Origin of the sequence: Mycobacterium sp. OAS707, assembly GCF_014873705.1 — a bacterium.
Taxonomy (GTDB): Bacteria; Actinomycetota; Actinomycetes; order Mycobacteriales; family Mycobacteriaceae; genus Mycobacterium.
On record NZ_JADBDS010000003.1, the window covers coordinates 1,138,990 to 1,252,337 of the forward strand.

Consider the following 113,348-nt stretch of genomic DNA (forward strand, 5'->3'; position numbering starts at 1 on the left):
AAGGAGCCCACCGGGTTGGGCACGTTAAAGGTGCCCGACTCGGCCCACGTCTGCTGCCAGGCGTGTTCGATCCGCCCGGCCAGCTCCGCGGTGTAGCGGTGCTGCGGGGTGTCGACCTCGGGCTCTGTCACGTGAACAGGGTATAAGCACGCGCCAGGGCACTTCGTCGGCCACGGGTTGGTCTCGGTTCCGTTGCGGAGCGGTCAGAGGTTGGTCCCAGCTCGGTCCCGGCCCTAGTGGCTAACGCTCGACGCGGGATACGGTCGGCGCCTGACCTGGGATGTGAGGAGTCCCGATCAGCCCACCGAAGACCAGGAAGGACCGCCGTCGATGAACGAGATCGCCCGCCGCTGGCGGCTTCTGGCAGGTGGCGCGGCAGCCGGTGTGGCCGCCGTCGTCGGCTTCGCCGGGACCACCGCCTCAGCTGAGCCGGTGCTCCCGCAACCGCCGCTGCCGATGCCCGCAACCGTCACGCAAACGGTGACCGTGGCGCCCAACGCAGCGGCTCCGCAGATGCTCGGGCAACCTGCTGTGGCGCCCGCCACAGTGGCCCCGGGTGGTATCTCGATTCCCGCCGTGCCCGTTCCGCCGCCCGTGACGATCACCCCGGCCGCCTCCGGGACGCTTGCCGACTTCTTCAAGGCGAAGGGCGTCAAGCTCGAACCGCAGAACAGCCGCGACTTCAAGGCCCTCAACATCGTGCTACCGATGCCGAAGGGCTGGTCGCAGGTGCCGGATCCCAACGTTCCCGACGCGTTCGCTGTCATCGCCGACCGGGTCGGCGGCAACGGGCTGTACTCGACCAACGCGCAGGTCAAGGTCTACAAGCTGATCGGCGACTTCGACCCGAAGGAGGCCATCAGCCACGGCTTCGTCGAAAGCCAGTTGCTGCCCGCCTGGCGGGCCACCGACGGGTCGCTCGCCGACTTCGGCGGCTGGCCGTCGTCGATGATCGAGGGCACCTACCGCGAGAACTCGATGACGCTGAACACCTCGCGACGCAACGTCATCGTCACCGCGGGCCCCGACAAGTACCTGGTGTCGCTCGCCGTCACCACCAGCGTCGACCAAGTGGTCGCCGCGGCCGATGCCACCGACGCGATCGTCAACGGTTTCCAGGTGAGCCTTCCCGGGCCACCGACCCCAGCGCCGCAAGCCGCGGCGCCGGGCTTGCCCCAGCTGCCGGCGTTGCCGCAGTTGTCGAGGCAAACGGGATAGTCGTCGTCCCCCGGGCGAAGCCTGGCGCCCGGGGGACGACCTCATTCGGCAGAGTGCGCATCAGGCTCGTATTGTGTGGCGCATGCTGATCGCCGCGGTGCTGTGTCTGTGCGCCGCTTTCGCGACAGCCGGTCTGGGCATCTGGCTTCTTAGCCGGCCGAAATCCGGCGACTTCACGTTGCAGATCCTGCGCGGCGTCGCGCCCATCCAACTCGCAGCGGCGGTGATGCTCGCCGCGGGCGGGGCGGTCGCATTGTCGGCGAAGCCGCAGACCGGGCTGGTGGTCGTCATCGTGTGCGTGATCGGAGCCATCAGCACCGTCGCGGCCGGCTGCTGGCAGAGCGCCAAGGTCGTCGCGCGCGCAGAGGCCGGGCAGGCCGCGGCAGCATGCGGCGGAGCCTGCGCGACCTGCACACTGTCCTGCAACACGGCCTGATTCGTTGCGGCCGACGGCCTTTCAGTTACGGCTGATGTCGATCGGGTGGCTGGCGAGCAGCGACAGCGGCATCGGCTGACGGCGCAACACCCGCGACCACAGGTCCACCCGCGGCTCGACCAGTACGTCAGAGGGCAACGCGGACAACACAATCCAGTCGTCACGCTCGATCTCGCCTTCGAGCTGACCAATGGTCCAGCCCGAGTAACCCGCGAAGATCCGCACGCCCTCCACCATCGGAGCGACGGTGTCCGGATCGGCGTCCAGGTCGACCATGACCATCCGGCCCTGCACGTGTCGCAGGCCAGGCACCCCGTTGGCCTCGAGACCGACCCGCAGCGTGGCCAGGCACAGCGCGGCGTCGCGCTTGACGGGTCCGCCGATGAACATCGTCTTGGGCTTGGTGGCGAGCTTGGCCCACTGCGGCAACACGTTGTAGACCGCGGTCTCACTCGGCCGGTTCAGCACCACACCCAGCGTGCCGCCGTCGTTGTGCTCGACGATGTAGATGACGCTGCGCCGGAACGTCGGCTCCAGCAGATCGGTATTGGCGAGCAGCAATGTTCCGGCACGCACGCGGTGCGCCGCAGGAGCGACGAAATCCTCAGGGTCCTCTGAGTGCGCCACCTCACCATCATTGCACCGGCAACGGGTCGTGGTGGCGAACAACCACGGCCCGCCGGGATATTTGTACTGTGGGTCGGGTTGCCGATCTGCAGTACCGCTCAACCAGGACGTGATTCTCAGTGGCCGACACACGCGCGCCGATCGCCTTGTGGCGTTCGGTCCGTGCGCTGCCCGAATTCTGGCGACTCCTCGAGCTGCGGACGGTCAGCCAGTTTGGCGACGGGTTGTTCCAGGCCGGCCTCGCGGGTGCCATCCTGTTCAACCCCGAGCGGGCTGCCACCCCGTGGGCGATCGCGGGTGCGTTCGCCGTGCTGTTCCTGCCGTACTCGCTGCTCGGCCCGTTCGCCGGGGCGCTGCTCGACCGTTGGGATCGTCGACTGGTGCTCATCGGGGCAAACCTCGGCAGGCTGGTGCTGGTCCTCGCTGTCGCCGCGCTGCTGGTGGCGGGGACAGGTGACATACCGATTCTGTGCGGCGCCTTGATCGTCAACGGATTCACCCGGTTCGTGTCCTCCGGTCTGTCGGCGGCGCTGCCGGATGTGGTCCCTGCCGAGAACGTCGTCACGATGAATGCGGTGGCCGTGGCCACCGGCGCCGCGGCCGCATTCGTCGGCGCGAACTTCATGCTGTTGCCGCGCTGGCTGTTCGGCTCCGACGACACCGGGGCCGCCGCAATCATTTTCATCGTCGCCCTACCCGTCGCGCTCGCACTGCTGCTGTCGGTGCGCTTTCATCCCGACGTCCTGGGGCCGCACGAGAGTAGGCGAGCAATTCACGGCTCGGTCGCCTACGCGGTAGCCACCGGGTGGGTGCACGGCGCGCGTACCGTGCTGGCCGTACCGACAGTCGCGGCCACACTGGCGGGACTGTCCACCCATCGGATGGTGCTCGGCATCAACACGTTGCTGGTGTTGGTGACCGTGCGGCACACCGACACTCAGGCCGTCGCGGGGCTCGGCAGCACAGTGCTGTTCGTCGCAGCAACCGGGCTGGGTTCGTTCCTGTCCACGGCACTGACGCCGACCCTTGTCCGTCGGTTCGGCCGGTACGCGGCCCCCAATGGTGCACTTGCCTTCGCGGCGGTGGTGCAGCTGTGCGGCTCGGGCCTACAGCTGCCTCTGATGGTGGCGTGCGGGTTTCTGCTCGGCGCGGCCGGACAAGTGGTGAAGCTGTGCGCGGACACCGCGATGCAGATCGACGTCGACGACGCCCTGCGCGGGCACGTGTTCACCGTGCAGGACGCCCTGTTCTGGATGTCGTTCATCATCGCGACCACCGCGGCGGCGGCGGTGATGCCGCCCGACGGTCATGAACCTGGGCTGGCGCTCGCCGGCGTCGGCGTCTATCTCGCCGGGCTGGCGGTCCACGCCAGCGTCGGCCGTCGCGCTTCGGCTCAGGGCTAAGGTGACCGACATGTCGACAGCGGGGCCGATCGTGGCTGATCTCCGTGCCGAAAGCGACGACCTGGACGCAATCGTGACCGGCCTACCCGCCGAGCGATGGGCCGAGACGACGCCCGCGCCGGGCTGGACGATCGCCCATCAGATCGCACACCTGCTGTGGACCGACCGGGTCGCGCTGACCTCCGTGACCGACGAAGCCGCGTTCGCGGAGGTGCTGGCGGAGGCGGCCAAGGATCCGACCGGTTTCGTCGACGCAGGCGCCGAAGAGCTTGCCGCGCTGCCACCTGACGAGCTGTTGGCGGACTGGCGTCAGACCAGGACACGTCTGCACGACGAACTGCTGACCGTCGTCGACGGCCGCAAGCTGCCGTGGTTCGGTCCGCCGATGAGCGCCGCGTCGATGGCCACCGCCCGTTTGATGGAGACGTGGGCGCACGGGCTCGACGTCGCCGACACGGTGGGGGTGAAGCGGCCCGCGACGGCGCGGCTGCGGTCGATCGCACACATCGGCGTGCGCACGCGCGACTTCGCGTTTTCCATCAACGGGCTGACGCCTCCGGCCGACCCGTTCCGGGTGGAACTGCGCGCGCCGGACGGCTCGGTGTGGGACTGGGGCCCCGAGGACGCAGCTCAGCGCGTCACCGGGTCGGCGGAGGACTTCTGCATGCTGGTCACGCAGCGCAGGCCGCGGGCGGACCTGGACGTGACCGCCGTCGGCGCCGACGCCGAAAAGTGGCTGACCATCGCGCAGGCATTCGCGGGCCCGCCGGGCCCGGGCCGTTAGGGAATTCAGGCGATACGCCCCTCGGTTTTGCCGCACCATTGACCTGACGCTTCATCTGGAGCGGGGGGACAGATGGACTTCTATGCGGTGCTCGACGAAATGGTTGAGCTTCTGCGCACTCGCGGCCGGGTGTCCTATCGCGCGCTGAAGGAACACTTCGGCCTGGACGACGCACGCTTGGACGCACTGCGCACCGAATTGCTGTACTCACATCCCGACACCGTCAGCGAGGACGGCCACGGCCTGGTGTGGGGCGCTGGTCATCGCGGCGAACGACGCCAGTTGACGATGTTCTTCTGCGACCTCGTCGGGTCGACGATCCTGGCCAGCCAGTTCGACCCCGAGGAGTGGCGCGATGTCATGGGCGCCTACTACGACGCGTGCGCGAAGGTGATCGCCCGCTTCGACGGCCACATCGCCCAGTACCTCGGTGACGGCCTGCTGGTGTACTTCGGCTATCCCCGGGCGCATGAAGACGACGCGCAGCGCGCTGTTCGCGCCGGGCTCGGCATCATCGAGGCGGTCGGGCAACTCAACTCCGGATTGTCCGAGAAACACGGGGTGTCCCTCGCTGTCCGGCTGGGATGCCACACCGGGCTGGTCGTCGTCGGTGACGAAGTCGGCAAGACAGGGCACGACGACATGGTGCTTGGCGATACGCCGAACATCGCGGCCCGGCTGCAGGGCGTAGCGATGCCAAACACGTTGGTAATCGGAGCCTTAACGCATCAACTCCTTGGCGGGCTGTTCGAATGCGAGTCGATCGGCACGCCGGCGCTCAAAGGTGTGTCAACTCCACTCGAGGTCTACCGGGTGTTGTATGAAAGCACCGCCCGAACTCGGTTGGAGGCGCTGGCGAGCACCGGGCTCACTCCGCTTGTCGGGCGGGATTCAGAACTTGGATTGCTTGAAGGGACCTGGCGGCGGGTGGTCGGCGGGCGGGGCGAAGTGCTCCTTGTCACCGGTGAGGCCGGGATCGGCAAGTCGAGGTTGGTGAAGGCACTGATCGACCACGCCTCCGACCGGCAAGCCTGGTTCACACATCTTCAGTGTTCGCCGTACTACCAACACACCGCGTTCTACCCGCTGATCGATCTGCTCGAGCGAGTTGTCTTGCGGTTCGAGCGAGAGGACTCGCAGGCGCAGAAGCTGTCGAAGCTAGAAGGGTTCCTTGTCGAAACCGGACTTCCGTTGACCGAGTCCGTGTCGCTGTTCGCCACACTGCTGTCGATTCCGCTTGAGGCTGAGCGTGTTTCGCCCGAGCTGACCGCCGAGCAGCAGAAGCAGGAGACCATGCGCGCGCTGATGACGATCCCGTTCCGCAGGGCGGAGAAACAGCCGGTGATGCTCATCGTTGAGGATCTGCACTGGATCGATCCGACCACGCTGGAGTATCTGAACCTACTGGTGGAAAGCGTCCACACCGCACCAATCCTGGCGGTGTTCACCTGCCGGCCCGACTTCCGGTCACCGTGGTCCGACGGTGTCAGCGTCCTCGACCTCAACCGCTTGCCCACTGACGCTGCCACCGAGTTGGCTCAGCAAGTCGCGCACGGCAAATCATTTCCACCGCAGGTGCTTTCGGAAGTCCTTTCGAAGACCGATGGCGTTCCACTGTTCATCGAGGAACTGACCAAGATGCTGCTGGAATCGGGGCTGCTGGAAGAGCACCTCGATCGATACGCCCTGGCGGGCCCGCTGCCCCCACTCGCCATCCCCAACACCCTTCAGGATTCATTGATGGCGCGGCTGGATCGACTGGCTCCGGTCAAAGGGCTGGCACAACTCGGTGCGACGCTGGGCCGCGAATTCAGTTATCAACTGCTACAAGCGGTTTCACCGTGGGATGACGCTACCCTTGAACACGGGCTCGACCAACTCATCGCGTCGGAATTCCTGTACGCGGCGGGGGCCCCGCCGCACGCGACGTACCGCTTCAAGCACGCGCTTGTCCAGGAATCGGCCTATCAATCGCTGTTGAAAAGCACTCGGCAGCAGTATCACCAACGCATCGCGCAAACGCTCGAGTCCGGATTTCCGGACACCGTCGCCACCAGGCCCGAGTTATTGGCGCACCACTTCACGGAGGCCGGCTTGACCGAGCGAGCCATTCCCTACTGGGAGGCCGCCGGCCGGCGTGCGCTGCAGCGCTCCGCCAATCATGAAGCGTCCAACCACGCAACGCATGGCCTGCGGTTGCTCGCCACCCTTCCCAACACGCCCCAGCGCGCGAAACAGGAGCTGTCTCTTCAGCTGGTGCTCGGTCCGTCGATGAGTTTCGTCCAGGGTCCACAGGCCGTCGAGCACATCTACGCACGCGCCCGCGAACTGGCGAGACGCGTGGGTAGCACGCCTGAGCTGTTCCCTGCGTTGTCGGGTCTGGCTTATGCACAGATTGTTCGGGGCCGTTTGCCCCAGGCGCGAACCTTGGCCGACGAGTTCCTCGAGTTGGCCCAACAACAACACGACACCCTCGTGCTAGCGGCCGGACATTCCATGGCGGCCTATGTCGCTTGGTGGCAAGGCGATTTCATCGATGTCCGCGACCACAGTCAGAACGGCTTGGCGCTGTACAACCCCGACCAGCACGGCGCAGGCGTCGCCGCATACAACCAGAATCCGGGGATCATCTGCGGATACCTAACCGCGCTTTCCAACTGGGCGCTGGGTTACCCGGATCGGGCGACGCTTGCCATGGAGTCGACTCTCGCGCGCACCCGATCGCTCGCCCACCCCTACAGCATCGCGATAACACTTCTGTTCGCGGCTCAGCTTTCGCAACTGCGCCGCGACGCAGTGGGTGCGCGAACTCAAGCCGAGGAGGCACTGGCCATATCCGCCGAGCATGGCCTCGATGCGGTCTGGTTGTGGTGTCTGCTTCCGCGTGGCTGGGCGATTGCGCAAGAGGGTGACGTACCCGCGGGAATCACGGACATCTGCGAGGCGATGGCGCGACGCAGGGCCGTGAACATCGGCGCGGTGTGGCCGTGGTTCTACACGGTCTTGGCGGAGGCGTATGCCGCAGACGGCCAGATAGCGACGGGACTCGAGACAGTGTCCGAGGCACTGCAGTGGGTCCAACGCAACGACGAACGCCTCTACGAAGCCGAAGCCCACCGGGTCAAAGGCGAGTTGTTGCTCAAACACGACTTGGCTGACGAGGCGCAGCGCTGCTTCCAGCAGGCGCTGGCTGTCTCGCGTAAGCAGCAAGCCAAGTCGTGGGAGCTGCGCGCGGCGACGAGCCTGGCCCGAATGTGGTTGCAGCAGAATCGAACCGACGAAGCCCGGCGGCTGCTTGCGCCCGTCTACGACTGGTTCACCGAAGGCTTTGACACCGCTGACCTGATTGACGCCAAGGTCTTACTGGACCGGCTATAGCTGGCTGGCGGCGTCGGCCTTGCCGTCGGCGTCCGAGTCGGCGAGCTTGACGTCCCACGTGCCGTCGCCGTCGGTGTCGACGTAGGCCACGTCACCGGACAGCGCGCGATCGGCCAGCCCATTGCCGTCGGCGTCGGTCAGCCGGTCGTCAGCCTGCCCGTCGCCGTCCAGATCGACGACCGGCCCACCGGTGTGCTCGATGCCGTCGAGACCGAACCATCGCAATTGCCCGCCCCGGTCGACGCTGACCGCCCACGTGCCGGTGCCGTCGTCGCTGAAGAACACCGGCTCCGACGCCTGGTCGCGGACCATCTGATCGGCCAAGCCATCGCCGTCGGTGTCGGCCATCGCGTCGTCGACAAGACCGTCGCCGTCGAAATCCAGCCCGACAGCGTCCAGCGTGCCGTCGCCGTCCACATCAATGTTCGGGTCTGCGGTCCACATCGTCGCCGAGCCATCGGTATCGCCAAGGCAGTACTCCATGGCGGGTTAGACGCACCGCCGGCCAGCCGGTTCCGAGAGTTGCACCTCGCGCAGTTGCTATGGCCTATTCCGACGTCAGGGCTGTTGATGAACCGTGTGGAGGACAAATCCACGACCCTGGTGTCGATTTCGGCCACAGCACCGGATTAGCGTCCGTGGCCTGACACGCTCCTAGCCCCTCGCGTTCCACCATTTGGTCAGTTCGTCGACCGCTTCGTCGTGATCCAGGGGCCCGCGGTCGAGCCGCAGTTCCTTGAGATAGCGCCACGCCTCCCCCACTTCGGGGCCGGCCGGGATGTTGAGGATCTTCATGATCTCGTTGCCGTCGAGGTCTGGGCGCACCCGCGCGAGGTCCTCCTTGGCGGCCAACTCGTCGATGCGGTGTTCGAGGTCGTCGTAGTTGGCCTGCAGCCTCGCGGCGCGGCGCTTGTTGCGGGTGGTGCAGTCGGCGCGCACCAGCTTGTGCAGCCGTCCCAGCAGCGGCCCCGCATCGGTGACATACCGGCGCACCGCCGAGTCCGTCCACTTGCCGTCGCCGTAGCCGTGGAACCGGAGATGCAGGTACACCAGCTGCGAAACGTCGTCGATCATCTGCTTGGAGTAGCGCAGCGCCCGCATCCGCTTGCGGACCATCTTGGCGCCGACGACCTCGTGGTGATGGAAGCTGACGCCGCCGTCGCGCTCATGCTTGCGGGTGGCCGGCTTGCCGATGTCATGCAACAGCGCCGCCCAGCGCAGCACCAGATCCGGCCCGTCGTCCTCCAGCCCGATGGCCTGTTTGAGCACCGTCAGCGAATGCCAGTACACGTCCTTGTGCTGGTGGTGTTCGTCGATGGCCATCCGCATCGCACCGACCTCCGGCAGCACCACGTCGCCGAGGCCGGTCTGCACCATCAGATCGATGCCCGCGACCGGGTCCTTGCCCAGCAGCAGCTTGTCCAGTTCGGCCGCGACCCGCTCAGCCGTGATGCGCCCCAGTTGCGGCGCCATCTCCAGCAGCGCCGTCAGCACCCGTGGTGCGACGGTGAACTCGAGCTGCGAAACGAACCGCGCCGCCCGCAGCATGCGCAGCGGGTCGTCGCCGAACGAAACCTCCGGTGCCGCCGGTGTATCGAGCACCCGCGCCCGCAGCGCCGCCAAACCCCCTAGGGGATCGAGGAATTCGCCGGGCCCGTCCGCGGTGATGCGCACGGCCATGGCGTTGACGGTGAAGTCACGACGCACCAGATCGTCATCGAGGCGGTCCCCGAAGCGCACCTCCGGATTGCGCGAGACCTGATCGTAGGTGTCGGCGCGGAAGGTGGTGATCTCCAGGCGGTCGTCGCCCTTACCGACGCCGAGCGTGCCGAATTCGATGCCGGTGTCCCACACCGCGTCGGCCCACGGCCGCAGCATCTTCTGCATCTGGTCGGGCCGCGCGTCGGTGGTGAAATCCAGGTCGGTGCCCAAGCGACCCAGCAGCGCGTCGCGCACACTGCCGCCGACCAGGTACAGCTCGTGGCCCGCGTCAGCGAATAGCTGCCCCAGCTCGGCCAGGACCGGGCCGTGCTGGTTCAGCGCCACTGCGGCGCGGGCCAGCAGTTCGGCATCAGCAGCAGATTCGGGCACGTTCGATAACCCTAATGTGCAACGGGCCGGTCACGACCGGTGAGTGCGGCGGGAGCGAATGAACGTGGCAGCTACCATCGCTTAGGTGTCGGACGGCGAGAAGGCCAAACCACGACGGCGCCGGGGGAGGCGCCGCGGCCGACGCGCTGCCGGTCCGCCCGAATCGACCGAACACCGCAACAACAATCCGCTGCCCACCCCCAAAGACCAGTCGAATGGTCAGGCCAAGCCGCAGCAGGCCCGCCCCCGCAGGCCCGCAGACCGGCTGCGCACCGTGCACGAAACCTCCGCGGGCGGGCTGGTCATCGATGGCATCGACGGACCCAAGGAAACGCAGGTCGCGGCCCTGATCGGGCGTATCGACCGGCGCGGGCGGATGCTGTGGTCGCTGCCGAAGGGCCACATCGAACTCGGTGAGACCGCCGAGCAGACCGCGATCCGCGAAGTCGCCGAAGAGACGGGTATCCAGGGCAGCGTTCTGGCCGCCCTCGGCAGCATCGACTACTGGTTCGTGACCGAGGGCAGGCGCGTGCACAAGACCGTGCACCACTATTTGATGCGGTTCCTCGGCGGCGAGCTCTCCGACGAAGACCTCGAAGTCAGCGAGGTGGCGTGGGTGCCGCTCAAGGAGCTGCCGTCGCGGCTGGCATATGCCGACGAACGCCGGCTCGCCGAGGTCGCCGGTGAGCTGATCGACAAGCTGCACTCGGACGGCCCAGCGGCGCTGCCGCCGCTGCCGCGGAGCTCGCCGCGCAGGCGCGCCCAGACGCACTCGCACACCCGCAACCGCCGTCCCGACGAACAGCCATCTCGCCGGACGAACGGGTGCGGACAAGGGCCGTGACCCTACCCGCGGCGATGCCGCGAGTGCTGGCGCGGCTGCTGGCCGCCCTCGCGCTGATGACGATCATCGCCGCCCCCGTCGCGCTCCCCCACGCCGCCGCGGGTGAGCCGGGCGCCGTTCCGTTCCTGCAGGTGCGCATCGACCGCATCACCCCCGACGTGGTGACCACCACCAGCGAGCCGGTCGTCACCGTCAGCGGAACGATCGCCAACGTCGGCGACCGGCCGGTGCGCGACGTGATGGTCCGCCTCGAACACGCATCGGCTGTCACTTCGTCGGCCGGGCTGCGCACCAACCTCACCGGCAACGTCGACCAATACGAGGCTGTCGCCGATTTCATCACGCTGGCCCCGGAATTGCTTCGCGGACAAGAAGTTCCGTTCAATCTGTCGTACCCGCTGCGGTCGGCGGAACTGCCGTCGCTGCACATCGACCAGCCCGGCGTGTACCCGATCATGGTCAACGTCAACGGCACACCGGATTACGGCGCACCGGCCCGCCTCGACGACGCCCGCTTCCTGCTTCCAGTGCTCGGGGTGCCGCCCGAACCCGCGGCCGACTCCGCTGTGGACACGCTGACGTCGGTGGTACCACCCGACACCTCCAAACCTGTTCGGCTGACCATGCTGTGGCCACTTGCCGATCGGCCACGACTGGCGGCAGGCGCACCGGGCGGGACGACACCCGTCCGGTTGATCGACGACGACCTGGCGACCTCGCTCGCGCCCGGCGGCCGGCTCGACACCCTGTTGTCGGCGATCGACTTCGCGACCAGCCCGCCGGTAGACCCCGGCGGCGAGGTGCGCAACGCGACGTGTCTGGCCGTCGACCCCGACCTGCTGGTCACCGTCAACGCGATGACCGGCGGCTACGTCGTCAACGACGCCCCCGACGCGGGCCCCGGCACGCCAACGCATCCGGGCGCCGGCAAGGACGCCGCGGTCGCATGGCTCAACCGACTCAAGGGTCTGGCGCAGCGGATGTGCGTGGCCCCGACGACCTATTCGCAGGCCGACCTCGATGCGCTGCAACGCGTCGGCGACAAGGGGCTGAGCGCGATCGCCACCAAGAGCGCCGCCGACATCGTCGACCAGATCCTCGGGGTGACGTCGACGCGGGGGGCCACGCTCGTCGGCGACGGTCCGCTGACTGCGCCCACGGTCGAGCTGCTGTCGGTGCAGGGCCCGACGGTAGCGATCGCCGCCGCCAACAGCGCCGCGCAGGACTCGGCCACGGGCGAGGCTGCGACGGCAGATGTGCGACCGGTCAGGTACACGACGGAAGTGGCGGCCACGCCGTTCGACCCGGCCGTCGGCGCCGCGCTTGCCGGCGCAGGCACCGAGCCTGCTTCGCCGTCGTATCTCGACCCGTCGCTGGACATTCCGGTCAAACACGACTCGCAGGTGGCGCGGCGCCAGGATGCCATCGGCTCGCTGCTGTGGCGCGGCCTGCACCCTGACACCGAGCCACGCACCCAGATCCTCTCGCCGCCGCTGGCCTGGAACCTGGCTCCCGAGGACGCGCAGGCGATCCTGACCGCGGTGGCATCGACCATCCACGCCGGCTTGGCCGTGGCGCGGCCGCTTCCTGCGGTGATCGCCGAGGCCAACGCGATCCCCGCGCAGGACCTCACGTCGCCTCCCGAGGAAGCTCTGGGGAATCCGCGCGGCCGGTTCAACGACGGCGTGGTATCCGGTATCGCGGCGACGACAGCGCGGCTCTGGGGGCTGTCGGGCGTGCTGGCCACCGACGACCGCACCGGCCTGACCGGTGCCCAGTACACCGCGCCGCTGCGCGAGGACATGCTTCGCGCGCTGAGCCAGACGGTGCCGCCGGACGCCCGTAACGGCCTGGCCCAGCAGCGGCTGACCACCGTCGGACACACCGTGGACGACCTGTTCGGGGCCGTCACCATCGTCAACCCCGGCGGCTCCTACACGCTGGCCACCGAGCACAGCCCGCTGCCGTTGGCGCTGCGCAACGACCTTCCCGTGCCGATCCGGGTGCGGCTGCAGATCGCCGCGCCGCCGGGCATGACGGTGACCGACATGGGTGAGATCGTGCTGCCCCCCGGTTATCTGCCGCTCAAAGTGCCGATCGAGGTGCACTTCACGCAGCGGGTGGCCGTCGACGTGGCGTTGCACACCGCCGACGGTCTGCCGCTCGGCGAACCGGTACGGCTCTCGGTGCATTCCAACGCCTACGGCAAGGTGCTGTTCTTCATCACGCTGACCGGCGGTGTGGTGTTGGCGCTGCTCGTCGGTCGACGACTGTGGCACCGCTTCCGCGGCGAACCCGACCCGGCCGATCTGGACCGGCCCGACCCGATAGACGTCGCGATCGCCTATGCGAAGGACGTCGACGAGTCGCCGCGCGCGATGAGCCGCAGCAGCGAGGACGGATGACCGCCGCCGGCGGCCCACCGCCGCAGCCGCCGCCCGTCAACCGCGTGCCGCCGCGCCGCTACCCACCGCGGACTCCGACCTACCCGCCCGCCAGCAGGACACCGCCGCCGCGGCTGCCCCGCGGCCCGGCTCCGCGACGGCGGGCCGGCCGCCCTGAACTCTCCGACGCCGCGGTGGTGTCGCGGTCGTGGGGCATGGCATTCGCGACGCTGATCAGCCGGATCACCGGCTTCACCCGCATCGTGCTGTTGGCCGCGATCCTCGGCGCCGCGCTGTCATCGGCGTTCTCGGTGGCCAACCAGCTGCCGAACCTGATCGCCGCGCTGGTCCTCGAGGCGACGTTCACCGCGATCTTCGTCCCGGTGCTGGCGCGCGCCGAGCGCGACGACCCCGACGGCGGCACCGCGTTCGTCCGTCGGCTCGTCACGCTGGCCACCGCGCTGCTCGTCGTGGTCACCCTGCTGTCGGTGGCCGCCGCTCCCCTGCTCGTTCGGCTGATGCTCGGGAGCGACCCTCAGGTCAACCGTGCGCTCACCACAGCTTTCGCGTATCTGCTGTTGCCGCAGGTGTTGTTCTACGGCCTGTCGTCGGTGTTCATGGCGATCCTCAACACCCGCAACGTGTTTGGGCCACCCGCGTGGGCGCCCGTAGTCAACAACATCGTTGCCATCGCTACGTTGGTCTTGTATCTCATTGTGCCGGGCGAACTTTCGATCGATCCGGTGGAAATGGGCAACGCCAAGCTGCTCGTGCTCGGCATCGGAACGACGCTCGGCGTCTTCGCGCAGACGGCTGTGCTGCTGGTCGCTATTCGGAAGGAGCGCATCAGCCTTCGTCCGCTGTGGGGCATTGACGACAGGCTCAAGAAGTTCGGCGCGATGGCCGCGGCCATGGTGCTGTACGTGTTGATCAGCCAGATCGGTTTGATCGTCGGCAACCGGATCGCCAGCGGCGCAGCGGCTTCCGGCCCCGCGATCTACAACTACACCTGGCTGGTGCTGATGCTGCCGTTCGGCATGATCGGCGTGACGGTGTTGACCGTGGTGATGCCGCGGCTCAGCCGCAACGCCGCCGCCGACGATGTCCCCGCGGTCCTCGCCGACCTGTCGCTGGCCACCCGGCTGACGATGGTGACACTGATCCCGATCGTCGCGATGATGACCGTCGGCGGGCCGGCGATCGGTAGCGCGCTGTTCGCCTACGGCAATTTCGGGGAAACCGACGCGGGCTATCTCGGCATGGCCATCACCTTGTCGGCATTCACGTTGATTCCGTATGCCCTTGTGCTGCTTGTACTTCGGGTGTTCTATGCCCGCGAGCAGCCGTGGACCCCGATCCTGCTGATCGTCGTGATCACGATCGTCAAGGTCGCCGCGTCGCTGGCGGCGCCGTATCTGACCGATGATCCGGAACTGGTTGCCGGTTACCTCGGGCTGGCCAACGGTCTTGGGTTCCTGGCCGGCGCGACCGTCGGCTACTTCCTGCTGCGCACCAACCTGAACCCACCCGACGGGCGGCTGATCAGCCTGCCGGTGGTGCGCACCATCCTCGTCACGATCGCGGCATCGCTGATCGCCGGGCTCGTCGCGAACGTCGTCGATCAGCTCTTCGGGCTGGAAGCACTGACCCGCAATTGGGGCGGCGCAGGTTCACTGCTGCGACTGCTGGTGCTCGGGTTGATCATGGTGCCGATCATCGGCGGGGTGCTGGTGGCCGCCCGGGTGCCCGACGCGCAGGCCGCTGTGGCCGCCATCCGACGTCGTCTCGGCAGGGGCAAACGGGTAGCCGTACCGCCGTCGGCCCCCTCCGACCGGCCACGCCCGGGTGGCCCCCTCACGTACGCTGATCAGAGGAATTCGCTCGCGACACGCCCTCGTCAATTCCCGGCGGCGGCCCGGCGCGGGCCTCCGGCCAGCGTTGCCGGTGACTGGATGCGGAAGGGACCAGCGGTGACCGACGACCAAGCGACCGGCGCCGCCCCCGCCCCCGACGGCACCGCCACGACCAAGCTGCCTCGGCCAATGGCTGATGACTTCGCACCCGACGTTCCCGCCGAGCCCGTCGACCCCGCCAACGGCACGTCGCCGATGCCGGTGTCCGGCCGCCCGCCTGCCGACTACGGCGGCGACCCCACGCGGGAACCGGTGGGCCTGGCGCCGCCGCGTGAGCCCGCGATCGAGTCGGCCACCGCCGACGAGGATGTTCACCTGATTCCCGGGGCCAGCATCGGCGGCGGCCGATACCGGCTGCTGGTCTTCCACGGCGGCCCGCCGAACCTGCAGTTCTGGCAGGCGCTCGACACCGCGCTCGACCGGCAGGTCGCGCTGACGTTCGTCGACCCGGATGCTGCGCTGCCCGACGAACAGGTGCAGGAGATCCTGGCCCGCACGCTCAAGTTGAGCCGCCTCGACATGCCCGGCGTCGCCAGGGTGCTCGACGTCGCCAGCACGGGCTCCGGCGGGCTGGTGGTTTCGGAGTGGATCCGCGGTGGCTCGCTGGCCGAAGTGGCCGAGACGTCTCCGTCGCCGATCGGCGGGGCGCGCGCCATCCAATCGCTGGCAGCGGCGGCAGAGGCCGCCCACCGCTCCGGCGTCGCGTTGTCGATCGATCATCCCAGCCGCGTGCGGGTCAGCATCGAGGGCGACGTCGCACTGGCGTTCCCGGCGACCATGCCCGACGCCACGCCAGAAGACGACATCCGGGGTATCGGCGCCGCGTTGTATGCGCTGCTGATCAACCGCTGGCCGCTCGCCGAGTCGGGGGTGCGCAGCGGTATGGCCGCCGCCGAGCTGGATCCCGCGGGCCAGCCGGTCGAACCGCGAGCCGTCGATCGCGACATCCCGTTCCAGATCTCGGCTGCCGCAGCGCGCGCGGTGCAGGAGGGCGGCGGCATCCGCAGCGCCCCGACGCTGCTGAACCTGCTGCAGCAGGCCACCGCCGTCGCCGACCGCACCGAGTTGATCGAGCCGGTCGACCAGCCCCCTGTGCCGCCGCCGTCGCGGTTCCGCGATGGGCCCGCAGGCGATCCGGAGTCCGCGACCCGACGCCGCAAGGGGCTGATGGTCGGGCTCGGCGTCGGCGCGGTGATCATCGTCATCGCGCTGATCGTGCTGGCCTCTGTTCTGAAAGGGATCTTCGGAGACGTCGGCGGTGGTCTCGGCGGCGACCAGTTGGGCCTGAACGCTCCGACGACGTCAGCACAGGGCGGCGACAATTCGGCAGGCAAGGTCGTGAAACCCGTTCGCGTAACGGTGTTTTCACCCGAGGGGGAAGCCGACGCACCCGACGAGGCCGGCAAGGCCATCGACGGCAATCCCGCGACCGTGTGGCCCATCGACACCTACTCGGATCCGGTTCCGTTCCCGAATTTCAAGAACGGCGTCGGGCTGATGCTGCAGTTGCCGCAACCGACGAAGCTCGCCGAGGTCACCATCGACCTGAACAGCACCGGCACCGCGGTGCAGATCCGTGCGGCGCAGACGCCGACACCCGCGACGCTGGACGACACCACCGTGCTGGTGCCCGCCACCACGCTGAAGGCCGGTTCGAACACCATCAAGGTCGACAACCCGACGCCCACGTCGAACGTGCTGGTGTGGGTGTCGACGCTGGGCCAGGTCGACGGCAAGAGCCGCTCGGACATCGCAGAGGTCACGCTGAAGGCCGCCTCGTAAAACGAGCGGCTATCCCCAGCGGCGCAAACTTGTGTAAAGAGCTGCCTGGGAATCCGCTTAGTGTTCGCTTGTGGGGAGCTTCGAGACAGTCGGCCGGTCGGATGCCGAGTTGCTGGCCGCTCACGTCGCCGGTGACCGGTACGCCTTCGAGGAGCTGTTCTACCGACACCAACGCCAGCTGTACCGGCTGGCGCAGATGTCCAGCCGCAGCCCCGAAGACGCCGCGGACGCCCTGCAGGACGCGATGCTCAAGGCGCATCGCAATGCGCCCGCCTTCCGCCATGACTCAGCGGTCAGCAGTTGGCTCTACCGCATCGTCGTCAACGCCTGCCTGGACCGGTTGCGCCGGCACATGCACAATCCCACCACCGCCCTTGACGACGACGCCTGTCACATCGGCGATCCGATGCCGCACGTCGACACCGCGATCGTCGTCGAGCGTGCCCTGATGCGGCTGCCGCTCGAACAACGCGCCGCGGTCGTCGCGGTCGACATGCAGGGCTACTCGGTGGCCGAGACCGCGAGGATGCTGGGCATCGCCGAGGGCACCGTGAAGAGCCGGTGCTCGCGGGCCAGGGCAAAGCTGGCCGAAGCGCTCGAACACTTCAACGCCGGCGCCGCGACACACAGCGGGAACCGTGATGTCGGGGGCAGCGTCTAACCGTCCGTGGTGGAGACTGGCTTGCGTCAGGGCATGGCACAACCGGCGGGGGCGGCGATGGACGACGGCGCGGGGCGCGAACCCGAGGCGATCACGCCCGAGCTGCTCGCCGACCTGCAGGCCGGCCTGCTCGACGACGCCACGGCCGCGGAGCTACGCCAGCGTGTCCGCACTGATCCCGACGCCGCAGCCACGCTCGCGGCGCTCGACCGGGTCCGCCGCGACCTCGCCGATCTCGGCGCCGACGCGTCCTCTGCGCCCGAGGTCCCCGCCGAAGTGAGCGCCCGCATCGGCGCCGCCCTGAGAGAGCAACGCCACGCCCCTGCACATTCGGCTCGGCACACGCCGCGGTGGCAGCTCGCTGCGCTCGTCACGGGCGTCTGCGCAGCGGTCGTCGGCGCCGTCGTCGGCGGCCTGATGCTGACGCGCGACCCAGCGCCGAGATGGTCGATGGGACCGACCGCCGAGAGCATCACGGTCACGCGACAGGCCACCGAGCTGCCGCTGTCGAACCCGCAGATCGTCGGGCTGCTGTCGCAGCGCCCGGACTACGGCCCCCTGGCCGACCCCGCGCAGCGGGCCTCCTGCCTGTCCGCGCTCGGCTACTCGGGTGCGACCGCGGTGCTCGGCGCTCGGCCAGTCGACATGAACGGTCGGGCCGCGGTGCTGATCGTGTTGCCCGCAGACACCCCGCGAACAGTTCTCGCACTGGTCGTCGAGGCGGACTGCAATGCGGGTCACAGCGGGCTGCTCGCCAATACGTTGGTCGCTCGTCCGTAATCTGTCCTGCAGGCCACCGGGAACACCGGGGCATACCCTGGTGTTTGTATCCGTGCCGACGTGATACGGCAGAAAGGTTCGCATGACCTCCTCATCCACCGTTCATGACGTCATCATCATCGGCTCAGGCCCGGCCGGTTACACCGCCGCGGTGTACGCGGCCCGCGCACAGCTGAAGCCGTTGGTATTCGAGGGCACCCAATTCGGCGGCGCGCTGATGACCACCACCGAGGTCGAGAACTACCCCGGTTTCCGTGAGGGCATCACCGGCCCGGAGTTGATGGACGAGATGCGCGAGCAGGCGCTGCGCTTCGGCGCGGACCTGCGGATGGAGGACGTCGACGCCGTCTCACTCGAGGGGCCGGTCAAGTCGGTGACCGTCGGCGACGACACCTACCAGGCGCGTGCCGTCATCCTCGCGATGGGCGCACAGGCCCGGCACCTCGGTGTGCCCGGCGAGGAGGCGCTGATCGGCATGGGCGTTTCCACCTGTGCGACGTGTGACGGCTTCTTCTTCCGCGACCAAGACATCGCCGTGGTCGGCGGCGGCGACTCCGCGATGGAGGAAGCGACCTTCCTCACCCGGTTCGCCCGCAGCGTCACGCTCATCCACCGCCGCGAGGAGTTCCGCGCCTCCAAGATCATGCTCGAGCGCGCCCGTGAGAACGAGAAGATCAGGTTCCTCACCAACACCCAGGTGACGTCGATCGAGGGCGATCCGAAGGTCACCGGTGTGCGGTTGCGCAACGCGGTCACCGGTGAAGAATCCGAACTCGCTGTGACCGGTGTGTTCGTCGCGATCGGCCATGACCCGCGGTCGGAGTTGGTGCGCGGCCAGGTCGATCTCGACGCCGAAGGCTATGTGCTGACCAAGGGCCGGACCACGAGCACGTCGGTGGACGGCGTTTTCGCCGCGGGTGACCTCGTCGACCACACCTACCGCCAAGCCATCACCGCGGCGGGGACCGGCTGTTCGGCGTCCATCGACGCCGAGCGCTGGTTGGCTGAAAACGCTTCCGCCACAACGGATGACAACACCGATCTGATTGGAGCCCAACGATGACCGAGAAGACTTCCGCGACCGTCGCCGTAACTGACGACTCGTTCTCCGACGACGTGCTGTCCAGCAGCACGCCGGTGCTGGTCGACTTCTGGGCCACCTGGTGCGGGCCGTGCAAGATGGTCGCCCCCGTGCTCGAGGAGATCGCCAACGACAAGGCCGGCTCGCTGAAGGTGGCCAAGCTCGACGTCGACGCCAACCCCGCGACCGCACGCGACTTTCAGGTCGTCTCGATCCCGACGATGATCCTGTTCAAGGGCGGCGCCCCGGTGAAGCGGATCGTCGGCGCGAAAGGCAAGGCCGCGCTGCTGCGCGAGCTCGCTGACGTGGTCTAACGCCGCGATTAGCGGGCCTGACACCCGCCTGGGGTTTTCTCGAAAATGGGAACCGTCTGCGACAATGCTGCCTAGCCTGTCTTTGCTTCGTCAGCGTTTTTCGGGCTGACATATGCCGGCCCGCAGGGCAGCCGGGGAAGGGTCGAGTATGTCGAGTCTGCGTCACGGTGACCGCGGGGGTGCGGTCACCGAGATCCGGGCGGCACTGGCGGCGTTGGGCATGATCGACAACCCCGACGAAGACCTCACCACCGGTCGACACGTCGCTGTCGACGTATTCGACGACGAACTCGACCACGCCGTGCGCGCATTTCAGCAGCACCGCGGGCTGCTCGTCGACGGGATCGTCGGCGAGGCGACCTTCCGTGCGCTCAAAGAAGCGTCATACCGCTTGGGCGCCCGCACGCTCAACCATCAGTTCGGTGCGCCGATGTACGGCGATGACGTTGCGACGCTGCAGGCGCGGCTGCAGGACCTCGGCTTCTACACCGGGCTCGTCGACGGACACTTCGGCCTGCAGACCCACAACGCGCTGATGTCCTATCAGCGCGAGTACGGCCTCTATCCCGACGGCATCTGTGGCCCAGAAACGTTGCGCTCCTTGTACTTTCTGGGTTCGCGGGTCACCGGCGGCTCACCGCACGCGATTCGCGAAGAGGAACTGGTTCGCCGCTCAGGGCCGCGGCTGTCGGGCAAGCGCATCATCATCGATCCGGGCCGCGGCGGTAGCGATCACGGCCTGATCATGAATGGTCCTGCCGGGCCGATCAGCGAGGCAGACATCCTGTGGGACTTGGCAAGTCGGCTCGAGGGCCGGATGACCGCGATCGGCATGGAGACGTTCTTGTCCCGCCCGGTGAACCGCGCACCCTCGGATGCCGAGCGAGCCGCGACGGCCAACACCGTCGGCGCCGACCTGATGATCAGCCTGCGCTGCGCGGCGCACGCCAGCCCGTCCGCCAACGGCGTCGCCTCGTTCCACTTCGGCAATTCGCACGGGTCAGTCTCCACCATCGGCCGCATGCTTTCCGATTTCATTCAGCGAGAAGTGGTGGCGCGCACCGGATTACGCGACTGCCGCACCCATGGCAGGACCTGGGATCTGCTGCGGCTGACCCGCATGCCCACCGTGCAGGTCGACGTCGGCTACATCACTAACCCCCACGACCGGGGCATGCTGGTCTCGGCGCAGGCTCGTGATTCGATCGCCGAGGGTGTGCTCGCCGCGGTCAAGCGGCTCTATCTCCTCGGCAAGAACGACCGACCAACGGGCACATTCACTTTCGCCGAGCTGTTGGCCCACGAATTGTCGGTCGAGCAGGCCGGCCGAGTCAGCCCGACTTAGTCCCCTACAGGCAGGGACCCGCGCCCGCGCCGACCGGCTGTTGGAGCTGAGCGCTTTCCAGTAGCCGCTCCAGCGCCGCCTCCACTTCGGCCTTCCATCCCAGCCCCTGCTCGAGTTCCAGTCGCAGGCGGGGGAAGTAGCGGTGCTGTGTGACGACGACGAAGCCGGCGTCCCGCAGCATGTCGACGTCGAGCATGCACTGGTCCACCGCGCAGTCCCCAAGTACCTCGACGACGGGCCGCAATTCGGGTGCCACCGCCATGGGGTCCTGCAGTTCGGTCACTTCGGCGGTACGCCCGAACGCTTCCAGCGCACGAACGCCGCGGCGGACAAGATCGCCGACCACCGATGCGATCAGATGCCGCGACAGTGCGTCGGCATCATGGCCGGACTCGACGCCGAGCGAGGTCAGCAACACGGCGTCGGCGCTCACCGGGCCGGTGGGGAAATGCCGCGCGCGGGGCACCGCCCCGGGTGGCGCGTAGAACGCGTAGCCAAGGCAGGGGTTGTCGCCGATGTCGAACGGCATCGCCGGGTCTTCCTCGATGTCCGCCTCGGAGTCGCGGCACTGCACTGCCATCTGACCGCACGACCCCCACTCGAGCATGACCATCGACAGCCACGCTTCCTTCTCGAATTCGGGGTCACTGAGGTGGTCGTCGGCCCGCAGGGTCGCCGGATCCACCTCCCAGTACACGCAGCGGCGTGCGTGCTTGGGCAGCTGCTCGAATGCTTCGAGCCGTAGAGGCGTGATGCGCGCTGCCACTAAACTCCCCGAGTTCTGCGCGGTGCTGAAATGCCCGGCTGCCACTCCAGGATAGAAGCACCCGGCGCCGATGGCCCCTTTTCGTCGGGTTCGTTCATCAGCAGGGACCGCCGATACGAATCCCGTTGCTGCACATGGGTTTTCCTTTGCCGCAGTCGTGTGGACAGTCCGGGTGGCCGCTTCGTGTCACAGTGACGTAATTACGTCGTGTGGTAGGTCAGCCCTTGGTCGCGCTCATGAGTTCGACTATCCGTTGCAAGTCGTCGACCGAGCCGAACTCGACCACGATCTTGCCTTTTCGTTTGCCGAGGCTGACCGTCACTCGCGTGTCGAACGCCGTCGACAGCCGCTCAGCAACGTCCTGCAGCCCGGGCATGTGAATCGGCTTGCGGCGCGGAGCCGACGGGGCCGACGGAGCCTCGCGGTTCGCCAGCGTGACGGCCTCCTCGGTGGCGCGCACCGAAAGCCCCTCGGCGACGATGCGCGCCGCCAGTTCCTCCTGCTGCTCCGGCCCGCCTTCCAGCGCCAGCAGAGCGCGGGCGTGCCCGGCGGACAGCACGCCGGCTGCCACCCGCCGCTGTACGGCGATCGGCAACCGAAGCAGCCGGATCATGTTCGTGATCAGCGGGCGCGACCGGCCGATGCGGGCGGCCAGTTCATCGTGGGTGACTTCGAACTCGTCGAGCAGCTGTTGATAGGCCGCCGCCTCTTCAAGCGGGTTGAGTTGGACGCGGTGAATGTTCTCCAACAGCGCGTCGCGCAGCATGCTGTCGTCGGCGGTCTCGCGCACGATCGCCGGAATGGTCGCAAGGCCGGCCTGCTGCGCTGCGCGCCAGCGCCGCTCCCCCATGACGAGCTGATACCGCGGAGCCCCCTGCGGAGTGCCCGGCACGGCACGCACAACGATCGGCTGCATGAGGCCGAACTCGCGAATGGAATGCACGAGTTCGGAGAGGGACTCCTCGTCGAATACCTGGCGCGGCTGTTTGGGGTTGGGGTCGATAGTCGACGGATCGATCTCGCGGTAGGTGGCGCCGACGTCGGCAGCTGCGGCGTCGGTGACCGATGATCCGCCGATCACGACGTCGGCGGCGGCGTTGCCCATTCGCGAGCCAAAGGGGACCGCCGCCTCATCGTCGGCCGGGCCGGTGGGGATCAACGATGCCAGTCCCCTGCCGAGGCCGCTTCGCTTGTTCTTGGGTTGAGTCATTGGTGCTGTCTCCTGCTCGCGAACACGGGTTATCGGCTTTGTCCTTGCGGTGCGCCTCGCTCGGCGAGTTCGCGGCTGGCATCGATATAGCTCATCGCGCCTCGCGAGCCGGGGTCGTAGTCGAGGATCGTCATGCCGTAGCCGGGTGCTTCGGACACCTTGACGCTGCGCGGGATAACGGTCCGCAGCACCTTGTCCCCGAAATGTGCCCGCACGTCGGCGGCGACTTGGTCGGCGAGCTTGGTGCGGCCGTCGTACATGGTGAGGATGACGGTGGTGACGTTCAGCTCCGGGTTGAGGTGCGCCTTGACCATCTCGATGTTGCGGAGCAGCTGCCCCACCCCCTCCAGCGCGTAGTACTCGCACTGGATCGGGATCAACACCTCGGGGGCGGCCACGAGCGCGTTGATGGTCAGCAAGCCAAGCGACGGCGGGCAGTCGATGAAGACGTAGTCGAAGTCGTAGTCCTTCAGGGCAGCGAGTGCGGTGCGTAGCCGTCCTTCGCGCGCCACCATGCTGACCAATTCGATCTCGGCGCCTGCGAGGTCGATGGTCGCCGGAACGCAGAACAGTCGCTCGCTGTGCGGGCTGCGCTGGATCGCGGTCTGCAGTGGGATCTCACCGATCAACACCTCGTAGGACGACGGGGTGCCTTCGCGGTGTTCGATGCCGAGTGCGGTGCTGGCGTTGCCCTGCGGGTCGAGGTCGATCACGAGGATGCTCAGTCCCTGGAGCGCAAGCGCCGCGGCGACATTGACCGCCGTCGTCGTCTTGCCGACGCCGCCCTTCTGGTTGGCGATCGTAAAGACTCGCTGGCGCGCCGGCCGGGGTAGTCCGCCCTTCGCCGCGGCGTGCAGCAGTTTGACGGCGCGCTCTGCCTCGGCTCCGATCGGGGTATCGATTCCGGCTTGGTCGGCCCACGATTCCCTCGGCGGACCCTCCCATGTTTCACGTGAAACATCGGGATGTTGCGACTCCTCCGGAGTCATCCTCTTCTCCTGCCCGTTCGTGGCGGTCGGTCCGCCCCCCGAACCGTCCCCTCGTGCCGCGCCACGACCACGGTCACGGGTGGGTCCAAGAAGTCCGCGCCACATTTCATCACCCTTACATCGACCGCACCCAGCGTTGCCATCACACGCCGGTGCTCCCGGATCTCGTTTTCCGCACGTTCGCCCTTGATCGCCACCATCCGGCCATCCGGACGGAGCAGCGGCACGCTCCACTTCGTCAGCTTGTCCAGAGCCGCCACCGCTCTGGAGACAACCGCGTCCATCTCCCCCGCTTGCTGTCGCACGGACCGATCCTCGGCCCGGCCCCGAACGATCGCGATCTCGAGACCCAGATCGTCGGCCACCTCGCGCAGGAACTCACTGCGGCGAAGAAGTGGTTCGATGAGCGTGAGCCGAAGGTCGGGCCGGGCCAACGCCAACGGTATCCCGGGTAGCCCGGCTCCACTACCGATGTCGGCGATCCGCTCGTTCGGGTCGAGCAATTCGGCCACCGCCGCACTATTCAATATGTGACGGTCCCAGATGCGGTCGACTTCCCGGGGTCCGAGCAGGCCGCGCTCCACGCCCGCCCCCGCCAAGATTTCGGCGTACCGCTGGGCGCGCGCCAACTCCGACCCGAAGAGGACCGCCGCGGCTTCCGGCGCCGCGGTCACCTCCACATGTTTCACGTGAAACATCCTCCGGATCTCGCGGGCCCAAACGGGGTGGCGCAGGAACTACATCCGTGTAACTCGTGCCTCAGTCGAGCAGCACAACCACGCGGCGCGAAGGCTCGACGCCCTCGCTTTCGCTGTGCACACCGTCGACGGCGGCGACCGCGTCGTGCACGATCTTCCGCTCGAACGGCGTCATCGGGGTCAGCTCTTCTCGCTCCCCCGACTCCAACACCCGACGGGCGACCTTCTCGCCAAGCGCGGCCAACTCGTCGCGGCGCCGCCGACGCCAGCGCGCGATATCCAGCATCAGCCGGCTGCGCTCACCGGTCTTCTGGTGCACCGCCAACCGGGTCAGCTCCTGCAGCGCGTCGAGCACCTCGCCCTTGCGTCCCACCAACTTCGTCAGGTCACCACCGCCGTCGATGCTCACCACCGCGCGGTCGCCCTCGACATCCAGATCGATATCGCCGTCGAAGTCCAGCAGGTCCAACAATTCCTCGAGATAGTCGCCTGCGATCTCGCCTTCGGCTACCAACCGCTCTTCGAGGTCCTCTCCCGTTGCGGTCGCGGTTTCCGTGCCGTTGTCGTCGTCGGTCAACTCGTCGCTGCGTTCGGTCGTCTCGGCGTCCGTCATCACTGTCTCTCCCTCATCCACCACCGGATCGTGCTCCGGTCAACGTTTCCGCTTCTTGGGTCGCGCGCCAGGCCGCGGCGTCGCTCCCGGGCCCGGCGTCTCCGGCGCCGGCTTCCCGTCGATCACGGCGTCCGGCGAGTCCGTGACTTCCACACCGTCGCTGACCGCCGGCTCGCTCGGTGCGCTGTCAGGTTTCCGTTGTCGATCGGGTTTGGCGCCCGGCTTCGGCGCATTGGCCGCACGTCTCTCCTGCGCCTCGACCTTCTTGGCTTCTTCTTCCTTGGCGATGTTCCCGAAGACGTAGTGCTGCTGCGCGAACGTCCAGATGTTGTTCGAGAACCAGTACAAGATGATCGCGATCGGCAGGAACGGGCCGCCGACGACGACGCCGAGCGGGAACACGTAGAGCGCCAGTTTGTTCATCATCGCGGTCTGCGGGTTGGCTGCCGCCTCTGGACTCTGGCGCGCCACGGAAGCCCGGCTGTTGAAGTACGTCGCGATGCCCGCGGCGATCATCAGCGGCAGGCTGACTGCCACCACCGCGCTCCTGCTGAATTCGGTGAACGCGTCCAGACCGGAAGACTGGATCATCGATGCGCCGATCGGGGCACCGAACAGGTTGGCGTCCAGGAAGTGCCCGACGTCGGTCGCGCTGAAGATGTAGTTGCCCGTCGCCCGGTTCTGCTCCACCGACAGATGCGGCCCGAAGCTGCCGCCCATGCCGCCCGTCACGGTCCGGTTGAACGAACGCAGCACGTGATACAGCCCGAGGAACACCGGGACTTGCGCGAAGATCGGCAGGCAGCCCATCAGCGGGTTGAACCCGTGCTCGCGCTGTAGCTTCTGCATTTCCAGCGCCATCCGCTGGCGGTCCTTGCCGTACTTCTTCTGCAGCGCCTTGATCTGTGGCTGCAACTCCTGCATCTGTCGCGTGGTGCGGATCTGCCTCACGAACGGCTTGTAGAGAATCGCGCGCAGCGTGAAGACCAGGAACATCACCGACAGCGCCCATGCGAAGAAGTTCGACGGTCCGAGCACGAAGGCAAACGCCTTGTACCAAGCCCACATGATCGCCGACACGGGCCAGTAGATGAAGTCCAGGCTGAACCAATCAAACACGCGTTTCGCTCTTCCGTTGCTCCGCTGGGCTGTCCCAGAAGTCGTCGTGCTGCGAGTCGCCTCGGCGCTCGGGTATCGGATCCCATCCTCCCCGATGCCACGGGCCACACTTCAGCAGTCGCACCATGGCCAGCGTCCCGCCCCGTATCAACCCGTACTCACCCAGCGCGTCGACCGCGTACTGACTGCACGTCGGCGTGAACCGGCAGGTGGGTAACCGCATCGGCGAAATCATGTGGCGATACAGCTCGATGAAGAAGATCGCTCCCCGGGCGGCGAAACTCATTGGCTCGACGCCTCACTGCGCGCACGTGTGCGGCGGATCGCCGTTCGCAGTTCCTGTTCCAGCCGCGCCGAGATCGCATGACTGCTGCCCGGCAACGCACGGATCACCACGCGGTCCGCCGAATCCAGTTCATTGAGCACGGTCCGCGCGACGTGGCGCAGACGACGGGCGACCCGGTGCCGCTGCACCGCGCCGCCGACAGCTTTCGAAACGACCAATCCGATCAGCGGTCCATCCGCGGAGCCAACGTCGCCAGACCGCAGCGCGTGCACCACGAGATCGGGCTGCACCGCGCGCACCCCTTTACTGACGGTGGCACCGAAGTCTGTCGACCGCGTCATCCGGTACCGAGCCGGAAGCACCGCGCTAGACCTTGCGTCGAATCACGCAGTCAGCTTGCGGCGCCCCTTGCCGCGCCGGTTCGACACGATCGCTCGACCGGCCCGGGTGCGCATCCGCAGCCGGAACCCATGCACCCGCGCGCGTCGGCGGTTGTTGGGCTGAAAGGTCCGCTTGCCCTTGGCCACGGCTGTTCACTCCTCGTTGCGTCTGGCATCCGCAACCCACGCCGATGAATCCTCATACCGGTGGGGACGCGATTGCCGTTGGTAAGCTCGTCCGTCTCGCTTGCTAACCGGCGCGGTCCCCATGATGTCGTGGGTCGCAGCCGTATCGCCACGTGCGGGCGACTGTTCGAGGGTACTGACGAGATTTCGCTGGGTCAAACCTCGCCCGAGCGATCGCTCTGCACCGCGCGCGGGTTCACATTCGCCACAGCCGTCACGCGCCCCGAGTGAGCAAAAATCTACCTCCGCGGAATGTTGCAGAACGGTTGGCACTCGGGAAGAAAACTGTTAGCTTCTGCCAATGCCGATTCGATAACGAAACGGCGACAGACAACGAAGCGGAGATGCCAAACAGGTCGCGAGCCCACAGATTGCACCACCACTGTGACGAGCCCCGGCCCGCGGCGTCCACGCCGGTAGACAACAGAGCGACGACGACTGTCCTGTCTCCACAGCCTGTGGATAACTATGTGGACAGACCGTCATCGTTCCTTTGGTCGTCCCTGGATCGGCCTTTAGGGGGTTCTCGTCTTTGACAGCTGACCCCGATCCCCCATTCGTCGCCGTTTGGAACAACGTTGTTGCCGAACTCAACGGTGAGACCGACTCCGGCGAGACCATAAATGGGGACTCCACGCTCCCCACGCTTACCCCGCAGCAAAGAGCCTGGTTAAAGCTGGTCCAGCCGCTCGTCATCGCCGAGGGATTTGCCCTGCTGTCGGTGCCGACGCCGTTTGTGCAAAACGAGATCGAACGTCATCTGCGCGAACCGATCATCACCGCGCTCAGCCGTCAGCTCGGACAGCGCGTCGAGCTGGGTGTGCGCATCGCCGCGCCGGCGGTCACTGAGCCCGACGAGGGTGTCAACGGCTTCGCGGCAGCGGCGGCCAACGCGGAACCCGACGAGGTCGACGAAGTCTCGGAGGCCCTCGCCAGCGCTGAGGAAAGCTGGCCGACCTACTTCTCGAACCGGCCGCAGAACACGCCCGCCGGCGAGCCGACCGCGGTCAATCTCAACCGCCGCTACACCTTCGACACGTTCGTCATCGGGGCGTCCAACAGATTCGCTCACGCCGCGAGTCTCGCGATTGCTGAGGCGCCCGCGCGGGCCTACAACCCGTTGTTCATCTGGGGTGAGTCCGGACTCGGCAAGACCCATCTTTTGCACGCCGCCGGCAACTACGCCCAGCGGTTGTTTCCGGGCATGCGCGTCAAGTACGTGTCGACCGAAGAATTCACCAACGACTTCATCAACTCTCTGCGCGACGACCGCAAAGCGTCGTTCAAGCGCAGCTACCGCGACATCGACGTGCTGCTGGTCGACGACATCCAGTTCATCGAGGGCAAGGAAGGCATTCAGGAAGAGTTCTTCCATACCTTCAACACGCTGCACAACGCGAACAAGCAGATCGTGATCTCCTCGGATCGGCCGCCCAAACAGCTGGCCACGCTGGAAGACCGGTTGCGTACCCGGTTCGAATGGGGGCTGATCACCGACGTTCAGCCGCCCGAACTGGAGACCCGCATCGCGATTCTGCGCAAGAAGGCGCAGATGGACCGGCTTGACGTGCCGGGTGACGTGCTCGAGCTCATCGCCAGCAGCATCGAACGCAACATCCGCGAACTCGAGGGCGCGCTGATCCGAGTCACCGCGTTCGCATCGCTGAACAAGACGCCGATCGACAAGTCACTCGCCGAGATCGTGCTGCGCGACCTGATCGCCGATGCAGGGACCATGCAGATCAGCACCGCGGCGATCATGGCCGCCACCGCCGAGTACTTCCAAACCAGCGTCGAAGAACTCCGCGGGCCCGGCAAGACACGGGCGCTGGCACAGTCGCGCCAAATCGCCATGTACCTGTGCCGCGAACTCACCGATCTGTCCCTGCCCAAGATCGGGCAGGCGTTCGGCCGTGACCACACCACGGTCATGTATGCCGAAAAGAAGATCCGCGGCGAGATGGCTGAACGCCGAGAGGTGTTCGATCACGTCAAGGAACTCACCACGCGAATCCGCCAGCGCTCCAAGCGCTGACCGACGTTCTGCTGTCCGTTTGTCGTCCCGCACTCCCGGGGCGAGGAGCTTCTGCGCGGGTACTGACAAAAAATCTCCGAAAAACTTTGGCATCGTCGGCATCACTTGTCACAGAGCAGCCGTGTGGATGCCGATGTGGACAACTTGCTACCAAGTTCCGGATTACTCGGTGCTTTCTTCACAACACCGCCGAAGTCCACAATGCAGCGACGATCCGCGGCGAATTGTCCACAATTCCCTCACACGCCGACACGCATGGCACGCTGCGCCGACACCCGGTTATCCCCAATGTGCACAACCCCTAATACTGTTGCTCATATATCTCCGAAGTTTCTCCTTAGAAGAAGCCACCTGGGGACACATCGATTCTCAGTGCGCCGAGCCGCTTTGCGACGGCGGATGTCACCCCGATCGATTAGCTTTCAAGTTGAGCCGGAAAGCTCTACGGTGGTTCATCGACAGCCGTTACGGTCGTTGGGACGCATCGGGGAGACGCGGCGCGAGACACCGGAAAACCGCTGGTTAGACCTTGTTGTGGTGTGTATCGAAGGGACGCTATGGACGTGGCGACGACAACCGCTGGTCTCACCGATTTGAAGTTCCGGTTAGTTCGTGAAGACTTCGCCGACGCCGTGGCCTGGGTCGCCAGGAATTTGCCGTCCAGACCGACGGTGCCCGTCCTGGCCGGTGTGTTGCTCACCGGGTCCGATGACGGGCTGACGATCTCCGGATTCGACTACGAAGTGTCGGCCGAGGTGCGGGTTGCAGCCGAAATCGCTTCTCCCGGAAGCGTTTTGGTGTCCGGTCGGCTGCTGTCCGACATCACGAGGGCACTGCCCGCCAAACCGGTCGACGTCAGCGTCGAAGGCACCCGGGTTTCGTTGACGTGCGGCAGTGCCCGGTTCTCGTTGCCGACCATGGCCGTCGAGGACTACCCGGCGCTGCCGGCACTGCCCGAGGACACGGGTGTGATTTCGTCGCAGCTGTTCGGTGAGGCCATCGGCCAGGTCGCTGTCGCCGCCGGTCGCGACGACACACTCCCGATGCTGACGGGCATTCGCGTCGAGATCTCCGGCGAGAAGGTCGTTTTGGCGGCCACCGACCGCTTCCGTCTCGCGGTGCGCGAACTCACTTGGTCGACGGAGTCGGCTGACATCGAGGCCGCGGTGCTGGTGCCGGCCAAGACCTTGGCGGAGGCGGCGAAGGCGGGTACGGACGGCGCCGATGTGCACCTGTCACTCGGGGCCGGAGCAGCGGTCGGCAAGGAAGGCCTGCTCGGTATTCGCAGCGACGGTAAGCGCAGCACCACCCGTCTGCTCGACGCGGAGTTCCCGAAGTTTCGTCAGCTGCTGCCCGCCGAGCACACGGCGATCGCGACCATCGGCGTCGCCGAGCTCACCGAGGCGATCAAGCGTGTGGCCCTGGTCGCCGACCGCGGTGCGCAGGTGCGGATGGAGTTCTCCGACGATGTGCTGCGGCTGTCGGCAGGCGCCGATGACGTCGGCCGCGCGGAAGAAGATCTTCCGGTCACGTTCTCCGGTGACCCGCTGACAATCGCGTTCAACCCGACATATCTCACCGACGGGCTGGGCTCGCTGCATTCGGAGCGCGTGACGTTTGGTTTCACGACACCCAGCCGTCCCGCTGTGTTGCGCCCGGCAGGTGAGGATGATGGGTCTGTCGGCACAAGTGGTCCGTTCCCGGCCGCCCAAACCGACTACGTGTACCTGTTGATGCCGGTGCGGCTTCCGGGCTGACCGGCCCTACCGCCACGAAAGAGGCGCGCACATGCAATTAGGTCTCGTCGGCCTGGGCAAAATGGGTTTCAACATGCGGGAGCGCCTGCGCGAGGGCGGCCACGAGGTGATCGGCTACGACCCGAGGCCAGAGGTCACCGACGTGCCGACACTTGCGGCGCTCGCCGAAGCGCTACCCACACCACGAGTTGTGTGGGTGATGGTGCCTTCGGGCACGGTCACCCACGAAACCATCACCGCCCTTGCCGATGTACTCGGCTCTGGTGACTTGGTGATCGACGGCGGCAACTCCCGCTATACCGAAGACGAGCCGCACGCAAAACTGTTGAACGACAAGGGAATCGCGTTCATCGACGCAGGCGTGTCGGGCGGGATCTGGGGTTTGAAGGAAGGCTACGGCCTGATGGTCGGCGGTAGTGATGCCGACGTCGAGCGGGCGATGCCGATCTTCGACGTGCTGCGTCCGCCGGGTCCCCGCGAAGACGGTTTCGTCCATGCCGGCCCGGTCGGGGCAGGCCATTTCACCAAGATGGTCCACAACGGTGTCGAATACGCGCTGATGACCGCGTATGCCGAGGGCTACGAGCTGCTGGCCGCAGAAGACCTGGTCAAGAATCCGCAAGCCGTCTATCAGGCGTGGACGAACGGCACCGTGGTGCGGTCGTGGCTGCAGCAGCTGCTGGCCAGGGCACTCAAGGAAGATCCCAAACTCGCCGACATTTCCGGCTACACCGAGGATTCCGGCGAAGGTCGGTGGACGGTGGAGGAGGCGATTCGGTTGCGGGTACCGGTGCCGGGCATCGCCGCATCGCTGTTCGCCCGGTTCTTGTCGCGCCAGGACGACTCGCCGACCATGAAAGCCGTCGCCGCGCTGAGGAACCAGTTCGGTGGCCATGCGGTCAAGCGTGTGAGCGAGTCGGGATAGGTGTACGTCCGCCGTCTGGGTTTGCAAGACTTCCGGTCCTGGCCGCAGGCCGACCTGGAGTTGGAGCCCGGCCGGACCGTGTTCGTCGGACCCAACGGCTTCGGCAAGACGAATCTCGTTGAGGCGCTGTGGTATTCGTCGACCTTGGGTTCGCATCGGGTCGCATCGGATGCACCGCTGATTCGGGCAGGCGCCGAACGCGCCGTGGTGTCGACGATTGTCGTCAACGAGGGTCGCGAGCTGGCCATCGACTTGGAGATCACCGCCGGCCGCGCCAACAAGGCACGGCTCAACCGCTCCCCCGTACGGTCGGCGCGCGAGGTGCTCGGTGTATTGCGTGCGGTGCTGTTCGCGCCTGAGGACCTCGCGCTGGTGCGCGGCGACCCCGGCGAACGCCGCCGCTACCTGGACGAACTCGCGACCACTCGGCGGCCCCGGGTCGCCGGGATCCGTGCGGATTACGACAAGGTGCTGCGCCAGCGCGCTGCTCTGCTCAAGACCGCGGGACCGGCGCGCTACCGCGGTGACCGCAGCGTGCTCGACACCCTCGATGTGTGGGACGGTCACCTCGCCGCACACGGCGCACAACTGATCGCGGCCCGGGTGGAGCTGGTTACCCAACTGTCCCCCGAAGTCGAAAAGGCATACCAACTGCTGGCGCCGGCATCGCGACCGGCCGCGATCCAGTACCGCAGCGGCGTCGACGTGATCGAGGCGGAGGCCGCGGCCGGCAACGACGATGTAGAGGTATTCGAGGCCGCGCTGCTGGATGCGCTGGCCCGGCGCCGCGACGCCGAACTGGAGCGCGGGGTCTGTCTCGTCGGTCCACACCGCGATGATCTCGAGCTGCGGCTCGGTGATCAGGTCGCGAAAGGCTTTGCGAGCCATGGCGAATCGTGGTCGGTGGCGCTGGCGCTGCGGCTGGCGGCTTATGAACTGTTGCGCGCCGACGGCAGTGATCCGGTGCTGTTGCTCGACGACGTGTTCGCCGAACTCGACAACGCGCGTCGGCAAGCGCTGGCCAACGTCGCGGCCAATGCGGAACAGGTCCTGGTGACCGCCGCGGTGAACGACGACATTCCAACGGATTGGGATGCGCGTCGGATCGAGATCACGATGAGCGAGGAAGACAGCGGCCGAGTCTCGATGGTGGTGCCATGACATCCGAAGATGAAGACGACACAGCGGCAGGTCCACCCGCGCACCTGAGCGGTCTCGCCGGGATGGATTTGGTCAGACGAACCCTGGAAGAAGCCCGGGGGGCGGCGCGGGTCCAGGGCAAGGACGTCGGCCGCGGCCGCAACGCACCGGTTCGTCGGCGGGTGGCCGGGAACAGTCGTCGGCGCTGGTCAGGCCCTGGTCCGGACTCCCGGGATCCGCAACTGCTGGGGTCGCTGACAGCGGACTTGGCGCGTAGCCGCGGGTGGTCGGGCCGGGTCGCCGAGGGATCGGTGTTCGGCCGATGGCACGGGCTGGTCGGCGAGCAGATCGCCGCACATGCCACGCCGACGTCACTGCATGACGGAGTGCTCACGGTATCGGCCGAGTCGACGGCCTGGGCCACGCAGCTGCGGATGGTGCAGGCGCAGCTGTTGGCGAAGATTGCCGCCGCGGTCGGGGACGGAGTGGTGACGTCGCTGAAAATCGTCGGGCCGGTGGCCCCGTCGTGGCGGAAGGGCCGGTATCACATCGCCGGCCGCGGGCCCCGCGACACATACGGATGACCGGCATTCCGCCGGTGCGCTGAGAGCCGCCTGAAGGCCGCGAGCCTACCTCTCAAGCGACTTCACGCACCTGAGATCGAAAAATTCCACAGGCGGCGCAAATAGGTATGTAGAAACGCCGCCTCAGAATCGGTCCTGACGGTGCGTGACGGTAGACTGGTTGCATGACTTGCCGGCGGTAACAGATCACCGCCAAAGCCCACCCCCAAAGAGAGTAGGGAAGCTACCGCCCGTGGCTGCTGCGAAAAAGAAAGCACAGGAACAGTACGGTGCCGATTCGATCAAGGTCTTGGAGGGTCTCGAAGCCGTCCGCAAACGACCCGGCATGTATATCGGGTCCACCGGTGAGCGGGGCTTGCACCACCTCATCTGGGAGGTAGTGGACAACGCGGTCGACGAGGCGATGGCCGGGTTCGCCGATGCGGTGGCGGTCCGGCTGCTCGACGACGGGGGCGTGGAGGTCACCGACAACGGGCGTGGCATCCCGGTCGCGATGCACTCGACCGGAATCCCCACCGTCGACGTGGTGATGACGGTGCTGCACGCGGGCGGCAAGTTCGAAGAAGGCGCCTACAGCGTCTCCGGCGGCCTGCACGGTGTCGGCGTCTCGGTCGTCAACGCCCTGTCCACCAGGCTCGAGGCGGATATCCGTACCGACGGCTACGAGTGGTTCCAGACTTACGACAATTCGATACCCGGCACCCTCAAGCAGGGCGAGAAGACTAAGAAGACCGGCACCACGATCAGGTTCTGGGCCGACCCCAACGTCTTCGAGACCACCAACTACGACTTCGAGACCGTCGCGCGGCGCCTGCAGGAAATGGCGTTCCTCAACAAGGGACTCACCATCACGCTCACCGATGAGCGCGTCACTGCCGCGGAAGTCACCGACGAGGTCGTCAGCGACACCGCCGAGGCGCCCAAGTCAGCCGAGGAGCAAGCGGCCGAAGCGGCGGGTCCGCACAAGGTGAAGCACCGCACCTTCCACTACCCCGGCGGCCTGGTCGACTTCGTCAAGCACATCAACCGCACCAAGACGCCGATCCACCAGAGCATCGTCGATTTCTCCGGCAAGGGAGAAGGTCACGAGGTCGAGGTCGCGATGCAATGGAACGCCGGCTACTCCGAATCGGTGCACACCTTCGCCAACACGATCAACACCCACGAAGGCGGCACCCACGAAGAGGGCTTCCGTGCGGCGTTGACGACCGTGGTGAACAAGTACGCCAAGGACAAGAAGCTCCTCAAAGACAAGGACCCGAACCTCACCGGCGACGACATCCGTGAGGGGTTGGCCGCGGTGATCTCGGTCAAGGTCGCCGAACCTCAGTTCGAGGGGCAGACCAAGACGAAACTCGGCAACACCGAGGTGAAGTCGTTCGTGCAGAAGATCTGCAACGAGCAGGTGAGCCACTGGTTCGAGGCCAACCCGGCTGAGGCGAAAACCGTTGTGAACAAGGCGGTTTCGTCTGCACAGGCGCGCCTTGCAGCTCGCAAGGCCCGCGAGCTGGTGCGCCGCAAGAGCGCCACCGACATCGGCGGCCTGCCGGGCAAGTTGGCGGACTGCCGCTCGACGGATCCGCGCAAGTCGGAACTGTATGTGGTGGAGGGTGATTCGGCCGGTGGCTCGGCGAAGAGCGGCCGCGACTCGATGTTCCAGGCGATCCTGCCGCTGCGCGGCAAGATCATCAACGTCGAGAAGGCCCGCATCGACCGGGTGCTGAAAAACACTGAAGTGCAGGCGATCATCACCGCGCTCGGCACCGGCATTCACGACGAGTTCGACCTCGCCAAGCTGCGGTATCACAAGATCGTGCTGATGGCCGACGCGGACGTCGACGGCCAACACATCTCGACGCTGCTGCTGACGCTGCTGTTCCGGTTCATGAAGCCGCTGATCGAGAACGGCCACGTGTTCCTGGCGCAGCCGCCGCTGTACAAGCTGAAGTGGCAGCGCAGCGAGCCGGAGTTCGCCTACTCGGACCGCGAACGCGACGGTCTGCTCGAAGCGGGCAAGAAGGCAGGCCGCAAGATCAACACCGACGACGGCATCCAGCGGTACAAGGGCCTTGGCGAGATGGACGCCAAGGAACTGTGGGAGACCACCATGGATCCGTCGGTGCGGGTGCTGCGGCAGGTGACGCTCGATGACGCGGCCGCTGCCGACGAGTTGTTCTCGATCCTGATGGGCGAGGACGTCGAGGCGCGCCGCAGCTTCATCACGCGCAACGCCAAAGACGTTCGCTTCCTTGATGTTTAACGCCGGATTCAACCACCAATAAGGCTGAAACTCTTATGACTGAAACCTTGCCGCCCGAGGGCGACCGCATCGAGCCTGTCGACATTCAGCAGGAGATGCAGCGCAGCTACATCGACTATGCGATGAGCGTGATCGTCGGCCGCGCCCTGCCTGAGGTTCGCGACGGCCTCAAGCCGGTGCACCGCCGGGTGCTCTACGCGATGTACGACTCGGGCTTCCGGCCGGACCGCAGCCACGCGAAATCGGCGCGCTCCGTTGCCGAGACGATGGGTAACTATCACCCCCACGGTGACTCCTCGATCTACGACACCCTGGTGCGCATGGCGCAGCCGTGGTCGCTGCGTTACCCGCTCGTCGACGGCCAGGGCAACTTCGGCTCGCCGGGCAACGACCCACCGGCCGCCATGAGGTACACCGAGGCGCGGCTTACTCCGCTCGCTATGGAGATGCTGCGCGAAATCGACGAGGAGACAGTCGATTTCATCCCGAACTATGACGGGCGGGTGCAGGAGCCCACGGTTCTGCCGAGCCGGTTCCCGAACCTGCTCGCCAACGGGTCGGGCGGCATCGCGGTCGGCATGGCCACCAACATGCCACCGCACAATCTGCGCGAGTTGGCCGACGCCGTGTACTGGTGTTTGGAGAACCACGAAGCCGACGAAGAGGCGACGTTGGCCGCGGTGACCGAGTACGTCAAGGGCCCGGACTTCCCCACCTACGGCCTGATCGTGGGCTCCCAGGGCATCAGCGACACGTATGCCACCGGCCGCGGATCCATCCGCATGCGCGGTGTGTGTGAGATCGAGGAGGACAACCGCGGGCGCACCGGGATCGTCATCACCGAGCTCCCGTATCAGGTGAACCACGACAACTTCATCACCTCGATCGCCGAGCAGGTGCGCGACGGCAAGCTCGCCGGGATCTCCAACATCGAAGACCAGTCCAGCGACCGTGTCGGCCTGCGAATCGTGGTGGAGCTCAAGCGCGATGCCGTCGCGAAGGTGGTGCTGAACAACCTCTACAAGCACACCCAGCTGCAGACCAGCTTCGGCGCCAACATGCTGGCCATCGTCGACGGCGTGCCCCGCACCCTGCGACTCGACCAGCTGATCCGGCACTACGTCAACCATCAGCTCGACGTCATCGTCCGGCGCACCACTTACCGGCTGCGCAAGGCCAACGAGCGGGCCCACATCCTCCGCGGTTTGGTCAAGGCGCTCGATGCACTCGACGAAGTGATCGCGTTGATCCGGGCATCGGAGACCGTCGACGTCGCCAGGCAGGGCCTGATCGAGTTGCTCGACATCGACGACATCCAGGCCCAGGCCATCCTGGACATGCAGCTGCGCAGGCTGGCCGCCCTGGAACGTCAGAAGATCGTCGACGACCTGGCCAAGATCGAGGCCGAGATCGCCGACCTGGAAGACATCCTGGCTAAGCCGGAGCGGCAGCGCGCCATCGTGCGCGACGAGCTCAAGGAGATCGTCGACAAGTACGGCGACGACCGTCGGACCCGCATCATCGCGGCCGACGGCGACGTCAACGACGAGGACCTGATCGCCCGCGAGGACGTGGTCGTCACGATCACCGAAACCGGCTACGCCAAGCGCACGAAGACAGACCTTTACCGCAGCCAAAAGCGGGGCGGCAAGGGTGTGCAGGGCGCGGGGCTCAAGCAGGACGACATCGTCAACCACTTCTTCGTGTGTTCGACGCACGACTGGATCCTGTTCTTCACCACGCAGGGTCGGGTGTACCGCGCCAAGGCGTACGACCTGCCCGAGGCGTCGCGCACCGCGCGCGGTCAGCATGTCGCGAACCTGCTGGCCTTCCAGCCGGAGGAGCGCATCGCCCAGGTCATCCAGATCAAGAGCTACGAGGATGCGCCGTACCTGGTGCTGGCGACGAAGAACGGTCTGGTCAAGAAGTCCAAGCTGACCGACTTCGACTCGAACCGCTCGGGCGGCATCGTCGCGGTGAACCTGCGCGACGGGGACGAACTCGTCGGCGCCGTGCTGTGCTCGTCGGAGGACGACCTGCTGCTGGTGTCGGCCAAGGGCCAGTCGATCCGCTTCTCAGCAACCGACGAGGCGCTGCGGCCGATGGGTCGCGCCACCTCCGGTGTGCAGGGCATGCGCTTCAACGAAGAGGACAAGCTGCTGTCGTTGAATGTGGTCCAACCGGACACGTATTTGCTGGTCGCGACGGCCGGCGGCTACTCCAAGCGGACCGCGATCGACGAGTACCCGGTTCAGGGTCGCGGCGGCAAAGGGGTGCTGACGATCCAGTTCGACAAGCGTCGTGGCAGTCTGGTCGGAGCGTTGATCGTCGATGACGACACGGAGTTGTACGCCATCACCTCGGGCGGGGGCGTCATCCGGACGGCGGCTCGCCAGGTCCGCAAGGCCGGGCGGCAGACCAAGGGCGTTCGGTTGATGAACCTGGGCGAGGGCGACACACTGGTTGCTATTGCGCGCAACGCTGAGGAGACCGACGCCGACGCGGCCGAGGTCGACGCAACGTAACGACGGTAAGGAGCCGTAGGTGAGTTCACCGAACGAGCCGGGGTACCCGCGCGCGGGTGACGCCGCCGGTAGCGCCAACGGCTCCCCGGGCGGACCGCCATCGCAGGACGGCGGTTCGGTCGGCAACTCGGCGTCGCGGGGCGGCGACGTCCCACCGTGGCAGCGGGGGCCGGCCGCGCGTGCGGGCCGACAGCCACAACGGCAGTCCTCTGAGCCGGGAAGTCCAGGAGGGTCGCCGGTCGATGCCCGGCTCAACCGCTTCATCGGCGGATCGGGCGCACCGACCCCGGCGCCGGTGCACGAGCAGGATGGTCCGCCACGGGGCGAGCGTACCGAGGCCGTGCGGCCCGAGGCCTACGCCAGCGAGCTGCCCGACCTCTCGGGCCCGATGCCGCGCTCGCCGCAGCCACGCAAGCCGGCGCCTGAGCAACGCCCGTCGTCGGAACCGGCCAGCCGGGCCTCGGCCGGCAGCCGCTTGCAGGTCGGCAATCGCCACAAGGGCCCGGTGCGGGCCAGTATGCAGATCCGGCGGGTCGACCCGTGGAGCACGCTGAAGGTGTCGCTGGTGTTGTCGGTCGCGTTGTTCTTCGTGTGGATGATCGCGGTCGCGTTCCTCTACCTGGTGCTCGGCGGCATGGGCGTGTGGAGCAAGCTGAACAGCAACGTCGGCGACCTGCTGACCAGCACCGGCGGCAGCTCCGGCGGCGAGTTGGTGTCCAGCGGAACGATCTTCGGCGGCGCGGCCTTGATCGGGCTGGTGAACATCGTGCTGCTGACCGCGATGGCGACCGCAGGGGCGTTCATCTACAACCTGACCACCGATCTTGTGGGTGGCGTCGAGGTCACATTGGCGGATAGGGATTGAGTTTGGGCGGCGGCCTACCGTTGCGGTAATCTCGTCGCTCGGCCGTGCGGATTTCGGGGCTATAGCTCAGGCGGTTAGAGCGCTTCGCTGATAACGAAGAGGTCGGAGGTTCGAGTCCTCCTAGCCCCACGGAAAGGTGCAATACCTTGAGGCTGGTGTTCGTGCTCGCAGCGGTCGCTGTCGCGGTGATCGTGTGGCGGTCGCGGCACGGCGTCGAGGTGTGGCATGCGGCAGCGGACACGCCGGCCTGACCGAATCAGGGGCCTTAGCTCAGTTGGTAGAGCGCTACCTTTGCAAGGTAGATGTCAGGAGTTCGATTCTCCTAGGCTCCACAACATACGGACAACATATGGAAGCGATCGGTTCGCGGCGACGCAACCAGCCTGCGCCGCCGCGCTTTGTGTTCGAAGACCTCTGTGACCCGCACCGGCAACCGGCGCGGCCCTGGCTGCAACTCCTGGACGACGAAGTCGAGCCTGTCGTCCTCGAGTCGCACGAATACGGTCGGGTGGTGTGGTCATCGCTGTGGCTCAAGCGGCCCGATGCTCGCCTGCAATTCGACCTGGTGGACGCCGATGGCGGCACCGATCTGCGCTGGACCCTGTATGTCGACGAGCCCGTCCCCGATCCGGTGCTCACCGGGCACATGCGCAAGCGCGTGAACGAACTCATCAATGCCAACCTGCGCTACACCTACGGTCAGTGACGGCCGCGGTGATGGAACACCAATCCGCCGTCGCCGTAGAACGGGTACTGCGGCTGGAACTGGATCGTCGGCTGCAGCGTGCTTACCTGCGCGTTGCCGTCCGTCTGACAGACGCTTGCGCTTCCGGTGAAACTGCACGGCGGTGGCGTGGCGTCGGCCTGGGCGAGCGGTGCGATCGCGATCGCGGCGGCGCCTCCCGCTGCGAGTAAGAGCGGGGCAATCATGGTGCGGATCTTCATTGGTTCGGCCTTTCGGGTGTCAAGCAGTTCAGAGTGAACTTGCTTGTGGCCGAACGTATGTGGCCGAGGTAGGTGCTGGCACGGTTGTGCGCACAAGCCGCGCAACGAGCGATTCTCAGGTTGTGCGCATTGTGCTCAACGTCGAGGCTCGGTCTGAGCCGTCCACACCCTGCCGTCGAAGTAGCGCATCGAATCGGGGTCGTTTTGGTCCGGATACCACCCCGGCGCCAACCCACTCGTGGCGGGCGGCTGCCTCACAACGGGCGGTTCCGCGTACGTCCGCGGTTCCCTGGGTGCGAGCGCCATTCGGACCGCCCACACGACGACAGCGATGATAACGATGACGATCAGCAGCCAAATCAGCGACTGAAGCGAGCCGGCGATATCCGTCATAGCGCCCTCCTGGATGGCCAATCGGCGGGTTACGACCGGGTACCCCCGCCCCGAGGCCTGAAACCGGGTCAGCACTCCACCACGTTGAGGGCCAAGCCGCCCTTCGACGTCTCCTTGTACTTGTCCTTCATGTCGGCGCCGGTATCGCGCATGGTCTTGATCGCGGTGTCGAGGCTGACGTGATGAGTTCCGTCGCCGTGCAACGCCATTCGCGCCGCGGTGATCGCCTTCACCGACGCGACGGCATTGCGCTCGATGCACGGAATCTGCACCAGGCCGCCGACCGGATCACAGGTCAACCCCAGGTTGTGTTCGATGCCGATCTCGGCGGCGTTCTCCACCTGAGCCGGCGTGCCGCCCATCACCGCCGCCAGCCCGGCCGCGGCCATCGAGCAGGCCGATCCGACCTCGCCCTGACAGCCGACCTCTGCGCCGGAGATCGACGCGTTGGCCTTGAACAGTTGACCGATCGCGCTCGCCGTCAACAGGAACTCCACGACGCCGTCGTCGGTGGCACCAGGGACGAACCGCGAATAGTAGTGCAGCACAGCGGGAATCACGCCGGCTGCACCGTTCGTCGGTGCCGTCACCACGCGGCCGCCGCCCGCGTTCTCCTCGTTCACCGCCAACGCGTACACCGTCACCCAGTCCATCGCGTACAACGGGTCGTCGGGATCCAGCGACTCGGCCAGCAGCCGTGCGCGGCGTTTGACGCGAAGCTTGCCCGGCAGCGTGCCCGTCGCCGCCAGCCCGGCCTCGACGCATTCCCGCATCGCCGCCCAAATGCGCAGCAGCCCGGTTCGCAGGTCGGGCTCGCGGCCCATCGCGGCCTCGTTGTGCGCCATCAACTCCGCGATGCTGCAGCCGTTCGATGTGGCCAGCCGCACGAGTTCTTCGGCGGTGTTGAACGGGTACGGAACGACGATGTCTTCGTGGGGTCCAGACTCGGCTTCTTGTTCGTCGACGACGAATCCGCCGCCGACCGAGTAGTACGTCCGCTTGCTCAGCTCATCGCCGCCGCTGTCGAAGGCGGTGAACACCATGCCGTTGCTGTGAAAAGCCATGGCGCGCAACGACAAAACGATGTCCGCGCTGTGGTCGAACTGGATCGTGTGCGAGCCGGCCAATTGCAGCTTGCCGCCGGTGTTGACCTCTTCCACCCGGCCTCGCGCGACAACCGGATCGACCGTCTCGGGCTCGCAGTCCTCCAGCCCGAGCACCACGGCGCCAGGTGTGCCGTGTCCCGCGCCGGTGGCTCCCAGTGAGCCGTAGAGCTCGATCCGTACCCGCGCCACGTTGGCCAGCAGCCCGTCGTCGGCGAGATGACGCGCGAACCGGCCTGCGGCGCGCATCGGCCCGACGGTGTGCGAGCTGGACGGCCCGATGCCGATCGAGAACAGATCGAAGACGGAGACGGCCATGAGCAAACTAGGGCTTGGGAGAGACGTCGACACTGGGCGGCAGCGGCGACGGTTCGGGCTGCATCGAGCGCCGCACGATCGAGAACGCCACCGCTCCCCCGGCCAGGACTGCGGTGCCGACGGCGACGAACAGCAGGGGCCGACGCTTGCGCTTGGGTTTACGCGCGTCGGCGATGACGGCTGGCAGGCTGGCGATGACTTCCTGCGCCGCGGCGAGTTCGGCCGCGATGGTGCCCTGCGCATCGCCGAGATCCTTGGCCAGCTGACTCTTTTCGATGCTGCGCCGAATGCGGCCAGCCGCCGACTGCGCGCCCTGCAGGCCGAGCCCGACCGTCCCGCGCGTGACGTCGACCGGCCCAACCGCGGAATATTTCAAGCCGCGGCCCAGCCGCTGGCTCGGGGTCAACCGGACGTCCGTCTTCGAGCTCATGTCCACCTCTTTCGCGGCGTGATCGGCAATCGCCGTCCAGCCTGCCACCAAGTGCCACCCCGCGTCGGCCGTTAGAGGGCAGGTGGCACACTGGCATCCCGTGACGAGCCCCATTCAGACAGCGACCGCGACCCTGCACACCAACCGCGGCGACATCAAGATCGCACTGTTCGGAAACCACGCCCCCAAGACCGTTGCGAACTTCGTCGGTTTGGCGCAGGGCACCAAGGACTACAGCACGGAGAACGCCTCGGGCAGCTCGTCGGGACCGTTCTACGACGGCGCGGTCTTCCACCGCGTGATCGAGGGATTCATGATTCAGGGCGGCGACCCGACCGGCACCGGTCGCGGCGGACCCGGATACCAGTTCGCCGATGAGTTCCACCCGGAACTGCAGTTCGACAAGCCGTATCTGCTCGCCATGGCCAACGCCGGGCCGGGCACCAACGGCTCACAGTTCTTCATCACGGTCGGCCAAACGCCGCACCTGAACCGCAAGCACACGATCTTCGGTGAGGTAGTCGACCCGGAGTCGCAGAAGGTTGTCGATGCGATCGCCACGACGGCCACCGATCGCAGCGACCGGCCGACCGATCCGGTCGTGATCGAGTCGATCACGGTGTCGTAGACACCAGTCGAGTCAGTGCGTGCCGGCGTAACCGGCGTCGGTCAGCGCGTCGAGCACGTTCAGCGGGTCGGTCCCCAGATCCCACCGGGTGAAGACCAGCAGCTGGTCGTCGTTCGTGTCGATCTCGAGCAGCCGAACCTTGCGGGCCAGGCGGCGGAATTCGGTGATTCGGACGAGCTTGATGTCGGGGCGACGCAGCAGCGTCGTGCGCGACCAACCCCGGGTAACTAGACCGTCGTCACTGATTGCCAGCTTCGGCCGAGCGCGCCAAGACAGGCTTGCAAACAAAAGTAAGCACACCGCGGCAATCCCCAGCAGAATGCGCCCCGGAGCTTCTGTGACCAGGGTCACAGCGGCAATAGCCAAGATAACTCCGGCTATGCCGCAGGCTGCGATGCCGGGCGTGGGTGGGCTCCACTCAGTTTGCTGCATGGGTACTTAACACCCTTTTACCGTTGCTAATGAGGTTATCCACAAGTGCTATCCCCAATGGGGATGAATCACATCAGTGTGATCTGGTGACCGCGAGGTTGCTAAACGGGTAACGCGTGGAGTCGAAGATGAATTCATACCGATGGTCGGTACGGCTAACGCCAGCGCATCGTGAGCAACAAGCCGGTAATCATGAAAGCAAAGGCGATGGCGTAGTTCCACGGACCCAGATCAGCAAGGAACTGGATGTGGCTGGAGGCGAGCTGGAACACCAGCAGCCAGGCCAAGCCGATCAACATCAAGCTGCAGAACAAAACCACAAACCAGACACTCGATGGCCCGGTCTTGATCTTGACCGGCGTCCGGCTCACCGGGTTGATGGTGAAGTCGTTCTTCTTGCGAACTTTGGACTTGGGCATTGCTACCTTCGCGGACACTCTGCGTCACACGGTGCGACGATGTAACCACGAGCCTAACGCAGGTGCACCCCAGCCAAGAATTCTTGGAGAGGAGCCGATGGAGAAGCCGAGGCAGTCCCCCTGGCGGTTCGGCGTGCCGGTGGTGTGCCTGTTGGCGGGGCTGTTATTGGCGGCTACCCACAGCGTTTCCGGCGGCAGCGAGATCCGGCGAAGTGACGCGCCACGGTTGGTCGACCTGGTGCGTGAAGCACAGCAATCGGTAGACAGGCTCACGGCCCAGCGGGACACGCTGGTGTCGACGATCGACAACCATCACGGCGGATCGCCTGGCGCAGATGCAGCGCTGGCCGCGATCACCCATCGTTCAGACACGCTGGCTGTCGACGCGGGGCTGGACCCGATGCGGGGGCCCGGCCTTGTCGTCACGCTCAACGACGCGCAGCGCGACGCGGAGGGCCGCTTCCCGCGGGACGCCTCCCCCGACGATCTGGTGGTCCACCAGCAGGACATCCAGGCGGTCCTCAACGCGTTGTGGAGCGCGGGTGCCGAAGGCATCCAGATGCAGGATCAGCGGATCATCGCGACGTCGGCTCCGCGATGTGTCGGCAACACGCTGCTGCTGAACGGGCGGACGTACAGCCCGCCATACGTGATCACCGCGATCGGTGACGCACCCGCCATGCAGGCCGCGCTGGCGGCGTCCCCGTTCGTGACGCTGTACAAGCAATATGTGGTGCGGTTCGGGTTGGGTTACACAGAAGAATCCCGTGCCGCGGTCCAAGTGGCCGGGCACACCGAATCGGTGCGGATGAAGTATGCGAAGCCGGCAGGCCCGCTCGGATATTGACGTGCGCGCGCCAGTAACCTGGGCTGATGCAGGTCTTGGTCGTCGACAACTACGACAGCTTCGTGTTCAACCTGGTCCAGTATCTGGGCCAACTCGGTGTGCACGCGCACGTCTGGCGTAATGACGACGACCGCCTGGCTGCGCCGGACGCGGTCGCCAACCAGTTCGACGGCGTGCTGCTATCCCCCGGCCCGGGCACGCCGGAACGCGCAGGCGCCTCCATTCCACTGGTCAAGGCGTGTGCCGACGCGAAGACCCCGCTGCTCGGCGTCTGCCTGGGACACCAGGCCATCGGCGTGGCGTTCGGCGGCACCGTCGACCGGGCGCCCGAGCTGCTACATGGCAAGACCAGTACCGTGTTCCACTCGAATGCCGGTGTGCTGCAAGGCCTTCCGGATCCGTTCACCGCGACGCGCTACCACTCGCTGACGATCCTGCCCGACACCGTGCCCGCCGAACTCGAGGTGATCGCGCGAACCGAGGGCGGCGTCATCATGGGCGTGCGCCACGTCGAACTGCCGATCCACGGTGTGCAGTTCCACCCGGAGTCGATCCTCACCCAGGGCGGCCATCGGATGCTCGCCAACTGGCTCGGGTACTGCGGCGCTGCGCCGGACGAAAACCTCGTGCGTCAGCTCGAGGACGACGTGGCCAACGCCGTGCAGGCCGCTACGACGCGAACGCCAGCGTGATCGGGTCGCTGAACTTGACCGGCGTGCCCGCCTGAGGGCTCTGCGTGACCACCGCGTTGGTGCGCTGACCGCTGTTCTGCACATCCGGCGCCCTGATCAACTGGCCCGTCCAGCCGTAGGCGTTGCGTAGGTTCGGCTCGACGTCGGTCCAGAATCCACCACGCACGTCGGGCATGACGAACTCGTTGCCAAGGGACACCTGAATCTGGATCAGCGTGTCCACCGCGACCAGGCCGCCGGCCGGCGGTGCCGTGCCCACCACGGAACCCTTTGGCGTCGTGCTGTCGACATCGACGGGAAGGATCTTCGTGAACCCGGCGGCGGCGAGCACCTGCTGACACGCCTCCACGGTCAGGGCCTTGCAATCGGGGACCGGCTTGCTCTCGGGTCCCGAGCCGACGACGATCGTGATCTCGTTGGTGATAGCCGAAGTCTGGTTGGCGCTCGGAATGGTCGCGAGCACCTTGTCCTTCAGCTCCGGCGTGGAGGGTGAGTCGGACCTCTTGAACTTTCCGAAACCTGCTGCGGTGAGCTTCTGGACGCAATCGGAATACGTGAGCCCCTTGCAGTCCACGACCTCGCGCTGCTCGGGACCGCTCGACACCTTGATCAGCACCTCGTCGCCGGCACCCACTGATGTGCCCGCGGCAGGATCGGTACCGATGACCTTGTTCGGCGGGATGGTCGAATCCGACTGCTGCTGGTCGCGAGTCTTGAAGCCGGCGTTCTGCAGTATCGCTACCGCGTCGTCCTTCGTCTTGCCTGCCACGTCGGGTACCTGAACATCGCGCGTGCTACCGCCGAACATGTTGATGGCGACGGTGACCACGACGGTCAGCACCGCAAGCACCGCCACCGCGATGAGCCAACGACCCACCGATCCGCTGCGCTCTTCTTTGTCCTCGAAGCGGTGCTCAGTGCGGCCGACCTGATCGATGCGGTCCGTTCGGTGCTCCGACGTCGGCGTCGACAGGAACGAAGTCCGTTCCGCGTCTGTCAGCACCTTCGGCGCCTCCGGCGCCTCTCCGCTGTGCACTCGAACCAGGTCCGTGCGCATCTCGGCGGCGGACTGGTAGCGGTTGTCGGGGTTCTTCGCGAGCGCCTTGAGCACGACGGCATCGAGTTCCGGGGCGATGCCGTTGTGCCGCTGCGACGGCGGCACCGGATCCTCGCGCACATGCTGATAGGCCACTGCGACGGGCGAGTCACCGACGAAAGGTGGCTCCCCCGTGAGGATTTCGTAGAGCACGCACCCCAGCGAGTACACGTCGGAGCGGGCGTCGACCTTCTCCCCGCGGGCCTGCTCAGGCGACAGATACTGCGCTGTGCCGATCACCGCGGCGGTCTGGGTGACGCTGTTGGCATCGGCAAGCGCGCGAGCGATGCCGAAGTCCATCACCTTCACCGCACCGGCCTTGCTGATCATGATGTTCGCCGGCTTGACGTCGCGGTGGATGATGCCGTGCTGGTGACTGAAATTCAGCGCCTGGCACGCGTCGGCGATCACCTCGATCGCGCGCTTGGGCGGCATCGGGCCCTCGGTGTGCACGATGTCGCGCAGCGTGATCCCGTCGACGTACTCCATCACGATGTACGGGAGCGGACCGGCCGCCGTCTCCGCCTCGCCGGTGTCGTACACCGCGACGATCGCCGGATGGTTCAGCGCGGCGGCGTTCTGCGCCTCGCGGCGGAACCGGAGATAGAAGCTGGGGTCGCGCGCCAGATCTGCGCGCAGCACTTTGATGGCCACGTCGCGGTGCAGCCGCAGATCGCGCGCCAAATGGACCTCGGACATGCCGCCAAATCCGAGGATCTCGCCGACTTCGTAGCGGTCGGACAGGTGTTGCGGGGTGGTCATTGCCATGTCTGTTCTGGGCCCGAGGGCGTGACCTGCACCTTTGCAGGGGACGCACTCGCGTCGAGTCGGGTTACCCGGTTTTCCACTCCACCATGGCCGAAGATGCCCCCTTCGGTCCAACTGGGCATCGCCGTCGGCGACTGGAACGGGGTTGTCTCGGTGATCGTATTCGTCACCGTCGGAGGCGGTGTCTTCTGGTCCTTCTTGTCCTGCGCGTTCAGCACGATCAGGATCGCGATCACGATCGCCAGCGCGCCCAGCACACCGGCGGCCCACAGCAGTGCGCGCTGACCGGAGGAGAACGTGCGGCGTGGCGGGGGAGTGCTGCGGTGACTGCCCGTCGCGGGCCGCGGCCGCGCGGTGGTCGCAGGCGCTCTTCCGGTCATGTCGGCGGCCGCCCTGGCCTGTGCGGCCGACGGCACCGCGGCGGGTGCTGCCCTGCCGATCGAGGGCGCCTGGTTGGGCCTCGGCGGCCGACGGCCGGAACGCACGGCGGCGACCGCGTCGGCGAACGGGCCGCCGGAGCGGTACCGCATACCGGGGTTCTTCACCAGCGTGATCTCGATCAGCTCGCGCACGTTGGGTGGCAGGTCGGCGGGCAGCGGCGGCGGCGTCTCCTTGATGTGCTTCATCGCGACGGTCAGCGCACCGTCGCCGGTGAACGGGCGTTTGCCCGAAACCGATTCGTAGCCAACAACTCCCAGCGAGTAGACGTCACTGGCCGCGGTCGCGTCGTGGCCCAAGGCCTGCTCGGGCGCGATGTACTGGGCGGTGCCCATCACCATGCCGGTCTGGGTCACCGGAGCGGCGTCGACGGCCTTGGCGATGCCGAAGTCGGTCAGCTTGACCTGGCCGGTCGGCGTGATCAGGATGTTGCCCGGCTTGACGTCGCGGTGCACCAGGCCCGCGGTGTGCGCGACCTGTAGGGCGCGGCCCGTCTGCTCGAGCATGTCGAGCGCGTGCCGCAGCGAGAGCCTGCCGGTGCGTTTGAGCACCGAGTTCAGCGGTTCACCGTTGACCAGTTCCATCACCAGGTACGCGGTGCGGCCCTCGCCGTCCATGTCGGTCTCGCCGTAGTCGTACACGCTGGCGATGCCCGGGTGATTGAGCATGGCGACGGTGCGGGCCTCGGCGCGGAACCGTTCGACGAACTCGGCGTCCGTGGAGTACTCCGCTTTGAGCACCTTGACCGCGACGCGGCGGCCCAACCGCGAGTCGATGCCCTCCCACACCTGGCCCATGCCGCCGGTGGCGATCAGCCGCTGCAGCCGGTAGCGACCCGACAGCGTCACTCCAACGCGGGGACTCATGAGCCCTCCCGCAGGGCCGCTGCGATGGTGGCCCGTCCGATCGGGGCGGCGACGGCGCCTCCGGTGGCGTTCAACCGGTCGCCGCCGTTCTCGACCACAACGGCCACCGCAACCTTGGGTGCCGATGCAGGCGCGAAGGCGATGTACCAGGCGTGCGGCGGAGTGTTGCGCGGATCGGTACCGTGCTCCGCCGTGCCGGTCTTGGATGCGATCTGCACGCCGGCGATGGCTCCCTTCTGCTGCGTCACCTGCTCGGCGGCGACCATCAAATCCGTAAGTGTATTCGCGACCTGCTCGGACACCGCCCGGCGCTCCTCGCGGGGAGCCGTCGTGCTGATGTTCGCGAGGTCGGGTCCCTTCAGACTATCGACTAGATAAGGGCGCATGGTCACCCCTTTATTCGCGATGGTCGCAGCGACCTGCGCGTTCTGCAGCGGCGTCAGCGCCACATCCTTCTGCCCGATGCTCGACATGCCCAGCGCGGCAGCGTCGGAGATCGGCCCGACGGTCGACTGGGACACCTGAAGCGGGATCGTCGGGGGAGGGGTGTCGAGCCCGAACGCGATCGCGGTGGACCGCAACGCGTCCGTGCCGGTGTTGAGGCCGAGTTGGACGAAGGCGGTGTTGCAGGATTTCGCGAACGCATCGTGCAGCGAAGCGGTCGGGCCGGCCCCGCACGCCGCGCCGCCGTAGTTCTCCAGCGTTGCGGTGCTGTCCGGCAACTGAATTCGGGACACCGATGTCAATTGGGTGTTCTCCGTGGCGCCATGCTGCAGCGCGGCCGCGGTCGTGATCACCTTGAACGTCGACCCGGGCGGATAGGTTTCCGAGATCGCCCGGTTCAACAGCGGGGAATCGGGGTTGTCGCGCAGCTGCTGCCACGCTGTCGACTGGGCCGCAACATCATGGGTGGCAAGCAGATTCGGGTCATACGACGGTGACGAAACCATCGCGAGGACCTTCCCGGTCGACGGTTCCAGCGCCACCACCGCGCCCTTGCACGGTCCGTTGCAGCCGTGCGCCATCGCATCCCATGCCGCCTGCTGAACCTGCGGATTGATGGTCGTGGCGACGTTGCCGCCGCGAGGATCACGCCCGGTGAAGAAGTCGGCAAGCCGCCGGCCGAACAGCCGCTGATCGGAGCCGTTGAGGATGCTGTCCTCGGCACGCTCGAGGCCGGTGCTCGAATAGCTCAGCGAGTAGAAACCGGTGACCGGCGCATAGGCCTCCGGATTGGGGTAGACGCGGAGGAACCGGAACCGGCCGTTGGTGGACACCGAGTAGGCGAGCAACTGCCCGCCCGCAGAGATCTGTCCGCGCTGACGCGAGTACTCGTCGAGCAGCACCCGCTGATTACGCGGGTCGGCGCGCAACCCGTCGGCCGTAAACACTTGTGTCAGTGTGGCATTGGCCAACAGCAGCACGATCAGCGCCATGATCGTCACGGCGATGCGGCGCAGGGAGGTGTTCATACCTTCTCGATCACCTCGGTGCTCGCGGCCGCGATCGGCGTGGCCTGCGGCCGGGTGACGATCGGGCGGCGGGCCGCGTGCGAGATGCGCACGAGGATCGCCAGCAGCACGTAGTTGGCCAGCAGCGAGGAACCGCCGTACGACATCCATGGCGTGGTCAGCCCCGTCAGCGGGATCAGCCTGGTGACGCCGCCGACCACGATGAACAACTGGATCGCCAGTGTCGACGCCAACCCGGCGGCCAGCAGCTTGCCGAAGCTGTCGCGCACGGCGATCGCGGTGCGCAGCCCACGGACGATCACGATCGTGTACAGCATCAGCACCGCGGCAAGACCGACCAGTCCGAGCTCCTCGCCGATCGCGGCGATGATGAAGTCGGTCGACGCGGCGGGCACGGTGCCGGGCTGCCCGTTGCCGAGGCCGGTACCGAAAATACCGCCGGTGGCGAAGCTGAACAGTGACTGCACCATCTGATAGCCGGCGCCGTCGGGGTCGGCGAACGGGTCGAGCCAGGTTTCCACCCGGACCCGGACGTGACCGAAAAGGTAGTACGCCGCAACGCTTCCCGCAGCGAACAGCGCAAGTCCGATGACGACCCAGCTGAACCGGTCGGTGGCCACGTAGACCAGCACCAGAAACGACGCGTACAGCAGCAGCGACGTGCCGAGGTCCTTCTCGAACACCATCACACCGACCGAGGCGATCCAGGCGGCCAGCAGCGGCGCAAGATCGCGCGGCCGAGGTAGGTCCATGCCGAGGAAGTGCTTACCCGCACTGGTGAACACACTGCGCTTGGCGACCAACACCGCGGCGAAGAAGATGAGCAGCAAAATCTTGGAGAATTCCGCGGGCTGAATGGAGAAGCCCGGCAACTCAATCCAGATCTTGGCGCCGTTCTGCTCCGACATCGAGCGGGGCAACACAGCGGGGATGATGAGCAGGATCAACCCGGTCAGCCCGCACACGTATCCATAGCGCGCCAGCAACCGATGGTCGTGAAGAAAGATCACCACCAACGAGAACGCGATGACCCCGACGAGCGTCCACAGCATCTGCTGATTTGCGGTGCCGCCCAGGCCCTTTCCCGACGGGCCGCCCGCGGCCAGATCGAGGCGGTGGATCATGACCACTCCGAGCCCGTTCAACAGCGCGACCACCGGCAGCAGCAGCGGGTCGGCGTACGGAGTGAAGCGCCGGATCGCCAGGTGCGCACCGGTGAACAGGGCGAGGTACGCGACGGTGTACTGCGCCAGATCCCAGTGCAGGCCCTGTTCCTGGTTGGCCTCGACGAGAAGCAGTGCCACAGTGGTGATCACCGCAGCGGAGCCGAGCAGCAGCAGTTCGGCGTTGCGCCGGTTGGGCAGCGGCGGGGTGACGGCGACGGGCGACTGCGGCTGGGTGGTCATGCCTCGACTCCCGCTCGTCCCCTGCCTTTGCCTCTTCGGGTCGTCATGAAACTTCCCGGCAGTTCGTTCCAGGTTCGGGTGGCGGAGGCGGCAGCGCGGTGACGGTGGGCTGCGGTGTCGGGGACGGCGATGCGGGAGGTGCGGCGGGCGGCGGCGCACCGGGTGAGACGGGGGCGCTCGGCGGCGCGGGAGGGGGCGCGGTCACGGTCATGGGGGTTTCCGGCGCGGGGGATTCACCGCTGACTTCCGGGATGCCCGGATTGACAGGTGTTTCCGGCAGATGAGGAGTTGGCGATGTGGTGGTCGGCGTCGGTGTCGGAGTCACGCACGTCGGCAGGACCGAACTGCGGGCGAGCTCCTCGATCTGGGCGATGGCGTCGTCGAGCGAGCCGGACGGCAGGCCGGCGACCACCTGTGCGCGCTCCGACGGCCGCATGTCGTTGACGCCGAGCATGCGGCAGTCCAGGTTGTCCTTCGGAGTTCCCGCGCTGATGAGGGACAACTCATTTCGCGCGTTGAGACAGCCCAACAGGTACGGCTCCTGAAGTGCTAAACCCAGAAAGGAGCCCTGAACACCTCGCATGATCGACACCGTGCCGTCGTGCTCGGTGACGTAGTAGTTGCTGCGCACTATCTCGCGGCCGACCGCAAGTCCGGCGAGCACGACGAGCAGCAGCAGGACCGCAGCGATCAGCATCCGCCGTCGCGACCGTGGCTTGCGCTGGGGTTCTTCCGGCTGTGGCACAACACGTTTCGCCTCGTTGCGACGCGGATTGAACGCCGACGCTCGACCGGCCGCGGTGTTGGGCGGTGCACTCTGGTCGTCGTCACCCGACACCGCACCGGCGAGAATCGGTTGAGTCTGGCCGTAGTCGTAGTCGACGACGTCGGCCACCACCACGGTGACGTTGTCGGGTCCACCGCCGCGCAACGCCAATTCGATTAGCCTGTCCGCACTTTCGGCGACATCGGAGATCTGCAGCGCCTCGAGGATGGTCTCGTGGCTGACCGGATCGGACAGGCCGTCAGAGCACAGCAGATAGCGGTCGCCCGCGCGCGCCTCGCGCATGATCAGCGTGGGCTCCACCTCGTGACCCGTCAGCGCGCGCATGATCAGCGAGCGCTGCGGATGGCTGTGCGCCTCCTCGGCGGTGATCCTGCCCTCGTCCACCAGCGTCTGGACGAAGGTGTCGTCCTTGGTGATCTGGACGAGTTCGCCGTCGCGCAGCAGGTAGCCGCGTGAGTCGCCGATGTGCACGAGCCCAAGCCTGTTGCCCGCGAACAGAATTGCGGTCAGCGTCGTGCCCATGCCGTCGAGCTCGGGGTCGGCCTCCACATGCGCGGCTATCGCGGAGTTGCCCTCACGTACCGCGGCGTCGAGTTTGGAGAGCAGATCACCGCCCGGCTCGTCGTCGTCGAGGTGGGCCAGCGCGGCGATCACCAACTGTGAGGCCACCTCACCCGCGGCGTGCCCGCCCATCCCGTCGGCAAGGGCCAGCAGTCGCGCGCCGGCGTACACGGAGTCCTCGTTGTTGGCGCGGACCAGGCCACGGTCGCTGCGAGCGGCATAGCGAAGCACCAGTGTCACGGGCGCAGCTCGATTACCGTCTTGCCGATTCGAACCGGCGTGCCCATCGGAACCCGTACCGCGGTCGTCACCTTTGCCCTGTCAAGGTATGTGCCGTTGGTCGATCCTAGGTCCTCGACATACCATTCCGAACCTCGTGGCGAGAGCCTGGCGTGCCGTGTCGAGGCGTAGTCGTCGGTGAGCACGAGCGTCGAGTCGTCGGCGCGGCCGATGAGCACGGGCTGGCTGCCCAGCGTGATGCGGGTCCCCGTCAGCGCGCCCTCCGTCACGACCAGCTGGCGCACCACGCTCCGGCGCCCACGATTGGGCAGCAGGGAGCCGCGCAGCGCCAGGCCCCGTCGCACCATGACCGCTCCGGTCGGTGCGTAGATGTCGGTCCGCAGGATGCGGAGCACCGACCAGATGAACAACCACAGCAGCAATAGGAAACCGACGCGCGTCAGCTGCAGTACTAACCCCTGCATCCGACGTCCTCTCCGTCCCCGTCCCGTTCTCGTACCGCGCCAACTTCGGCAACGTCACGATACTTGGACAGCGATCGACGCGACGGTGAAGCGTTCAGCTTCCCCCGGCTTCGACCGCCCGAAGCGCTCAGTGAACGCGGACGATGATCTCGGAATGGCCGAGCCGGATCACGTCGCCGTCGGCCAGCTGCCACTCCTGCACCGGTGCGTTGTTCACCGTCGTGCCGTTGGTGGAGTTGAGGTCCGACAGCAGTGCGACCTGCCCGTCCCACCGGATCTCCAGATGTCTGCGGGACACCCCGGTGTCGGGCAGCCGGAACTGCGCGTCCTGGCCGCGGCCGATCACGTTGGCGCCTTCACGCAATTGGTAGGTCCGGCCGCTGCCGTCGTCGAGCTGCAGCGTGACCGAGGCCGCGCCTGCCGGGTAATCGGGCTGGCCGTATCCGCCGCCGTAGCCGGCGGCCGGAGCTGCCTGCTGGCCGTAGTCGTAGCCGGCCGCGGGCTCGCCGTAACCGGGTTCCGCGTATCCGGCGCCGCCTTGCTGGTCGTAGCGGCCGTAATCCGCGGGGGCGCCGTAGCCCTGGTCCTGGCGGCCGTATCCGGCGCCGTAGCCGCCCTGGTCGGGATAGCCGCCCTGGTCGGGATAGCCACCCTGATCCGGGTACGCGGGCCGCGGCGGCTCCTGGCGCCCGTAGCCACCGTCGTCCGGACGGCCGTGCGTGGGCGGACGGCCGTAGTCGTAGTCGCCTGCCGGCGCGCCGTATCCGGGCTGTCCGCCCTGCGGGGGGCCGTAGCCGCCTGGCGCCTGCCGATAGCCCTGGTCCGGGTAGCCGCCACCCTGCTGCGGCGGCGGGTATCCGCCGGCGGGCGGACGCTGCTCGTAGGACGGCGGTGGGTAGCCGCCCTGGTCGGGGTAACCGCCCTGGTCGGGGTAGCCGCCCTGGTCGGGGTAGCCGCCTTGGTCCGGGTAGCCGCCCTGCTCGGGGTAGCCGCCCTGGCGCGGCGGGTAGCCGGGCGGTTGCTCACCCTGCGGGGGGTAGCCACCCTGCTCTGGAGGCGGGTACTGGCCGCGGTCGTCTGGGCGGCCGTAGCGCTCGTCGTAGTATTCGTCGGCCGGCCGCCCCTGTCCCTGGCCGCGGTAACTCGGGTTGTCGCTCATCGCTGGTACTCCCTGTTCTGCGTTGGACGCACGGTCTGGTGGTGGGGCGGGGTCGCCTGTGGTCGTATCGGGGTTGACCGCTCCACGCGCGCGAAACTGTCCGGTGTGCAGGTTCGGTGACGCCTCGAATCTGACGACCACATCACCATACGTTTGCCACCCCTGCTCATGGATGTATCCCTCCAAGTGCTTGGCGAAAGTCGTTGATGTGAGGTCCGGGTCGGCGCTCACCTTCTGATAGTCAGGCACACTGAGGGTAATGACGTAGTCGTTTGGTGCCAAAATATGGCCGCCGGCTATGTCATGGGCGCCGGAATCGGCTTCCCGGCGGAGCATCGCCTCGACTTCTTGGGGCACAATCGATCCGCCGAAAACACGCGCAAAGGCGTCGCCGACGGTCGACTCGAGTTTGCGTTCGATGCGGTCGACTAGGCCCATATCACCGCCCGCCTCACTCGTCGTTGTCCGTTCTTCCAGCTCATACCCCCGCGCACCAGCGTGTCGCCTGGCCGCTTGCCTTACTTGCATGGTATCGGCCCAGCGCAGCGGTGCGGGACCAACAGAATTCTGAGAATCGGATCGGGGCAGGTCAAGCAGTCCGATCTTGACGTGTTCACACCGAATTGGCAGGCCTTGCGACCGGGTCGGTACGGTTGGGGAGCGGGGTGGCTTGCGTGATAGGCTCCCCCGGTTGTTGGGGCGAGTGGCGGAATGGCAGACGCGCTGGCTTCAGGTGCCAGTGTCCTTCGGGACGTGGGGGTTCAAGTCCCCCTTCGCCCACAACTCGATTATTCGAATCCCCGTGAATGGCTTTCGACACCGCGCGGCCGGACGTTGTATTCGAAGTAGCGCACGGTAGCTTTTTGCGAATGCGGCTCGCGTATATCGCATTTGTATTGGTCGCGCTGCTGTCTGCGGCGTGCTCCTCGACGGTCAGCGGTTCGGCGGTCAAGCCATCAGGCGTGGCGTCTGGTCCCACCGTCGACGTCAGCAAGCTCGATGTCGGGCCGTACCCGACGCAGCCGAGCCAGCCGCTGGGCGTGGCGGGCGACCCGGACCGCGGATTGTTCGTCGAGTCGCAGCGGATGGCCAACAACGTCATCGGCCCATGGGAGGTCGACCCTGCCATCACGGGCTGGTTCGGCTTCGGCGCCACCGTGCTACCGAACGTCGGGGCGTTGGCGCAGATCGGTCCCGAGTCGTTCGCGGCGGCGGCGAGCCAGCACGGCTTCATCAACGGCTTCGCCTCGGCGCGCACTGCCGAGGGACAGAAGATCCTGCTGAATGCGGTGCTGCGGTTCGCCGATGGCAGTGCGGCGACCGCTGCCGCCACGGAGTTCGGCGACATCGCCGCCAAGACGGGCGAGGCGGTGCAGCCCGCCCAGATCCCGGGCCACCCGGATACCAAGGCGGCGAGCTACACCCAGACCGAGGGTTCGACCGGCAAGAAGTGGAGCGCGGTGCGCGCGTTCACTGCGCACGGCCAGTACGTGTTCATGCAACTGGCGCAGGCCGTCGACGGGATGGACCCCGCGATCGGCCTCGTCGCCAAGACCATCGACATGCAGGGACCGGCGATCGACAAGTTCCGCGCGACCGATCCGTCCGAGTTCGCCGATATCTCGCTCGATCCGACCGGCCTGCTGGCGCGGACACTTCCGGTTCCCGACAAGGAAGCCACGCCCATCCAGAACGCCACCTATGAACAACGCGGCGCGCTGCAATTCCAAAGTGACCCGGCCCGATCGGCGAAGCTGTTCGCCGACACCGGAATGGATCTGGCGGCGATGGCGAAGACGAATGTCTACCAAACCAAGGACGCTGCCAGCGCGCCGAAGATCGTCGAGGGCTTCTACGCCGAGCTGCAGCCGACCTCGCAACAGGCCAAGCCGGTCAACAACCTGCCAGGCAGCCGCTGTCTGCAGCTGAAGGACAAGACCTTCTATTGCCTTGGGGCAGCGGACAAGTATGCGATCGAAACCACGGCGGACAACTTGTTGGACGCCCAGCAGCAGATCGCGGCGCAGTACGCGATGCTGTTGAGCGGTTAGCGTCCGGTCAGGACGCCGTGCAGCAGCAGCTCGCTGAGCTCCTTGGCCGCCGTGTCGACGTCCCTGATGCGGCGCACGCATACCGCGTACCAGGCACCGCCGGCGATGGCGTCCATCAGTGTGTCGGCGCTGATGCCGGGCCGCGCGATGCCGTCGGCGACTGCGCCGCCAAGCTTGTCGGCCAGCTGACTGCGGGCCGTGGCCTCCAGCCGGTCGCTGAGCAGTCGCCGCATGTGGCGGTCTGCGCGTAAATCGTTGAGCAGACCGGGAATTGACTCACGCACCGCGGCGTCGCCGTACATTTGCAGCGCGCCGCGACACAACCGGGTGATCTCGGCGGCGAAGTCGTCCTCCGGCGGCTCGGGCCCGAGGTCGGGGAACAGCGCCTCGTGTACCAGCTGCGCCTTGGAACTCCAGCGACGGTAAACGGCGGGCCTACTGACACCGGCGGTGGTGGCGATCAGGTCGATGGTGGTGGCGGCATAGCCGCGGTCGACGAGTAGGCACCGGGCCGCGGCCAGCACTGCCGTGTCGATCGACGGATCACGCCGCGAGCCCTGCCGCCTATGACGCCGCTCCGCTTCCACGATTAGCCTTCCCGCCCCATCGATTTGTCGTTACAGTATGTCACGACAACATGGTGCCGAACGTGGGTTACCCGCACGCTTTCCCGCGCGAAGGAGTGCGGGTAACCCACGTTCGCGGCAAATGTGAATGGAGGCCGCTATGACCAAACCGTTGGCAGGCATCGGCGAGGACGGCAGGCACCTCTACACGTGTCCGTTGTGTGAAGCCATGTGCGGCTTGGAGATTCACGTCGCCGACGGCCGCGTCGCAAGCATCCGCGGCAACAAAGACGACACCTGGAGTCACGGGCACATCTGCCCCAAAGGCGCGACCCTCGGGGCGGTGCACGAGGACCCCGACCGCATTCGGCGGCCGATGATCAAGGTCGACGGGCAGTGGCAGGAGGTCAGCTGGGACGCCGCGTTCCGTCGCTGCACCGAACTGCTGGCCCCGGTGATCGAGAAGTACGGCATCGGCGCGGTCACGTGTTACACCGGCAACCCGCTTGCACACTCCTTCTCGTTGGGCCGCTATACCGGTGTGCTGCTTGGCATGTCGGGCATTCCGCTGAGTTACTCGCCGGGCACCGTCGACCAGTGGCCCAAGAATCTGTCGTCGCATCTGATGTACGGCGGCTGGTGGAGCTTCCCGGTGCCCGACATCGAACGCACTGATCTGTTGGTCGTGATGGGCGCCAACCCCGCCGCGTCGCAAGGGTCGCTGCTGGCCGCGCCTGACGTCATTGGCATCATCGACGGAATTCGCAAGCGCGGCAAGGTGATTGTCGTTGATCCCGTCCGTACCGCCACCGCGGCCCGCGCCGACGAATGGTTGCCGATCACCCCAGGCACCGACGCCGCTCTGCTGCTTGCCGTCGTGCACACGCTGTTCGACGAGGATCTGGTCAGGCTTGGGGCGGTCGAACCGCACGTCGACGGCGTCGACCGCATGCGCGAGGTGGCCGCCGAGTGGTCGCCCGAACGTGTAGCCGCTGTCACTGGCATCACGGCAGACCGGATCCGGACCCTGGCCAGGGAGCTGGCCGGCACCGAGCGCGCAGTGGTCTACGGCCGAATTGGGTTGTGCAATCAGGAGTTCGGCAGTCTGGCCAGTTGGCTGGTCGACGTCGTCAACATCCTCACCGGACACTTCGACACGCCGGGCGGCTCGATGTTCCCGCGCGCCGCGGCGTGGTCGGTGACCGTGCAGCCGATCCCCGGCCTCGAGGACGGCGCACCGGAATTCGGCCGCTACCGCACCCGGGTCCGCGGCGCGAAGGAGGTGCTCGGGCAGGTGCCGGTGTCGTGTCTCGCAGAGGAGATCGCGACGCCGGGGGAGGGGCAGATCAAGGCCCTGATCACGGTGGCGGGCAACCCGGTGCTGTCGACGCCCGCGGGGCACAAGCTCGACGAGGTGTTGCCGACGCTGGACGCGATGATCTCCGTCGACATGTGGCTCAACGAAACCACGCGGCACGCCGACGTGATCCTGCCCGCGCCGTCACCGCTGGAGCAGCCCCACCACGACGACCTCATCCTCAACTTCGCGATCAACAGCATCGCGAACTACTCGCCGCCGGTATTCGCGCCGCCGGATCCCGACCGGCCGGAGGAGTGGGAGATCCTGATCCGGCTCACGGGGCTGTGCACCGGCACACCCGCCGAGGACGTCGACGTGACGGCCATCGACGACGGCTTCTTCGACTACATGGCCTTCACCCAGGGACTCGACGGCGCCGAGATCCGCACACATTACGAGCGCGGCGGCCCCGAACGCATCCTCGACTTCACGCTGCGCACAGGGCCGTTCGGCGACCGCTACGGCGAGAACCCCGGCGGCATCACGCTGGAGAAGCTGAAGGCCCAGCCCAACGGCGTCAACTTCGGCCCGATGGTGCCGCAGGTGCCCGACGTGCTGGGCACCGCGGACGGCAAGATCCGGCTCGCTCCGCAGTATCTGCTCGACGACGTGCCTCGGCTGGCCGCGCGACTCGACCGTGCGCCTGCCGAACTCGTGCTCGTCAGCAGGCGCCATCTGCGCTCGAACAACTCGTGGCTGCACAACGTCGGACCCCTGATGAAGGGCAAGGACCGCTGCACGCTGTTGATGCACGACGACGACGCGACAAAGCGCGGCCTGGCGAGCGGCGACCTCGTCTCGGTGACCTCGCCGGGCGGACAGATCGAAGTGCCCGTCGAGGTGACCGACGCGATCATGCCCGGCGTGGTGTCGATGCCGCACGGCTGGGGCCACGGCAAGCCGGGCACCCGGATGGCGATCGCGAACGAGTCGCCCGGCGTGAACACCAACATCCTGTCGCCGCCCACCTTCATCGACGAGCCGTCGGGCAACGGCGCACTGAACGGGATCCCGGTGACGGTCGCTGCGGTCGGCGCTGATAGGCATTAACCGTGGGCACAAACCAGCGGGCGAACATCGTCATGACCGACGAGGAGATCGCCCAGTTCATAGAGCGCAGCCGGACCGCGACGATGGCGACCGTGCTGCCCGACGGCAGGCCGCACCTGGTCGCGATGTGGTACGCCGTGGTCGACGGCGAGATCTGGTTCGAAACCAAAGCCAAGTCGCAGAAGGCGGTCAACCTGCGTCGTGATCCGACGATCACGGTGATGATCGAAGACGGGCAAAGCTACGACACTCTGCGCGGGGTGTCGATCGACGGCAAAGCCGAGATCGTCGATGACGCGGAAACCATTCTGCGCGTTGGCATTAGCGTGTGGGAGCGGTACACCGGCCCCTACACCGACGAGATGCGTCCGTTCATCGACCAGATGATGAACAACCGCATCTGCGTGCGGGTGGTGCCCAGCCGGATGCGCAGTTGGGATCACCGCAAGCTCGGCATGCCCGCGATGCCTATCGGCGGCAGCACGGCCGAGTACCTCTGATGCCGCAGGACCGACCCAGGCAGCTGGATTCGCCGCTGCTGCCGAAGATCTTCAAGTACGCGGGCAAGGCGCACGTCTGGGTCTACCGGAAGACCGGGGGGAAGATCGGCGGGAAGTGGCGCATCGGAGCGGGATTCCGCAAGCCGGTGCCGACGCTGTTGCTCGAGCATCGCGGTCGCAAGTCCGGCAAGGTGTTCGTCACGCCGCTGCTGTACATGTTCGACGGCGCCGACGTGGTGATCGTCGCGTCGCAGGGCGGTCGGCCAGAGGACCCGCAGTGGTATCGCAATCTGGTGGCCAACCCCGACACGTACGTGGAGATCGGTGCCGACCGTCGCGCGGTGCGTGCCGTGACGGCAAGCGCCGAAGAGCGGGCGCGGTTGTGGCCGAAGCTCGTCGACCTCTACGCGGATTTCGACAACTATCAGGCCTGGACCGACCGCGAGATTCCCGTGGTGGTGTGCAAGCCGCGTTAGGGGTGCGGCGGGTTGAAGCCAGGGTTGGACAACGCGTTGGCGACGCCGCTGCCGATCGGGCCGTGCTGATCGACGATGGTGGCCGTGCCGGTGGCGACGCCGTCGTGGCTGTAATGCGTCAGGGCCGCCAACCCAAGGTAGGGGCCTTCGGGCAGCCGGGACAGGGTCAGGGTGTAGTCGGCGTTGATGAACTGCAAACCCGCTGCGCCGAAATGAGTCAATGAGCTGACCATGTCGCCTGCCATCGCCGCCCGAGTGAACGGTGTGAGTTCTTTCCCCGCGACCAACGGCCGGATATCGCGCACCCAGATGTATTTCGGCCCCGCGTGCTGCCACGCATCGAGGCCGAAGCCAGGACCGGGCGTGTGCTCGTTGCGGCCGTAGGTCCACACCAGCATCGCCAAGCCCCGTGGAATCGGGTCGGGGCTGGGCGGAATCGGCGGCATGGTCACCGGTGATGACCAGATCTGGTCGGTCGGTTGTTCGCCGCGACGCAGAAACAGTCCGCTGGCTCGGGCGACGACGGTCTCGCCCTGCGTCATCACCGCGTCGACCAACCTCAGCCGGCGGCCCTGACGCGTCACCGTGGTGTCGACGCGCACCGGCGCCAGCGCGGCGGGCCGGAACAGGTCGACGGTCAACCGGGTTGGCTGAAAATCGGGATCGCCCGCGTCGCGCTCGAGGACGTGGCCGAGGATGCCGCCGACGTAGTTGCCGCTGATCGTGTCTCCCCACGGCCCGCGGGCGATGGGCTGCGGCACGAAGGTGTCGCCGTCGGCGACGAAGAATGCTGAAGGGCCAGTCATTGCGACCGACCATATCCGGCAGGCCTTACGACGTGACGGGCCCGCCGCCACAGTGGGTGGCGACGGGCCCGTGACCGTGCTGTGTTGTGGGGGTATCCGCCCCCGTTACCCCCAACCGGTCAGCACGTCGATGTTGTCGTGAGTTGAGCTTGGCGCAGATTCACCGCATCCGAGCGAGTAGGTCGGTACTCGAATTTCGCGCTACCTGGTCGCGAGCCAGCGTTTGATGTCCGAATTGATCGGATCGACCGCGTCGGCGAGTTCGTGGTGCTTCTCGGCGTAGCCGGCCACCATCGGGCAGACGGCGACGATCCGCAGCCCGGCGTCGCGGGTGGCCTGCAGCGCCTCGCCGACGAGAATGGTCGCCAGGCCGCGGCCGCCGAATTCGTCGAGCACCTCGGTGTGCGGGAAGACCCGTTGCCCGTCGCGATCGACGTACTCGGTGAAGCCGACCTGTTGTCCGTCAACGGAAATGCTGAAGCGGTCGGATTCCTGGGTGACGGTCGTCGGCGCGCCGGTCTTGTCGGTGGTCATGAATCCTCTATACCCCGGGATTGGGGCGTGGGCGCAACGTGGCGTTCGGCAGCGGTGGAGCGGGTAGTCGCGACACGGCGCCGCGGTAGCCCTCGACTGCGCCGAAGCGGTCGGCGTGGTCTTCCCACTGCCGGCGGTAGCCGGCGATGTCGTCGTGGCTGCGGCCGACGAAGTTCCACCACATCACCAGCTGCTCGGCAAACGGCGGGCCACCCAGCAGCACCACCCGCGCAGGGCTGTCGCCGCGGTTGGCGATCGTCAGTTGGCTGCTGCCTGCGGCCTGGAACGCCAGATCGGCCACGTCGAGCGCGGTACCGGCCACCTCGACGCGGCCCTGGTCGAGCAGCACGCCGTGCTCGAAGTCGCTATCCACCTCGAGGGTGACGTCCGCGCCCGGATCGAGGTCGAGCTGCGCACCGAGCAGCGGCGTGAAGGTGTGCACGGGGGAGCGGTCGCCCTCGAGCTCGCCGAGAAACACCCGCCGCGTGGCACCGCCCACGGAGCGTGGTTGCGGCACATAGTGGGCGAAGTCCCGGCCGGCGTCACGATCGGAGTCGGGCAGCGCCACCCACAGCTGCACGCCGTGCAGCACCGCCGTCGCGGAGGTCGAGACCTCGGAGTGGCAGATCCCCGCGCCGGCGGTCATGAGGTTCAGCTCGCCGGGACGGACCATCGCGTGCACGCCCGCGCTGTCGCGGTGCTCTACCTCGCCGCTGAACAGCCAACTGACGGTTTGCAATCCGGTGTGCGGATGCGGCGGTACGTCCATCCCGGTGCCGCCCCGGACGTCGTGCGGCCCGTAGTGGTCGGCGAAACACCAGGCCCCGATCAGCGAGCGTTCCCGCTGCGGCAGCGTGCGCCGCACCTTGATCGCCCGCGGTCCGCCGAGCGGCACCTCACGCGGATGCAGCACTCCGGCGAACGGCGAAGCGACACAGGCTACTTCGGCAGGCGCGGTATCGGTGTTGCTCACGGACTCACGGTAGCCCGCGCGTCGGCACGCCCCGGTATGGCAGGCACGACACTGCACCTAGCGAACCGTTGCTGAAACAGAAATGACCGAGCGGTGGCCGCCCCGATGGCAAAGGAGACCGGTCGGGGCGAACGGCTGCAGTAACCGGCGACCAGCTTTGCTAGCCAGCTTGTAAAGCTTATGTCTGAACGGTCGTCGGACGTATCTTGGCGAAACGGCGGGCCAGCTGGAGCAAATATCTTAACGGCCCGCAGCGAGAAGTCAGACCTTTGCTGGATAGCTTGCAGGAGTGACGATATGAAGAATTCAGCGGCGTACGTGGGACGCGTCGGCGGATTGGCGATTGCCCTGGGGATTGGCACCGCCGTATTCACCGGCCACGGACTGGCGATGGCGGATTCTTCCGAAGGCGCATCAGGCTCGGCGGCAAACGACTCCTCAGAGACGAAGTCGGCGACCGCAAACGGAGGCGCCGCGGGTGGCGCCACGACGACGGATAAATCCACAACGTCCACACAGGCCGCCGGCGGCAGCACAACTGGTCCCGACGACACCGAAGCCACTTCTGGTCATGCCACCGAGACGCCGAAAGACGGGGCGTTCGAAGCGGATTCAACGGCCAAGCCAGTAAGGAAGGGCGCACGGCACCCGGCGTCGACATCACGGCCATCGTCGCAGGATGACAAGCCCGCACTGGAGAAACGGGTGCGACCATCGGCTAGCGCCACCAACGCGGCGGCCCAGGCACGCCCGGTGGACGACGCCACGCCGAGTCCAGACACCAAAACCCAGGCGGACGAACCGAATTCGGGCCGCGGAAGTGCAGGGTCGACTCCAACCATGACCGCGCGGTCCGTGGTCCAAAGTCAGGTGGTGGCAGATCCGCCAGAGGCACAGGTGACACCGGAAACCGAGGGGCAGATCGTTACCAGCATGCTGACCTCCCTTGCACTCGGCTCGCCGGCCACGACCGACCCGGTCGCACCGGCCGCGCCTGCGCCGTCGCTGTTCGGCTTTCTTCAACTGGCGTGGCGCGAGCTGAGCCGGGGCCTGTTGGGATCCAGCTCCGGCGCCGATCAGCGACCCACGATCACCTATGACGTGGCCGACAGCCGAGTGGTCGACGGAAATCTCGTGGGCCGCGTCAATGCCACCGACCCGGACAGCACGCTGAAACTGACCGCGAGCAAGCCCGCTCATGGCGACGTGACAGTGGCGCCTGACGGCACCTTCACCTACACGCCCGACCCGGCATACAACGGCGAGGACAAATTCAGGATCACCGCGACCGAGATGAACGGCGGCAGCACCGGCCTGCTAGGTGGTCTGATGCGGTTCGCGACGTTCGGACTGTTCGGCGGCGGCGGTCGTTCCGCGTCGGTAACCATCATCGTCGACGACGGATACACCTCATCCACCGTCGTGTCTGGGCTCAACTCGCCGACAGACTTCCGGTTCCTGCCGGACGGTCGACTCTTGTTTGCCGAAAAGGGCGGTGCCATCAGGGTGTCGAACGGCGGCCAGCTACAGAGCACCCCACTCATCACGTTGCCGACCGATACTTTCTGGGCAAAGGGGTTGGCGGGCCTCGAGGTAGATCCCGACTTCGAAAACAACGGCTACATCTACGTGTCTTATGTCAGGTCAGACAACTACCAACGCTTGTCGCGTCTGACGGTCACCGACCCGACGGCTGAGGTGCTCACGGTCGATCCGAATTCGGAGGTTGTCCTCGTCCAAGGCACGCAGCCAGCGGGCAACGACCACCACGGCGGAGGGCTTGCCTTCGGCCCCGACGGCAAGCTCTATTGGTCGGTCGGTGACAACGTCTGTTGCAGCGTGATCGACGGCAGCAACTCCCAGGACCTGTCCAACATCTACGGCAAGGTGCTACGCCTCAATCCAGACGGCAGCGCACCCAGCGATAACCCGTTCCCTAACGCGTCCGGCGCCGGCCCGCTGATCTACGCGATCGGTTTCCGCAACCCGTTCCGATTGGCCTTCGCGCCGGACGGCCAGCTGTTGGTGGCCGATGTCGGCCAGGCCGAGTGGGAGGAAGTCAACCTCGTCACGGCAGGCGGCAACTACGGCTGGCCCTATGCCGAAGGTCCCTGCAACGGAATCGGCACAGCCGACTGCTCCACACCGTCCTCGTATGACAATCCGATCTATGCGTACCGGCACACCAGCGGCGGGAACTCGATCACCGGTGTCTTGGCCTACCCCGATGGGAACCGAAACACAGTCTTGATCGCGGATTTCAATCAGAAGTGGGTCAAGGAGCTGACGTTCAATTCCGACTACTCGGAGCTGATCGGCGAGAAGGTGTTCGGCGCGGCGGCGCCCGGCAGCACCAACAAGTTGGTGCAGGGACCGGACGGCAGCATTTATCAGCTGACATACGACGGCACGCTGACGCGCATCGCCCCGACGTTGACACCGATATCGACCGTGTGACGGGCTAACCCGTCATCGCTGAGCGGATTACCTCGAGGTCGTGATCGCTGATCTTGAACACCCCGTACCGGAACTTGATGCCCCAGCGCGCGGGGTCCTCGATGAACTCCAGTTGCTCGATCAGCGGGCGGATCGGTGTTTCCGCACACTCCAGAAAATCGACGTTGCGACGCCACGGCTGAAAGTCCGGCGACAGCTCTGCTTGGTACGGTTCGTCGTCGACGACCTGGCCGATAGCGGTGAAGGCCTGCAGCGGATCACCTTCGGGATAGTCGGTCTTCGGCGAGTAGAAGACGATCCAGTCACCCCTGGCCATCTTCTTCAACATGTGTGGCTTGCCGTGGTTGGCCTGGGTGAAGCGGCCACGCACCCCACGTTCGACGTGGCCACGGCTGACGGTGTTGATCCAGTTGGTCATGTCCGCACGCTAAGCCGGATCGCCGACAAATCGGTGCCCGCGCCGTCGCGGCCTGTGGATAACTTCCGGCGGCTAGAAAGGACTGCTGTTGGATTGCCAGCGGGCCGCTTCCGGGCGTGGCCCGTAGCGCCGGATGTACTTCTCGTGGACACGGGCGTTCTTCTCCCGGTTGATCTCGTCTACCAGATTGGGGTCCAGACCGTGTTGCGCCAACCGGTGCCGGCGCCACACCTTGTTCAGCGCCAACGACATCAGCAGGGCCCAGATGTAGATGGGCGCCGTCATCTCCGTATGCACGTACAGCGACGCAGGCAGCAACCAGAACGGCGCCAGCACAAGGAACGGCGGTATCGCGGCGCGAACCATGTGGCGGCGCACTGCTCCTGGGCCTGCGAGGTCGTTGCGCACCCAATCGCGGAATTCGGCGGGAAGGCTGCGGCCGTACGCATAGCCGATGTACTGCAGCGGAGATGGCCGGTTCATCGGACATCCTTTCTGTCGTTGAGCGCGCCGGCGGCCAGGGCCGCGGCGTTGACGTGAGTGAGGACGTCGTGGAGCCGTTCGAGTTCGTCGAGCCCCACGCCGAGCCGGTCCACCACCGCGGGCGGAATCTTGAGGGCTCGCCGCCGTAGCTGAATGCCTGCCCTGGTCAGCTCCACGTCGGTGGCACGCTCGTCGGCGGTGCTGCGGGAGCGGTTGATGAGGCCGAGCGACTCCAGCCGCTTGAGCATCGGAGACAACGTCGCCGAATCCAACTGCAATGCGGCGGCGATCTCCTTAACGGTCAGCGGTCGATCGGCGGCCGACTTGTGGTGGTCCCAGAGGGCGAGCATCACCAGGTACTGCGGGTGGGTCAGTCCCAGCGGTTCGAGCAGCGGCCGATACACCGCCAACACCGCGCGGTTGGTGACGGCCAGCGCGAAACACACCTGCCGTTCCAGCGCCAGTGGATCGATGTCGTCCTCGACGAGCGTCATGACCCCACGATACCCAATTAGATAGGGCACTAACTAATAGCGTGCTAACAATCACACGTTGTTAGCATCTGACACGATGAGCAGCGACGATCACGCCGAACTACTGCGCCGCCGCGCGCTCACCGAGGATGCGGCCCGTCCAGAGGCCGTAGAACGCAGGCACGCAGCCAACGGTCGCACCGCGCGCGAGAACATCGAGGACCTCGTCGATGCGGGGTCGTTCGTCGAGTACGGACGCTTCGCGATCGCCGCTCAGCGATTCCGCCGCGACGTCGACGACCTGATCGCGCGCACCCCCGCCGACGGGCTCGTCGCAGGCACGGCGCGCGTCAACGGCAACGCATGCGCGGTGCTGTCGTATGACTACACGGTGCTCGCGGGCACCCAGGGCGCGCTCGGTCATCGCAAGAAGGACCGGCTGTTCGAGCTCATCGAGCGGATGCGGTTGCCGACGGTGTTCTTCGCTGAAGGTGGCGGCGGACGTCCCGGCGACACCGACTACCCGGTCGTCTCGGCGCTCGATGCGCGTGCGTTCAAGCTGTGGGCGGCGCTGTCGGGACTGGTGCCGCGGATCGCGATCGTCAAGGGCCGCTGCTTCGCGGGCAACGCGGTGATCGCGGGATGCTCCGACCTGATCGTCGCCACCGAGGATGCGTCGATCGGGATGGGCGGGCCCGCGATGATCGCAGGCGGCGGCCTCGGTGACGTCCACCCCGACGCGGTGGGCCCGGTCTCCATGCAACAGCCCAACGGCGTGCTCGACGTCGTCGTACCGGACGAGGCACATGCCGTGGCGGTGACCAAGCAGTTGCTGGGCTATTTTCAGGGTGCGACGACACCGGGCCGGGAAAACGACCAAACACGTTTGCGCACAATGATTCCCGAAACACAGCGGCGGGCGTACAAGGTCGAGCCGATCATCGAGACGTTGGCCGACGACGGATCGGTGACCTTCCTCCGCAAGGGGTTCGCCCGTGAAATGGTCACCGCACTGGCGCGCATCGAGGGCCGCGCCGTCGGCGTCATCGCCAACAACACGATGGTGATGGCAGGCGCGATCACCGCTGCCGCCGCCGACAAGGCCGCGCGTTTCCTTCAACTCTGCGACGCGTTCGGACTACCGGTCGTGTCACTGATCGACTGCCCGGGCTACATGGTCGGCCCGGCGGCTGAGTCCGAGGCGTTGGTGCGACGCGCGTCCCGCATGCTCGTAGCGGGCGCCGCGATGCGTGTGCCACTCGTCGCGGTCGTGCTGCGCCGCGGCTACGGGCTCGGCGCGCAGGCGATGACCGGCGGCAGTCTGCACGAACCGCTGCTCACCGTTGCCTGGCCGGGCGCCCACCTCGGCCCGATGGGCCTCGAGGGAGCCGTCCGACTTGGGCTGCGCAAGGAACTCGAGCAGATCGCCGACGAGGGCGACCGGGAAGAACGAGTCAGGCAGGCAACGGCCGCCGCCGAGGCAAATGCCAAGGCGCTCAACGCCGCTGCCCTGTTCGAGATCGACGACGTCATCGACCCCGCGGATACCCGCGGTCTGATCGCAGCGACCCTCGCGGCGGCCGCCGCACATCCCCAACCGCGCGGTGAGAGCAGGTTCGTGGACACCTGGTAGGCGGGAAGTTTGGGACGGTGCCGCCATGGCGCCTCTCGGCGAGTGGTCGCTCTCGGCGACGATTCTGGATGGGGCCCGGGGCATAACCGACACCGTCGCATGATCTAACTGCCCGGCGGGACAACATATTCCACTGGTTCGCCGCAGACCCCTCGACATCGGCGAACGGCGAGCGGGTCAGGCGGATTCGGCGAACAGTCGGCGATCGCGTACCGGGTAGCCATTGCGCTCGGCCAGCGAGCGCAGTTGTCGCAGGGCAAACGTTCTGCCGCGGCCGGCCTCGGGGATGACGATGCCTGCCCACAGCCCCTCGGCACGCGGGAGTTCGCACGCCTCGCGGGCGCACAGCCACCGGCGCGGGCATTCCCGGCAGATGGCTTTGGCCTCTTCGTCTGCTCTGGTGGTCCACCGTTCAGGGTCTTGGGTGCATGCGCCGATCGGCGTCTCTTCCCATTCGGATGCGCTCATCGCTGTTGCTCCTCTGCACGCTCTGCGGCACTACGCCGCAATGCCGCCAAACGTAGCGCAGCAACCGTAGCAATGCAACAGTTTAGCGAAGACCTAGCGCGCCCGGCGGACAACGAGAACGGTTAGGCTTCGACACCAAAACAGCCGACCAACTGCGAAAACCACGGCATACGCCAAGAAGGTAATTCCGTAGCATTGATACGGTTTACTGGTGCGAAAGTTGTAGCTGCGCTGCATCTCAATCACGCAGAATCGAGGGTCAAGTCGTAGCACTCGACGGTTGGACGGCTACTATTGCGACACCCTGCGCAGCACCCACTCAGCGAGGAATCGCCGTAATGACAGACGCCGAGTCGACCGCTGAGGCGTCGGACGTCGTCGACCCGGGATTGGTCCGCGCCGGCGCGGCCGCCGCGGCGCGCAGGCGAGAACTCGACATCAGCCAACGCAGTCTCGCGGCCGACGGAATCATCAACGCCGGAGCCCTGATCGCGTTCGAAAAGGGCCGCAGCTGGCCACGCGAACGCACCCGAGCAAAGCTCGAGGAAGTGCTGCAGTGGCCGCCGGGCACGATCGCCCGGCTCCGTCAAGGCGAGCCTCCGGCGCGGGAGCGGCCGACCGAACCCGCAGGCGTCGGGCAAGAGGGAAGCCTGATATCGCAGGCCGTCATCACCGCGGTGCATACCCTCGGCCCGGCGGTCGAGGCGCTGCCGCCGGTCGAGGACGCCGAGTTCACCCCTCGGGTCGCGGCTATTCTCGCCGACCTTCGCCAGCTCGAGGGCGTCGCCGCCAGCGCCACCCGCATCAGCCGAGTGACGCCCGCGCTCATCAAGGCGCTTGGCACCGTCCGCCGTCAGATCGACGAGCTGACGATGCTTGCCGCAACAGCGCCGCGCGCGACATTGGGCCAGCGGGTGTATGCCACCCGCCGCCGCGCCAACCTGACCATCGCCGAAACCGCCCAAGCCGCAGGCGTTTCCGAGGACGACGTGCTCCGCGCGGAGGCGGAGGAGCCGGTGTCGGCTGCGTCGATCGATGCGATCGAGGCGCTGCTCAAGCAGCTCGACTAGTTGCGTTCCCTGCTGCGGTCATCGCGGGTGGGGAAGTATTCGGCGAGCGCGGCGGCGATCTCGATGAACTTGCGGCGGGCGGCCGGCGACATCTGGCTGCTGTGGTCGATGACCCCGCCAGGCCGCAGATGCCCGTCGAACGGCACCTCGACGACCTTCTGCCCCTGGCTCGCAAACTGTTGGGCCAGGATCGACCGGGTTCGCTTGTCCGCGTGGCCATCCGAATCGTTCAGCACGATCACCGTGCGCTGCAGCAGGTTGGTGAGCCCGCGGGCGGCCAACCAGTCCATCGTCTGCCCCGCCGCCGCCGCGCCGTCGACCCATGGCGACGAAACCACGATCAGCGCGTCGAGGTCGCGCAGCACCTCCTGTGTGACAGGGGTGTCCATGGTCGAGCTGCAGTCGACGATCGAAATCGTGAAGTAGCGGTCCAGTCGTGACGTCGCTTCGCGGTAGATCGCGGGGTCGAGCACGCGGCGGCGCGCCGGAGTCGCCTCGCCCGCGAGGACGAACAAGCCCGCCGCGTTGTTGCCGACCCGGCTGCGCACGTCGGCGAACGTCTCGAGATGTTGGTCGGAAGCCAACTCCCAATAGGATCCCTGCACCTTGGGGTCCACCCGGCTGCCGAGCTTGCCGAAGGCGGTGTCGGCGTCGATGGCCACCACGCGGTCGTCCTGGCGCAGTTCGGCGAATATCGATCCGACGCTGGCCGAGACCGTGGTCTTGCCGACGCCGCCTTTACCCATCACGCCGATCTTGTAGTGCCCGCGCAGCACCGACTTGATCCTGGCCTCCAGCTCGGCCTGCCGGATTTCGTCAGGCGACTGGCCGAGGTTGACCATTCCGAAGGTCGCTTTGTACACCGCTAGCCGCCAGCCGCGCGACGGCGGGACCTTGCGGGAGGGCACCAGGTCGTCGGCTCTGATGCGGTCGGCGTACGACGCGGGCGGCGGTGGTGGTGCCGACGCCCCTTCGGGTGGGTACAGCGGCGCTTTCCACGGTTGGGTGGGAGGTCCTGGCTGCGGGGGTGGCGGAGCAGGTCGCTGCGGGCGCGGTGGCGGCTGCCAGTCGGGTTGCGGAGCCCGCGGGCCCTCGTCGGGACGGTTGGGGGTCGGCAAGGGTCCGGTGTCGCGCGGCGGTCCCGGCGGTGGCCCGTATCGCGGCGGTTGCCGGTGGCCGCCTTGGCGCTCTGGATCCAGGAACGGCGGCGGAGGGGGTTCGGATTGGCCGCCGCGCGGGCCGGGTTCAGGACTCGGCGACTGCGGCGCGGGCGGGCTCGCGGGACGTTCCGGCGGCACATAGTCGACCGGCGGTCGCGAGGGCACCGGTGGCTGGGGGGCGGGCGTTGGATCCGGCTTCGGTTTGGGCGGCTCGTAGTCGGTTTCCTCCGGCCCCGTCCAGCCGAGTTCTCTCCGCAATGCGTCGTCGCGGTCGGTCACTGCACAATCTCCTTCGCTTCCAGACGACGCGTATGTCGGCCACCCTCAAGTATCAACCACAGCCGGGCTGCGCTACGGAATCCGACGACCAGGGTGCGCCGCGGCTGTCCAGCAAACACCAATTGCGGCGGCGAGCACACACACGGACGCATCAGGGGTGGCCGTCGCTCCAATTGAGCGTCCGCTCACCAGAGCGCATTGTGTTTGCTGACAACGACATAAAGCCAAGACCTAGGGCGCTGATTGTTTGCTCAGTCGGCGGAGTCGGCAGCCGCGGCCAGCCGGGAAATTAGTGCATTTGCAAGGTGTTTCCGCTGGTAAGCTGTCCGTCAGCGAAGGTTTGCGTGGTTGGGTCGGTCCGGCCCCCCGCCGCGTCGGATGCCCGCCGCAGCTAGGTTGGATTCGGACAATCCACCCCGGGCCGCCGGCCGGGACACCACTGCGGATGAAGCTAAGGACGAGGAGATGCATGTCCGGCGACGACGTGCGCGCTAGCGCGGCCGAATCGGCCGCCGCATCCTCAGATGACCTGTGCGACAAGCTCGCCGAATCAGCGAAAGATTCCCATCACATCAGTGGCGCGATGACCGTTGTCTTGCGCGCGTCGACGCAGACAGGGCAAATATGACCAGTCCGCCAACACATTTCGACGACGTGGTGGGTGTTGAGGTCACCATCGACGGCATGCTCGTCATCGCGGACAAACTCCATCTGATGGACTTTCCCGTCGCGCTGGGCATCCGGCCCAACATCCCTCAGGAAGATCTGCGCAACATCGTGTGGGAACAGGTCGGGCGTGACCTGACCGCACAAGGCGTGCTCGACCTGTTCGGTGAACCCCACCCCGAGGTCGCCGCAATGGTCGACACCCTCAGCCGGGCGGACCGGACTCTGGAGGGCCGGTGGTGGCGCCGTGACATCGGCGGCAAGATGGTGCGCTTCGTGGTCTGTCGCAATCCTGTCCGGTGTTTCCCGCGGCGACGATGATGACCGCACCCTTGACGTTGACCGCGTAGTTGATGGCCGCACCCAGGCCGGACTCGTTGATCGGCCTGGTCACCTTGTAGCAGGCGGCCTCGCTGATGTTGATCACCTGCGCGCCGATGTTGGCGGCATGCACGACGGCGCGGGCAAGGCTGCGTAGCGAGCCCGCGGTTTGCGTGGTGTTCGGGTCGTTGGGGTCGGTGTGGGAACCGACCGGCTGGAAGGCCTCCGAGGTCTGCCGCAGCGACAGAATGCGAGCGTCGGGGGCGACACCGATGAAGCCGTCGGTGGGGGCGGGCCTGCCCGCGATGATCGACGCGGTCAGCGTGCCGTGGGAATCGCAGTCGCTCATGCCGTTGCCGGCCTTGTCGACGAAGTCCCCGCCGGGTTCGGCAGGTACCCGGGGTGAGCCGTTCACGCCGGTGTCGATCACCGCGACAGTTACGCCGGCGCCGGTTGCGAACTTCTGCGCATCGGCCAGCCGTAGGTAGTCGTTCGGCCACGGCTTGTCCGCGAAGTTCGAATTGGGGAACACCGTCGGCGCCGAACACACGCGGCGCTGTTCGGTCGGCTGATCCGGACCTGTTTCGTCCGGTGGCACGACGGCCGGGTCGATGGTGGGGGGCTCGATCGCTACGGCAGGGGGAGCGCTCAACACCGCCAGCATCAGCACTGCCACTAACGCACCGATGCGGCGCACGCGCGGTCACCCCTTTCGGCCCTTCGCCCGGCAGCAGTGTGCTGACGAGTACACAGCAAACAATGTGGCGGAGCGGCGGCGGGACAAAGTGTCACGTCAAGGCCGTCGGCTCCATGCATCGAAGCAATCTTAAGGGGCCGCCAGCGGGGTGTTGTTCGCTAACTCTTGGAAGGCTTAGGCGTCGAGGTCTTGCTGGACGAGGTCGGCGACCGTCTTGAGCGCCGCCTCGTCGTCGGAGGCGACGGTCACCTCTGCGCCGTTGCCCGCGCCCAGCGTCATGATCATCAGCGCTGAGCCCGCGTCGACCGGTTCACCGCCGTCCATCGACAGCGTGACAGGGACGCCTGCGTTGACGACGGCTTCGGCGATGATGGCGGCGGGGCGGGCGTGCAGGCCGATGGCCGAGCCGACGATCACGGTTTTGGTTGGCATGGACTTCTCCTTGCTTGGTAGTGGTGTGGGTTAAGCGGTGGCCAGGGCCGGGGTGTCCTCGGACTTGGCGCCGGACTTGATGAACTCCTTGGCGGCGATGACGACCAATGCACCTGCGACGGTCCCGACTGCCAGGGCGACGAGGAACCACAGCAGATGGCCGATGGCGAAGAACACGAAGATGCCGCCGTGCGGAGCCTTCAGCGTGACGTCGAACGCCATGATCAGCGCGCCCGTGATGGCTCCACCGAACATCATCGACGGGATGACGCGCAGCGGGTCGGCCGCCGCGAACGGGATGGCGCCCTCGGAGATGAACGACGCTCCGAGAAGCCAAGCGGCCCTTCCATTTTCCCGCTCAGGCTCGGTGAACAGGCCGGGGCGGATCGTTGAGGCCAGCGCCATCGCCAGCGGCGGGACCATGCCGGCGGCCATCACCGCGGCCATGATTCGCAACGACGAGGGATCGGCGACGTTGAGACCGGCGGTCGCAAACGCGTAGGCCGCCTTGTTCACCGGGCCACCCAGGTCGAAGCACATCATCAGGCCGAGCACGATGCCGAGAATGATCACCGACGTGCCGGTCATGCTGCCCAGCCAGTGGGTCAGACCCGAAGTGATGGCGGCCAGGGGACGGCCGAGCAACATGAACATCAACAGGCCGACGACCAGCGACGCGAACAGCGGAATCACGACCACGGGCATCAGCCCTCTGGCCCATTGCGGCACGGCGATGCGACTGATCCACAGCGCTGCGAACCCGGCGATCAGGCCGCCGACGATGCCGCCGATGAAGCCGCCCCCGACCATCACCGCGACTGCGCCCGCGGTGAACCCCGGTGCAATGCCGGGACGGTCCGCGATCGCGAACGAGATGTAGCCAGCCAGTGCCGGCACCAGGAATGAAAATGCAAGTCCGCCAAGGGAGAACAGCACGGCGCCGAGATACTGCGTGAAGCCGCCCGACGGCAGGTTGGTCAGCGAGTTGCTTGTCGCGATGATGTTGCCGAGCGACTGTGTGGCACCGTCGGGTTTGTTGGCGATGTCGTAGCCGGCGAACAGGAAACCGAGCGCGATCAGCAGGCCGCCAGCAGCGACGAACGGGATCATGTAGCTCACGCCGGTCAGCAGGATCTGGCGCAACCGGGTGCCCCAGCCGACACCGCCCGCAGGGGCTGCAGCGGCGGCGGGAGAGCCGGCGTCGCCTTGCACGCGCGCCGCGCTCGGATTGTCCGCAGCGGCAAGGGCTTCGGCCACCATCTTGTCGGGCTCGTTGATGGCGCGTTTGACGCCGGACGCGACGACTGGCTTGCCCGCGAATCGCTGCCTGTCCTTGACGCCGACGTCGGTGGCGAAGATGACCGCGTCGGCCTCGGCGATGGTCGACGGCGACAGCGGTGTGCTGCCAGACGACCCCTGCGTCTCCACATGCAGCGTCGCGCCAACCTTCTTCGCGGCGGCGACCAGGGAGTCGGCGGCCATGTAGGTGTGCGCGATGCCCGTCGGGCATGCGGTCACGGCGACCAACGTCTTCGCCGCGGCCTTATCGGGTTCGGCTGCGGGCTTGGGCTTTTCGGGTGTCGCGTTGACCACGCCGTCGACCAGTTCCACGATCTCGCCGGGTGTCGTCGCGTTGCGCAGCGACTCGACGAAGTCCTTGCGCACCAGGGCGCGGGCCAGGCTGGACAGCAGCTTCATGTGCTCGGCCCCGCCTGCTTCCGGCGCGGCGATCAGGAACGCCAGGTCGGCTGGTCCGTCGGGTGCGCCGAAGTCGACGGCCGGCCTGAGCCGTGCGAAGCCGATCGAGGCGGTCTCGACGTACGGCGATCGGCAGTGCGGGATCGCGATACCGCCGGGCAGCCCGGTTGCCGACTGCTCCTCACGCGCCATCGCCGCGGCGATCAGCCCGTCGGTGTCGTGCGTCCGGCCCGCGTCGGCGAGCCGGCTGACCAGTCGGCCGATGACCGCCTGCTTGTCTCCGCCCGCATCGATATCGAGCAGGACCAGATCTGTGTTGATGATCGGCAATGTGGTTGTCATGGCGATACTTTCGTGTTGGGAGCAATCGGTGTCACTCGGACGGAGCTGAGGTCGATCTGCGCGGGCCTTGGGAGCGCGGATCCTGGCAGGGCAGCGGCAGCGCCGCCGTATGCGACTGCCATCTGCAGCCGTTCGGGCGGGACGGCGCCGCCCACATCTGCGCGGAGATAGCCGGCCAGTGAGGCGTCACCGGCACCCACGGTGCTGCGCGCGACGACGGGGGGTGGCGCAGCCATCCAGCTACCCGTCTCGTCGACCAGCACTGCTCCTGCGGCCCCGAGAGTGGCGAGCACGGCACCCACCCCGCGGTCGACGAGCTGTTGCGCCGCGTTGACGACGGGCTCTGGATCACCTTGGGCCACTGCGGCTTCCAGCGCGCGTGGCGAGTAGCCGAGGACCCCGGCGAGCTCCTCGGCATTCGGCTTGACCAGGTCGGGGGCGCCGCGGTGCAGTGCCTCGACGAGCGAGGTGAGTGGAGCATCCGAGGTGTCGACGGCGACCCGGCACGGGTACGGCGCGAGCAGCGCGGTCATGTCGGCATACCAGTGGTCGGGGACGCCGGGTGGCAGCGAACCCGACAGCACCACCCATGACGCGGACTCCGCGGCGGCGAGCACCGCAGTGGTCAACGCATCGAGGGCGGCGGCGTCGAGGGGGGCGCCGGGCTCGTTGACTTTCGTTGTGGTGCCGTCATGTTCGGTGATGGCGAGATTGGTGCGCACCGCGCCCTCGGTCGGTACACAGTTGAACGGCAAGGCGCTGGCGGTGAGCGCACTGATCAGTGGGTCGTTGGCGGGAGCGGGCAGCACCGCGACGGTGTCGAGCCCGGCCAGCGTCAGGGCCCGTGCGACGTTGACCCCCTTACCGCCTGGCTCGGAGGTCACCGACGAAACTCGGTGTACCGCACCGCGAGTGAGGGGGCCCGTCAGGGTGACCGTGCGGTCGATGCTCGGGTTGGGAGTGACGGTGACGATCACGCGACCACCACTTCCACGCCGCTGTTGGTCAGTTCGTCGCGATCGGCAGCGCTGATCTCAGAGTCGGTGATCAGAGTGTCGACGCTGGAGATCGGGGCGAAGCTGACGAAGTCCTCGCGGCCGACCTTCGACGAATCAGCGGCTACCACTACATAATTGGCTGCCCGGACCATGGCACGCTTGACCGCGGCCTCGTCGCTGTCGGGCGTGGAGAGCCCGTGGCGCACGCTGAGCGCATTGGTGCCGATGAACGCGACGTCGACGCGCAGGGTGTCGAGGACGCGCAGGGTCTGCTCGCCGACCGCCGCCTGCGTCAGGCCGCGCACGCGGCCGCCGAGCAGCTGCAGGGATACCGAGGGCATGGCCGCGAGCCGGGCGGCGATGGGCACGGAGTTGGTCACGACGACCAGATCGCGGTCGGCGGGCACGAGCGCCGCGATGCGCGCGGTCGTGGTCCCCGCATCCAGCAGCACGCTGGCCCCGCCGAGCGGGAAGAAGTCGGTGGCGGCCGCGGCGATCGCGTCCTTGTGTTCGGCGCGGGTGGTCTCGCGCTCACCGACGCCTGGTTCGACCAGGTGCAGTGCACGCACGGGCACGGCGCCGCCGTGCACGCGCCGCAGCACGCCCGCCTTGTCCAGCACGGCGAGATCGCGGCGCACCGTTTCGGTGGTGACGTCGTAGGCCTGCGCCAGCTCGGTCACCGAGGCGCGGCCGCGCGAGATCACCAGGGAGGCGATCGCTTGCTGACGCTCTTCGGCGTACATGGGGCTCCGTTTCGGTGACTGCCGGATGTGTGGTTTTGAGTCCGTATTGGTGTGGATATAGTTGGTTTTACTACTGTTCGTGTTGACTTGTCAAGATATTCTTGTAACCTGGTTCACATGACCGCTTCTTCCCCGCCTACCTCACTCCCGGCAGTGGGCACCGTTCTGCATGGCGTTCCGGTGGTTCCCGGTGTTCAGTACGCCCCGGTGATCCGGCCTGGCCGGTTGCCCGCGGTCGACGTCGGGAGCCAGGCGCAGATAGCGGAAGCCGACCGCCCCGCCGAAGCCGCACGGTTCGCGGCAGCAGCCACCGCGGTGGCCAACCGATTGCGGGACCGCGCCGGCCACGCGACCGGTGCCGCGTCGGAGGTGCTCGCCGCCACCGCGGCCCTGGCACAGGACCGCGCATGGTTGGGCGCCGCGGAGAAGCGGATCAAGGAGGGCACGCCTGCCGTCTCGGCGGTGGTCGCAGCGGTTGAGCAGTTCGTCGACATGTTCACCCAACTCGGCGGGCTGATGGCCGAGCGCGTCACCGATCTGCGCGACATCCGCGACCGGGTCATCGCCGAACTGTCAGGGCTGCCGGAGCCCGGCGTACCATTGCCCGAGCTTCCTTCGATCTTGTGCGCGGAGGATCTCGCGCCCGCCGACACCGCGGGTCTCGATCCGAATCTGGTTGTCGCCCTTGCCACGACGCTGGGCGGCCCGACCAGCCACACCGCGATCATCGCCCGGCAGCTTGGCATCCCGTGTGTCGTTGCCGTCGACGGCCTCGACGACGTCACGGCCGGAACCAGAGTCCTCGTCGACGGTACCCGTGGCACGGTGACGGTGTCGCCGGATCACGCCGCCGCGAGCGAGGCCGTCGCCGCGGCGCAGCGCGAGGCCGAACGGGCGGCGCACTGGTCGGGTCCCGGCGCCACTGCCGATGGGCACGCCGTCACCGTGCTGGCCAATGTGCAAGACGGCGCCGCGGCCCGCGCCGCGACGCAGACGCCTGCCGAGGGCGTCGGGCTGTTCCGCACCGAACTGTGCTTTCTCAATCGGGACACCGAGCCCACCGTCGACGAGCAGGCCGGCATCTATGCCGAAGTGCTACAGGCGTTTTCGGGTCGCAAGGTGGTGATCCGCACGCTGGACGCCGGATCGGACAAGCCGTTGAAATTCGTCGGCCATCCCGACGAGGCCAACCCCGCACTCGGGGTGCGCGGCATTCGAATCGCCGAACGCAACCCAGGACTGCTCGATCGCCAATTGCAGGCCATCGCGACGGCGGCTCAGCGCACCGGCAACCAGCCCTGGGTGATGGCCCCGATGATCGCGACCGCGCAGGAAGCGGAAAGCTTTGCCGCCAAGGCACGTTCGCACGGGCTGACGGCCGGGGTGATGATCGAGGTGCCTGCCGCCGCACTGTTGGCCGACCGGATCCTCGACCACGTCGACTTCCTGTCGATCGGCACCAACGACCTGGCCCAGTACACGATGGCCGCCGACCGGATGTCGGCCGACCTCGCCACGCTGACCGATCCGTGGCAGCCGGCCGTGCTGGCACTGGTGGCCATGGCGGTGCGGGCAGGCGCCAAGGCGGGCAAGCCCGTAGGCGTGTGCGGCGAGGCGGCCGCCGACCCGCTGCTGGCGTGCGTGCTGACCGGCCTTGGCGTTACCTCGCTGTCTGCTGCCGCCGCGGCGATCCAGGGTGTCGGCGCGAAGCTCGCCCAGGTCACGCTGCAGCAGTGCCGGGATGCGGCCGACGCGGTGCTCGGCGCCGCAAGCGCGGCGGACGCCAGGGCCGCCGCGCTGAACGCCCTCGGGAATTAATCGGACCGCAGTCCGGTTAATCGTGTCATGCCTGCTATCACCGCTGACACGCTCACCCTGCCGCGCATCTCTGCGCCAGCGCCGAGCGAAACCGAGCGTCCGGTGCGCTCCATCACCACCGGCCCCCACGGCTACGAGGGCGAAGGCTTCCCCGTGGTTCGGGCGTTCGCGGGAGTGAGCGCGGCCGACCTCGACCCCTTCGTGCACATGGACCAGATGGGCGAGATCGAGTACCAGCCGGGCGAGCCCAGGGGCACCGACTGGCATCCGCACCGCGGCTTCGAGACCGTCACCTACATGATCGACGGCCGCTTCGCGCATCAGGATTCGCATGGCGGCGGCGGCCTGATCACCGACGGCGCCACCCAGTGGATGACGGCCGGGTCGGGCATCCTGCACATCGAAACCCCGCCCGTCGAACTGGTCGAGAGCGGCGGCGTGTTCCACGGCGTCCAGCTGTGGGTGAACCTGCCGCGCAAGGACAAGTTCGCGGCGCCGAAGTACCAGGCCATCGAGGGCAACGAGGTCAGGCTGCTGTCGTCGGACGACGGCGGCGCGCTGGTCCGCATCATCGCCGGCAACGTCGACGGGCATCAGGGCCCGGGTGCCACTCACACGCCGATCACGTTGGCGCACGCGACGATTGAGCCTGGCGCGCGGCTGAGTCTGCCGTGGAACCGGGACTTCAACGCGTTGGTCTACGTGTTGTCGGGCCGCGGTGCGGTCGGACCCGTCGGCCATCCGGTCCATCAAGGTCAGCTGGCCGTGTTCGGCCCTGGCGACCGGATCAGCGTCACGGCTGACCCCACCCAGGAGTCGCGCAGGCCCGCGCTCGAGGTTCTGATCTTGGGCGGCAAGCCGATTCGCGAACCCGTCGTCCAGTACGGCCCGTTCGTGATGAACTCCAAGGCCGAACTGATCCAGGCGATGGACGACTTTCAGGCAGGCAAGTTCGGCGCAATCCCGCCCAACGCGCTGATGCCGCATCGGCCGCTGCGCTAGCCGTCGCCCGAAATGGGTAACCCCCGTGGCATGAGTGGTGCCAATAAAGCCAGGAACAAGTTGGATCAGCTGCGGGGCAAGGCCAAGGCCGCAGTGGGGCGAGCGACCAACGACCCCGAGTTGGAAGCCCAGGGCAGGTTCGACGAACGGGCGGCGCACCTCAAGGGTGCGGCCGAAAAGGTCAAGGACGCGTTTCGACCGCGCCGACGCGGCCTGTAGCCCGGGATCTGACCGTCCGTGGCACACACCGCCCGACCGGCGGACGTCGTCCGTTCCGCCGTCGATCACCCCTACGCGCATGTCGCGGCACGCATTGGTTATGTGATCAGCGGGCTACTGCATCTGTTGATCGCGTACCTCATCGTGCGGATCGCGTTGGGCTCGGGCGGTGATGCCGACCAGACGGGCGCGCTGCGGGCGGTCGCGATGACCGCCGGAGGCAACGTCGCGTTGTGGGCTACCGCGATCGCCTTGATTCCGTTGACGTTGTGGCGCATCGCCGAAACGATCCTGGGCTTACACCCCGGCGAGCACCGCGGGCGCCGGGCCGATCCGAAAGATTTCCGATGGCCGAATCGGCTCAAGGCGCTGGGCCTCGCCGTCGTGTACACCGCAGTGGGCGTCACCGCCGTGCAATTCGCGCTGGGCAGGCGCAAGTCCGGCGCCGCCGAGAACGCGGGACTGAGCGCACGGCTGATGCGATCACCAGAAGGCAAGGCCGTTCTCGTGGTCGTCGGTTTGGTGATTCTCGTGATCGGGTGCTACTTCGCGTTCAAGGGCGCATCACGCCGATTCTGCAATGACCTCAAGGTCTCACCGGGCACCGTCGTCACCACGCTCGGGGTTTTCGGCTATGTCGCCGAAGGTCTCGTGCTCGCCGGCGCAGGCGCCCTGGTGGTCGTCGCGGCGGTGCGAGCCGACCCGTCCAAAGCGACCGGACTCGACGGTGCGGTCAAGACGCTCGGGCACGGGCCCAACGGCACTGTGCTGGTTCTGTGCGCGGCGTTGGGTTTTGCCGCATACGGTTGCTACAGCTTCGCGCTGAGCCGCTATTCGCGGATGTGAGGCCGGCTACCCCTCGGCGCTTGGCCGCGTCTGCAGTGTCGGCGCGGCGGCGGCCAGGATCGCGTCGCGGTCACCGTCGAGCGGCGGATAGATTCGCCGGCCGTTGATGGTCATCTTGGTGGCCTTGGCTTCGGCCCCGCTGGCGACGACCTGGCGGTCCCAGCCCTCGGTGTACACGGCACCGGCGGGCCCCAAATCCAAAACCGTTACATACCAAGGGATTCGAAGCGAAAGCAGTGGCTCGTCGAGCAGATCGACGATCACGTTGTATCCGGCGTACCGACCCATCGGCCTGCCGTGCTGGCAGGACATCACCGACAGGTGCGCGTCGTCCATTCGCGCCGAGGCGACGTCGCCTGCGGCGAATATGTCCGCAACGCCGATGACGCGCAGATAGTCGTCGACCGGGAGGCGGCCAAGCCGATCACGAGGCACACCGAGGTCGGCCGTCAACGGGTTGGCGCGCATGCCCGCACACCACACCACGGTCGAGGTGGGCAGCACCTCGCCGGTCGACAGCGTCACCCCATTCGCATCCACCGCCGTGACGCCGACTCCGAGCCGGGTCTGCACCCCGAGCGTGTCGAGCGCCGCCTCGATCACCGGTCGGGCCGATGCGCCCATGTCCGACCCGACGTGCGGGTTGCGGTCGACGAGCACGACCCGCGGCGCGGTGTCGGGGAACAGCGACGCCAGCCGCGACGGCAGTTCGCAGGCGGTCTCGATGCCCGTCAATCCGGCGCCGACGACCACAGCCGTGCTCGCGGAATTCGTTGCGGCACTGGCGAGCCCGGCCAGATGCCGCTGCAGCCGCATCGCGCCGTCGTAGGTGTCGACGTCGAAGCCGAATTCCTGAAGACCGGGGATGTCGGGCTTCACCACCCGGCTACCCAGCGCGACCACGAGGCGGTCGTAGGTGTGGGTGCCGGCAGAACTCGTCACGGTGTGCGACGCCGGGTGGATCGCCGTCACGTCCGCCGTGAGGTGTTCGACGCCGACGGGGTCGAGCACCTCGGTCAGCGGAACGCGGCACGGCGTCAGATCGGCCTCGTAGTTGCGCACCCGGATGTCGTGGTACGGCTGCGAACTCAACACGGTGATCGCAATGTCGGTGGCGCCGAGTTCGTCGACTCGCCGCGCGGCACCGAGCGCCGCCCACAGGCCGGCGAAACCCGAGCCGAGCACGACGACGTCGCTCATCGGGCTGACGCTACCGGCTGCGCGTACAGCAGTTCGAGCTCACCGAGGTGCGCGGCCACGGCGGTCAACGGCAGCGCCGCGGAGATCGCGAGTTCGTCTTCGGTGGCGTCGGCGCGCAACGCGAGCACGAAGTCGTCGCTGATCGATTCGAGCTTGCGGCGCGGATCGCCGGTCAGGCGCGCACAGATCGCTGAGGTGTGGGCCTCGAGTACCTCGCGGGTCCGTGGGTACGGCTCAAGCGGCGGCGGCACGACGTCGGCGATCAGCTCTGCCGCGGCGCGCACGCGAACCGCCCGGTTGGCGGCCCGCACCACCGGCCCGCGCAGCTCCGTCGTCCCGCCGTTCTCCGAAAGATATTGCCGCACAGCATCATCCACGGTGCGAGACGCCTGCAGCCCTTGATGGCTGAGCGCGATCACCCGATCGGTCGCGTCTTCGGAGGCGCCGCGGGTCACCCGTAACACGGCCTGCTTCAAGAACTTTGCGCCGACGGCGCGAGCATCCTCGACGGCCTTCGACACCGCGGACGAGGCGCCTCGCGGCCACAGCAACACCGAAACCACGATGCCCACCAATGCGCCGACGACGACATCCTCGACCCGGATCAGCCCCACCTTCCAGCCCGTCGGAACGATCAGGTTGAAGTTGATCAGCACCATCATCGTGAACGCGGCCTGCCCGGCGACGAAGGAGTACACCTCCGGCACGTAGGCCGAGCCGAACGCGACGATCGGCAGCAGCATCCACAGCACAACGGGATCCATGCCGAGCAACTCGATGACCACCGCGCCCAGTACGAACCCGACCGCTGTGCCCGCCACCGCTCTGACCACGCGCGTTCCGGTCGTCAGCGCACTGCTGCGCAACACGGACATCGCGCCGAGCACCACCCAGAACCCGTGCTCCACCGGGAAGATGTGAGTCACCGCAACGGCAAGCGCCAACCCGAGTCCGGTGCGCAGGCTGTTGCGCAGCACCACCGCTTTGGTGGCGAGAAAGCCTTTGGTGATCGCAGTGACCGCAACGGTTTCGGGCATCACCCAATCAGCGGCGCCGGTCTCCGGCAGACGACGGCCAAGCACGCGCGCCCATACCGGTCGCGCATCCGCGGCCGCGGCATTGCGGATGATCCGCCCGGTCACCGCGACCGTCGCCGCGATTGTGCGGCGGTTCAACAGATTACGGCCGACCTCGACAGCGGCTGTGTCGCTGGATTCGCCGAGCAATTCGGTGAGGTCCTCGCGCCAGTGGCCTTGGGCGACCGACCGCAGCTCGGTCAGCGCTTCGCGAAGGTCGGCGCTGCGCTCCACCCGAGCGGACACGCTGCGTAGCCGCAGCACCGCAGCGGAATCCCGCAGCACCCGCACCGCGGGCTGCTTGACCGCCCCCATCATCTGACCGGTGTCGTCGGTGATCCGGTCGGAGAGCCAACCGAGGTCGTCGACCACCCGGACGAGCGCGCGACTGCCCGCGGTCAACGCGACCGGCCGGTAGTCGGCGCCGAGGAAGGCGGCGTCGAGCGCGTTCATCGCCTTGGTGACTTCGCGGCCCGACCCGGTGCCCTCGAGTCGATCGGCGAGCCGGTTGCAGACGCGTGCCGCGTAGGCGCGCAACTCGTCGTGATGTCGCGGGGGGAACAGAAACAGCGCCGCAGGGACGCACAGCGCAAGCGCGATCAGCCAGCCCAACAGGCGCTCCGGCAGTGGGCCGACCGGGGTGCAGGCAGGCAGCACGAACATCAGCAACGTGGCACGTTGACCAGCCGCGACGATTTCGCTGAGCACTCCGGCGAAGATGACCGCAACGCCGAGCACGAACATCAGCGCCACGCTCAGCCACGGGTAGGGCGCGACAAGCGTGCCCAGCGTGATCAGCACCGCCCCGTTGAAACCCAAGCCGCAGTAGGCCAGCGCTCGCGCGGGACGGTTGCCGGGGAAGTCGACGAGTATCAGCAGCGCCACCGAGCCGAAGATGGTGAACAGCGGTGTCTGCGACCCGCCGCCGACCGCGAAGCTCACCGCCGCCGCGCTGGGCACGACGACCGCGGCCCGCAAGGCGCGGCGCAGTGCGTCGAACTCCGGGTCGCGGGCGCGCAGACGGTCAAGCACGTGTCGCAGCACAGCGGCCGTTTCAGAGGGCAATCGCGCTACTCACCGTCTGGCACAGACGCGAACCGGCCGGAGTCGAGTGCGTCGGTGAGCTGGCCCGCGATCCACTCCAGCGCCGCGGCGTCCCGCGGCAGGGCCGCCTGCTCGTAACCGACGAGCACGTACACCCCCCACGCTGCGAAGATTTGCGCCTGTCGCTTGTTGTGCAGGATCTCGAAGGCCGACTCGTACATGATGTCGAAGCGCTGCTGGTCCACCGCGGCCTGGATGGAGTACACCTCGGCATCGACCGAACTCCACACGCGGATGGCGGCTTCGGCGCCGTGCGGAAGGGACAACCCCTCTGCGATGAGCGTGTCGATCCGCCGGCGCGGATCCTGCTCAGCGCGCACCCTCTCGATGATCTGCACGGTCTGCCGCTGCATCCAGTGCGCAACGAGTTCCTTGGTGTAGGCGGGCCAGCCCGGAAAGTAGTGATAAAACGACCCGGTCGTGACGCCGAGCCGGTTGCAGACCTCGGCGAGCTTCAGCCCGCCGTAGCCCAGATCGGACAGCACTTCGAGGCCGACATCGAAGTACGACTCCCGCGATACGACGCTCGCCACCCCAGCACCATAGTTCGACGGCCTGTCTCCGGTTCAGTGCTATCGCCAAGGTCGCGGTCGAAGGGTCGGCTTGCCGGGCGCCGCGAATTTGCTGGGTCGACATGCCAATCAGGCCGGAATTGAGCGCAAGGGTAAATCGACAAGTGAGCTGTGGCACAATTTGACCGTGCCGCAACATACCGCGAGTCGAGGACCCGGTCGCCCGCCCGCAGCGAAGGCTGCTGAAACGCGAGAGCGCATCGTACAAGCGGCTCGTGAGGTCTTCAGCGAACTTGGCTATGACGCCGCCACCTTCCAGGCGATCGCCATCCGCGCCGATCTCACGCGTCCCGCCATTAACCATTATTTCGCCAGTAAACGCGTGCTGTGGAGCGAAGTCGTCGAGCAAACGAACGCTTTGGTAGTTAGCGCGGGGATGTCGCGGGCCCAGGCCGAGACCAGTCTGCTGGCGCGGCTGTCCGCGTTCTTCTCGGCAGTGATGCAGGCAGAGTCCGAAGAGCGTTCTGCGGCAGCATTTCTCGTCACCTCGGTGCTGGAGTCGCAACGCCATCCGGAGCTGAGCAACGACGAGCACGACTCGATGCGGGCGTCGCGCGAGTTCATGACCTGGGCCGTCGAGGACGCAATCAAGCGAGGTGAGCTCACTACCGACACCGACGTCAACCACCTGGTCGAAATGCTGGTGGCGGTGATGTGGGGGATGGGCTTCTACGCCGGCTTCGTCGGCAGCCACGAGGACCTGTCCTCGGTGGTGCACAAGTTCGAGCTGTTGATGGCCAACAAGCTCTGGAATCTGAACGAATAACGATTTACCTGCGGTGATGTAGCCCACATTTCGTATAGCTCTGCTAACTTATTAGATAGCATTGCTTACGATATGACTGATTTGAGCGAATACAGCGTCCGCACCGACGGCGACAGCTGGGACATCACCGAAAGTGTCGGGGCAACCGCGTTGGGCGTTGCTGCGGCACGGGCCGCGGAAACCGCCCGCCCTGACGCGCTGATCCGCGACGACTACGCCTATCTGCTGACCTCATCGGCCGGGCCCGCCTGGGCGCAGATGGCCAGCGCCGACGACAGCTGGCTGCGCGACGACGAGCACGCACTGCGGTTGCACGAGATGGCCCGTAACTACCAGGCCGTGCGCACGCACTACTTCGACGGCTACTTCACCGCGGCGGTCCGCACCGGTATCCGTCAGGTCGTGATCCTGGCCGCGGGGCTGGACTCGCGGGCGTATCGGCTTGACTGGCCCGCAGGCACGACGGTGTACGAGATCGACCAGCCAAAGGTGCTCGGCTACAAGACCTCGACCCTGGACGCTCACGGCGCGGTGGCCAAGTCGCGACGCATTCCCGTCGCGGTCGACCTACGTGACGACTGGCCCGCCGCCCTGATCGCCGCCGGTTTCGACCCGACCCGGCCGACCGCGTGGCTGGCCGAGGGCCTGCTGCCGTATCTGCCCGGCGACGCTCAGGATCGGTTGTTCGAGCTGGTCACCGAGCACAGCGCCGCAGGCAGTCAGATCGCCGTCGAGGCCTTCAACCTGCACCCCGCGCAGTACTCACCGGAAAAGCGAGCAGCGCGGCGCGAGCGGACCGCCCAGCTGCGTGAGCGTCTGGGCCTGGACGTCGACGTCGACACCCTGATGTACACCGACGACGCCCGCGCCGACGCTGCCGACTGGCTGGCCGACCACGGCTGGCGCGTCGACGCCGTGCCCAGTGCCGAGGAGATGACCCGGCTGGGCCGACCGCCCACCGAAGACCTCGTCGAAGAAGCGATGGACAGCGTGTTCGTGCACGCCCGGCTTGAAGGAGACGCCCGATGAGCTCGCAGCGCACCGAGAACGACACCTGGGACATCGCCACCAGCGTCGGGGCAACCGCGGTCATGGTCGCCGCGGCCAGGGCCGCCGAGACCGACCGGGACGACCCGCTGATTCGCGACCCCTACGCCAAGGACCTTGTCGCGAACGCGGGCACCGGCATCTGGGAGTTCATGCTCGACGACCAGTTCGTCGCCAAGGTCGGCGACGCCGACCCAGAGGTCGCGGCGGTCGTCGAGCACATGGGCGCCTACCAAGCGGTCCGCACCCACTTCTTCGACGCGTTCTTCACCGACGCCGCCGCGGCGGGCATCCGTCAGATCGTCATCCTGGCGTCCGGCCTTGACTCGCGCGCCTACCGGTTGCCGTGGCCCGCGGGCACCACGGTCTACGAGATCGACCAGCCGAAGGTGCTGGAGTACAAAGCTGCGACGCTGGACGGTGTCGCGCCGACGGCCGAGCGCCGCGCAGTGCCGATGGATCTGCGCTACGACTGGCCGAAAGCGTTGCGGGACAAGGGTTTTGACCCGAGTTCACCGACCGCATGGCTGGCCGAGGGCCTGCTGATGTACCTGCCGGCCGACGCGCAGGACCGGCTCTTCGAGAACATCACCGCGCTGTCGGCCCCGGGCAGTCGCATTTCTGCCGAGACCGTCGGCATTCACGCCGCGGATCGCCGCGAGCGGATACGGGAGCGGTTCGGCAAGCTCGCCGAACAGTTCGGCGTGGACAGCACGCTCGACATCGGGGAGTTGACCTACGAAGATCCCGAGCGCGCCGACGTCGCTGTCTGGCTGAACGAGCACGGGTGGCAGTCAACGGCTGTCACCTCACAGGACGAGATGCGCCGGTTGGGCCGTGCCGTCGAGTTGGTGGACACCGGCGACGACTCGTTCTCGACGTTCGTCACCGGCCGCAAGCTGTAACAGCCGCGAGGCGTTAACTTCATGGTGTGCGCGTAGCCGCTGTCCGCATCGGCGCCGTTGTGGCGGTCGTAGTCCTGGTTTTCAGCGGATGCGCCGACCATCATGCCGGTGCGTCTCGACCGTTCCCGCCGAGTGCCGGACGTGGCCCGTGTGAGGTCTCGAAACAAGCAGACGTGCCCGCCACGATGCGCGACGGCACCGTGTTGCGGGCCGACGTCTATCGGCCGCGCACCGCCGATCCCGTGCCGGTCATCCTGATGCGCACCCAGTACGGAAAGTCCGGCGCACAGGTGACGCCTGAGCGATATCAGCCGCCGGACTGGTTCGCATCGCACTGCTACCTCGTGGTGATTCAGGACGTCCGCGGCCAGGGCACCTCGGGCGGAACGTTCAGCGAGTTCACCAACGACATGGCCGACGGTTACGACTCGGTCGAGTGGGCCGCCGCGCTGCCCGGTTCCAACGGCAAGGTGGGCATGTACGGCTCGTCCTACGTCGGTGCCACCCAATGGCTCGCCGCCGTGGCCGCGCCGCCGCATTTGGTGACGATCGCACCCGCCAACACGGCGTCGGACTACTACGACGGATGGACCTACGAGGGCGGCGAATTCCGGCTGGCGTTCGTGCAGCCGTGGGCGATCGGCTCGCTCGCATTGGGCGCCGCGAAAAACCGCGGTGATCACGTGGCGGTCGACGAGCTGACAGCGGCGGAGGCCGATCCGACGCGGTGGATGAACTTCCGGCCGTTCAAGGACCTGCCGCCGATGCAGCCGCAGAACCCCGCCGTCGCGCCGTGGTATTTCGACTGGATCCGGCACTCGGCTCGTGACGATTTCTGGACGAAGGTCAGCATCCGGGATCGCTACGCCTCGGTGAAGGTGCCGGTGCTCGACTTCGAGGGCTGGTATGACGCGTTCCTCGCGGGCGGCGTGGAGAACTTCACCGGCATGGTTGCCAACGGCGGCTCCGACTCGGCTCGCGCCAATCAGCGGCTGGTGATCGGGCCATGGGACCACGTCAACTGGGGACGGCCTGACTCGCAGCCCGCGCCACTGCTGCACGACATCGGCGCAGTCGGAGACAGCCCGATCAACGACGTGATGCTGGAGTGGTTCGACCACTTCCTCAAGGGACAGAACAACGGCGCCGCCACTGGCCCGCGCGTCGACTATTTCGTGATGGGTGCCGACAAGTGGAAGTCGGCGACGAAATGGCCGCTGCCGCAGACGAAATGGACGACCTTCTACCTGTCGGGCCCCGGTGGGATCGCCGACCGCAAGGGGCAACTCGTCACGAGCGCACCGGGTGCACAGCCGCCAGACACCTACACCTACGACCCCGCCTTCCCGGCGCCCAGCCTGGGTGGGCATTCGTGCTGCGGCGCAAGCTCGGGTCCGCAGGGGCCGTTCGACCAGGTCCCTGTCGAACAACGCTCCGACGTACTCGTCTACGACGGTGGTCCGCTATCGAGCGACACCGAGGTCACCGGGCCGGTGACGGTGCGACTGTGGGCGCAGTCCAGCGCACCCGATACGGATTTCACGGCCAAGCTGACGGTGGCCAAACCGGACGGCAGCGTGATCAACCTCAACAACGGCATCCTGCGCACCGCTTTCCGCGATTCGCTGGCCACCCCGACGCCGACGGTGCCGGGCCGCCCGTATGAATATCGGGTCCAGATCTGGCCGACGAGCTACGAGTTCCGGAAGGGCGACCGCATCCGCCTCGAGATCTCCAGCAGCGACTATCCGCAGTTCGCGCCGAACCCCAACACCGGTGCGCCCTTCGGTGAGAACGCCGCCGTCCAGACCGCGGTCCAGACGATCCTGCATGACGCGGCGCATCCCTCGGCCATCACACTGCCGGTCATCCCGGGCTGAGTACCTAACCCCCAACTGCCGCGAGCGACCGCGTTTGCACGCGTTATCGCGGCGTGTCCCCGCACAAACACGGTCGGTCAGCGGCGGGAAACTGGGCCTATTGGCCGAGCCAACCGGTTGGTTAGGATCGGGTATTCCTCCTCGGGTCAGGAAGGACACCCACCATGACCACCGAATCAGTGGCGCCTGAAACCATTCAAACGCCCGCCAGCGATACCCCAGACATCCCAGGCACCGTCCGCCGGCTCAGGGAGACCTTCAAGACCGGCCGCACTCGCAGCGTCGAGTGGCGCAAGCAGCAGCTGCTGGCGCTCGAGAAGATGATGGTCGAAAACGAGGGCGCGCTGATGGAGGCCCTCGAGAAGGACCTCGGCCGCAGCCCGTTCGAGGCATGGCTGGCCGACATCGCCAGCACCGCGGGGGAGGCGAAGGACGCCGCCAAGAACGTCAAGAAGTGGATGCGCCGCCGCTACCGGCTGCTGGAGATGTCGCAGCTGCCCGGGCGCGGGTGGGTCGAATACGAGCCATACGGCACGGTGCTGGTGATCGGCGCGTGGAACTTCCCGTTCGTGTTGACGCTCGGCCCCGCCGTCGGCGCGATCGCCGCGGGGAACACCGTCTTGCTCAAGCCCTCGGAGGTGTGCCCGGCCTCGTCGGCGATGATGGCCGAACTGGTGCCCAAGTATCTGGACCCCGACGCGATCGCGGTGATCGAGGGCGACGGCGCGGTCAGCCAGGAGCTCATCGCCCAGGGCTTTGACCACATCTGCTTCACGGGTGGCACCGAGATCGGCCGAAAGGTCTACGAAGGCGCCGCCCCGCACCTGACACCGGTCACGTTGGAGCTGGGCGGAAAGAGCCCGGTGATCGTGGCCGCGGACGCCGACATCGACGTCGCGGCCAAGCGGATCGCCTGGACGAAGCTGATCAACTCCGGGCAGATCTGCATCGCGCCGGACTACGTGATCGCCGATGCGAAGATCCGCGACGAACTCGTCGACAAGATCAAGGCCGCGGTGACGACCTTCGAGTCACAAAACCCCGGCGGCAAGCGGATCGTGAACGAGCGCCACTTCGACCGGCTCACGGCGTCGCTGGCCGCGACCAAGGGTGACGTCGTCATCGGCGGCGGCTCGGATCCGTCGAAGATCAGCATCCAGCCCACGGTCGTCGTCGACCCCGACCCGGCCGAGCCGTTGATGACCGATGAGATCTTCGGCCCGATCCTGCCGATCATGACCGTCCAATCACTCGACGACGCAATCGGTTTCGTGAACTCGCGGCCAAAGCCGTTGGCCGCCTACCTGTTCACCAAGACCAAGAGCATCCGCGAGCGGGTGATCAAAGAGGTTCCGGCAGGCGGCATGGTGATCAACCACCTGCTCTTCCAGTTCTCGACCAACAAGTTGCCGTTCGGCGGCGTCGGCCCTTCGGGCATGGGCGCCTACCACGGCAAGTTCGGCTTCGAGCAGTTCAGCCACCGCAAGACCGTGATGACCAAGCCAACCCGACCCGATGTCGGCGCGTTCATCTATCCCCCGTATACAGAGAAGGCTTTCAAGCTCGCAAGACGGCTGTTCTGAGAAAGGAACCTCATGCCAGGAGTGCAGGATCGCGTCATCGTCGTCACCGGGGCCGGAGGCGGACTCGGGCGCGAGTATGCGTTGACGCTCGCCAAGGAGGGCGCCAGCGTCGTCGTCAATGACCTCGGCGGTGCGCGCGACGGCACCGGCGCCGGACACAACATGGCCGACCAGGTGGTCAAGGAGATCAAGGACGCAGGCGGTCGCGCCGTCGCCAACTACGACTCCGTTGCCGAGTCCGAGGGCGCCGAGAACATCATCAAGACCGCGATCGACGAGTTCGGCAAGGTCGACGGCGTGGTTTCCAACGCGGGCATCCTGCGCGACGGCACCTTCCACAAGATGGAGTTCGCCAACTGGGACTCCGTGCTCAAGGTGCACCTGTACGGCGGCTACAACGTGATCCGGGCGGCGTGGCCGCACTTCCGTGAGCAGAGCTACGGCCGCGTCGTCGTCGCCACCTCGACCAGCGGCCTGTTCGGCAACTTCGGTCAGGCCAACTACAGCGCAGCCAAACTGGGGCTCGTCGGCCTGATCAACACGCTGGCTCAAGAGGGCGCGAAGTACAACATCAAGACCAACGCGGTCGCGCCGATCGCCGCCACCCGCATGACCGAAGACATCCTTCCGAAGGAAGTACTGGAGAAGCTGACGCCCGAATACGTGGCACCCGTGGTCGCGTATCTGTGCACCGAGGAGGTGCCCGAGACCGCGTCGATCTTCATCGTCGGCGGCGGCAAAGTGCAGCGGGCGGCGCTGTTCCAGACCGATGGTGTCACGTTCGACCACGTGCCAAGTGTCGACGAGGTCTCCGGCAAGTGGGGCGAGATCACCGACCTGTCTGCGGCCCAACCAGCCGCATTCAGCCTGCGCTGACCGGTTCCGGATGAAAGCGCTTGTCGCGCAGGAACTTTCCGGACCAGCCGGACTGAAGTACACCGACGTCGATGACGTGAAGGGCGACGATGTCGTTGTCATCGACGTCGGTGCGGCGGGCGTGAGCTTCCCCGACCTGCTGCTGCTGCGCGGCGAGTATCAGCTTCGTCTGGAGCCGCCGTTCATTCCCGGCATGGAGGTCGCCGGGGTGGTGCGCTCCGCGCCGTATGAGTCCGAGTTCAAACCGGGCCAACGCGTCACGGCGCTGTCAATGCTGGGCGGCTGGGCAGAACAGGTGGCCGTGGCGGCCGAGAACCTGAAGCCGACGCCGGACGGCATCGACGACGCCGAAGCCGTTGCGCTGCTTGGCAACTACCAGACGATGTATTTCGCGCTTGCCAAACGCGGCGCGCTGCGCCAGGGCGAGACGGTGCTGGTGCTCGGCTCGGGCGGCGGCATCGGCACCGCGTCCGTACAGATCGCCAAGGCACTCGGCGCGCGGGTCATCGCGATGGTGCACCGGCCCGAGGCGATGGACTTCGTGAAGTCGCTCGGCGCCGACGTCGTGCTGCCGCTGACTGAGGGGTGGCTGGCTGCGGTGAAGGACGCAACCGACGGCCGTGGGGTCGATCTGGTGGTCGATCCCGTCGGCGGCGACGCGTTCGACGACGCGATCCGGGCGCTGGACACCGAGGGTCGGTTGTTGGTGATCGGCTTTGCCGCAGGCGGCATTCCGACGGTCAAGGTCAACCGGCTGCTGTTGCGCAACATCAGCGTGATCGGCGTCGGCTACGGCGAATTCGTCAACCGCAAGCCTGGCGCGCAGTCGTTGTTCGAGTACGGCGTCAACGAACTGGTCAAGGCGGGGCTGCGGCCGCCACCACCGATCAGGTATCCACTGGCCGAAGGCAGCGCCGCGTTACAGAGCCTGGCCGACGGCGGGGTGCTCGGCAAGGTCGTGCTGGAGCCGTGATGAGTGTGCGCGCGCTGGCGTTCGACGTCTTCGGGACGGTCGTCGACTGGCGGTCGAGCATCATCGGTGAGCTCGAACAGTTCGGCCAACGCCATGGGCTGCACCAGGATTGGGCGACCTTCGCCGACAACTGGCGCGCCGGATATGCGCCCGCGATGGATCGCGTTCGCCGCGGCGAACTGCCGTGGACGCGTATCGACGACCTGCACCGGATGATCCTCGTCGAACTGCTGGGTGAGGTGTCGGTGAGCGACGACGACATCGACGAGCTCAATCGCGCCTGGCACCGTCTGGACCCGTGGCCGGACAGCGTTGGTGGGCTGACGCGGTTGAAGGAGAAGTTCGTCATCACAACGCTTTCCAACGGCAACATGTCGCTGCTGACCAACATGGCCAAGCGCGCCGGCCTGCCATGGGACTGCGTGATCTCCGCCGAACTGTTCCACCACTACAAGCCCGATCCGCAGGCGTACCTCGGCTGCGCTGATCTCCTCGGCGTGCAGCCGGATGAGCTGATGCTCGTCGCCGCGCATCCCAGCGACCTGAAAGCGGCCCACGCCAGTGGACTCAAGACCGCGTACGTCGACCGGCCCCTCGAACACGGCCCCGGGCGCGCGCCGCACAGTGTCAAAGACGACGAGTTCGATTACGTCGCAAACGATTTCCTGGACCTCGCCGCACAGCTAGGCGCATGAGCACCGGCGGCATCCTGCTCGTCGCGCTCGTCATCTTCGTCGGGTTGGTCGGCATCGTCGTGCCGCTGTTGCCGGGAACACTGCTGGTGTTCGCGGCGATCGCGGTATGGGCGGTCGCCGAGCACAACGTGACCTCATGGGCGACGCTCGGGGTGGTAACCGCTCTGCTGGCGGTCTCGACATTGATCAAGTACCTGTGGCCGGCGCGACGCATGCGGGCCGCCGACGTCAGCACGTGGAGCTTGGTGGCAGGCGCTGTGCTAGGCATCGTCGGGTTCTTCGTGATTCCCGTGCTGGGCTTGCTGATCGGTTTCGTGCTGGGAATCTATCTGGCCGAACTGGCGAAGCGACACGACCAGCGCGTGGCATGGACATCGACGAAGCACGCGCTGAAGGGCGTCGCGCTTTCGGTCGGCATCGAGTTGTGCGGTGCGCTGCTCGCTACTGCTGTCTGGGCGGCGGGCGTCTATCTGACTCACTAGCGGCGATGATCGCGCGAACGGTGCGCCGGCAGCGGCCGCATTCCGATCCTGCGCCGCACGCCTGCGCGACCTCTTTGGACGTCGTCGCGCCCGAGGCCACCGCCCGGCTGATGGTGTCGCTGGTGACACCGAGGCACAGGCAGACGTACATCAGCGCTCGATACGCATCATGTGCGCCAACCTGCCGACGAACAACGGCGGATAGGCGCCAACCCCGGCATCGGAAAACCATTCGGCGGCTACGTCGGGACGGCGCAGCCAACGCTCTGCCGTGCCCGCATCGGACAGCTCGTGCAGGAACATGATCTCGTTGGGATCGTCGAAGGCCTCGAAGATCCGCACGCGCCGAATCCCGGCCTCCAGGAACATGTCCCGGGTCTGGCGGACCTGGCCGCGAAAGACAGCCGGATCGTCCACACAGATGATCCCCGCGACCACGACGCCCGGCGCATTGGCTTCGGCCACGAAGTCGAACCGCTCGATCAGCTCGCCTGCGAACACCGCGGGCAGATCCTCGACACCGACGGCGTCGAACCATTCGAAGAAGGCGCGTGATCGCAACAGTTCGACGACGGGTTCCCGGGTCTGCAGCGCGATCGTCACCAGCACCCGCTCGGGGTCGGTGGTGGAGGTGAAGACGAACACGTGGTGCGCCCCGAGCGCGGCAAGGCCGTCGCGGCGCCGCTGCAGCAGCGGCCACACCCGACTGGGGTCGGGCACGCGGTAGTCGGTGGTCAATACCAGCGAATGCGTTTCCGGAATCATCGTCGGCACCGACGCTACCGGCCACTGTCGCTGCCTACGCGGGCAATTCGGGAACTATCCCAACAGCGCCGTGCGCACCCGCGCGAGATCGGCGGCAGGAACGCCCGCCGCTTCGAGGTAACCCCGCAGCGATCCGTAGTTCTCTTCGATCGACCGGCGCGAGGCGTCCAGGTATTCCTCCTGCACGCCGAGCACCGCGTCGGTCAGCCGCGCCTCGGCGAACGTCACCTCTTCCGCCGTATCGGTTCGCTCGCGGATCGAAGCCAGGATCTGCTCCCGCAGCCGCGGCACCGCGTCGTTGCTGCGCAGGAAATCGGCCACGATGACGTCGCGATCGACGCCGACGGCGCCGAGCACCGTCGCCACGGTGAAACCGGTTCTGTCCTTGCCTGCGAAGCAGTGCGCGATCACCGGTCGCTCGTTGGCTAGCAGCGAAATGACTTGCCGCACAGCGCGTTGCGCGCCGCCCAGGGTGGGGAAGCGCAGGTATTCCTCGGTCATGAATCGGCGGGCCGCGGCGTCGATGTCCTCGTCGTCTGGCTTCTCGCCCATCATCTTCTGGAAGGCGGTCTCGTGCGGTGCCTCGCCGTCGACGGCCGACACCTCGTGGAAGTGCAACAGGTGCACCTCGACGCCAGGCGGCACCAGTCCCGGTCCGTGGCGGTCGATCTCGCGAGCCGAGCGCAGGTCGGCGACATCGGTGATGCCCAACTGGCGAAACGCCTCACGGCCCGAGTCGTCGAGGTGGCTCAGCTCGCTGGACCGGAAGAACCGGCCCGGCCGCACGCCCGTTTCCTCCGCCACATCACGAAAGTTCCACGCTCCCGACAGTTCCCCGATGCCGACCGCCACTAGCCCGTCACCGCCGCCGCAAACGCCGACTTCTCGCGGCCGAGTTCGTTGCGGGCGATGGTCCGCATGTGCACCTCGTCGGGCCCGTCGAACAGCCGCATCGCGCGGTGCCACCCGTAGAGCCGGGCCAGCACGGTGTCGTCGCTGATACCTGCCGCGCCGTGCACCTGGATCGCCCGGTCGATCACGTTGCACGCCATCTGCGGCGCGACCGCCTTGATCATCGCGACGTGCTGCTGGGCGTCCTTGCTCCTGTTGCCGTGTTGATCGATGGTCCACGCCGCCTTGTGACAGAGCAACCTGGCCTGGTCGATCTCGTTGCGCGACAACGCAACCTGCTGCTGCACCACGCCTTGGTCGGCCAACGGCTTACCGAACGCGATGCGGGTGTTGACCCGGTCGATCATCAGCGCCATGGCCCGCTCGGCGACGCCGATGGCGCGCATGCAGTGGTGGATGCGGCCCGGTCCGAGTCGGGCCTGGGCGATCGCGAACCCGCCGCCTTCCTCACCGAGCAGATTAGCGACCGGCACCCGCACGTTGTCGAAGCTGATCTCGCAGTGCCCGTGCTGGTCCTGCCAGCCGAACACCGGGAGCGACCGCTCGATCGAGACACCCGGGGTGTCGACCGGCACCAGGATCATCGACTGCTGCTGATGGCTGGCGGCATCCGGATTGGTGCGGCCCATCACGATCAGGATCCGACACCGCGGGTCGGCGGCGCCCGAGATCCACCACTTGCGGCCGTTGATGACGTAGTCGTCACCGTCGCGCAGCATCGTGGTCTGGATGTTGCGGGCGTCGGAGGACGCCACCGCGGGCTCGGTCATCGCGAACGCGCTGCGGATCTCGCCGTTCAGCAGCGGCTCGAGCCACTGCTTGCGCTGCTCGTCGGTGGCGAACAGATGCAGCGTCTCCATGTTGCCGGTATCGGGTGCCGCGCAGTTGGTGGCCTCGGGTGCGAGCTCCATGCTCCAGCCCGTCAGCTCGGCCAGCGGCGCGTACTCGAGGTTCGTCAGCCCCGACTCCGACGGCAGGAACAGGTTCCACAGGCCGGCTTCCTTGGCCAGCTTCTTGAGCTCCTCGACCACGGGTGGCACGGTGTGATCCTTCGGGCCCTTTTCCTCGCGGTACGCGTCGTAGGAGGCCTCGGCCGGGAAAACGTGCTCGACCATGAAATCGGCTAGCCGGTCGTAGTAGTCCTGACCCTTGGCCGACATCGCGAAGTCCATGCGGCCACGATATGACACCTGTCGATTGGGGAATCATTGGCAGTGCGTCGGGCGTAAAACATGACATGACCGAGAGCCGACCGCCGTTCCCCCCGTTCACCCTCGAGACCGCACGGCAGAAGGTGCAGGCCGCCGAAGACGCATGGAACACCCGCGACCCCGAGAAAGTCAGCCTGGCCTACACCGTCGACTCCCAGTGGCGAAACCGCGACCAGCACGTGGTCGGACGCGAGCAGATCGTGGCGTTTCTGACCCGCAAATGGGAACGCGAGCTCGATTACGTACTGCGCAAGAGCCTGTGGGGTTTTCGGGAGAACCGGATGGCGGTGCGCTTCCAGTACGAAAGCCGCGACGCCAGCGGCCAGTGGTATCGCAGCTACGGCAACGAGCTGTGGGAGTTCACGCCGGAGGGTCTGATGGCGCGCCGCGAGGCCAGCATCAACGACGTGAAGATCGACGAGTCGGAGCGACGCTACTTCGGCCCGCGGCCGGAGTCGGAGTACGGCCTGGACATCCCGCTCTGGTGATCGTCTGCCTCCATCTGCACCTGCTTCTTGGGCAGGAACGCGGCGGGCAGGTAAGCCAGCGCGATCAGTATCGCCGCGATGATGAAGACCATCGTGTACGCGTGGGATAGCTCGTGCGCGACCTGCGCGGCGAAGCCGGGTGCTCGCACTTCGGGTGGCAGAGCGGCCGGGTTGACCGGCACGCCGCTTTTCGCGGCGGCTTCCTGCAGCGCGGCGACCTTGTTCGCGGCGGCAAGGGCTGCGCTTCCGTTGATCTGATTGGTCAGGATCACCGACATCACCGCGGTTCCGATGGAGCCGGCGACGCGCTGGTTGACGTTGATCAGCGTCGAACCGCGGGCCACCTGCTCGGGTCGCAGCGTCTGCACGGCCGAGCCCGACAACGGCATCATCGTGCAGCCCATGCCCATCCCGAACACGGTCAGGCCGGTGACGAGTACCGGGAAGTAGGCGTCCTGGTGCCAGCTGCCGTAGGCGAATGCGCCCATCCCGGCGCACATCAGCGTGATGCCGACGAGCACGATCTTGCCAGGCCCCTGCCGGTCCATGATCCGACCGGCGATCGGCATGGTGAGCATCGCACCGAGACCCTGCGGAATGATGTGGATCGCGGACTGGAACGGCGTCTGGTGAAACACTTGCTGAAAGTAGCTGGGCAGCAACAGGATTGCGCCGAAGAACGCTGCGGCGAAGACCAACATGGACGCGTTGGCGATGGCCATCAAGCGGTTGGTGAACAGCCGTAGGTCGATCAGCGGCTGCGCGGCACGCGTCAGCGCATGCGCGACGAAGCAGGCGACGAGCACCAGACCGATGACCGCAGGAATCCACACGTGGCCGTCCGTCACCCGGCCGTGCTCGGGCAGCGACGACACGCCGTACAGGAAGGTGGCCAGCCCGGGGGACAGCAACAGCATGCCGATCAGGTCGAACGACTCCGTCGCAGACGGGCGGTCCTTGTCGAAGATCAGAACCGCGAGCACCACGGAGACGATGCCGATAGGCACATTGATCAAGAAGATCCACTGCCATCCGTACGCGTCGATGAGCCAGCCACCCAGGATGGGGCCGCCCACCGGGCCGAGCAGCATCGGGATGCCCAACACCGCCATCAGCCGTCCAATGCGCCGGGGGCCTGCCTCGCGCGTCAGGATCGTGAAGACCAAAGGCATCAACATGCCGCCGCCGAGCCCCTGCAGCACCCGGAATGCGATCAGCTGCGTGACGTCGCCCGCCATCGCACACAGCAGTGAGCCGGCGGTGAACAACACGACCGAGCCGATGAACAACCGCTTGGTGCCGAAGCGGTCGGCGGCCCAGCCGGTCAGCGGGATGACCGCCGCCAGCGCAAGCGTGTATCCGGTTGCGGTCCAGGCCACGACCGCCTGCGTCGAACCGAAGTCGCTGATGAAGGTGCGCTGGGCGACGTTGACGACGGTGGTGTCGAGAATCGTCATGATCGCGGCCAGCACACAGACGCTGGTGATCTTCAGCAGGCCTGCATCGATGCGGTCCGGATACTCGTCGGGGTGCTGCGCCGATTCGACGGCAGCGTCGGGGTTCTCCACGCGGTGTGCCACTACAGGTCGACCTCTCCAGAAGAGCAGCTAGGTCGGCTAATGATTCCCCGAGGGACGGGGGTTCAAACCGCGGCGCGGCCCACGCCGACCAGGCACTTGCCGGGAATGGCGTACCCCGTTTGGGCCGCATAACCCGTCAGCACCGATTCGCCCTGATCGCGGATCGCGGAGCGCACGTCGTCAGGCAGGGAGGCCAGCAGCGCGGCGACCGGGCCTGCCAGCGACGGCACGATCTCCCACCATTCGTCGAGGGACGCGACATGCATGGTCGCGTCCACCTCGTGGATGTCGACGCCATCGAACCCGGCGTCGGTCAAGACCGTCGCCAGCGCGCCTGGCGCCGACAACGAGAACGGGCCCGGCACGCCGGGTGGTGGGACCGGTGCTCCGAGCTGCGAACCGACCGCGTCGAGGAGCGCGCTGAGCCACGGGTTGGCCGTGGGCGGTCCCCATACCGAGAACGCGGCGCCGCCACCGGAACGCAGCACGCGCAGTGCCTCCCGCGCCGCCGCGGTGGGGTCGGCCACGAGCATCAACGCCTCGCGGCTGAAGACCTTGTCGAACGACGAGTCGGCCTCGTCGATGTGTTCCATGTCGAGTTGCCGGGCGTCGACGTTGCGCAGTCCCAGCCGCTCGGCGCGCTCTGCGGCAATGGCCGCCATCTCGGGGCTGACGTCGGAAAGCACAACCCAGCCTTCGGTGCCGACCAGCTTGGCCGCGGCGATGCCGAGTCCGCCTGGGCCGCAACCCAATTCCAGCACGCGATCACCCGGCTGCACGTCGACGGCCGAGAGCATCGCCTGGGTGACGGCGGTGCCGCGGTCGTCGATGAAATCGGCATAGCGGTCCCAGGAGGGGGCCACCGTCGACCACATCGCATGCAGCGGGTTCGGCTGGCCCATAGCGGTGAGTGTAGGAGCAGCCAACAGGCGCGTGGCTGCATTAGCGTTTGCCGTATGGCGGGGAGAGGCGACGGCGCCGACTACTACACAGTGCCGAATGCCTGGGAACGCGCTGCGCAGCGCCTCGAGATGCTGGGCGCGACGTTTGATCCCGGCAGCATTGCGTTCGCCCGCGAGATAGGGGTGGGACCTGGCTGGCGCTGTCTGGAAGCGGGTGCAGGCGGGGGCTCGTTCGCCAGGTGGCTGTGCGCGACGACTTCGCCTGGCGGTCGCGTAGTCGCGGTGGACGCCGACCCGCGACACCTTTCCGACCTGCCGTCGTTGGGCGGCGAGGTTCGCCAGGTCGACCTTGTCGCGGATGACATCGGCGAGCGCGTCTTCGATTTCGTCCACACCCGGCTGGTGCTGCTGCACATCCCCGCGCGCGAACAGGTGTTGACCAAGCTTGCGCGTGCCGTATCCCCGGGTGGCTGGCTGGCGATCGAGGAGCATGACGTGTTCGGGCTCGCCGACCAGATGGCCGGCGCATACGGCGAGGCCTGGCGAGCCTTCGTGCGCTTTTCCCAGGCCGGCGGGGTCGACGCCGGGTGGGCGCGCACGCTGCCGGCTCAGCTGGTGACGCTGGGCTTCGACGACGTGACGGCCAGCGCCGAGACGCCACTGTTTCGCGGCGGGTCGGCCGCAGCCCGGTTGTGGAGCCTGACGTGGACGCAGGCGGCGGGACAGATGATCGCGCACGGACTCTCGGCCGACACGCTGGCCGCCGCCCACCACGAATTGGAGGACACCGGCCGGTGGTTCCACCTGCCGCTGATGGTCCGGGTCCGCGGCAGACGGCCGCGGTAGGCAGGCGGTTATTCGCCACCCGGAGCGGTGATGATCAGGCCGCCGTCGTGATGCCAGCGGTGGCGGGGGATCACCACGATCGGCGGCCGGGCGATGGTGTTCGGGGTGGCGACGATGCCTGGCCTCGGTGTCGGGTCGTACGAATAGGTGCCCGCGTTGGCCATGCCGGCCAGGCCGAGGGCGGCGGTGCCGAGGATGCCTGCCGAGATGGCGGGCAGGGCGATGTAGCGGGCGAAGCTGCGATTGATGCTCATTTGAATTCTCCTGTGGGGGTTGGTTTTTGAGAAACCCTCCCCGGGGCTACTTCGGGGAGGGTTTCGGTCTGGGGGTTATCAGCGGGTGTAGTGGGGCTGCAGGTCGGCGAGGTGGTGGACACCGTGGTGCCAGCGCCAGCCCGGCGTGGCGTCGGGGGCCGGGTGGGCCTTGACGCTCGGGGCTGCCACGGTGGAATGCTGCGGTGTGTCCGCGGTGGCTGCGCTGGCCGTGCCCGCCAGTCCGAGGGCGGCGCCGCCGATGATGCCGGCCGCGACGATCGGGAGGGCGAAGATTCGAGTGGTGTTCATGTGAGTTGTCCTGTCTCCGTAGGCTTTTGAGTTCTTGTGCCGGTGTGTTCCGGGGATGACTCAAGAGTGCCGTTCCGCGGACGCTTTGTATGTCCGGTGATCGGAGGTAGGACAGGATGAACCGCTTGTCCCCCAATCGGGGGAAGTCAGGGAAAAGTCGGAAGCGTTTCGGCGGCGGCGGCCAACGCGGCGAGGTGCTCGTCGACGGTGCGCAGACCCGCGCCCATCGTGTTGATCGTCATGTGCGTGGCGCCCGCGGCTTTCCACTCGGCGAGTTCGTCGGCGACCCGCTGCGCGTCACCCGCCCAGGTGACCCGGCCCTCCATGCCCAGCGTCGACGGGTCGCGGCCCGCCTCAGTCGCCGCCTGCGCGACGATGTCGCGGGCTTCGTCGAGTTTCGGCCCAGGCCCGGTCATCGGGAACCATCCGTCGGCAAGCCGGCCTGCGCGCTCCAGCGCGGGCCGCGAGGCCGCGCCGATCCACACCGGGATGGGCCGCTGCACGGGTAGCGGCGCCAGGCCGGCTCCGGTCACGCGATGGTGCTTGCCCGCGAACGTCACGGACTGTTGGGACCACAGCCGGCGCATCACCTCGACCTGTTCGCCAAGGCGCCTGCCCCGGTTGGTGAAGTCCTCGCCGAGCGCCTCGTACTCGACGGCGTTCCAGCCGATCCCGACGCCCAAGCGCAGCCGGCCCTCGCTGAGCAGGTCGACCTCCGCGGCCTGTTTGGCGGTGAGCACCGCTTGGCGCTGCGGCAGGATGATCACGCCGGTCACCAGTTCCAGGGTGGTGGTGATGGCCGCCAGGTAGCCGAACATGACCAGTGGCTCGTGGAATGTGGTGCAGATGTCATAGGGGCCTGCCCAGCCCTCGTGCACCTCGGGGTCGGCGCCGACGACGTGGTCGTAGGCCAGCAGATGGGTGAAACCCAACTCCTCGACCGATTGGCCGTAGGTGCGCACCGCGCCCGCATCGCCGCCGAGTTCTGTCTGGGGGAACGTCACGCCAATCCGCATACTGGCCGGCAACGCAGCGCGGCCCTCCCCAATTCCTCGGGGAGGGCCTAAGTGCTGGTCGGCGGCGGTTGTCAGCGGGTGTAGCTCGGCTGCAGGTCGCCGAGGTGGTGCACGCCGTGGTGCCAGTGCCAGCCGGGCTGGGCGTCGGGCGCCGGATGCGCCTTGACCGACGGCACCGCGACGATGTTGGGCTGCTGCGCGTCGGTGGTGGCTGCGCCGGCCGTGCCCGCCAGGCCGAGGGCGGCGCCGCCGATGATGCCTGCCGCGACGATCGGGAGGGCGAAGATTCGAGTGGCGTTCATGTGAGTTGTCCTGTCTGCGTAGGCTTTTGATGTCTTGTGCCGGTGTGTTCCGGCGATGACTCAAGAGTGCTGCAGCGCAACGGGTTTGTATGTCCGGCGATCGGCCGGGGACACGGATGAATCACGTGTCCCCCAATCGGAGGAAGAACGGGTGGATGCTGTGCGACGCTGGCGTGGTGACCAGCGAAAAGGTGCGTGTGGTGGTGGGTGACGACCACCCGCTGTTTCGCGACGGGGTGGTCCGTGCGCTGACGTCGAGCGGGTCCATCGAGGTGGTGGCCGAAGCCGACGACGGCCTCTCGGCGCTCGAAGCGATTCGTGCGCACTCGCCGCAGGTCGCCCTGCTCGACTACCGGATGCCGGGGATGGACGGCGCGGAGGTTGCGGCCGCTGTGCTCCGCGACGAACTGCCGACCCGGGTGCTGCTGGTGTCGGCACACGACGAGTCGGCGATCGTCTTCCGCGCGCTGCAGGAAGGGGCGGCCGGCTTTCTGCCGAAGGAGTCGACCCGCAGCGAGCTGATCAACGCGGTGCTGGACTGCGCGAAGGGCCGCGACGTCGTCGCACCGAGCCTGGCCGCTGGCCTGGCCGGGGAGATCCGCAAGCGCGCCGAGCCCGAGGGCCCGGTGCTCAGCCCGCGCGAACGGGAGGTCTTGAAGCTGATTGCGGGGGGCAGCAGCATTCCCGCGATGGCCAAGGAGCTGTTCCTGGCCCCGTCGACGGTCAAGACGCACGTGCAACGCCTCTACGAGAAGCTCGGTGTCAGCGACCGCGGCGCCGCCGTCGCGGAGGCCATGCGCCGCAAGCTGCTGGAGTAGCGTGGCGCGTCCACTCCATGGAGTCATCGACTACTTCGCCGCGGAACCGGTACGCGTCTCGGCGTTGCTGCGGCTGCCGCTGATCGGTCTGATCGCGGTGTTGGTGTGGATCTGGGAGGTGGACCACTGGCTGCCGGAGTTGTACGCGGTGATCCTCGGCATCTACGCGGTCGCCGCGCTGCTGTGGCTGGTGGCTGTGCTGAGGGGGCCGGTGCCGCGGTGGGGTGATTGGGCGTCGACGTCGGTCGACCTGCTGGTGATCCTCACGCTGTGTTTGGTTTCTGGCGGTGCGACCGCGGCGCTGCTGCCCGTCTTCTTCCTGCTCCCGATCTCGGTGGCGTTTCAGGATCGGCCGTGGTTGACGGCGATCATCGGAACAGTCACGGCGGCAGGCTATCTCGCGGTATGGATCTTCTACTCCAAACGCGACGACAAGGTCGGACTGCCGAACATGGTGTACACGCACTTCGGCTTCCTGCTCTGGCTGGCAGTCGCGGTGACAGCCCTGTGTTACGTGCTTGCACGCAGATCGGCTCGGGTGCGGGCGCTGCAGGAGATGCGGCGCCAGTTGGTCTCGGAGGCAATGCAATCCGACGAGCGGCACAACCGCGATGTCGCCGAGCATCTGCACGACGGACCGCTGCAGACGCTGCTGGCCGCACGGCTCGAACTCGACGAGGCGCGGGAACGCAATCCCGACCCCGCACTGGACATGGTGTACTCGGCGCTGCAGGAAACCGCGAGCGGGCTACGCTCGACCGTCACGCAGCTGCACCCACAGGTGCTGGCCCAGCTCGGCCTCACCCCGGCGGTGCGAGAACTGTTGCGGCAGTTCGAGTCCCGCAACGACGTGACCGTGCAGACCGACCTCGAGGACGTGGGTAAGCCGGAGTCGCAGGCGTTGATGTACCGGGCGGCCCGCGAACTGCTGACCAACATCGGCAAGCACGCGAAAGCGACGACGGTCCGCGTTGGCCTGCACCGCAAGGGGAATCGGGTGATCCTGGCCGTCGACGACGACGGCACCGGATTCGACCCCGCGATCGTCGCGCAGTACGTCGCCGACGGGCACATCGGGCTGGGCTCGCTGCTGGCGCGGTTCGACGCGATGGGCGGGTCGATGGACATCACCTCGCGCACCGGCCACGGCACTCAGATCACGGTGACGTCGCCGCCGGAGCCTGACGCTTCGCGGTGACGTGCACCCGCGCGCCGCGCGCAGGCACCAGCGTGATGTGATGCATGCGCATCGCCTCATCTTGGGGGCGGTCAGCGCGTAACTCAATGCGCCGCAACACAGTTCGCAGTACCGCGTCCATTTCGGTCAGGGCAAACGTCGCACCGAGGCAGCGGCGCGCACCGCCGCCGAACGGAATCCACGCGTACATCGGCACGTCTTCAGCCAACCAGCGTTCCGGCCGGAAGTACGCGGCGTCGTGGCCCCAGATCTTCGGGTCGGTTTGAAGGCCGATGATCGACGGCAGCAACAGGGTGCCCGCAGGCATCGTGTGGCCGGCCAACTCGACCGGCTGGGTGACGCGGCGCGCGATGTTCATGATCACCGGCCGCAGCCGCAGCACTTCCTTGGCGACCGCGGCGCGGAACGGGTCACGGGGATCGCCGAGTCCGGCCCGCACCTTATCCAGCGCGCCGGAATGGCGCAACAGCCGTTCGAATGTCCAGGACAGCGCAACAGCGGTGGTCTCGTGCCCGGCCACCAACAGCGTGACCAGTTCGTCGCGCACCAGCCCCGGATCGGGGTCGCCGTCCAGCAGCATCGACAACACGTCGGCCCGCTCGGCTCGGCCGGGATCGGCTCGCCTGCGCTCGATCTCGGCATAGATCAGCCGGTCCGCTCGGTCGAGGTCGCGCACGACACTCTTCCACGGCGGCACCCGCAGCAGCCCGGGCCACAGCCAGACCAGCATGTCGCGCAGGTGGAACGCCAGCACGCGCCGCAGTGCCGCGCCGACGGCCCTGGCCCTGTCGTCCTCGTCGACGCCGAGCACCACCCGCACGATGATGCTCAACGTCAGTTCCTGCATCCGCGGCAACAATTCGAAATCCCGGCCGATGGGCCACCCCGCGATCTCCCGCTCGGTCTCCTCTTCCATCAGCGCGGCCACCCGGGCGATGCGTTCGCCGTGGAACGGCGGCAGCATCCGCCTGCGCTCGACGACGTGGTCGGGCGCGTCCATCGTCAGCACCGACTGCCTGCCCACCACCGGGGTCAGCAGCGAGTTGGCTTCGCCTGCACGGTAGATCTCCGGATCACCCCGGAAGATCGTGCGCAGGTCGTCGGGATGGCGCAGCACCACGCCGTAGCCGGTCGGTTCGGCGTTGACGGTGAAGGTGTCGCCGAAGCGGCGGTGCATCGCGGGGATGAACCGCTGCCGTTGCGTCCAGATCAACAGCGACTGCAGCGCGCTCGGCAATCGCGGGCCCGGGGGCAGACCAGCCGCCGAAGTCACCCTCGCCGCGCTCGCGGTGCGCTGCCACGACGACAGTCGGGCGCTCGTGGTCTCGATCACCATGTGCCTGGTTATACGCCCGGCGAATAATTGCCGTCTACCGCCCGCAGTAGGAATTGCGTCGTTAAACCACGCGCGATCACCAGCGGCTACGGCACCATTAGCCCATGGAGCCGCAGTGGCAGCCGTCCAATGACTCCCCGCAGCCGCCAGGCGCGCCTGCATACGGACCCCCCGCATACGGACCGCCCCCATACGGACCCTCCGCGTACGGGCCGCCCGGCTATGGGTGGTCACCGCCACCGCAGCAATCGCCGTGGGGTCCGCCGCCCGCTCCGCATGTGGTGTGGGCCGTCCTGTTGTGGGGCCTGGCGGTCGTCAGCCTCATCGGTGTGGTGATCGCCGGCTTCATTGCGTTCGTGGGTTTCTATTCCAACAGCTACCTCGACTCCTACGGCGTGACGACCACCGCGACCGTCACCGATTTGGAGCTCTTCACCGACTCCGTCACCGTCGAGTTCACCACCGCCGAAGGCGCACCAGCCACGGCCGAGTTCGTCTGGGTCACCGGCACCCGTCCCGCTGTCGGCGACGAAATCCAGATCACCTACGACCCTGCCGACCCCACGTATGCCACCGAGGCAGGCAGTGACTCCGACGTCGCGATGGGCGTGGTCTACGTCCTCATGGCGCTCGTGGCCCTGGCCGTCGCGGTTGGCGCGGTTGTCGGCGCGATCCTCGTGCACCGAAGGCGGGGCAAGGCCAAACGTCAGCGCGCTATGTGGTGAGCCCGCGCGCGATGACGAGCCGCTGGATCTGGTTGGTGCCCTCGAAGATCTGCGTGATCTTCGCTTCGCGCATATAGCGCTCGACGCGGAAATCGCGGGTGTAGCCGACGCCGCCCAACACCTGCACCGCGTCGGTGGTGACCTTCATCGCCGCGTCGGTGGCCACCAGCTTGGCCACGCTCGCCTGCTGCGAGTATGGCCTGCCCAGGTCGCGTCGACGCGCAGCGTCCAGGTACGTGGCGCGCGCGCTGGCGACCGCCGCGGCCATGTCGGCTAACACGAAGCCAAGGCCCTGATGGTCAATGATCTTGCGGCCGAACGTCGTTCGCTCGTTGGCGTACTTGACGGCCTCGTCCAGCGCCGCCTGCGCCAACCCGACCGCGACCGCCGCGATACCCAGCCGGCCCGAATCCAATGCCGAGAACGCGATCTGCAGGCCCTGGCCCTCCGCACCGATCAGTCGGTCGGCGTCGAGAACCGCGTTGTCATAGAACGCCGACGTCGTCGGCACCGCGTGCAACCCCATCTTCTCTTCTGGCTTACCGAAACTCAGCCCGTCCAGATCGCCGGGCACCAGGAAACACGAAATGCCGCGCGAGCCTTCACCAGTGCGCGCGAACAACGTGTAGAAGTCGGCGCGCCCGCCGTGGGTGATCCACGACTTGGAGCCGTTGAGGACGTAGCCGTTGTCGGCTTTCGCGGCCTTGCACTGCAGTGCGGCGGCATCGGAACCGGCCTGCGGTTCGGAAAGGCTGTACGCGCCGATCTGCTCGCCGCTCAGCATGCCGGGCAGCCAGCGCTGCTTCTGCTCGTCGGTGCCGAACGCCAGCAGCGGATGCGACGAGAGACTGTGCACGCTGACCGCCACAGCGACCGCCGCCCAGCGCGCCGCGATCTCCTCGAGCACCTGCAGATAGACCTCGAAGGGCTGGCCACCGCCACCCCACTGTTCGGGCTGCGGCAGGCTGAGCAACCCGGCGGCACCGAGTTGGGCGAACACGCCCTCCGGGTACGTCTCTGCTTTCTCGTGCGCGTCGACGATCGGGTCGAGGACCTTGTCGCAGATGTCGCGGGTCAGCGCGATGAGGTCAACGGCGTCGTCGCTTGGCAGCAGGCGGTCGACGGCCATGTGCGTGCGTCAGACCTTCGCGGTTTCCGAGAGCGCCGCGTTGATCGCGTCGACCCGGTCCTTGGCGTCACCGAACAGCATCTGGGTGTTCTGCCGGAAGAACAGCGGGTTCTGCACCCCGGCGTAGCCCGATGCCATGGAGCGCTTGAACACGATGACGTGGTTGGCGTTCCACACCGTGAGCACCGGCATGCCGGCGATCGGGCTGCCCGGATCCTCTGCGGCCGCCGGGTTGACGGTGTCGTTGGCGCCGATGACGAGCACGACGTCGGTGTCGTCGAAGTCGTCATTGATCTCGTCCATCTCCAGCACGATGTCGTAAGGCACCTTGGCCTCGGCCAGCAGCACGTTCATGTGGCCGGGCAGGCGGCCCGCGACGGGGTGGATGCCGAAGCGGACGTTGACGCCGCGGGCGCGCAGCTTGCGGGTCAGGTCGGCGACGCCGTACTGGGCCTGGGCGACAGCCATGCCGTAGCCGGGCGTGATGATCACCGAACTGGCCGATTCGAGTAGTTCGGCGGCGCCCTCGGCGTTGATCTCGCGGTGCTCGCCGTAGTCCTTGTCGTCGGCGGGGCCCGCCTCGATGCCGAAGCCGCCCGCGATCACCGAGATGAACGACCGGTTCATCGCCTTGCACATGATGTAGGACAGGTACGCACCCGAGGAGCCGACGAGCGCGCCGGTGACGATCAGCAGGTCGTTGGACAGCAGGAAGCCCGAAGCCGCTGCCGCCCAACCGGAGTAGCTGTTGAGCATCGACACCACGACCGGCATGTCGCCGCCGCCGATCGAGGCGACCAGGTGCCAGCCGAGCAGCAGTGCCAGCGCGGTGACCACCACCAGCAGCCACAGCTGCGGGCTGATCACGAACCAGACGGTCAGCGCGGCGAACACGACGAGCGCGCCGACGTTGAGGAAGTTCTTGCCGGGCAGCATCATCGGCGCGGACTTGATGCGGGCCGAGAGCTTGAGGTTGGCGACGATGGAGCCGGTGAAGGTCACCGCGCCGATGAAGACGCCGATGACGACCTCGGCCGAGTGGATGCCGAGCATGCCCTCGTGATGCAGCAGCGTTGCCTCGGATCCCGCGAGATCACGTTCGACGTGCAGATAACCGTTCCACCCGACCAGTACGGCCGCCAAGCCGACGAACGAGTGCAGCAACGCGATCAGCTCGGGCATTCCGGTCATCTCGACGACCTTGGCGCGCCACAGACCGATGGCCGCGCCGATGGCCATGGCACCGAACAGCAGTGCGACGCCGACGGGTTCGATGTCGTGGGCGAAGGCCAGCGCGATCGTCGCGACCAGGGCGACGGCCATGCCGGTGATGCCGAAAGTGTTGCCCGCCCTTGACGTTTCATGCTTGGACAGGCCGGCCAACGCCAGGATGAACAGGATGGCCGCGACGACGTAGGCCGCGGTTGCGGTGGTTTCCAGCGACATGGTCAGCTCCTCGAGAACATGGCCAGCATGCGGCGGGTCACCGCGAAGCCGCCGAAGACGTTGATGCTGGCGAGCAGGGTCGCCAGGGTGGCCACCGCGGTGACGACGACATTGCCGTGCCCGATCTGCAGCAGGGCACCGACGACGATGATCCCGGAGATCGCATTGGTCACCGACATCAGCGGGGTGTGCAGCGCGTGGTGCACGTTGCCGATCACGTAGTAGCCGATCACGATGGCCAACGCGAAGACGGTCAGATGCACCTGCAGCGCGGCAGGCGACAGCGCGATCAGCGCGAACAGCACCGCCGCGGCGGTGAAGGTCAACCCCAGCCGGCGCGCGGTGGTCATGGGTTGTTTGGCCGGCTTCTGCTCGACCGGAGCGGCCGCGGCAACCGGAGCGGCGGACACCTGCACGGGCGGCGGCGGCCAGGTGATCTCACCGTCGCGGACCACCGTCACCGAGCGCTGAACCACGTCCTCGAAATCGAGGATGAGCTTGCCGTCCTTCTCGGGGGTGAGCAGCTTGAGCAGGTTCACCAGGTTGGTGCCGTAGAGCTGTGACGCGGTTGCGGGCAGTCGGCCCGCCAGATCGGTGTAGCCGATGATCGTCACGCCGTGGTCGGTGACGACCGCCTGGTCCTTGACGGTGCCCTCGACGTTGCCGCCGTTGGCCGCGGCCATGTCGACGATCACGCTGCCGGGCCGCATCGAGGCGACCATGTCGGCGGTGATGATGCGCGGCGCCGGTTTACCGGGGATCAGCGCGGTGGTGATGATGATGTCGACGTCCTTGGCCAGATCGGCGTAGACCTGAGCCTCGCGGGCCTTGTAGTCGTCGCCCATCTCCTTGGCGTAGCCGGTGGCCGAGACCTCGGCTGCCTCCGGGTCGACAGAAACGTACTCGCCGCCGAGCGAGCGGACCTGATCGGCGACCTCGGGCCGCGGGTCGGTGGCCTGCACGATGGCGCCGAGGCTGCCCGCCGCCCCGATGGCGGCAAGGCCGGCGACGCCCGCGCCGACGACCAGTACCTTGGCCGGCGGCACCTTGCCCGCCGCGGTCACCTGTCCGGTGAAGAAGCGGCCGAAGCTGTGCGCGGCCTCGACCACGGCCCGGTAGCCGGCGATGTTGGCCATCGACGACAGCACGTCCAGCGACTGGGCCCGCGAGATACGCGGAACAGCGTCCATGGCCAGCACGGTGATCGGCCGGGTGGCCAGCTGTTCGACGAGTTCCGGCTTGAGCGCGGGGGAGATCAGACTGATCAGGGTGGCGCCGTCGCGCAGGGCGGCGATCTCAGCGTTGTCCGGCGCGTTGACCTTGAGCACGACGTCGGCCGTCCAGGCGTCACCGATCGCGGCACCCGCTTCGGTGAACGCCTCGTCGGAGAAGCTCGAGGCGGCACCCGCGCCGGTCTCGACCACTACCTCGTAGCCCAGCTTGATGAGTTGGCCGACCGTCTGCGGCGTGGCCGCCACGCGCGTTTCGCCAGGCAGCGACTCTCTCGGGATCCCGATGATCATCGATTTCGATCCGATCTAGGTTCTGACACGGTCCGCGTCTGGGACGCGTGGAATACGTCAGTCTAAGAGTTGACAGAAATCGGCCATGTGTCCTGTGGGTCGGTCGCCCCAGATCACCGCCGAACGTGGGTTACCCGCACGCTTTCTTCGCCTCGAGCGTGCGGGTAACCCACGTTCGCGGGCGCCGCGGGGGTTGGCGCAGTAAAACTCGCGCTGAGCGCAGACCTTCACCGAACGGTCTCGTCCCGGTACCAATACGCGGTGTCTGTTTTCGTTGATATCGCCCCCGACGAGTCGCTGGCCGATTCGCCGCCGGTCGTCGTGCCGTCAGGCAGGTGGCGCGGGCGACTGACGCGGGCCGCGTTGCCACTGCTTTCGGTCGTCGTGTTCTTCGTCGTGTGGCAGCTCATCGCGGCAAGCGGCATCTGGAACCAGACGTTCGTGCCCTACCCCAGTGCGGTGTGGCACGCGTTCCTCGACGTCTCGACCACACACGACGGTGTCCGCGGCTACGCCGGATACCTGTTGTGGGAGCACCTCTACATGACGCTGCGGCGCGTGTTCGCCGGCGTCGTGATCGGTGTCGTCCTCGGCGTGCTGCTCGGCCTGGTGATGGGGTCGGTCGGCTGGGTGCGCAGCGTGCTCGAACCTTGGCTGACGTTCCTGCGTGCGCTGCCGCCGCTGGCCTACTTCTTCCTGCTCGTCATCTGGCTGGGCATAGACGAGGCCCCGAAGATCACGCTGCTGGCGCTGGCTGCGCTGCCGCCCGCCGCCGTCGCCACCACCGCGGCCGTCGTCGCCGCACCCGTCGGCCTGCAGGAGGCGGCGCGCGCTTTGGGCGCCTCGCGGCGTCAGGTGATCCGCGACGTCGTCGTCCCGTCCGCGCTGCCCGAGACGTTCACCGGCGTCCGGCTCGCGGTTGGCATGGCGTACTCCTCGGTGGTCGCCGCCGAACTGTTCAACGGGCTGCCCGGCATCGGCGGCCTCGTCAAAGACGCAAGTAACTACAACAACACCCCCGTCGTGCTGGTCGGCATCTTCGCCATCGGGATCTCCGGCCTTGTCATCGACGGTCTGCTTCGCGCCGTGGAGCGGCGCGCTGTCCCCTGGAGAGGCAAGATATGAAACTCAAGGCACTGTTGGCGGTTGTCGCCGCAACGTTGGCGTTGGCAGGCTGCTCGGTGGATCGGTCGGCGGACCAAGCCGACAAACCGACGATTCGCATTGGCTACCAAAGCTTTCCGTCCGGCGACCTCATCGTCAAGAACAACAAGTGGCTTGAAGAGGCGTTGCCGAACTACAACATCAAGTGGACGAAGTTCGACTCCGGCGCCGACGTCAACACCGCGTTCATCGCCAAGGAACTGGACTTCGGCGCGCTCGGGTCCAGCCCGGTCGCGCGCGGTCTCTCGGCACCGCTGAACATCCCGTACAAGGTCGCGTTCGTGCTCGACGTCGCGGGCGACAACGAGGCGCTGGTGGCACGCAACGGCAGCGGCATCAACACGATCGCCGACCTGAAGGGCAAGCGCATCGGCACCCCGTTCGCGTCGACCGCGCACTACAGCCTGCTCGCGGCGCTCAACCAGAGTGGGTTGTCCGCCAAGGATGTTCAGCTCGTCGACCTCCAGCCGCAGGCCATCCTTGCGGCGTGGGACCGCGGCGACATCGACGCCGCCTATTCCTGGCTGCCCACCCTGGATCAGCTGCGCAAGAGCGGCAAGGATCTGATCACCAGCCGTCAGCTCGCCAAGGACGGCAAGCCGACGCTGGATCTCGGCGCGGTCCGCGACGAGTTCGCCGATGCACATCCCGACGTCGTCGACACCTGGCGGCAGCAGGAAGCCCGCGCACTCAAGCTGATTCACGACGACCCCGCCGCCGCGGCCAAGGCCATCGCCGCGGAGATCGGGCTGAGCTCCGACGAGGTGGCGGGTCAGCTCAAGCAAGGGGTCTACCTGACGCCAGAACAGGTCGCGTCGCCGGAATGGCTTGGTGCAGAAGGTAAGCCGGGCAACATCGCGGTCAACCTGCAGAGTGCGTCGCA

General features: G+C 67.0%; 107 protein-coding genes, 3 tRNA genes and 3 pseudogenes (2 of these 113 only partly in view). 56 read left to right on the top strand and 57 right to left on the bottom strand.

What is annotated here, in order from left to right:
* On the bottom strand, positions 1-131 hold the 5' portion of the coding sequence (gene leuS / locus GGC64_RS23800; protein ID WP_192724950.1) for a leucine--tRNA ligase. 2,710 nt of this gene lie to the left of the window's left edge; 131 of the gene's 2,841 nt are visible here — the first part of the coding sequence; the start codon lies at positions 129-131; the stop codon falls past the left edge of the window.
* A gap of 199 nt (positions 132-330) precedes the next feature.
* On the opposite strand from leuS, the gene GGC64_RS23805 reads away from it, so the two are divergent.
* Positions 331-1,218, top strand: coding sequence for an LpqN/LpqT family lipoprotein (locus GGC64_RS23805; protein WP_192724951.1), 888 nt, complete (start codon positions 331-333; stop codon positions 1,216-1,218).
* An 82-nt stretch (positions 1,219-1,300) separates the two neighbouring features.
* Positions 1,301-1,654, top strand: a complete 354-nt coding sequence (locus tag GGC64_RS23810) for a hypothetical protein (RefSeq protein WP_192724952.1) — start codon at positions 1,301-1,303, stop codon at positions 1,652-1,654.
* Positions 1,655-1,675: 21 nt separating this feature from the next.
* Here GGC64_RS23810 and GGC64_RS23815 read toward each other — a convergent pair whose 3' ends face one another.
* The gene (locus tag GGC64_RS23815) at positions 1,676-2,281 is read right to left on the bottom strand and encodes a YqgE/AlgH family protein (RefSeq protein WP_192724953.1); all 606 of its coding nucleotides are present in this window, start codon (positions 2,279-2,281) and stop codon (positions 1,676-1,678) included.
* A gap of 119 nt (positions 2,282-2,400) precedes the next feature.
* Here GGC64_RS23815 and GGC64_RS23820 point away from each other — a divergent pair, with 119 nt between their 5' ends.
* The 3 genes from GGC64_RS23820 (at position 2,401) to GGC64_RS23830 (ending at position 7,846) form a co-directional block, all read left to right on the top strand.
* Positions 2,401-3,684 (top strand): MFS transporter, encoded by a 1,284-nt coding sequence (locus GGC64_RS23820; RefSeq protein ID WP_192724954.1) that lies wholly within the window; start codon positions 2,401-2,403, stop codon positions 3,682-3,684.
* 10 nt (positions 3,685-3,694) lie between these two features.
* Positions 3,695-4,468 (top strand): TIGR03084 family metal-binding protein, encoded by a 774-nt coding sequence (locus GGC64_RS23825; RefSeq protein WP_192724955.1) that lies wholly within the window; start codon positions 3,695-3,697, stop codon positions 4,466-4,468.
* 72 nt (positions 4,469-4,540) lie between these two features.
* Positions 4,541-7,846, top strand: coding sequence for an AAA family ATPase (locus tag GGC64_RS23830; protein WP_192724956.1), 3,306 nt, complete (start codon positions 4,541-4,543; stop codon positions 7,844-7,846).
* On the opposite strand, the gene GGC64_RS23835 is transcribed toward GGC64_RS23830, so the two are convergent.
* Together GGC64_RS23835 and GGC64_RS23840 are read right to left on the bottom strand one after the other, a co-directional pair.
* Positions 7,841-8,329, bottom strand: a complete 489-nt coding sequence (locus tag GGC64_RS23835; RefSeq protein ID WP_192724957.1) for a pullulanase — start codon at positions 8,327-8,329, stop codon at positions 7,841-7,843. The two genes, GGC64_RS23830 and GGC64_RS23835, sit on opposite strands and share 6 nt — an antisense overlap.
* 171 nt (positions 8,330-8,500) lie before the next feature.
* Positions 8,501-9,937, bottom strand: a complete 1,437-nt coding sequence (locus GGC64_RS23840) for a CCA tRNA nucleotidyltransferase (protein WP_192724958.1) — start codon at positions 9,935-9,937, stop codon at positions 8,501-8,503.
* 85 nt (positions 9,938-10,022) lie between these two features.
* Between GGC64_RS23840 and GGC64_RS23845 the strand changes: the two genes are divergently transcribed.
* The 8 genes from GGC64_RS23845 to GGC64_RS23880 all read left to right on the top strand — a co-directional run bounded on the left by GGC64_RS23845 (position 10,023) and on the right by GGC64_RS23880 (position 21,041).
* Entirely contained in the window at positions 10,023-10,781 is a 759-nt protein-coding gene (locus GGC64_RS23845) for an NUDIX hydrolase (protein WP_192724959.1), read from the top strand.
* Between the two features lie 14 nt (positions 10,782-10,795).
* Positions 10,796-13,186, top strand: a complete 2,391-nt coding sequence (locus tag GGC64_RS23850) for a DUF6049 family protein (protein WP_192725268.1) — start codon at positions 10,796-10,798, stop codon at positions 13,184-13,186.
* Entirely contained in the window at positions 13,183-16,860 is a 3,678-nt protein-coding gene (murJ, locus tag GGC64_RS23855) for a murein biosynthesis integral membrane protein MurJ (RefSeq protein ID WP_192724960.1), read from the top strand. Before GGC64_RS23850 ends, murJ begins: the two co-directional genes overlap by 4 nt.
* Before the next feature lie 70 nt (positions 16,861-16,930).
* A complete protein-coding gene (sigM, locus tag GGC64_RS23860; protein ID WP_192724961.1) occupies positions 16,931-17,521 on the top strand; it encodes an RNA polymerase sigma factor SigM in 591 nt (196 codons plus the stop codon).
* Positions 17,522-17,554: 33 nt separating this feature from the next.
* On the top strand, positions 17,555-18,301 hold the full coding sequence (locus GGC64_RS23865) for a hypothetical protein (protein WP_304611116.1): 747 nt from the start codon (positions 17,555-17,557) through the stop codon (positions 18,299-18,301).
* A gap of 82 nt (positions 18,302-18,383) precedes the next feature.
* Positions 18,384-19,364 carry a thioredoxin-disulfide reductase gene (trxB, locus tag GGC64_RS23870; RefSeq protein ID WP_192724962.1) on the top strand — a complete coding sequence of 327 codons (981 nt, stop codon included), beginning with the start codon at positions 18,384-18,386 and terminating at the stop codon, positions 19,362-19,364.
* Positions 19,361-19,696 (top strand): thioredoxin, encoded by a 336-nt coding sequence (gene trxA, locus GGC64_RS23875; protein ID WP_192724963.1) that lies wholly within the window; start codon positions 19,361-19,363, stop codon positions 19,694-19,696. The genes trxB and trxA overlap by 4 nt, the downstream gene beginning before the upstream one ends.
* Positions 19,697-19,844: 148 nt before the next feature.
* A complete protein-coding gene (locus tag GGC64_RS23880) occupies positions 19,845-21,041 on the top strand; it encodes a peptidoglycan-binding protein (RefSeq protein ID WP_370582278.1) in 1,197 nt (398 codons plus the stop codon).
* Between the two features lie 4 nt (positions 21,042-21,045).
* Here GGC64_RS23880 and GGC64_RS23885 read toward each other — a convergent pair whose 3' ends face one another.
* The 9 genes from GGC64_RS23885 to rpmH form a co-directional block, all read right to left on the bottom strand.
* Positions 21,046-21,807, bottom strand: a complete 762-nt coding sequence (locus GGC64_RS23885) for an acetyltransferase (protein ID WP_192724965.1) — start codon at positions 21,805-21,807, stop codon at positions 21,046-21,048.
* A gap of 217 nt (positions 21,808-22,024) precedes the next feature.
* A complete protein-coding gene (locus GGC64_RS23890; RefSeq protein ID WP_192724966.1) occupies positions 22,025-23,017 on the bottom strand; it encodes a ParB/RepB/Spo0J family partition protein in 993 nt (330 codons plus the stop codon).
* A gap of 29 nt (positions 23,018-23,046) precedes the next feature.
* A complete protein-coding gene (locus GGC64_RS23895) occupies positions 23,047-24,006 on the bottom strand; it encodes a ParA family protein (RefSeq protein WP_192724967.1) in 960 nt (319 codons plus the stop codon).
* The gene (gene rsmG / locus GGC64_RS23900; protein ID WP_192724968.1) at positions 24,003-24,695 is read right to left on the bottom strand and encodes a 16S rRNA (guanine(527)-N(7))-methyltransferase RsmG; all 693 of its coding nucleotides are present in this window, start codon (positions 24,693-24,695) and stop codon (positions 24,003-24,005) included. The genes GGC64_RS23895 and rsmG overlap by 4 nt, the downstream gene beginning before the upstream one ends.
* Positions 24,696-24,765: 70 nt before the next feature.
* Positions 24,766-25,317 carry a R3H domain-containing nucleic acid-binding protein gene (locus GGC64_RS23905; protein ID WP_192725270.1) on the bottom strand — a complete coding sequence of 184 codons (552 nt, stop codon included), beginning with the start codon at positions 25,315-25,317 and terminating at the stop codon, positions 24,766-24,768.
* Positions 25,318-25,356: 39 nt separating this feature from the next.
* Positions 25,357-26,385 (bottom strand): membrane protein insertase YidC, encoded by a 1,029-nt coding sequence (gene yidC / locus GGC64_RS23910; RefSeq protein ID WP_255528970.1) that lies wholly within the window; start codon positions 26,383-26,385, stop codon positions 25,357-25,359.
* Between the two features lie 43 nt (positions 26,386-26,428).
* Positions 26,429-26,722: a membrane protein insertion efficiency factor YidD gene (gene yidD, locus GGC64_RS23915; RefSeq protein WP_192724970.1), complete on the bottom strand. Its 294-nt coding sequence runs from the start codon at positions 26,720-26,722 to the stop codon at positions 26,429-26,431.
* Entirely contained in the window at positions 26,719-27,084 is a 366-nt protein-coding gene (gene rnpA, locus GGC64_RS23920) for a ribonuclease P protein component (protein ID WP_192724971.1), read from the bottom strand. The genes yidD and rnpA overlap by 4 nt, the downstream gene beginning before the upstream one ends.
* A gap of 21 nt (positions 27,085-27,105) precedes the next feature.
* Positions 27,106-27,249: a 50S ribosomal protein L34 gene (rpmH, locus tag GGC64_RS23925; RefSeq protein WP_015310228.1), complete on the bottom strand. Its 144-nt coding sequence runs from the start codon at positions 27,247-27,249 to the stop codon at positions 27,106-27,108.
* 571 nt (positions 27,250-27,820) lie between these two features.
* Between rpmH and dnaA the strand changes: the two genes are divergently transcribed.
* From dnaA to GGC64_RS23980, 11 genes and pseudogenes are all read left to right on the top strand, one after another.
* On the top strand, positions 27,821-29,323 hold the full coding sequence (gene dnaA, locus GGC64_RS23930) for a chromosomal replication initiator protein DnaA (protein ID WP_192724972.1): 1,503 nt from the start codon (positions 27,821-27,823) through the stop codon (positions 29,321-29,323).
* Positions 29,324-29,880: 557 nt separating this feature from the next.
* Entirely contained in the window at positions 29,881-31,080 is a 1,200-nt protein-coding gene (gene dnaN / locus GGC64_RS23935; RefSeq protein ID WP_192724973.1) for a DNA polymerase III subunit beta, read from the top strand.
* A gap of 19 nt (positions 31,081-31,099) precedes the next feature.
* Positions 31,100-32,005, top strand: a pseudogene (gnd, locus tag GGC64_RS23940) (phosphogluconate dehydrogenase (NAD(+)-dependent, decarboxylating)); the annotation flags it as partial.
* On the top strand, positions 32,006-33,166 hold the full coding sequence (gene recF / locus GGC64_RS23945; protein ID WP_192724975.1) for a DNA replication/repair protein RecF: 1,161 nt from the start codon (positions 32,006-32,008) through the stop codon (positions 33,164-33,166). It begins immediately after the preceding pseudogene.
* On the top strand, positions 33,163-33,729 hold the full coding sequence (locus GGC64_RS23950) for a DUF721 family protein (protein WP_192724976.1): 567 nt from the start codon (positions 33,163-33,165) through the stop codon (positions 33,727-33,729). Before recF ends, GGC64_RS23950 begins: the two co-directional genes overlap by 4 nt.
* 232 nt (positions 33,730-33,961) lie before the next feature.
* The gene (gene gyrB, locus GGC64_RS23955; RefSeq protein ID WP_192724977.1) at positions 33,962-35,989 is read left to right on the top strand and encodes a DNA topoisomerase (ATP-hydrolyzing) subunit B; all 2,028 of its coding nucleotides are present in this window, start codon (positions 33,962-33,964) and stop codon (positions 35,987-35,989) included.
* Between the two features lie 35 nt (positions 35,990-36,024).
* Positions 36,025-38,514 (top strand): DNA gyrase subunit A, encoded by a 2,490-nt coding sequence (gyrA, locus tag GGC64_RS23960; RefSeq protein WP_192724978.1) that lies wholly within the window; start codon positions 36,025-36,027, stop codon positions 38,512-38,514.
* A gap of 19 nt (positions 38,515-38,533) precedes the next feature.
* Positions 38,534-39,379, top strand: a complete 846-nt coding sequence (locus tag GGC64_RS23965; protein ID WP_192724979.1) for a DUF3566 domain-containing protein — start codon at positions 38,534-38,536, stop codon at positions 39,377-39,379.
* A gap of 55 nt (positions 39,380-39,434) precedes the next feature.
* Positions 39,435-39,508: transfer RNA gene (locus tag GGC64_RS23970), tRNA-Ile, on the top strand.
* Positions 39,509-39,638: 130 nt separating this feature from the next.
* Positions 39,639-39,711 (top strand) — tRNA-Ala (locus tag GGC64_RS23975).
* A 17-nt stretch (positions 39,712-39,728) separates the two neighbouring features.
* Complete coding sequence (locus tag GGC64_RS23980; protein WP_192724980.1) at positions 39,729-40,085, top strand: hypothetical protein; 357 nt, start codon at positions 39,729-39,731, stop codon at positions 40,083-40,085.
* On the opposite strand, the gene GGC64_RS23985 is transcribed toward GGC64_RS23980, so the two are convergent.
* The 4 genes from GGC64_RS23985 to cwsA all read right to left on the bottom strand — a co-directional run bounded on the left by GGC64_RS23985 (position 40,079) and on the right by cwsA (position 42,568).
* Entirely contained in the window at positions 40,079-40,309 is a 231-nt protein-coding gene (locus GGC64_RS23985; protein WP_192724981.1) for a hypothetical protein, read from the bottom strand. The two genes, GGC64_RS23980 and GGC64_RS23985, sit on opposite strands and share 7 nt — an antisense overlap.
* Positions 40,310-40,459: 150 nt before the next feature.
* Positions 40,460-40,717 (bottom strand): DUF2510 domain-containing protein, encoded by a 258-nt coding sequence (locus tag GGC64_RS23990; RefSeq protein ID WP_192724982.1) that lies wholly within the window; start codon positions 40,715-40,717, stop codon positions 40,460-40,462.
* A gap of 68 nt (positions 40,718-40,785) precedes the next feature.
* Complete coding sequence (locus GGC64_RS23995; protein ID WP_192724983.1) at positions 40,786-42,138, bottom strand: L-serine ammonia-lyase; 1,353 nt, start codon at positions 42,136-42,138, stop codon at positions 40,786-40,788.
* A 7-nt stretch (positions 42,139-42,145) separates the two neighbouring features.
* A complete protein-coding gene (gene cwsA / locus GGC64_RS24000; RefSeq protein WP_192724984.1) occupies positions 42,146-42,568 on the bottom strand; it encodes a cell wall synthesis protein CwsA in 423 nt (140 codons plus the stop codon).
* A 100-nt stretch (positions 42,569-42,668) separates the two neighbouring features.
* Here cwsA and GGC64_RS24005 point away from each other — a divergent pair, with 100 nt between their 5' ends.
* Complete coding sequence (locus tag GGC64_RS24005) at positions 42,669-43,196, top strand: peptidylprolyl isomerase (RefSeq protein WP_192724985.1); 528 nt, start codon at positions 42,669-42,671, stop codon at positions 43,194-43,196.
* A 12-nt stretch (positions 43,197-43,208) separates the two neighbouring features.
* Here GGC64_RS24005 and GGC64_RS24010 read toward each other — a convergent pair whose 3' ends face one another.
* Positions 43,209-43,628 carry a PH domain-containing protein gene (locus GGC64_RS24010; RefSeq protein ID WP_192724986.1) on the bottom strand — a complete coding sequence of 140 codons (420 nt, stop codon included), beginning with the start codon at positions 43,626-43,628 and terminating at the stop codon, positions 43,209-43,211.
* Positions 43,629-43,783: 155 nt separating this feature from the next.
* Positions 43,784-44,047, bottom strand: a complete 264-nt coding sequence (crgA, locus tag GGC64_RS24015) for a cell division protein CrgA (RefSeq protein ID WP_192724987.1) — start codon at positions 44,045-44,047, stop codon at positions 43,784-43,786.
* Between the two features lie 97 nt (positions 44,048-44,144).
* Between crgA and GGC64_RS24020 the strand changes: the two genes are divergently transcribed.
* Both GGC64_RS24020 and GGC64_RS24025 read left to right on the top strand, forming a co-directional pair.
* The gene (locus tag GGC64_RS24020; protein ID WP_192724988.1) at positions 44,145-44,894 is read left to right on the top strand and encodes a DUF881 domain-containing protein; all 750 of its coding nucleotides are present in this window, start codon (positions 44,145-44,147) and stop codon (positions 44,892-44,894) included.
* A 26-nt stretch (positions 44,895-44,920) separates the two neighbouring features.
* Positions 44,921-45,586, top strand: coding sequence for an aminodeoxychorismate/anthranilate synthase component II (locus tag GGC64_RS24025; RefSeq protein WP_192724989.1), 666 nt, complete (start codon positions 44,921-44,923; stop codon positions 45,584-45,586).
* Here GGC64_RS24025 and pknB read toward each other — a convergent pair.
* The 7 genes from pknB to GGC64_RS24060 form a co-directional block, all read right to left on the bottom strand.
* Positions 45,564-47,444 (bottom strand): Stk1 family PASTA domain-containing Ser/Thr kinase, encoded by a 1,881-nt coding sequence (gene pknB, locus GGC64_RS24030; protein WP_192724990.1) that lies wholly within the window; start codon positions 47,442-47,444, stop codon positions 45,564-45,566. The genes GGC64_RS24025 and pknB overlap by 23 nt on opposite strands.
* Positions 47,441-48,754 (bottom strand): serine/threonine-protein kinase, encoded by a 1,314-nt coding sequence (locus GGC64_RS24035; RefSeq protein WP_192724991.1) that lies wholly within the window; start codon positions 48,752-48,754, stop codon positions 47,441-47,443. The genes pknB and GGC64_RS24035 overlap by 4 nt, the downstream gene beginning before the upstream one ends.
* Positions 48,751-50,226, bottom strand: coding sequence for a D,D-transpeptidase PbpA (gene pbpA / locus GGC64_RS24040; RefSeq protein ID WP_192724992.1), 1,476 nt, complete (start codon positions 50,224-50,226; stop codon positions 48,751-48,753). The genes GGC64_RS24035 and pbpA overlap by 4 nt, the downstream gene beginning before the upstream one ends.
* On the bottom strand, positions 50,223-51,632 hold the full coding sequence (locus tag GGC64_RS24045; RefSeq protein ID WP_192724993.1) for an FtsW/RodA/SpoVE family cell cycle protein: 1,410 nt from the start codon (positions 51,630-51,632) through the stop codon (positions 50,223-50,225). The genes pbpA and GGC64_RS24045 overlap by 4 nt, the downstream gene beginning before the upstream one ends.
* A 43-nt stretch (positions 51,633-51,675) precedes the next feature.
* The gene (locus GGC64_RS24050; RefSeq protein WP_192724994.1) at positions 51,676-53,220 is read right to left on the bottom strand and encodes a protein phosphatase 2C domain-containing protein; all 1,545 of its coding nucleotides are present in this window, start codon (positions 53,218-53,220) and stop codon (positions 51,676-51,678) included.
* On the bottom strand, positions 53,217-53,684 hold the full coding sequence (locus tag GGC64_RS24055; RefSeq protein WP_015304082.1) for an FHA domain-containing protein: 468 nt from the start codon (positions 53,682-53,684) through the stop codon (positions 53,217-53,219). The genes GGC64_RS24050 and GGC64_RS24055 overlap by 4 nt, the downstream gene beginning before the upstream one ends.
* Positions 53,685-53,811: 127 nt before the next feature.
* On the bottom strand, positions 53,812-55,281 hold the full coding sequence (locus GGC64_RS24060; RefSeq protein WP_192724995.1) for an FhaA domain-containing protein: 1,470 nt from the start codon (positions 55,279-55,281) through the stop codon (positions 53,812-53,814).
* A gap of 259 nt (positions 55,282-55,540) precedes the next feature.
* Between GGC64_RS24060 and GGC64_RS24065 the strand changes: the two genes are divergently transcribed.
* Both GGC64_RS24065 and GGC64_RS24070 read left to right on the top strand, forming a co-directional pair.
* Positions 55,541-55,623 (top strand) — tRNA-Leu (locus GGC64_RS24065).
* An 89-nt stretch (positions 55,624-55,712) separates the two neighbouring features.
* On the top strand, positions 55,713-56,894 hold the full coding sequence (locus GGC64_RS24070; protein WP_192724996.1) for a hypothetical protein: 1,182 nt from the start codon (positions 55,713-55,715) through the stop codon (positions 56,892-56,894).
* On the opposite strand, the gene GGC64_RS24075 is transcribed toward GGC64_RS24070, so the two are convergent.
* A complete protein-coding gene (locus tag GGC64_RS24075; RefSeq protein ID WP_192724997.1) occupies positions 56,891-57,481 on the bottom strand; it encodes a TetR/AcrR family transcriptional regulator in 591 nt (196 codons plus the stop codon). The genes GGC64_RS24070 and GGC64_RS24075 overlap by 4 nt on opposite strands.
* A 139-nt stretch (positions 57,482-57,620) precedes the next feature.
* Here GGC64_RS24075 and GGC64_RS24080 point away from each other — a divergent pair, with 139 nt between their 5' ends.
* From GGC64_RS24080 to GGC64_RS24090, 3 genes are read left to right on the top strand one after another with little or no spacing between them, the layout of a single operon-like run.
* On the top strand, positions 57,621-59,870 hold the full coding sequence (locus tag GGC64_RS24080) for a molybdopterin-dependent oxidoreductase (protein WP_192724998.1): 2,250 nt from the start codon (positions 57,621-57,623) through the stop codon (positions 59,868-59,870).
* A gap of 2 nt (positions 59,871-59,872) precedes the next feature.
* Positions 59,873-60,370, top strand: a complete 498-nt coding sequence (locus tag GGC64_RS24085) for a PPOX class F420-dependent oxidoreductase (protein WP_192724999.1) — start codon at positions 59,873-59,875, stop codon at positions 60,368-60,370.
* The gene (locus tag GGC64_RS24090) at positions 60,370-60,846 is read left to right on the top strand and encodes a nitroreductase family deazaflavin-dependent oxidoreductase (protein ID WP_225952159.1); all 477 of its coding nucleotides are present in this window, start codon (positions 60,370-60,372) and stop codon (positions 60,844-60,846) included. The genes GGC64_RS24085 and GGC64_RS24090 overlap by 1 nt, the downstream gene beginning before the upstream one ends.
* Here GGC64_RS24090 and GGC64_RS24095 read toward each other — a convergent pair.
* The 3 genes from GGC64_RS24095 to GGC64_RS24105 form a co-directional block, all read right to left on the bottom strand.
* Positions 60,843-61,652, bottom strand: a complete 810-nt coding sequence (locus GGC64_RS24095; RefSeq protein ID WP_192725000.1) for an acyl-CoA thioesterase domain-containing protein — start codon at positions 61,650-61,652, stop codon at positions 60,843-60,845. The two genes, GGC64_RS24090 and GGC64_RS24095, sit on opposite strands and share 4 nt — an antisense overlap.
* A gap of 201 nt (positions 61,653-61,853) precedes the next feature.
* Positions 61,854-62,186, bottom strand: coding sequence for a GNAT family N-acetyltransferase (locus GGC64_RS24100; protein WP_192725001.1), 333 nt, complete (start codon positions 62,184-62,186; stop codon positions 61,854-61,856).
* Positions 62,187-62,193: 7 nt separating this feature from the next.
* Entirely contained in the window at positions 62,194-63,159 is a 966-nt protein-coding gene (locus GGC64_RS24105; protein WP_192725002.1) for a pirin family protein, read from the bottom strand.
* A gap of 297 nt (positions 63,160-63,456) precedes the next feature.
* Here GGC64_RS24105 and GGC64_RS24110 point away from each other — a divergent pair, with 297 nt between their 5' ends.
* Positions 63,457-65,616 carry a PQQ-dependent sugar dehydrogenase gene (locus tag GGC64_RS24110; protein WP_192725003.1) on the top strand — a complete coding sequence of 720 codons (2,160 nt, stop codon included), beginning with the start codon at positions 63,457-63,459 and terminating at the stop codon, positions 65,614-65,616.
* 4 nt (positions 65,617-65,620) lie between these two features.
* On the opposite strand, the gene GGC64_RS24115 is transcribed toward GGC64_RS24110, so the two are convergent.
* The 3 genes from GGC64_RS24115 to GGC64_RS24125 all read right to left on the bottom strand — a co-directional run bounded on the left by GGC64_RS24115 (position 65,621) and on the right by GGC64_RS24125 (position 67,011).
* A complete protein-coding gene (locus tag GGC64_RS24115; protein WP_192725004.1) occupies positions 65,621-66,034 on the bottom strand; it encodes an EVE domain-containing protein in 414 nt (137 codons plus the stop codon).
* A gap of 72 nt (positions 66,035-66,106) precedes the next feature.
* Positions 66,107-66,517 carry a DUF5313 domain-containing protein gene (locus GGC64_RS24120; protein WP_192725005.1) on the bottom strand — a complete coding sequence of 137 codons (411 nt, stop codon included), beginning with the start codon at positions 66,515-66,517 and terminating at the stop codon, positions 66,107-66,109.
* Positions 66,514-67,011 (bottom strand): MarR family winged helix-turn-helix transcriptional regulator, encoded by a 498-nt coding sequence (locus GGC64_RS24125; RefSeq protein ID WP_192725006.1) that lies wholly within the window; start codon positions 67,009-67,011, stop codon positions 66,514-66,516. The genes GGC64_RS24120 and GGC64_RS24125 overlap by 4 nt, the downstream gene beginning before the upstream one ends.
* Before the next feature lie 76 nt (positions 67,012-67,087).
* On the opposite strand from GGC64_RS24125, the gene GGC64_RS24130 reads away from it, so the two are divergent.
* Positions 67,088-68,623 carry an acyl-CoA carboxylase subunit beta gene (locus GGC64_RS24130; protein WP_192725007.1) on the top strand — a complete coding sequence of 512 codons (1,536 nt, stop codon included), beginning with the start codon at positions 67,088-67,090 and terminating at the stop codon, positions 68,621-68,623.
* A gap of 177 nt (positions 68,624-68,800) precedes the next feature.
* Here GGC64_RS24130 and GGC64_RS24135 read toward each other — a convergent pair whose 3' ends face one another.
* A complete protein-coding gene (locus tag GGC64_RS24135; protein WP_192725008.1) occupies positions 68,801-69,091 on the bottom strand; it encodes a WhiB family transcriptional regulator in 291 nt (96 codons plus the stop codon).
* A gap of 338 nt (positions 69,092-69,429) precedes the next feature.
* Between GGC64_RS24135 and GGC64_RS24140 the strand changes: the two genes are divergently transcribed.
* Positions 69,430-70,161 (top strand): transcriptional regulator, encoded by a 732-nt coding sequence (locus GGC64_RS24140; RefSeq protein ID WP_192725009.1) that lies wholly within the window; start codon positions 69,430-69,432, stop codon positions 70,159-70,161.
* On the opposite strand, the gene GGC64_RS24145 is transcribed toward GGC64_RS24140, so the two are convergent.
* Positions 70,158-71,600, bottom strand: coding sequence for a MinD/ParA family protein (locus GGC64_RS24145; protein ID WP_192725010.1), 1,443 nt, complete (start codon positions 71,598-71,600; stop codon positions 70,158-70,160). The genes GGC64_RS24140 and GGC64_RS24145 overlap by 4 nt on opposite strands.
* A gap of 624 nt (positions 71,601-72,224) precedes the next feature.
* On the opposite strand from GGC64_RS24145, the pseudogene GGC64_RS24150 reads away from it, so the two are divergent.
* A pseudogene (locus GGC64_RS24150) lies at positions 72,225-72,554 on the top strand (ESX secretion-associated protein EspG); the annotation flags it as partial.
* Here GGC64_RS24150 and GGC64_RS24155 read toward each other — a convergent pair.
* The 5 genes and pseudogenes from GGC64_RS24155 to GGC64_RS24175 form a co-directional block, all read right to left on the bottom strand.
* Positions 72,553-73,284, bottom strand: a pseudogene (locus GGC64_RS24155) (S8 family serine peptidase); the annotation flags it as partial. The pseudogenes GGC64_RS24150 and GGC64_RS24155 overlap by 2 nt on opposite strands.
* A 174-nt stretch (positions 73,285-73,458) precedes the next feature.
* Positions 73,459-73,716, bottom strand: coding sequence for an HPr family phosphocarrier protein (locus GGC64_RS24160; RefSeq protein WP_192725011.1), 258 nt, complete (start codon positions 73,714-73,716; stop codon positions 73,459-73,461).
* 30 nt (positions 73,717-73,746) lie between these two features.
* Positions 73,747-75,756, bottom strand: coding sequence for a fructose-specific PTS transporter subunit EIIC (locus GGC64_RS24165; protein WP_192725012.1), 2,010 nt, complete (start codon positions 75,754-75,756; stop codon positions 73,747-73,749).
* On the bottom strand, positions 75,753-76,733 hold the full coding sequence (locus GGC64_RS24170) for a 1-phosphofructokinase family hexose kinase (RefSeq protein ID WP_192725013.1): 981 nt from the start codon (positions 76,731-76,733) through the stop codon (positions 75,753-75,755). The genes GGC64_RS24165 and GGC64_RS24170 overlap by 4 nt, the downstream gene beginning before the upstream one ends.
* Positions 76,730-77,497 carry a DeoR/GlpR family DNA-binding transcription regulator gene (locus GGC64_RS24175; RefSeq protein ID WP_192725014.1) on the bottom strand — a complete coding sequence of 256 codons (768 nt, stop codon included), beginning with the start codon at positions 77,495-77,497 and terminating at the stop codon, positions 76,730-76,732. The genes GGC64_RS24170 and GGC64_RS24175 overlap by 4 nt, the downstream gene beginning before the upstream one ends.
* A gap of 117 nt (positions 77,498-77,614) precedes the next feature.
* Here GGC64_RS24175 and ptsP point away from each other — a divergent pair, with 117 nt between their 5' ends.
* From ptsP to GGC64_RS24195, 4 genes are read left to right on the top strand one after another with little or no spacing between them, the layout of a single operon-like run.
* Positions 77,615-79,315 carry a phosphoenolpyruvate--protein phosphotransferase gene (gene ptsP, locus GGC64_RS24180; protein ID WP_192725015.1) on the top strand — a complete coding sequence of 567 codons (1,701 nt, stop codon included), beginning with the start codon at positions 77,615-77,617 and terminating at the stop codon, positions 79,313-79,315.
* A 27-nt stretch (positions 79,316-79,342) separates the two neighbouring features.
* Complete coding sequence (locus GGC64_RS24185) at positions 79,343-80,317, top strand: pirin family protein (RefSeq protein WP_192725016.1); 975 nt, start codon at positions 79,343-79,345, stop codon at positions 80,315-80,317.
* A 30-nt stretch (positions 80,318-80,347) separates the two neighbouring features.
* Positions 80,348-80,536 carry a CsbD family protein gene (locus GGC64_RS24190; protein WP_192725017.1) on the top strand — a complete coding sequence of 63 codons (189 nt, stop codon included), beginning with the start codon at positions 80,348-80,350 and terminating at the stop codon, positions 80,534-80,536.
* A gap of 18 nt (positions 80,537-80,554) precedes the next feature.
* Entirely contained in the window at positions 80,555-81,382 is an 828-nt protein-coding gene (locus GGC64_RS24195) for a DUF1206 domain-containing protein (protein ID WP_192725018.1), read from the top strand.
* Between the two features lie 6 nt (positions 81,383-81,388).
* Here GGC64_RS24195 and GGC64_RS24200 read toward each other — a convergent pair whose 3' ends face one another.
* From GGC64_RS24200 to GGC64_RS24210, 3 genes are read right to left on the bottom strand one after another with little or no spacing between them, the layout of a single operon-like run.
* Positions 81,389-82,582, bottom strand: coding sequence for an NAD(P)/FAD-dependent oxidoreductase (locus tag GGC64_RS24200; protein WP_192725019.1), 1,194 nt, complete (start codon positions 82,580-82,582; stop codon positions 81,389-81,391).
* A complete protein-coding gene (locus GGC64_RS24205; RefSeq protein WP_192725020.1) occupies positions 82,579-84,690 on the bottom strand; it encodes an FUSC family protein in 2,112 nt (703 codons plus the stop codon). The genes GGC64_RS24200 and GGC64_RS24205 overlap by 4 nt, the downstream gene beginning before the upstream one ends.
* Before the next feature lie 38 nt (positions 84,691-84,728).
* On the bottom strand, positions 84,729-85,295 hold the full coding sequence (locus GGC64_RS24210) for a TetR/AcrR family transcriptional regulator (protein ID WP_192725021.1): 567 nt from the start codon (positions 85,293-85,295) through the stop codon (positions 84,729-84,731).
* Between the two features lie 166 nt (positions 85,296-85,461).
* On the opposite strand from GGC64_RS24210, the gene GGC64_RS24215 reads away from it, so the two are divergent.
* From GGC64_RS24215 to GGC64_RS24255, 9 genes are all read left to right on the top strand, one after another.
* The gene (locus tag GGC64_RS24215; protein WP_192725272.1) at positions 85,462-86,100 is read left to right on the top strand and encodes a TetR/AcrR family transcriptional regulator; all 639 of its coding nucleotides are present in this window, start codon (positions 85,462-85,464) and stop codon (positions 86,098-86,100) included.
* Between the two features lie 72 nt (positions 86,101-86,172).
* Positions 86,173-87,129 (top strand): SAM-dependent methyltransferase, encoded by a 957-nt coding sequence (locus tag GGC64_RS24220; protein WP_192725022.1) that lies wholly within the window; start codon positions 86,173-86,175, stop codon positions 87,127-87,129.
* Positions 87,126-88,052: an SAM-dependent methyltransferase gene (locus tag GGC64_RS24225; protein ID WP_192725023.1), complete on the top strand. Its 927-nt coding sequence runs from the start codon at positions 87,126-87,128 to the stop codon at positions 88,050-88,052. Before GGC64_RS24220 ends, GGC64_RS24225 begins: the two co-directional genes overlap by 4 nt.
* A gap of 26 nt (positions 88,053-88,078) precedes the next feature.
* Positions 88,079-89,932 carry a CocE/NonD family hydrolase gene (locus GGC64_RS24230; protein WP_192725024.1) on the top strand — a complete coding sequence of 618 codons (1,854 nt, stop codon included), beginning with the start codon at positions 88,079-88,081 and terminating at the stop codon, positions 89,930-89,932.
* A 164-nt stretch (positions 89,933-90,096) separates the two neighbouring features.
* The gene (locus tag GGC64_RS24235; protein ID WP_192725025.1) at positions 90,097-91,515 is read left to right on the top strand and encodes an aldehyde dehydrogenase family protein; all 1,419 of its coding nucleotides are present in this window, start codon (positions 90,097-90,099) and stop codon (positions 91,513-91,515) included.
* A gap of 12 nt (positions 91,516-91,527) precedes the next feature.
* Positions 91,528-92,391 carry an SDR family oxidoreductase gene (locus tag GGC64_RS24240; protein WP_192725026.1) on the top strand — a complete coding sequence of 288 codons (864 nt, stop codon included), beginning with the start codon at positions 91,528-91,530 and terminating at the stop codon, positions 92,389-92,391.
* 10 nt (positions 92,392-92,401) lie between these two features.
* On the top strand, positions 92,402-93,364 hold the full coding sequence (locus GGC64_RS24245; RefSeq protein ID WP_192725027.1) for an NADPH:quinone oxidoreductase family protein: 963 nt from the start codon (positions 92,402-92,404) through the stop codon (positions 93,362-93,364).
* Positions 93,364-94,059 (top strand): haloacid dehalogenase type II, encoded by a 696-nt coding sequence (locus GGC64_RS24250; protein ID WP_192725028.1) that lies wholly within the window; start codon positions 93,364-93,366, stop codon positions 94,057-94,059. Before GGC64_RS24245 ends, GGC64_RS24250 begins: the two co-directional genes overlap by 1 nt.
* Positions 94,056-94,541, top strand: a complete 486-nt coding sequence (locus GGC64_RS24255; protein ID WP_192725029.1) for a DUF456 domain-containing protein — start codon at positions 94,056-94,058, stop codon at positions 94,539-94,541. Before GGC64_RS24250 ends, GGC64_RS24255 begins: the two co-directional genes overlap by 4 nt.
* Here GGC64_RS24255 and GGC64_RS24260 read toward each other — a convergent pair.
* From GGC64_RS24260 to GGC64_RS24275, 4 genes are read right to left on the bottom strand one after another with little or no spacing between them, the layout of a single operon-like run.
* Positions 94,501-94,692 (bottom strand): bacterioferritin-associated ferredoxin, encoded by a 192-nt coding sequence (locus GGC64_RS24260; protein WP_192725030.1) that lies wholly within the window; start codon positions 94,690-94,692, stop codon positions 94,501-94,503. The two genes, GGC64_RS24255 and GGC64_RS24260, sit on opposite strands and share 41 nt — an antisense overlap.
* A complete protein-coding gene (locus GGC64_RS24265) occupies positions 94,692-95,306 on the bottom strand; it encodes a fatty-acid--CoA ligase (RefSeq protein ID WP_192725031.1) in 615 nt (204 codons plus the stop codon). Before GGC64_RS24265 ends, GGC64_RS24260 begins: the two co-directional genes overlap by 1 nt.
* A gap of 54 nt (positions 95,307-95,360) precedes the next feature.
* Positions 95,361-96,158 (bottom strand): tyrosine-protein phosphatase, encoded by a 798-nt coding sequence (locus GGC64_RS24270; protein WP_192725032.1) that lies wholly within the window; start codon positions 96,156-96,158, stop codon positions 95,361-95,363.
* A complete protein-coding gene (locus tag GGC64_RS24275; RefSeq protein WP_192725273.1) occupies positions 96,158-97,378 on the bottom strand; it encodes an acyl-CoA dehydrogenase family protein in 1,221 nt (406 codons plus the stop codon). The genes GGC64_RS24270 and GGC64_RS24275 overlap by 1 nt, the downstream gene beginning before the upstream one ends.
* Before the next feature lie 77 nt (positions 97,379-97,455).
* Here GGC64_RS24275 and GGC64_RS24280 point away from each other — a divergent pair, with 77 nt between their 5' ends.
* Positions 97,456-97,917, top strand: coding sequence for a nuclear transport factor 2 family protein (locus GGC64_RS24280; protein ID WP_192725033.1), 462 nt, complete (start codon positions 97,456-97,458; stop codon positions 97,915-97,917).
* On the opposite strand, the gene GGC64_RS24285 is transcribed toward GGC64_RS24280, so the two are convergent.
* Positions 97,863-99,497 (bottom strand): DHA2 family efflux MFS transporter permease subunit, encoded by a 1,635-nt coding sequence (locus GGC64_RS24285; RefSeq protein WP_192725034.1) that lies wholly within the window; start codon positions 99,495-99,497, stop codon positions 97,863-97,865. The genes GGC64_RS24280 and GGC64_RS24285 overlap by 55 nt on opposite strands.
* A gap of 62 nt (positions 99,498-99,559) precedes the next feature.
* A complete protein-coding gene (locus GGC64_RS24290; RefSeq protein ID WP_192725035.1) occupies positions 99,560-100,399 on the bottom strand; it encodes a class I SAM-dependent methyltransferase in 840 nt (279 codons plus the stop codon).
* A 54-nt stretch (positions 100,400-100,453) separates the two neighbouring features.
* Between GGC64_RS24290 and GGC64_RS24295 the strand changes: the two genes are divergently transcribed.
* Complete coding sequence (locus GGC64_RS24295; RefSeq protein ID WP_192725036.1) at positions 100,454-101,245, top strand: class I SAM-dependent methyltransferase; 792 nt, start codon at positions 100,454-100,456, stop codon at positions 101,243-101,245.
* Positions 101,246-101,253: 8 nt separating this feature from the next.
* On the opposite strand, the gene GGC64_RS24300 is transcribed toward GGC64_RS24295, so the two are convergent.
* The 4 genes from GGC64_RS24300 to GGC64_RS24315 form a co-directional block, all read right to left on the bottom strand.
* Positions 101,254-101,499 (bottom strand): hypothetical protein, encoded by a 246-nt coding sequence (locus tag GGC64_RS24300; RefSeq protein WP_192725037.1) that lies wholly within the window; start codon positions 101,497-101,499, stop codon positions 101,254-101,256.
* 78 nt (positions 101,500-101,577) lie between these two features.
* Complete coding sequence (locus GGC64_RS24305; protein WP_192725038.1) at positions 101,578-101,808, bottom strand: hypothetical protein; 231 nt, start codon at positions 101,806-101,808, stop codon at positions 101,578-101,580.
* A 146-nt stretch (positions 101,809-101,954) separates the two neighbouring features.
* Positions 101,955-102,824, bottom strand: a complete 870-nt coding sequence (locus tag GGC64_RS24310; protein ID WP_192725039.1) for an LLM class F420-dependent oxidoreductase — start codon at positions 102,822-102,824, stop codon at positions 101,955-101,957.
* A gap of 71 nt (positions 102,825-102,895) precedes the next feature.
* A complete protein-coding gene (locus GGC64_RS24315) occupies positions 102,896-103,126 on the bottom strand; it encodes a hypothetical protein (protein ID WP_192725040.1) in 231 nt (76 codons plus the stop codon).
* A gap of 155 nt (positions 103,127-103,281) precedes the next feature.
* On the opposite strand from GGC64_RS24315, the gene GGC64_RS24320 reads away from it, so the two are divergent.
* Together GGC64_RS24320 and GGC64_RS24325 are read left to right on the top strand one after the other, a co-directional pair.
* Positions 103,282-103,944, top strand: a complete 663-nt coding sequence (locus GGC64_RS24320; RefSeq protein ID WP_192725041.1) for a response regulator transcription factor — start codon at positions 103,282-103,284, stop codon at positions 103,942-103,944.
* Between the two features lies 1 nt (position 103,945).
* The gene (locus tag GGC64_RS24325) at positions 103,946-105,142 is read left to right on the top strand and encodes a sensor histidine kinase (protein WP_192725042.1); all 1,197 of its coding nucleotides are present in this window, start codon (positions 103,946-103,948) and stop codon (positions 105,140-105,142) included.
* Here GGC64_RS24325 and GGC64_RS24330 read toward each other — a convergent pair.
* Positions 105,102-106,478 (bottom strand): cytochrome P450, encoded by a 1,377-nt coding sequence (locus tag GGC64_RS24330; protein ID WP_192725043.1) that lies wholly within the window; start codon positions 106,476-106,478, stop codon positions 105,102-105,104. The two genes, GGC64_RS24325 and GGC64_RS24330, sit on opposite strands and share 41 nt — an antisense overlap.
* Positions 106,479-106,582: 104 nt before the next feature.
* On the opposite strand from GGC64_RS24330, the gene GGC64_RS24335 reads away from it, so the two are divergent.
* On the top strand, positions 106,583-107,203 hold the full coding sequence (locus GGC64_RS24335; RefSeq protein WP_192725044.1) for a DUF3592 domain-containing protein: 621 nt from the start codon (positions 106,583-106,585) through the stop codon (positions 107,201-107,203).
* Here GGC64_RS24335 and GGC64_RS24340 read toward each other — a convergent pair.
* From GGC64_RS24340 to GGC64_RS24350, 3 genes are read right to left on the bottom strand one after another with little or no spacing between them, the layout of a single operon-like run.
* Entirely contained in the window at positions 107,193-108,332 is a 1,140-nt protein-coding gene (locus GGC64_RS24340; protein WP_192725045.1) for an acyl-CoA dehydrogenase family protein, read from the bottom strand. The two genes, GGC64_RS24335 and GGC64_RS24340, sit on opposite strands and share 11 nt — an antisense overlap.
* A gap of 9 nt (positions 108,333-108,341) precedes the next feature.
* Entirely contained in the window at positions 108,342-109,778 is a 1,437-nt protein-coding gene (gene pntB, locus GGC64_RS24345; RefSeq protein WP_192725046.1) for a Re/Si-specific NAD(P)(+) transhydrogenase subunit beta, read from the bottom strand.
* Positions 109,779-109,780: 2 nt separating this feature from the next.
* Positions 109,781-111,301 carry a Re/Si-specific NAD(P)(+) transhydrogenase subunit alpha gene (locus GGC64_RS24350; protein WP_192725047.1) on the bottom strand — a complete coding sequence of 507 codons (1,521 nt, stop codon included), beginning with the start codon at positions 111,299-111,301 and terminating at the stop codon, positions 109,781-109,783.
* Between the two features lie 261 nt (positions 111,302-111,562).
* Between GGC64_RS24350 and GGC64_RS24355 the strand changes: the two genes are divergently transcribed.
* Together GGC64_RS24355 and GGC64_RS24360 are read left to right on the top strand one after the other, a co-directional pair.
* Complete coding sequence (locus GGC64_RS24355) at positions 111,563-112,426, top strand: ABC transporter permease (RefSeq protein WP_192725048.1); 864 nt, start codon at positions 111,563-111,565, stop codon at positions 112,424-112,426.
* On the top strand, positions 112,423-113,348 hold the 5' portion of the coding sequence (locus GGC64_RS24360) for a glycine betaine ABC transporter substrate-binding protein (RefSeq protein WP_192725049.1). It continues 100 nt past the right edge of the window; only the first 926 of its 1,026 coding nucleotides appear in the window; it begins with the start codon at positions 112,423-112,425; its stop codon lies off the right edge, out of view. Before GGC64_RS24355 ends, GGC64_RS24360 begins: the two co-directional genes overlap by 4 nt.

What these genes read in the sequence shown, in the direction of transcription:
- GGC64_RS23805 (WP_192724951.1), top strand. Translation starts at nt 331, where the DNA reads ATGAACGAGATCGCCCGCCGCTGGCGGCTTCTGGCAGGTGGCGCGGCA.
- GGC64_RS23810 (WP_192724952.1), top strand. Translation starts at nt 1,301, where the DNA reads ATGCTGATCGCCGCGGTGCTGTGTCTGTGCGCCGCTTTCGCGACAGCC.
- GGC64_RS23825 (WP_192724955.1), top strand. Translation starts at nt 3,695, where the DNA reads ATGTCGACAGCGGGGCCGATCGTGGCTGATCTCCGTGCCGAAAGCGAC.
- GGC64_RS23830 (WP_192724956.1), top strand. Translation starts at nt 4,541, where the DNA reads ATGGACTTCTATGCGGTGCTCGACGAAATGGTTGAGCTTCTGCGCACT.
- GGC64_RS23835 (WP_192724957.1), bottom strand. Translation starts at nt 8,329, where the DNA reads ATGGAGTACTGCCTTGGCGATACCGATGGCTCGGCGACGATGTGGACC.
- GGC64_RS23850 (WP_192725268.1), top strand. Translation starts at nt 10,796, where the DNA reads ATGCCGCGAGTGCTGGCGCGGCTGCTGGCCGCCCTCGCGCTGATGACG.
- murJ (WP_192724960.1), top strand. Translation starts at nt 13,183, where the DNA reads ATGACCGCCGCCGGCGGCCCACCGCCGCAGCCGCCGCCCGTCAACCGC.
- GGC64_RS23865 (WP_304611116.1), top strand. Translation starts at nt 17,555, where the DNA reads ATGGCACAACCGGCGGGGGCGGCGATGGACGACGGCGCGGGGCGCGAA.
- trxB (WP_192724962.1), top strand. Translation starts at nt 18,384, where the DNA reads ATGACCTCCTCATCCACCGTTCATGACGTCATCATCATCGGCTCAGGC.
- trxA (WP_192724963.1), top strand. Translation starts at nt 19,361, where the DNA reads ATGACCGAGAAGACTTCCGCGACCGTCGCCGTAACTGACGACTCGTTC.
- GGC64_RS23880 (WP_370582278.1), top strand. Translation starts at nt 19,845, where the DNA reads ATGTCGAGTCTGCGTCACGGTGACCGCGGGGGTGCGGTCACCGAGATC.
- GGC64_RS23890 (WP_192724966.1), bottom strand. Translation starts at nt 23,017, where the DNA reads ATGACTCAACCCAAGAACAAGCGAAGCGGCCTCGGCAGGGGACTGGCA.
- GGC64_RS23895 (WP_192724967.1), bottom strand. Translation starts at nt 24,006, where the DNA reads ATGACTCCGGAGGAGTCGCAACATCCCGATGTTTCACGTGAAACATGG.
- GGC64_RS23905 (WP_192725270.1), bottom strand. Translation starts at nt 25,317, where the DNA reads ATGACGGACGCCGAGACGACCGAACGCAGCGACGAGTTGACCGACGAC.
- yidC (WP_255528970.1), bottom strand. Translation starts at nt 26,385, where the DNA reads ATGTGGGCTTGGTACAAGGCGTTTGCCTTCGTGCTCGGACCGTCGAAC.
- yidD (WP_192724970.1), bottom strand. Translation starts at nt 26,722, where the DNA reads ATGAGTTTCGCCGCCCGGGGAGCGATCTTCTTCATCGAGCTGTATCGC.
- dnaN (WP_192724973.1), top strand. Translation starts at nt 29,881, where the DNA reads ATGGACGTGGCGACGACAACCGCTGGTCTCACCGATTTGAAGTTCCGG.
- GGC64_RS23950 (WP_192724976.1), top strand. Translation starts at nt 33,163, where the DNA reads ATGACATCCGAAGATGAAGACGACACAGCGGCAGGTCCACCCGCGCAC.
- gyrA (WP_192724978.1), top strand. Translation starts at nt 36,025, where the DNA reads ATGACTGAAACCTTGCCGCCCGAGGGCGACCGCATCGAGCCTGTCGAC.
- GGC64_RS23980 (WP_192724980.1), top strand. Translation starts at nt 39,729, where the DNA reads ATGGAAGCGATCGGTTCGCGGCGACGCAACCAGCCTGCGCCGCCGCGC.
- GGC64_RS23985 (WP_192724981.1), bottom strand. Translation starts at nt 40,309, where the DNA reads ATGATTGCCCCGCTCTTACTCGCAGCGGGAGGCGCCGCCGCGATCGCG.
- GGC64_RS23990 (WP_192724982.1), bottom strand. Translation starts at nt 40,717, where the DNA reads ATGACGGATATCGCCGGCTCGCTTCAGTCGCTGATTTGGCTGCTGATC.
- GGC64_RS23995 (WP_192724983.1), bottom strand. Translation starts at nt 42,138, where the DNA reads ATGGCCGTCTCCGTCTTCGATCTGTTCTCGATCGGCATCGGGCCGTCC.
- cwsA (WP_192724984.1), bottom strand. Translation starts at nt 42,568, where the DNA reads ATGAGCTCGAAGACGGACGTCCGGTTGACCCCGAGCCAGCGGCTGGGC.
- GGC64_RS24010 (WP_192724986.1), bottom strand. Translation starts at nt 43,628, where the DNA reads ATGCAGCAAACTGAGTGGAGCCCACCCACGCCCGGCATCGCAGCCTGC.
- crgA (WP_192724987.1), bottom strand. Translation starts at nt 44,047, where the DNA reads ATGCCCAAGTCCAAAGTTCGCAAGAAGAACGACTTCACCATCAACCCG.
- GGC64_RS24020 (WP_192724988.1), top strand. Translation starts at nt 44,145, where the DNA reads ATGGAGAAGCCGAGGCAGTCCCCCTGGCGGTTCGGCGTGCCGGTGGTG.
- GGC64_RS24025 (WP_192724989.1), top strand. Translation starts at nt 44,921, where the DNA reads ATGCAGGTCTTGGTCGTCGACAACTACGACAGCTTCGTGTTCAACCTG.
- pknB (WP_192724990.1), bottom strand. Translation starts at nt 47,444, where the DNA reads ATGACCACCCCGCAACACCTGTCCGACCGCTACGAAGTCGGCGAGATC.
- GGC64_RS24035 (WP_192724991.1), bottom strand. Translation starts at nt 48,754, where the DNA reads ATGAGTCCCCGCGTTGGAGTGACGCTGTCGGGTCGCTACCGGCTGCAG.
- pbpA (WP_192724992.1), bottom strand. Translation starts at nt 50,226, where the DNA reads ATGAACACCTCCCTGCGCCGCATCGCCGTGACGATCATGGCGCTGATC.
- GGC64_RS24045 (WP_192724993.1), bottom strand. Translation starts at nt 51,632, where the DNA reads ATGACCACCCAGCCGCAGTCGCCCGTCGCCGTCACCCCGCCGCTGCCC.
- GGC64_RS24055 (WP_015304082.1), bottom strand. Translation starts at nt 53,684, where the DNA reads ATGCAGGGGTTAGTACTGCAGCTGACGCGCGTCGGTTTCCTATTGCTG.
- GGC64_RS24060 (WP_192724995.1), bottom strand. Translation starts at nt 55,281, where the DNA reads ATGGGCCTAGTCGACCGCATCGAACGCAAACTCGAGTCGACCGTCGGC.
- GGC64_RS24070 (WP_192724996.1), top strand. Translation starts at nt 55,713, where the DNA reads ATGCGGCTCGCGTATATCGCATTTGTATTGGTCGCGCTGCTGTCTGCG.
- GGC64_RS24080 (WP_192724998.1), top strand. Translation starts at nt 57,621, where the DNA reads ATGACCAAACCGTTGGCAGGCATCGGCGAGGACGGCAGGCACCTCTAC.
- GGC64_RS24090 (WP_225952159.1), top strand. Translation starts at nt 60,370, where the DNA reads ATGCCGCAGGACCGACCCAGGCAGCTGGATTCGCCGCTGCTGCCGAAG.
- GGC64_RS24095 (WP_192725000.1), bottom strand. Translation starts at nt 61,652, where the DNA reads ATGACTGGCCCTTCAGCATTCTTCGTCGCCGACGGCGACACCTTCGTG.
- GGC64_RS24100 (WP_192725001.1), bottom strand. Translation starts at nt 62,186, where the DNA reads ATGACCACCGACAAGACCGGCGCGCCGACGACCGTCACCCAGGAATCC.
- GGC64_RS24110 (WP_192725003.1), top strand. Translation starts at nt 63,457, where the DNA reads ATGAAGAATTCAGCGGCGTACGTGGGACGCGTCGGCGGATTGGCGATT.
- GGC64_RS24115 (WP_192725004.1), bottom strand. Translation starts at nt 66,034, where the DNA reads ATGACCAACTGGATCAACACCGTCAGCCGTGGCCACGTCGAACGTGGG.
- GGC64_RS24120 (WP_192725005.1), bottom strand. Translation starts at nt 66,517, where the DNA reads ATGAACCGGCCATCTCCGCTGCAGTACATCGGCTATGCGTACGGCCGC.
- GGC64_RS24125 (WP_192725006.1), bottom strand. Translation starts at nt 67,011, where the DNA reads ATGACGCTCGTCGAGGACGACATCGATCCACTGGCGCTGGAACGGCAG.
- GGC64_RS24130 (WP_192725007.1), top strand. Translation starts at nt 67,088, where the DNA reads ATGAGCAGCGACGATCACGCCGAACTACTGCGCCGCCGCGCGCTCACC.
- GGC64_RS24135 (WP_192725008.1), bottom strand. Translation starts at nt 69,091, where the DNA reads ATGAGCGCATCCGAATGGGAAGAGACGCCGATCGGCGCATGCACCCAA.
- GGC64_RS24140 (WP_192725009.1), top strand. Translation starts at nt 69,430, where the DNA reads ATGACAGACGCCGAGTCGACCGCTGAGGCGTCGGACGTCGTCGACCCG.
- GGC64_RS24160 (WP_192725011.1), bottom strand. Translation starts at nt 73,716, where the DNA reads ATGCCAACCAAAACCGTGATCGTCGGCTCGGCCATCGGCCTGCACGCC.
- GGC64_RS24165 (WP_192725012.1), bottom strand. Translation starts at nt 75,756, where the DNA reads ATGACAACCACATTGCCGATCATCAACACAGATCTGGTCCTGCTCGAT.
- GGC64_RS24175 (WP_192725014.1), bottom strand. Translation starts at nt 77,497, where the DNA reads ATGTACGCCGAAGAGCGTCAGCAAGCGATCGCCTCCCTGGTGATCTCG.
- ptsP (WP_192725015.1), top strand. Translation starts at nt 77,615, where the DNA reads ATGACCGCTTCTTCCCCGCCTACCTCACTCCCGGCAGTGGGCACCGTT.
- GGC64_RS24185 (WP_192725016.1), top strand. Translation starts at nt 79,343, where the DNA reads ATGCCTGCTATCACCGCTGACACGCTCACCCTGCCGCGCATCTCTGCG.
- GGC64_RS24190 (WP_192725017.1), top strand. Translation starts at nt 80,348, where the DNA reads ATGAGTGGTGCCAATAAAGCCAGGAACAAGTTGGATCAGCTGCGGGGC.
- GGC64_RS24200 (WP_192725019.1), bottom strand. Translation starts at nt 82,582, where the DNA reads ATGAGCGACGTCGTCGTGCTCGGCTCGGGTTTCGCCGGCCTGTGGGCG.
- GGC64_RS24220 (WP_192725022.1), top strand. Translation starts at nt 86,173, where the DNA reads ATGACTGATTTGAGCGAATACAGCGTCCGCACCGACGGCGACAGCTGG.
- GGC64_RS24225 (WP_192725023.1), top strand. Translation starts at nt 87,126, where the DNA reads ATGAGCTCGCAGCGCACCGAGAACGACACCTGGGACATCGCCACCAGC.
- GGC64_RS24235 (WP_192725025.1), top strand. Translation starts at nt 90,097, where the DNA reads ATGACCACCGAATCAGTGGCGCCTGAAACCATTCAAACGCCCGCCAGC.
- GGC64_RS24240 (WP_192725026.1), top strand. Translation starts at nt 91,528, where the DNA reads ATGCCAGGAGTGCAGGATCGCGTCATCGTCGTCACCGGGGCCGGAGGC.
- GGC64_RS24245 (WP_192725027.1), top strand. Translation starts at nt 92,402, where the DNA reads ATGAAAGCGCTTGTCGCGCAGGAACTTTCCGGACCAGCCGGACTGAAG.
- GGC64_RS24250 (WP_192725028.1), top strand. Translation starts at nt 93,364, where the DNA reads ATGAGTGTGCGCGCGCTGGCGTTCGACGTCTTCGGGACGGTCGTCGAC.
- GGC64_RS24255 (WP_192725029.1), top strand. Translation starts at nt 94,056, where the DNA reads ATGAGCACCGGCGGCATCCTGCTCGTCGCGCTCGTCATCTTCGTCGGG.
- GGC64_RS24260 (WP_192725030.1), bottom strand. Translation starts at nt 94,692, where the DNA reads ATGTACGTCTGCCTGTGCCTCGGTGTCACCAGCGACACCATCAGCCGG.
- GGC64_RS24265 (WP_192725031.1), bottom strand. Translation starts at nt 95,306, where the DNA reads ATGATTCCGGAAACGCATTCGCTGGTATTGACCACCGACTACCGCGTG.
- GGC64_RS24275 (WP_192725273.1), bottom strand. Translation starts at nt 97,378, where the DNA reads ATGTCGGCCAAGGGTCAGGACTACTACGACCGGCTAGCCGATTTCATG.
- GGC64_RS24280 (WP_192725033.1), top strand. Translation starts at nt 97,456, where the DNA reads ATGACCGAGAGCCGACCGCCGTTCCCCCCGTTCACCCTCGAGACCGCA.
- GGC64_RS24290 (WP_192725035.1), bottom strand. Translation starts at nt 100,399, where the DNA reads ATGGGCCAGCCGAACCCGCTGCATGCGATGTGGTCGACGGTGGCCCCC.
- GGC64_RS24295 (WP_192725036.1), top strand. Translation starts at nt 100,454, where the DNA reads ATGGCGGGGAGAGGCGACGGCGCCGACTACTACACAGTGCCGAATGCC.
- GGC64_RS24300 (WP_192725037.1), bottom strand. Translation starts at nt 101,499, where the DNA reads ATGAGCATCAATCGCAGCTTCGCCCGCTACATCGCCCTGCCCGCCATC.
- GGC64_RS24305 (WP_192725038.1), bottom strand. Translation starts at nt 101,808, where the DNA reads ATGAACACCACTCGAATCTTCGCCCTCCCGATCGTCGCGGCCGGCATC.
- GGC64_RS24310 (WP_192725039.1), bottom strand. Translation starts at nt 102,824, where the DNA reads ATGCGGATTGGCGTGACGTTCCCCCAGACAGAACTCGGCGGCGATGCG.
- GGC64_RS24315 (WP_192725040.1), bottom strand. Translation starts at nt 103,126, where the DNA reads ATGAACGCCACTCGAATCTTCGCCCTCCCGATCGTCGCGGCAGGCATC.
- GGC64_RS24320 (WP_192725041.1), top strand. Translation starts at nt 103,282, where the DNA reads ATGCTGTGCGACGCTGGCGTGGTGACCAGCGAAAAGGTGCGTGTGGTG.
- GGC64_RS24330 (WP_192725043.1), bottom strand. Translation starts at nt 106,478, where the DNA reads ATGGTGATCGAGACCACGAGCGCCCGACTGTCGTCGTGGCAGCGCACC.
- GGC64_RS24335 (WP_192725044.1), top strand. Translation starts at nt 106,583, where the DNA reads ATGGAGCCGCAGTGGCAGCCGTCCAATGACTCCCCGCAGCCGCCAGGC.
- GGC64_RS24340 (WP_192725045.1), bottom strand. Translation starts at nt 108,332, where the DNA reads ATGGCCGTCGACCGCCTGCTGCCAAGCGACGACGCCGTTGACCTCATC.
- pntB (WP_192725046.1), bottom strand. Translation starts at nt 109,778, where the DNA reads ATGTCGCTGGAAACCACCGCAACCGCGGCCTACGTCGTCGCGGCCATC.
- GGC64_RS24350 (WP_192725047.1), bottom strand. Translation starts at nt 111,301, where the DNA reads ATGATCATCGGGATCCCGAGAGAGTCGCTGCCTGGCGAAACGCGCGTG.